The following is a 115,343-nucleotide window of genomic DNA, read 5'->3' on the forward strand; positions in this document are numbered from 1 at the left end:
GGCGGGCCTCACGGCCTGGACGGCGCTCTTTGAACACGGCAAGCTCCAGCCCGGCCAGCGCGTGCTCATTCAGGGCGCTTCGGGCGGGGTAGGCAGTTTCGCGGTGCAGTTTGCCAAGGCGAAAGGGGCCTATGTGATTGGCAGCGCTTCGGCCGGCAACCTAGAGTACCTCAAGCAGCTAGGGGCCGATGAAGTAGTCGATTACCGTAGTCAGCAGCTAACGGACGTGGTGCACGACGTGGATGTGGTCATAGAAGCCTCGCCCCTGCGCGACAATGCGGAGCGCCTAAAAGCGGTGGCCGTGCTGAAGAATGGCGGCATCTTCGTAAGCGTCAACCTAGATTATCCGTTTAGCGAGGAAATGCTGGCTGCCCTAGCCCAAAAGCACGCCACCGGCGCGCTTTCGGCCAACCAACCCCGGCAGGACTGGCTAACCGAAATGGCTGAATTGATTGATGCAGGCAAGGTAAAAGTGTTTATTAGCAACGTGTTTCCGTTGGAGCAAGTGGCCGAAGCCCACCGCGAAAGCGCCACCTGGCACGTGCGGGGTAAGCTGATATTGGAAGTAAAAAAAGACAGCGAGCCGGTATGAGGCATTTCAAGACGATAAGCGAATTTCATGAGTTTCGGAAGTTGCCCAAACCGCATCATCCGCTTATCAGCGTCGTCGATGTTAGCACCGTTCCGCACCTAGATGACGAGGAGCCGAGCAAGTTGCTGTTCGATTTTTATGCTATTTCTGTCAAAAGGATGAGCAACGTCCACATCAGCTACGGGCAGCAGCCGTTCGACTTCAATGAAGGTATCTTGTCTTTTATGGAGCCCAATCAAGTGTTCGGGATGGCGGTTGCGAACAAAGACGAAATAGTAGAAAAATCAGGATGGGTGATTTACATCCATCCTGATTTCATCTGGAACACGCCGCTTGCCAAGACGATAAAGCAATACGATTTTTGGGATTATTCGCTACACGAAGCCTTGTTTCTTTCGGCCAAAGAAGAAGCGACTATCACGAATATCATCCTGGCCATTCAGCAGGAATATATTGCTAACCTCGACCGGTTTAGCAAGCAAATCATCATCTCGCACGTGGAGAGTTTGCTGAACTACGCGGATCGATTTTATCATCGCCAGTTCATTACCCGAGAGAAAGCCAACCACCAGATATTGGAGCGGGTGGAAACTCTGTTGCAGGAATACTTCAATAGCAATGATTTAGCGGAGAGAGGCTTACCCACCGTCCGCTACGTGGCCGATGCCCTCAATCTTTCGCCGAAGTACTTAAGCAACCTACTGCGCGTGGTAACCGGGCAAAATACCCAGCAGCATATTCATGCGAAGCTCATAGCCAAGGCCAAGGAAAAACTGTCGACCACGAACCTGACCGTCAGCGAAATTGCGTACGAGCTAGGTTTTGAACATTTGCAATCCTTCAGCAAGCTGTTCAAGACCAAAACGAACTTATCGCCCTTGGAATTTAGGACTTCTTTCAACTGAACTATCGGTTAAAGCTCCGCTTAAGCTAGCTCTAGAACAGCTTATTTGAACAGCAAGCGCCGAAAAGCAGGCGGCTAGCTATTTTTGCAGAATGAATCCGCCACTATTTCACATCGGGCAGCAGGTAATCTGCACCAACGATGACTTTACCCTTCTGCTCGTCCAGAACCCCAATATTCAAACGCCGAAGCGCGGCCCCATCTACACGGTACGCGGCATCTACGACACGCACCGCGGCTACGGCATCACGCTGGCCGAAATCGATAACTCGCACGTGGCACCGGGCTTCCCCGAAGCCAACTTCCACGAATCCCGCTTTGCCCCCTTACCCCCACTGGAGGAAATAGAGCTGGAGTTAGCTGAGGTAATGGAGACCAGCGTACCGGCGTAGCATTGTCATTCCGAACGCAGTGAGGAATCTGGGTCAAGGCTGATTGATAATCGGCACAGTTTAGTGTTAGAGGCTAGCTCCCCTCCTTTTTTAAGGAGGGGTTAGGGGTGGTTCCAATCGTTGAACGACAAGCTATGTTTAACATTCTAATGCTAGCTAACCACCCCTAGCCCCTCCTTAAAAAAGGAGGGGAACTAGCCTTTAGCTTTAATCGGCAACCTGAGGTACAAAGCCCGCACTGGGTGCCTGGCCGGAACAACCGGGTTAGGCTGTCTGTTTACCAGGCTTAGTACCATTGGATTGTACGTTATGCCTAAAAATCTCACTGAGCTGCCCATCTCCGTTCTGGATCTGGCAGCCATTCGCAGCGGCTATACGGCCGCCGATACATTTCACAACAGCCTAGACCTAGCACAGCACGCCGAGCGCTGGGGCTACACACGCTACTGGCTGGCCGAACACCACAACATGGCCAGCATTGCCAGCTCGGCCACCTCGGTGCTGATCGGCCACATTGCGGGCGGCACTTCCACGATTCGTGTGGGCTCGGGGGGCGTGATGCTGCCCAACCACGCGCCGCTGGTAATAGCCGAGCAGTTCGGCACCCTAGCTACGCTCTATCCTGGCCGTATCGACCTAGGTTTGGGCCGCGCGCCCGGCACCGACCAGCTCACCGCCCACGCCCTACGGCGCGACTTGCGCGGATCGGTTGACGACTTCCCCCAGAACGTGCAGGAGCTGCTCCAGTACCTGTCAGCCGAGAATAGCACGAATCGGGTGCGGGCCATTCCGGGCGAGGGCCTCGACATCCCGGTGTGGCTGCTGGGTTCTAGCACTTATAGCGCTCAACTGGCTGGCTACCTAGGTTTGCCTTTTGCCTTTGCTAGCCACTTTGCACCTACCCACCTACAGGCTGCCCTGAACCTGTACCGCGAAAATTTCCGGCCTTCCCAGTACCTATCTGCGCCGTACGCTGCCGCCTGCGTCAACGTCATTGCAGCCGACACCGACGCGGAAGCCGACCGCTTGGCTACCTCATTTTATCAATTGGCCCTCGGCATCATTCGGGGTACCAGCAAGCCCATGCAGCCGCCCATCGACAGCATGCGCGGGGTGTGGAGCGACATGGAGCAGGCCGCCGTTGGGCAGATGATGGCCTACGCCTTTATTGGTGGGCCTGCCCGCGTGCAGCAGCAGGTTCAAAAGTTTGTGGATGACACTCAAGTCGATGAGCTACTAGCCGTGTCGCACATCTACGACCACGCTGCTCGGCTCCGCTCGTACGAGCTGCTGGCTAGCCTCGGCAAGCCTACCGCTAGCCTACCCGCTTCCGATTACGCCGCTGAGCTGCGGTAAGCGCACTAAGCTAGGTTCCGATCAACAACGCCCCGGCGCCCCAACGAACGATGTTCGTGGGATGCGCCGGGGCGTTGTTGGTTACGGGGTAGCGTTCTGTTTAAGCACCTCACCCAGCGACAACAATACGTGGCCGGCTCCTTGCTATTAAGTTTGCTACTTCGTTCCTAGCTTTCTATCCGATGCTCTCCGACCAGCTTCTTGCCGACTTACAAGCACGCGGCCTGCTGCCGCCTGCTCAAGCCGCCTCCATCGGCGACTACGAGCGCACGCGCCTCTTCTCACTACACTACGAGTTGCGGACGCTGCTGTACCTAGGTATAGTGCTGCTGAGTGGTGGCTTAGGTGTATTGCTCTACCAGCACCTCGACGATATTAGCCACAGCGTTATCGTGGCTGGCATCAGCCTGCTCATGACGGCTTGTTTCGTGTATGCGGCGCGGCAGCGGGTACCCTTTACCTGGGGGCAGCCCCCGCCCGCTGGCCTACTCCCCGATTACGCGCTGTTGCTGGGCTGCCTGCTTTTCCTGACCTTGGAAGGTTACCTCCAGGCGCAGTACCAGTTCTTTGGCACTCGCTACGGCTTGGCGCTGGCGTTGCCCGCCGTGCTGTTCTTCGGGCTAGCCTACCGCTTCGATCACCGGGGCGTGCTATCGATGGCCATCACGGCGCTGGCTTCGTGGATGGGTGTGGCGGTGGCACCCGTAGCAGCTATCACCCAGAACTACACCGCCGACCCGCACCTTACCGGGGTAGCCGTAGAGCTAGGCTTGCTGCTGGTGGCGGCCGGCATCTGGTCCGATTTTCAGAATTGGAAGCGGCACTTTGCGTTTACGTACTTATCGCTGGGCAGCAACCTGGCGCTCATTGCTTCTTTGGCGGCGCTGTTTTCCTATTCTAGTGCGCCAGCCTGGCTTCCGCATCCGGTAGCCGTCGTTCTTATTCTGGTGCTGAGCGCCTTCTTGGTTTGGTATGCTCGTCGCACGCAGTCTTACGTGTTTCTGCTGCTAGGTGTGCTGTATGGTTATGTGGTAGTCACCTATCTATTTTTCATCCTGGTTGACTTGAGCTCTGGTGGTCTGGCTTTTCTGCTAACAGCTTATTTCCCATTAACAGCTATTGGCCTCATCTACTTGATTATCAATAGCAAAAAAATCATACATCCTTTATGATCGGCAAAGCTTATAATCCGGCCTGGCCGTTTGCCCAGGCTGTGCGCGTCGCTGCCAATCGCTGGAACAAGCTAGGTCTGCTAACAGCAGCGCAACACGATGCTATCGAAGCCGCGTACCCGCTCGACTACTACCGCCCGCATTTTTTCCTGCGCATACTCCTCTTTATTTTTACCCTTATCGGCGGCTCGATGGCGGGGACTTTTTTCGTGCTTTTGTTACTTCCTGGCTCAACAAAGCACGAAGAAACCATCATCCCCATCATCATGCTTATGGGTGCTGCAGGATGCTTCTTCGCGCTGGAAAGCAGTATTAAAAGCTCCCGGCTATACCACTCTGGGCCAGATAATGCCCTGTTATATATGGGCCTAAGTTCGCTAACGGGGCTACTAGGCTACTCAGTAGACAGCCTTTTGCCGAGTATTTTCCACTACGGTTTTTCCCTGACGAATCCGTTTTTATCCCTGCTCCTACTGCCGATGCTAGCGGTGCTACTAGTCGCCACTATCCGCTACGCTGACCGGGTCGTGGCTACAGTGGCGTACTTCGTGTATCTACTGCTGATTGCCAATATTCTGCTGCAATTCAGCCTCGGGCGGTTGGTGCTGCCGTTTGCCGTGATGCTGGCGTCGGCAGTGGCGTATGGCCTCTTGCGCAAGCTAGCGCGTCGCCCCGATTACCTGTACTACAAGCAGTGTTTCAACTGTCTCAAAGCCCTCACTCTCATTACCTTCTACCTAGGTGGCAACTATCTTGTAGTGCGTGAAGGCAATGCGGAGCTGGCTCACCTATTCGTCTCTCCACAGATTCCTTTCGCGCCACTGTTTTACGCTTTCACGGCTGTTATTCCGCTAGCCTATATCGTGATAGGCTTGCGTCGCCCCAACCGGATTTGGCTCTGGGTTGGGCTGCTTGCCGTTGGTTTTTCCTTCTACACGTTGCGCTTCTACCGGTCGTTGCTGCCACCCGAGGTAGCAGCTACCCTAGCCGGTACGGCGCTAGTAGTGCTAGCGGGGTTCGCTATCCGCTATTTACGCACCCCACGCCACGGCCTCACCGCCGCTTCCGACGAAGAAACCCCGCCCTTGCTGAACCTGGAAGCATTGATTGTTGCCCAAACGGCTTCCGTGACGGCTCCACCTGCTCCAGGCTTCCAATTTGGAGGCGGCACCTCTGGCGGTGGTGGCGCCACCGGCAATTTCTAAGAACGGACAGCCGCTGAAATACTAGCCCACTACTTAGCCCTCCAGAACAGCTGTTTTGGAGGGCTATATTTTTTCAGCGGTCGTCTGTGCGCGCTCGGCGTGAGCAACTAGCAGTAATACAATTAACCTATCATACCTATTTTTCGACTACCTGCTCTAAATCACCCGATTATGTGATTGCGAGGTGCTAGAGCTACATGCTACTTTTGTGTCGTAGCTCAGCCCATAAGCTCGTTCGCCTAAGGACTTAGCCTACCTGCCCAACGTTATGCAGCGGGCAGACTACTGCTCTTGTTCCTGTTCCTACCTGCTATGAAAAACTTCAACTACAGAGCATTACACATTCAGCTACCGCATAGCCCTTGCCTAGATGGAGCACCTAGGTCTAGCTAGGTGCTGACGCCATTTGCTCAACGCGGCTAGTCTGATGATTGCCCTTTACTGCTTTTCCCGGCCCTAGCATCAGCCTTCTGGCTAACTAGCCTGCCCGCCTCTTCCTTCTGAACCTTGCTTCTCAGAGTCGTTTTCAAACGACTCCTGGCTCTCCTTTATCCACGCTTTTTTCCTATTTCTTTCCAGTGAAACCTTCTTTACGCCCCAGGCAACTAGTGGCTGTCGTGGCTGCTGTGTGCACACTCGGCGCTGCGCAAGCGCAAACCCCAACCAGGTCGTTCAAACCGGCCAAGCGCGACGCGGCGCCGGTAGAGCGCCCCCGCGCACAAGTCGTGATTGACGGAAGCGCAGCGGCGGCGCGCGCACCGCAGACCACCCCCAGCACCTCGCACCTCCAGACCCTGGTTCGCCCAGTAGCCACCGGCAACACGCTGCGTATTGTGCAGGCCACTCGCGCCCAAGATTCGGGCCTGCCGGTGATGCTGAAAGCAAGCTTCAAAGCCAATAACCGCGCGGCGAAGCCAATGACACCCGAAGCTGCCAGTTTCGCTTTCTTGCAGGAACTACGCACGGAGCTAGGGGTAGAGCAACCCGCGCAGGAGTTTCGGGTGGTAGACGCTACGCGCGACAACCTAGGTCAGACCCACGTACGCCTAAACCAAACCTGGAAAGGCCTGCCTGTGTACGGCTCCGAAATCGTGGTACACCTCGACGCGCAAGGGCAACCTAGCTTGCTCAGCGGCCGCTATTTCCGTTCGCCCGGCCAGCTCACCAACGTAACGCCAGCGCTGCCCGCTGCCACTGCTGCCACCCAAGCCGAAACCCAGCTGCGCACCAAAACCAAGGTGCAGACGCTTTCGGACGACGCCAAGCGCCTGCTGCACTACGCGGGACCTAGCTCGGAGCTGGTGATTTTCCACGCTACCCCGGGTAGTGCGCCGGTGCTGGCTTGGCACATCACTACGCGGCCCTCGTTGGTGCAGCGCTGGGAATCGTTTGTGGATGCGCGCACCGGCGCCGTGCTACAGCAATATGAGTCGTCGTGCACAGCCGACGGGCCTCGCACGGCTACGGGCGTTGACCTCAATGGCAAAACACAAAGCCTGCGCACCTACGAGTACAGCAGCAAATTTTACATGCTGGATGGCTCGCAGTCGATGTTCAACCTAGGTCAGTCGAAGCTCCCTGACGAGCCGGTGGGCGGCCTGCTCACCATCGACGCCAACAATACCTACGGCGAAAAAGCCGTCATTACCCACGTAAACAGTGCTAATAACACCTGGACGGCTGGTCAGAAATCGGCTATTTCGGCGCACTACAACGCGGGTATTGCTTACAACTATTACCGCAACACCCACAACCGCAATTCGCTCGATGGCCTAGGCGGCACCATGATTTCGATGGTGCGCGTGGCCGACGACGATGGCACCGGCCTCGACAATGCCTATTGGAACGGACGCTTTATTTCCTACGGCGAAGGCAACGTAGGCTTCTCGCCCCTGGCTGGTGGCCTCGATGTGGCCGGCCACGAAATGACCCACGGTGTAGTAGAAAAAACCGCTAACCTAGAATACAAAGGCCAAAGTGGCGCCCTGAACGAGAGCTTCGCTGACGTGTTTGGCGTGCTGATGGACCGCGACGACTGGACCATTGGCGAAGACGTAGTGAAACGCAGCACCTTCCCAAGCGGCTCGCTTCGCAACTTATCCGACCCGCACAACGGCGGTGCCAGTCTCAACGACCGGGGCTTTCAGCCGCGCACCATGAGCGAGCTGTACACCGGCTCGCAGGACAACGGCGGCGTGCACGTCAACAGCGGCATTCCGAACTGGGCGTTTTACAAGTTTGCCACCGCCATCGGTAAGGAGCATGCCGAGCAAGTATGGTACCGCACCCTGACCACCTACCTCACGCGTTCCTCGCAATTTCTGGACTTGCGCCTAGGCGTCATTCAGGCGGCCACCGACCTCTACGGGGCCAGCTCCAATGAAGTAAATGCCGCCCGCGCTGCCTTCGATGCGGTTGGTATTCTGAACGGTACTTCGCAACCGACACCCGGCCACAACCTGCCCATTAACCCTGGCCAGGATTACATCCTCTCCTACGACACCGACGCCAGCACCCAGGGTACGTGGTTCATCTCCAATACAGAAGCCTCCAATTTTGGCCGTCTCTCCAACACGGAAGCTATTTCAAAACCGAGCATCACCGACCAAGGCAACGCCGCTGTGTTCGTCGATGCCACCCACCGCATTCGGGCGCTTCAGCTCAGTAGCTCACCCATTGAGTCGATCGTGCAGAACCAGCCCATCTGGAGCAACGCCGTGATTTCGAAAGATGGTTCGAAGCTAGCTGCCGTGACGATGGCTAAGGACACGTCGATCTACGTCTTCAATCTGAAAACCAACCAGATTGCGCGCTACAAGCTGTACTTGCCAACCACAGCCGGCGGCCGCGCCACGGGCGTGATGTATGCCGACGCACTGGAATGGGACTACTCGGGCGAATACCTGATCTACGACTCCTTCAACGCCATCCGCAACGCGCAGGGCACCGCGCTCAGCTACTGGGACATCGGTTTCCTGCGGGTGTGGAACAACGCTCAAAACACCTGGGGCGACGGCCGCATCGAGAAGTTGGTGCAGAACCTACCCGATGGCATCAGCATCGGCAACCCCGTGCTAGCCAAGAACTCCCGTAACATCATGGCCTTCGATCTGCTCGATGACAATGGCGGTGACTACCCCTTCTACGTGATGGCTGCCAACTTAGAAACCAACGACATCAAACCCATTTTTGAGGAAAGTCAAGTAGCCGGCACACCGTCGTTCAGCAAAAACGACGACAAAATGCTCTTCACTGCCCTCAACATGGATGGCGACACGGTAGTGGCCGTAACAAGCCTGCAAACCAGCAAGATCGAGCCCGCCGGTAACCCCTCCGTACTTATTAAAGATGCAAAATGGGGCGTATGGTTTACCCAAGGGCAGCGCGTGCTGGCTACCGCACCCAAGACGCTGGAGCTCGCCGGTTTCGCCGCTTACCCCAACCCGACCCGCAACGAGCTGCACCTCGAAGCCGACCTAGCAGCCGAAGCCACTCTCTACGACCTTATGGGCCGCCCCGTGCGCACCGGATTGAAGATCACGCCCGGTCAGCGCAGTACTATTGATATCAGCAACCTAGCTTCGGGCACGTATTTGCTACGTGCCACTAACGGCCAACGCACCGCCACCCGCCAGATTATCAAGGAATAGGGCGCGCAACCTAGGTACCTCATGACACCCCGGATCGGCACTGGCTGGTTCGGGGTGGTTTGTTTGTACTATCTAGCTTTTGCTTGCATGTTTTACTTTTCCAAACCCTCCAATGGGTCACGTTGAAATGCTGCTTGAATAGCGGCTAACACAAAGTCAAGCTGTTCAAAAATCAGCTTATTTTCAAAACGTACTATGCGAATATGGAGACTCTGCAAATACAAAGTACGCTCAAAGTCGTGGGCCTCACCAGAGGTCGTGTAATGCCCTTGCCCGTCTAATTCAATAGCTAATCGTTCACTGGGGCAATAGAAATCCAACACGTACTTCCCTACGCTATGTTGGCGTCGAAACTTGCGGCCAGCCAGTTGGCCTCTTTGTAAAGCCCTCCATAAAGTAGCTTCAGCTGGAGTAAGACTATTTCGTAGCGCTTGGCGCGTGCTTTTTAAACCACCCTGATTGTGGTAAATATTATCCATAGAATAGAAGTTAAAATATCAGGCACCCAGAGCAAAGACTAGGCTAGCTCCCCTCCTTTTTTAAGGAGGGGTAGGGGGTGGTTAGCTAGAAAATTAGACCTAACCTGTCGTTCAACGAGAAGGACCACCCCCTACCCCCTCCTTAAAAAAGGAGGGGAGCTAGCCTAGTCTTTGCTTCTAGCACCTAGGTAACCAGCGACCAACTGCTCAGCAGGAGACTACAGGAGGCAACAACCCTCGTCTTGCTGCTACCTTCCGCTACAATACTTCCTTCTTTTCACCTTCGTGTACGGGCCCCATTTTGCAGATCGTTGCAAGCACGGTGCCTAGCTCTTTCCCCTCCCATGCAAAAGCCTTCTTTCCAGCGTCGTCTTGGATCTGCCCTTCCTGTGGTGAAGTTGCTTGTACTGTTCGGGTTGCTGGCCGCTTTTCAGAAGCCAAAGCGCCCTACCCTTTACCTCATCGGCGACTCGACGGTGCGCAACACCAACGCGCCGCAAATGGGATGGGGCAGCAAACTAGCTAGCTTCTTCGATACCACGCGGTTGGCTGTCGTCAACCGGGCCATGGCTGGGCGGAGCACCCGCACCTTCATTTCGGAGAAGCGCTGGACGAAGGTTGATTCCGTGCTCAAGCCCGGCGACTTCGTAATCATGCAATTTGGCCATAACGAAGGCAGCGCGCCAGATACCACGAAAGCTGGCCGGCGCGGCGTGCTCAAGGGCACCGGCGAGGAAACCAAGCAGCTCACCTGGCCCGACGGCCACCAGGAAACGGTGCACACCTACGGCTACTACCTGCGCAAGTTTGTGCGCGAAACCAAGGCCAAAGGAGCCACGCCCATTATTGCGTCCATGATTCCGCGCAATGAGTGGAAGGACGGTAAGGTGCAGCGCGCCAATAACGACTACGGCAAATGGGCCGCAGAAGTAGCCCAGCAGGAAGGCGTCGCCTTTATCGACCTCAATGGTATCACGGCCGATAAGTACGATAAGCTAGGTCCGGACGAGGTCAAGAAGTTCTTCCCCGGCGACCACACCCACACCAACGAAGCTGGTGCCCAAGTCAATGCCGCATCGGTAGTGGATGGCATTAAAGCCAATAAGAAGATTGCGCTCAACAAATACTTAGCGAAACGCTAGCCCTTTTCAGTTACCAGTTACCACCAAATTGAGTCACTGCTTTTGCTGATCCATATGCCCGAAAAATCCACCTTACCCCTATCGTCTTACGAACAGCTAGCCGGCACGACGCCACGCATGAGCACCACGACCAAACTAGTTGGGCTGCTTGGCACTATCGCGAGCATGTTGCTGCTCACGTTGCTGATCTGCTCTTTTACTCTCCCCAAAGCCTCTCCCAAACCTACCCTTTACCTTATCGGCGACTCGACGGTGAAGAATGGCAAAGGCAAGGGCGATGGCGGCCTGTGGGGCTGGGGCAACTACATTGGCGCCTACTTCGATACGACCCGCATTCACGTGGAGAATGACGCCCTCGGCGGCACCAGCAGCCGCACTTTTCAAACCCAAGGCCATTGGGAGAAAGTGTTGACCAAGATCAAACCTGGCGACTTCGTGATCATGCAGTTTGGCCACAACGACAATGGCCCCCTAGCCGATACGGCGCGGGCGCGTGGCACCATTAAAGGTGTAGGGGAGGAAAGCCAAGAAGTGTACAACCCCATCACCAAAAAGCAGGAAGTGGTGCACTCCTACGGTTGGTACATGCGCAAATTCATCAGCGAGGCTAAGGGCAAAGGGGCTACCACGGTGGTTTGCTCGCCCATTCCGCGCAACGGCTGGACAGCTGGCAAGGTGAACCGCGCCAGCACCGACTATGGCCAGTGGGCCGGCGAAGCGGCCAAGCAAGGCGGCGCTTTCTTCGTCGACCTCAACAAAATCATTGCCGACAAGTACGATCAAGAAGGCGAAGAGAAAGTGAAAGCCACCTACTTCAACACCACCGACCACACCCACACCATCGAAGCCGGTGCTAAGATGAACGCCACTGCCGTGGTGGAAGGCTTGCGCGAGCTCAAGAAGTGCCCGCTCACCAAGTACTTAGCGAAGAAATAGCCGCTACCTAGCTTACCGACCGCTGCTGCGGTTAGATAACATAGAAAACGAAAGAAGCCACCTAGCTAGGTGGCTTCTTTCGTTTTAGACTTGGTAAGGGCTAGGGTCGGCCGCCTGGTCGACCGCCCGGCCGGGCGCCGCCTTGTGGTGCGGCAGGCGCTGGCGTGGCTTGCTGGCCACCGCCTTCATTGCCGCCACTGTCACCGTCGCCCTTCACGTCGTCGTTCTCGATGGAGCGGCGGCGGCGGCGGGGTTGCTGCTGATCCACACCGATCTTACCGATGCGGTAGCTGAAGTTGATGCGCACGCCCGCATTGTAGAAGCTGGTCTTGGTCTTCTGGCTCAGGATGGGCGACGTGAGCTCAGAGTTCACCACGAAGGGGAAGTTGGCGAAGTTCTCACCCGAGAGGCCAATGCTGCCGCGCTTCTCGTTGAACTGCTTCCGGATACCTAGGTTGTAGAATGCAAACGTACCTTGGTAGCCTTGCAGCTGCACTTGGCGGCCACGGGCCCCACCAAACGCCTGAATAGTCCAGTCGTTCGGGAGCGTCAGGCTGCTGTTCAAGCGGCCCGAAATTACCCAGCCCGAGTTGGAAGCCCGGTAGATGGAGTTGGCCACGTTGTTGGTCAGATCAGCGTAGTACAGGTCGATGCCGCCCCCAATCTGCCATTTCGAGAAGAAGGTCGCGTTGGTGAACAGGTTAATACCGTAGTTGTCCTCGCGGCCGATGTTCTGGTAGCTCGTCCGGATGCCTTGCTGCAATACGGGGTTCACGGGGTCGTTCGAGCGGACGCTGAACGTGTCGCGCACGCTGGTGATGGAGTTGTTGGTGCGCCGTCCAAACACCGAAGCATTAATGTAGAACGCCTTCAGCTGGGTGCTGAACCCTATCTCCACGTTGTCGGTGAGTTCGGGGGCTAGGTACGGGTTACCGGTGGTAATGTTGGTAGGGTTGGCGAAGTTGGTGTTAGGGTTGAGGAACTGAATGCCCGGCCGCTGCAAACGGCGGTTGTAGCCGATTTTGATGGTCTGGCCCTTCTCGAAGCTCTTCGACAAGTTCACGCTCGGGATTAGCTTGCCGTAGTTCGGAATGGTGCCGAGCGCGCCCTCTGAGTTGTTGCTGAAGCGCGCGTCGATAAACGTGTATTCGTAGCGAGCACCAGCTTTCAGCGTGTACTTGGTCTTTGTGGTGTAGGTGTAAGTCAGGTAACCAGCCGTGATGTTTTGGTCGTAGTTCAGGGAGTTGCTGAGGCGGCTAGCATCTGTTTGCTCCACACCCGTAGCCCGCTGGGTCTGATAGTAGTTGTAGTCGCTATTCACCTGCCGGAAAATGCCCTTGCCACCGAATTCCAGCAACTGATTTTTCTGCAACGGCGTCGAATAGTCGACCTGAATCGTGGATTCCTGGTTGTAGCTCTCGTTGTTGTTGCGCTGCCCGCTCAGGATGTCGTTGGTCAGCAGGTCGGCCACGAAGTTGTTCGTACGGTTGTTGCGGCTGTACAAACCGAGGATGCTGAGCTCTTTCTGCGGCGCGTAGGTGTAGGTATAGGTCAGGTTAGCATCGACGGTGCCCGACAAGTCCTTCGTTTGCACGTCGCGGATGTTCCCGCTCTGGTACGTGTTCGAAGGCAGCAGGAACGTTTTGGTAATCAGGTTATCCTGGTTCGTGGTGTTGTTACGCACCCCGTAGCGGATGTTGGCCGTCAACGACGACTTCTCCGTGATATCGTAATCCCAACCCAGCTGGTAGTTGCCAAACAGGCCCCGGTTGCGTGTGTCCGCCGTCTGAATCGTGTTCAGGCTGTTGGTGGTGCCTACCGTGGTTTGGTTGTTATTAAACGAGCCGCGCACATTGTACTGACTCCGGCCGAAGCCCCCTAGGTTGAAGCCCATCTTGCCCTTGCGGTAGTTACCGTTCAGGTTTAGGCTAGCACCCCGGTTGCCGGCGCCCACGTCTACGTTCAGGGTTTTGCCGGCCAGGGTGTTCTTCTTGGTCACGATGTTGATGATACCCGCGGAGCCTTCGGCGTCGTACTTGGCCGAGGGCGAGGTAATCACCTCCACCGTCTGGATCAGATCGGCCGGAATCTGCTTCAGGGCGTCGGCCACCGAGCTAGCCACGATGGTACTGGGCTTGTTGTTGATGAGCACCGTCACGTTGGAGGAGCCGCGCAGCGTCACGTTGCCGTCGAGGTCCACCGCCAGTAGCGGCACTTTCCGCATGATATCGGTGGCGTCGCCGCCCTTAGCCGTCACGTCTTGGTCGGCGTTATAGATCAAGCGGTCTACCTTTTCCTCGATCAACTGCTTCTGGCCCTGCACCACTACTTCGCCAAGCTGCTGCGTAGTGGCACCTAGCTCAATGGTACCTTGGTTGAGCGTGCCACCCCGTTCCGTCACGACCACCGAGCCGCGCTCTACGGTTTTGTAGCCCAAGAAGCTAACCTGAAGCTGATAGGTGCCGGCCGCTACCTTGCTGATATTGAACTTGCCATTGTCGTCGCAAGAAGCGCCGTCGATGGGTTTGCCCGTGGCCGTATTGATTAGAGCTACGGTGGCAAACGGCACGGGTTTCTTGGTCGCAGCGTCCACCACGGTACCCGTGATTCTGCCGCTGCCGGCCGCCGCCGATGCACCCGACAGTACCGCTTGCGTGGGCTGCGGCGGCGTGCCAGTGGGCGCGCCCGCCGGCCCTTGTGCCAAGGCAGAGTAGCTAGCTAATGTTAAAACAGATAAAATCTTTTTCATGGGTTGCTTAACCAGCCACAAAGGTGGGCTTAACGTGAAGGGGAAGGGTGAATAAGTGCTGGAAGTGGCGAGCCATACGACGGAATAGGGCAGGTAACCGTTGCAGCCGAGCAGCTCGTGGAATCGTATTTATTTCTTGCGCTGCGTACGACAAAACAACAGGGCGGGTGCAGGCCGTGAAGTCGAAGTAGACCGCGCGGTCGGGAATGCCGATGGAAGGCGCTTTTCCACCGTTGTAGCTACTGTCGATTCGGGCGGGTGGGAGCCCCCAGCCAAGTCTTACCGTTTTGCTTACGTAGTCTGCTGATTTTGTGACGTTCTTGCTCTTCGTCTGCCCGCAAAAAAGTACCGCCGGTCGGTAGATTCGGGCTCGTGGCCGGTCGGCGTGAAGCTTCTGAAAAGCTCACCGTAAGTTTGTCTACTGGTTCTCCGTGCTGTATCCCTTTCCTTCCCCAAAATGGCTTCTTCGTCGTTGCGACGCTATGTATCGCCCTTAACTCATGCACTGGTCTGGAGTGTATTTGGCTTAGCGCTCGTCCTGTTCCAGCCACGCTGGCACCCCCTACCGATACAATTCTGGATTAAGCAGGCGAGCTTATTTTTTATCTGGATTGGCTTGTTTTACCTGAACTCGCTGGTGTGGGTACCTAGGCTGTTGTTTCGCGAGCGTACCCTGTGGTTTATTCTGGTGGGGTTGTCCTTTACCGTGGCCATCTGCTTTTTCAGCTACCAGCTTGAACACTTGCTGCACTTGCCGGAGCTCTTTCAGAAGCTGATGCGCCCGAACGGCCCACCGCGCCCGCCGCGCTTTGTCGACCTAGGTACGCTGCTAATCACGCTGCTGGTACTCGGCATCAGCACCAGCACCACGGTGGTGCAGAAGTGGCAGCACGATGCCCAGCTGCGGCAGGAGCTGGAGCAGCAACGCACCAAAACCGAGCTGTCGTTTTTGAAGGCCCAGATCAACCCGCACTTCTTCTTCAACACGCTTAATAACATCTATGCTCTCACGGCCATCAACGTAGAGCTAGCCCGTCAGGCCTTACATACGCTTTCCCGCATGATGCGCTACGTGCTCTACGAAACGCAGGCTAGCACAACGCTGCTCAGCCAAGAAATTGCTTTTTTACAGGATTACATGGCCCTGATGCAATTGCGCCTGACGGATAAAGTAACCGTCACGTTCAGCAAACCCGAGCCACTGCACGATGTGCCCGTGGCGCCTATGCTCCTGCTTCCATTCGTGGAAAACGCTTTTAAGCATGGCGTAAGCGCCACGCAGCCTAGCCAGATTCACGTGAGCGTGCAGCAGTGTGGCACCGAACTAGCGTTGGAAGTGCGCAACACGCTTTTCCCCAAAAAAGCGCTCAGTCTCGACACTGGCAGTGGCATCGGACTGACGAACACCCGCCGCCGCCTCGACCTGCTCTACCCCGAACGCTACCACCTGACCACCACCGAAGCCACCAGCGACAACGAGTTTCAGGTGATGTTGACCTTGCAGGTACCGTAGAAAGCTAAAGCTAGAAGCTCCCCTCCTTTTTTAAGGAGGGGTTAGGGGGTGGTTAGCTAGAGCGAGAAAACTAGAATTAGCTTACCGTTCAACGACAAGGAACCACCCCCGACCCCTCCTTAAGAAAGGAGGGGAGCTTCTAACCCTAACTATCCTCTGGCTGCTCTTGCTTTGCTGACAGCTCTATTTTAATGAGAGCATTACGTAGCTACTCAATTACTCTGTTACTCTTTCTATGACGTTGAATTGTATTGCCGTCGACGACGAGCCGTTAGCCCTCGGGATGGTTTGCGCTTTTATTGAGCAAACGCCTTTTCTGAATCTGGTAGGCCGCTACAGCAGCGCCGTAGAGGCCCTGCGTGGGCTACAGGAACAAGCCGTTGACTTGATTTTTCTGGATATTCAAATGCCTGACCTTACGGGTATTGAGTTGGCGCGAGTGCTCGACAAGGGCAAGCCGGGCCTAGGTCCGCGCATTATCTTCACCACCGCCTTCCACCAGTTTGCTCTCGATGGCTACAAGGTCGACGCGCTCGATTATCTGGTCAAACCCTTCAACTATGAGGAGTTTTTGCGCGCCGCTACTAAGGCCCAATCGTATGCCGAGGTGCTGCACTTACCTAGCTCCGCTCCTACCCTGCCCCCGCCCGCCGCGCCAGAACCCGAAGAAGAGTTTCTGTTTCTGAAAGTGGAGTACCAGCTGGTGCGCGTTGCTTTTCGCGAAATCCTGTACATCGAAGGGCTGAAGGATTACGTGAAGGTGCACCTCGCCGACGGCTCGAAGCCGCTGCTTTCGCTCACGAGCCTAAAAGCGTTGGAAGACAAGCTACCCGCCCGCTACTTCATGCGTATTCACCGGTCTTTTATCGTGGCTTTGGATAAGATTCGGGCGGTAACGCGCAACACCGTACAGATCGGCTCCGCTACTATCTCCGTCGGCGACCAGTACAAGGAAACGTTCAACCAGTTCCTCAGCCGCTGGACGTAAAGCGAGCCTGCACCTCAGTCCGACCTATTAGGAATTGGACCAGTATCATTGCACGACTCGCACCTACCGGTCCGACGCCCTAGGCGTCGGACCGGTAAGTGCGAGAACGAGTTGTTAGAACGACAATCGCCCGCCTAGCTTTTGCAGCCGAATTCAGCCGACAACCGGTCGGACGCTTAGGGCGTCGGACCGGCAGGTGCGAGTCGTGCAGCGACAAACGAGTTGTGGCGAGCTCCTACAGTTCTATCCGAAACTGCGTGCGGCCGTTCGGCTTCGTTTCCAGGCTAAAGTGGAAGCCGTGCTGCAGGAGAATATCCCGAATCAGCGTGAGGCCAATGCCTTGGCCGTCGCGCTTGGTGCTGAAGAAGGGCGTGAACAGGCGCGGGGCCACTTCGGCCGGAATGCCAGGTCCGTCGTTTTCAATGCTGATGCTTAGGGGTTGCGCTGTGGTGCTCACCCACAGGTTACCGTCTTGGCCAATGGCTTCCAGGGCGTTCTTACCGATGTTAAGCAGAGCTTGCTCCAGCTGCTGCGCGTCGAGGTTAGCGAACAGCGGGCCGGAAGCTAGGTTCCAGTGCCACTTGATGTTGCGCTTTTCACTCTGCACCTGCAACAGCCGACACGTCGACTTCAGCAGCTCGTGCACATCAGTGGGTCGCGGCGTGGGCGCAGGCAGGCGCACGAGGTTGGCGAAGCCCGCAATAAAGTTGGCGAGGTGCGTATTCCGGTTGATAGAAACGTCCAAGGCCTCGGTGAAGTCCGGCTGGTCGTCGGCACTGAGCTGCGGGGCGTAGTAGTGGAAGGATTGCAGAATCGAGTTGACGGCGCCGATAGAGTTGTTTATCTCGTGCGACATCATCCGAATCAGCTTCTCGTACGCCTGCTTTTCCTGCCGGATTAGCTCCTGGGTCAGCTCTTCAAGCAAGATGAAATAGCGCGTAAAACCCCGATCCAGGAAGTGCGAGGTGCTGGCCCGGTAGGTTTGCAGCCCCGAGAGCTGCACTAGCTGCGGCTGTCCCGGCTGCAACACCCCGAGCTGCCGGCCCCACTCGCCCGGCAGCTCAGCGGGCTTCTTGCCAACCAGTTCGGCGGAGCCTAGGTGCAGGCACTGCTCAGCAGCAGGATTCAACCCCTCAATCTTGCCGTCGAAATTCAGCAGCAGAATACCGGCGGGCGAGGCGGCAATCAGGCGCTCAAGCAAAAAGCTTTTCTCCTGCTGGGTTACGCGCTCCTGCCGCAGCTCGTCAATCATTGTGTTGTAGGTGTCAATGAGTTGATCCATCTCGGTCTGACCAACCGGGAGGAACTTCATAGTAAAATCCCGGTCACGGATGGCTTCGGTACCGGCGGCAATTAGGTTCAGAGGGCGCACAAAGCCGCGGTACAGCTGCACGCTGATATACGCCGTGCCCAGCAGCAGCACCTCCGTGGCAATGAACAGCCACATGTTGGACTCCCGAAATTGAAAAGCTAGCCCCGCAATAGCGACGTGGATGAGTACGACGAACAGAATGTACTTGGCGCGGAGGGTCATGCCTGCAAGAACGGTGTTGAGACACATACTTGTGTCTCCTCGTTGCTGATGTTGTTTAGCTAGGTAAGTGGCTCCGGTCGTTCAACGACGAGACACAAGTAGGTGTCGCTACTGCGCGGCATCGTACGGAATGTTAAACTTCTCTAAGCGTCGGTACAAGGCCCCGCGGCTCAACCCTAGCGCTTTGGCCACGCGCGAGAGGTTGCCGGAATAAAAATCCACCGTTTTGCGGATCATTTGGGCTTCCATCTCGTCGAGCGTCATCAAGCCTACGGCGGGCAACTCGCCCGGTTCGGGGGCTTTTGCGGTGCTGCGCTGAGCTTGGGCCTGAAAGTCCTCGGGGCCTAGCTCGTCTTTGCCGCTCACCAACACGGCCCGCTCCACTAAGTTCTTCAGTTCCCGAATATTGCCGGGCAAGGCTTGCTCGCGCAGCCAGTGCAAGGCACGGGTATTTACCTTGAGCGCCGGCCGGTTGTAGGTGGTGCGCAGATTATTGACGAAGTGCTGAGCCAGCAGCGGCACATCGTCGGGCCGCTCGCGCAAGCCGGGCAGGCGCACCGTGATGAGGTTGATGCGGTAGAAGAGGTCTTCACGGAAGCGGCCTTCGCGCACTTCCTGGGCTAGGTCGCGGTTGGTGGCACAAATCACCCGGATATCGAGGGAGCGGCTGCGCGAGTCGCCGAGCACTTCGTAGGTGCGGTCTTGGAGCACGCGCAGCAGCTTCACTTGGCTACCTAGGTCGAGCTCGCCTATTTCATCGAGGAAAATGGTGCCGCCATTGGCCATTTCAAAGCGGCCCTGGCGATCGGCCTTGGCATCGGTGAAGGCCCCGCGCCGGTGGCCAAACATTTCACTTTCAAACAGCGACGCCGAAATACCACCTAGGTTCACCTTCACAAAGGGCTTATTGCGCCGGTGTGAGTTCTGGTGAATAGCTTCCGCAATCAGCTCCTTGCCTGTGCCCGACTCTCCTTCGATCAGCACCGAGGCATCAGTGGCGGCCACTTGCCCTACGTTGCGCAACACGTGCAGCAGTTGCGCATCCTGCCCCACGATGTTCTTGAAATTGAATTGCTTATCCAGTTGGCGCCGACCTAGGCTCACTTCATCGGCTGGGGGCGCTTGAGAGCTAGCTTCGGCCAAGCTGAGGCTAGTGCGGATGGTTTGCAGCAGCGCCTCGTTGTTCCAGGGCTTGGTCACGAACTCGGCGGCGCCGGCTTTCATGCCTTCCACTGCCAAGCTAATCGAGCCCCAACCGGTGATGAGGATAACTGGCACCTTGGGAGCTAGCTCCTTTACCTGCCCAAGCAGCCGCAAGCCATCTTGGCCGGAGGTGTCGAGCGAGTAGTTCATATCCATGAGCACGAGCTGCGGGGCGGCTTCGCGCACAAAGCGCAACGCTTCTTCAGGGGAGGCTACCGCTTTGGCTGCATAGCCAGCCTGTTTGAGGAGCAGCCCTAACGAGGTGCGCACGGCAATATCGTCGTCGACAATGAGGATCATGGTGGAAAGGAAGGTAGGCGAAGGACGGAATTTGTCGCGGCAAAGAGAAGCGCGGCGGGGCGGAGTTTTATGCAGCCGGCACCTAGGTTGCCTAGGGGCTGCCAAAAGCGTACTACTCCTCGCGTAGCGACACGGCAGGCTGGATACCGGCCGCAATTCGGCTGGGCTGGAAGGCGCACACGGCCGTTAGGGTGTAAATCAGGATGGCAGCTAGGGCAATAGACATCACATACACCGGCGTCTCGACGCCGAATACTCCCAGCAGCGGAAATTGTACCGCCAGCAGCATCCCTCCCATCACCCCTAGAGTCGTCACGACCAGCATCTCGCCCAAAAATTGCGTACTGATACCTGCTCCAGTAGCGCCCATGGCCCGACGCAGGCCGATTTCGGCTTTGCGCTGGTTGATGTTGTACCACAACACGCCGAACAAACCAAGCGCCACGTTGATGATCAGGAACAGCGCCACCACCCCGAGGGCCACCAGTGGCGTCAGCATGATTTTGAGCTTGTCGTGGCGGTTTTCTTCCAGGGTGTTCACCTTGGCTATCCAACCCTTCGAAATGTCTTTGATGTCTTTTACTACTTGCTGCTCCAGCACGGCGCCGCTGCCCGGCTGCACCCGCACCAGCAGCGTGGGCATCTCATAAGCGCCCAGCACAGCCGAATCTTGCAGAATGCGGCGGTCGAAGACGGCTGGATCGTTGCCAGCGAAGTCGCTGCCCGAGCGGTAGGCTTCTATCACGCCAATCACCTGCCATTCCCGTTTGCCGTCGCTCGTGACGAGCACCTTGCCCACCGGCGACTCCTCGCCGAAAAGCTTTTTGGCAAATTTCTGGTTCACGACGACGGGCGGGCGGGTGGCTGCGGCGTCGCGGCGGTCGAACCAGCGGCCGGCTACTAGCTTAGGGCGCAACACTTTCACCAGCTCGTCGTCGGCGTCGTAGCGCTCGGTCAGCGGCCCCTCTTTCCCTTTGTAGGTGTACTGGTTGGTGTTCATCGTGCTGAACGAAAAGGGCGTGTTGGAGCTGGCACTCGTGACGGCCACTACGCCGGGCGTGTTCTGCAAGCGGCGCATTATCTGGCTCACCTTCTCAGTGCGATTGAGCGTGTCTTGACCGGGGTTCACGACCAGCTCCCACACGTTGTTGTACTCAAAACCGAGGGGCTGCCGGTAGTTATAGTAGTTGCTCACCAGCAACACACTCACGGCGAAGAGCACGAAAAACGACAGCAGAATCTCGCTCATCAGCAAGAAGTTGGACCGCTTACGATTCCAGATCAAAATAAAAAGATGGCGTATCATGGGAGTGACTGAGTAGCTGAGTGACTGAGTGACTGAGATACTAGGCTAGCTGATTGGTTGAGTGTTGTCATCTTAACAGTCACTCAGCCACTCAGTGCGTAGCCACTCAGTCACTCTATATTATTTGTCGCTGCCTTTTAGGGCTTGCACGGGCTGGAGGCGCGACATTTTGAAGGCGGGGTACACGCCGGATACCACGCCGAAAATTAGCGTGACGAGTAAGGCCCAACCGAAAATGCGCCAGTTCAACTCGAAGTGAGCGTAGGCCAATAGGTCGGAGCCGCCGATAAGCTGTAGCGCCACATAGGCGAGCCCCAGGCCGGCTATCCCCCCAAGGGTCGTGAGGAAGATGTTCTCGACCAAGAATTGCCCCACCAACGTGCCGCCAGTAGCGCCGAAGGCTTTGCGCACCCCAATTTCGGAGGAGCGCTCCATGATGCGGCTCACGTTGATATTCACTAAGTTCAGGGCCGGCAACAGCATGAACAACAGCGCTATGCCCCCCACGATAGAGTAGAAAATAGCAAGCCCATCATTTTCAGGGTCGTTAGTGAACTGCCGAAACGCCTGCCGCGTGAAGATGGCGGCTAGCAAGGGGTCGGCAAAGAAGTTCAAGCGCTTCATGTTCTTGGGATCGGGCAATGGGATATTGCGCACAACCCGCTGAAATTCAGCCTGCACATTAGGCAAGTCAGCCACGCTTTTGGCCGTGATGATGGCAAGGTAGTCGCCGCTGAGGCCTACGCGTTGTAGGTCGTCGGGCCCCGTTGTGACGGGCACCCACACGTCGGCGTAGGAAATGAAGCGCATGGCGGGCACATCTTCTACCACGCCCTGCACCCGATAGCCAATCTGATTTATCTCGATGGTGCGTCCTATGACGCCCTGGTCCGTGCCGAAGTATTGCCGAGCGGTACTCTGGTTAATCACTGCCACCCGAGCGGCGCCTTTCACTTCAGTATCACCGAAGGCCTTACCCTGTAAGAACTTAAAATCTAGCACCTTCCAAAACGCAGCATCGGTGTAGCGTAGGTCGAGGTCGAGTTTGCGGTTGCCGACGTAGCTAGGGGTAGCGTGGAAGTTGGAGGCAATGGCCACGCTCTCCGGCGTGCGCAGGGTGCGCACATATTTGTTCAGCACGTAGTAGCTCGGCGGGGTATTCATGTTGCCCTCGTCCTTGAACTTAACGTGCACAAACTGCGCGAACAGCATACGGTCGAGATTCGTTTCGGGGGCGTGGGCGCCGAACGTATGGTCGAACATGGCCACCACAATCAGCAGCACCATCAGCGTGAAGCTGATACCGAATAAGCTAATAAAGGTGAAAAACTTGCGTCGCAAGAGCACCTTCCAGGCGAGTTTCAAGTAGCTGAGAAGCATACGGTGAAATAGTAAAATAGTGAGTTGGTGAGTTCAGGAGGCGGCGGAATGGTGTTGTTGAATAGTTAACCCTCTATTTCACCACCTCACCATTTCACCATTTAGCTGACCTGGCTGCCGTCGAAGAAGCGGATAAGGCGCTCGGTTTTGTGAGCCATGTTTTCGTCGTGCGTCACCATCACGATGGTAGTACCCTCGTGGCGGTTCAGACCTAGCAACAGGTCCATGATTTCGTCGCCCATCACTGAGTCGAGGTTACCGGTGGGTTCGTCGGCCAAGATGATTTCGGGGGCGCCAGCTAAGGCACGGGCAATGGCTACTCGCTGGCGCTGACCGCCAGAAAGCTGGCTGGGGAAGTGCCGGGTGCGGGCGCTCAGACCCACTTTGTCGAGAGAGGCGTGGGCGCGCTGCCGCCGTTCCTTGCCGCTCAGGCCCGCCCGATAAAGCAAGGGCAGCTCCACGTTGTCGAGCACCGAGAGGTCGTTGATGAGGTGGAAGCTCTGGAAGATAAAGCCGATTTTGTGGTTGCGCAGGCGGGCTAGCTCTTTGTCCGAGTAGCTGGTCACGGGCCGGCTGTCGATTTCGATGGTGCCGCCGGTGGGCTCGTCGAGCAGCCCCATCAAACTCAGCAGCGTCGATTTGCCGCACCCCGAAGGTCCCATCACCGACACAAACTCGCCCTTATTGATGGTCAGGTTCACACGGTTCAGCGCCACTGTCTCAATGGTATCGGTCTGGTATACTTTCTCAATGTCGACGAGCTTGATCATAGGAGTGTTCTTTAGCGAGACAGGATTGGCAGCGTTCGTCAGCAGGGCATTCTTGGTCAGGGTTGGTTCCATGGGATAGCACAGTTTGTTTTCGAGGCTTAGAATTTAGAGGAAGTAGGTTGCAGGCAGCACGGGTGAAAGCTGGGTTAGCTCATTGTCCGCTTTTATGCTGCATTGAAGCACTTGCCCATAAGAATAGCCAAGCAGCGTACCAAAATGGTAAGTAATTGAAAATCAATAAGTCACAAGTAATTAATCAGATATACTCCCTAAAAATATTGTCCGTAAATGGACAAGGTGTTCATTCTTGAAGACCGCTGTGTTCCGTTTTCGGGCGGCACTGGCAGAAAGCCAAAAAGCTAGCTTCTGCCCTCGGGGGAGGGCGGAAGCTAGCTTTCCGTTGTGAAATCCAAACAATAAAAAAACCAGCTGCCCGGTCCCGAGCAGCTGGTTTTGGCAGTCCTGCCTTTTAGCAGAACGAGTAATTCTGTTTACTAGCGAGTAGTACCGCCAGTGGTCGTACCGGTGGTAGTAGTGCCAGCGGTTGTACCCGTAGTGGTGCTACCTGCGGTCGTGCCGGTCGTCGTTGAGCCAGCAGTCGTACCCGTGGTCGTCGTACCGGCAGTGGTGCCAGCCGTCGTGCCCGTAGTGGTAGTTCCGTCTGTTGTGCCAGTGGTGGTAGTACCAGTAGTGGTAGTGCCAGCCGTAGTACCCGTAGTCGAAGCATCTGTAGTGCTACCGCTCGAAGTGGTACCGGTTGCATCCGACGTAGTCGAGCCGCTGGTTGTGCTGTCAGTTGGCGTCTCGGTGCTTGTGGTCGTGCAAGAAGTGAGAGCCGTGCCAGCGCTAAGGGCAAGTGCCATGGTCCAAACTGTCCAGGATGCAGCTTTTGTACGTTTCATAAGGTTTTGGTGTAAGTGGTGAAAGAACAAGGAGTCAGGTATTCGCACTAGTGAGGCTCTAGTACGCCAAACGTAATGAATTAGTTCTAATACTACGCTATATAGCTCTTTAGTTACTAACGTTTTACACTTTTTCCCTCTACTTTATCAAGCACACCTACTAGGGACAAGAGCGCTATTTTGGGCTTGAAATTCGACAACAAAGCTCCTCCATAATGCCTTTGCCAAAGTGTAGTGAGAACACCTGACAAGGCAGCCGAACTGCCTGAATGCCAACAAAACACCCTATTTCTGGCGGCCTTGGATTGTTTGCGCGCCTAGCCTCATCGCTAGCTTTTCCCACTTAATTTATATTCACAATGGGAAGCATCTAATTTGGCACCAAACTGCACAGAAAAATTTTCTGTCACGGTATGCTACTTTCATCTGCCTTGCACGGGCCCTTTTGCATAGTATTTCGACTATACAACACCTCGTGCCGCGACCTAGGCGCTAGGCCACTGGCCCTGCCAAAACGTGCGGTCCGGGAGCCTTGATAGCGACTAGCAATAGGATTAAGCTCGCCTACTTTACTGGAATGGGTGCTTTCTGAACGTCACTTTGCTCATCACGTCTTTCTCGTAAGAAGCCAAGCAGTGGCCGTTGAAGGTTGAGGCAAAGTGCGGCGGCGTGGCCTGCAACGTAGTAGGAGCCGGCTGGGCTTTGGCGAAGAAGTAAACTTTGGTGGTGCCGTATTTGGTGTACGGCATCAGGTTGCCGTACTGCTCCATTTCCTGCCAGCGCGTGGTGTCGCCCACCGTCACGCTGTAGATGCGCACGATGGGGCCCGTGTTGTTCTCGTTGCGAAACATGCCTACTTCTTGAAAATCGCCGGGCAGGTCTTGCGGGCTAGGTTGCGACACGGCATCCACGATAAACCAAACGAGCAAGGTGGCCAGCGCCAACCCAAGGAGGTACTTCTTATTCATAATAGGGCAAATACGGCAACGAATACTATAACAAGGAAGGAGAGAACAGTTCTTTTGCCGAAGCAGATTGATGGTTCCGCGGACGAAGTATTCTAAGAGCAGCGCGAGCTACATAGAATAGAAAGCACCTAGCTTTTTACGAAACCGGAATCCTAAACTGACGCCTTACCCTACTTGCCAAATGAGCTTTTGCTCTCTACGCACAGGCTCGCCCAAGTGTAGTGTTCGGCAAGATTAGGAAAGCGCACTTGGCGCAGCCGGAATTATTCGCTAGACGCTGTAACGTATCGGCCTGGCGCCCGGTACTCCTGCCACTTCACACTGCCACTCGGCTTGTAGGCTTTTCCCTCCTCACTCCTATCTATTCTATGCGCTACTTTGTTGCTCGGCTAGCTCTCGTCGTTCTGCTGCTGCTCTCCTTTCTACCATCTCCGGCCCAAAGCTCGTCAGCTATAAGCCAGGCGGTAGACGCCTTTGTTGCTGATAAGCTAAAGACGCTTGGTATTCCCGGCCTAGCGGTAGCCGTTGTTCAGAAAGGTGAAATACGTAAAGTTGCCACCTACGGCCTCGCCAATGTGGAATGGAAAGCGCCCGTCACGGACCATACCAACTTCCAGATTGCCTCGTGCACCAAGCTGCTCACCTCGACGCTGGTGTTGAAGACAGTCTACGCGGGTAAGCTGCGCCTCAACGATCCAATCAGCAACTACCTAGACTCGATTCCGCCCCAGTGGCAACCCATCCGAGTAAAGCATCTGCTGACGCACGCTAGCGGAATACGCGACTTCCACGGCAACCTGTACCTCTCCACGGCGGCTGTGGTGCGAGCCCTGCGCGACTCCACTCTCGCTTACCCGCCCGGCAGCAAGCAGCAATACGCCCAGGCTGATTTTATGCTGCTCGGCTACATCCTGGAAAAGATCTACGGCAAGCCTTTCCCGGAATTGCTGCAAGAGGAAGTGACACGCCCTTTGCAAATGCTAGATGGCGCCTTCGACATGGAACAACGGGTTGGCCCCTTCCTCCGCACCAACTTGGTTTCGCAAAAAGCCACTACCTACTACGATTGGCAAGGACAGCTACGCGCTTATAAGTACCTCTACCCTGCTTATACATACACCGCGGGCGGCTACTTTGCCTCCTTGCACGATATGGTGCAGTGGGCCATTGGCCTCGACAAGGAAGTGTTGTTCCCGGAAGCTTTTGCGGCGCCGCTGTTGTACGGCTGCGATAGTCTGCCCCAAGGCCACGCTGAATTCACCAGAGCCGGTTGGGCCTTGGGTACAGAAAAGGACATCGTCAGCGCCGGGCATAGCGGCGGCCCAGGCCTAGGCGACGTGTGGCGCTTTCCGCAGGAAGGCTATACCGTGATTGTGCTCTCGAATGACGGCGAGCTGCTACCAGGCTTGGCCCGTGCTATTGCGGCGTTCTACATAAAAGGGTTGAGCCCCGGCGCGCCAATCAAGAAGTATGAACGCTAGATGCTTGTCAGCTGTAACTAGCTTATCATAAGCGACTCTTTTGCAAGTACCTAGCCAGGGCGCCGTTCTTACTGGCTCGCTGCCGCACCATGTGCCTTGACCCGATAGTAGTCCCTTACGCTACATCGCAGCAATGCTTGAACGACGACACAACCACTGCGCAGCAGCCTGTTGAAGCTCCTGATTAGTGGAATCGTGGTCCGAAGCCCAGGCGACAATCCCGTCCGGACGGACTAGCACGGCGCGTAAACCCACTTGTTCTTTCGCTCGGCCCGCAACGTACTTGAGTTGGCTCCCGAACTCACTCGCTAGTATTTCGAGGGAAGCATCCCTGTCAAAATCGAGCAGAATGGCGCGGCCATCGTGCATGAGTTTGCCCAGCATTGTTCCGTCCTCAAACTCAAAGTTGGGCACGCTACGGCCAACCAGCGGGTGCTCGCTACCTAGGTTGTAGCGCGTAGTAATGCCCAACACCCGCCCGGCAAAGTAAGTGGCTCCATCGCGCGTACTCATCAGGTCGCGCACAATGGCATGCAGTGCACGCGCAGCTGGATCTGGTCTCATGATAGCTACCTGCGCGCGGGACCAATCCAGAACCTGCGCCCCAATCGGGTAGCGTTCAGCATAGTAGCTGTCCAACAAGCCGTCGGGTGCTTGCTCCTGGATGGTGGCAGCGAGTTTCCAGCCTAGGTTCAGGGCATCACCTAGGCCTAGGTTAAGCCCTTGGCCTCCCAGCGGCGAATGAATATGCGCGGCATCGCCGGCTAACAGCACGCGGCCGTTGCGGTAAGTGGTGGCTTGCTGGGCCCGGTCCGTCCACGTAGTGACGATATGTAGGGCGCTGATGGTAACATCGGTATTCGAAATACGGCGTAGCAGCTCCTGCACGTGCTCACGCGTGATGGGCTTTCCAGCCTTGTGAAATGCCCCGCCATCGAAATCCTGCAGAATTAGGTAGCCCGGCTGCGATTGCATGTACATACCCGTGGAGGTCACGTTGCGGCCTGGCCGGAGCTTTTCCGGATCCACAATGTCAACCTGGGTCGAGTAGCCGGTAAACTCGGGCTCCGTGCCAGCGAATTCAAACCCACCCATCTTGCGCACTACACTCCGGCTGCCGTCGCACCCCACCAACCATTTTCCTTGGAACAAGTGTTCACCTGCCTGCACCGTCACCCCGTCCGCGGTTTGCTGGAAGCTGGTGATGGCAAAGCCGCGCTTGATTGCCACTCCCAAGGCTTCGGCACGGCGAGCTAGCACTATTTCCAGCTCTCCTAGCTCAGAAAACAGTTGAGCATCTGTCGAACTGGACAAACGATACGTCCACTGAGATGAGTCGATAGAGCCACTGTTGAACTGAATGCCCGCGAAGTGCCCACCTACCTGGGGCTTTGAGCCTTGTCCGACCGGTGAGGTGAAATGCGAGGCTTTTAAGCGTTTGGGGGCCTCTAACTCTTGCAGAAGCCCCCGGCGGTCAAGTGCTTCAACCGACAAGGCATTAAGCCCCCGTAACCCAAATGGAAACTGCTTTAACGGCGAGTGCAACTGCTCTGCCTTTTCTAGGAGCAAAACGGAGCAATGAGCCAATGCTAGCTCGCAGGCGAGAAATAGCCCTACCGGCCCTGCACCAGAAATAATAACATCGTAAATAGGTTGATTTTGTGCGGATTCCATCGTTTTGAAGTGTTGCTTTTCTTAAAGACTGATTGCAACACAAAATTCTGGAAGGCGCCGGCGTTAGGATTGTACAAACGCGACAAAATCGTGGCTTGCCGTCTGTTGTCGGTGCTTGGCAGTGCGGGCGAAGGCGGCGGGCGTTGTACCGCTGTAGCGCTTAAACTCCCGGCTGAGGTGGGCTTGGTCGGTGTAGCCTAGCTCCAGCGCCAAGCCAGCTAGGTTAGCCGTTGGCTCCAGCCATAAGTGGTTGCGAGCCTGCTCGAAGCGCATCAGCCCCGACACGTCTTTCACGGTGTGACCGGCCGCTTGCTTAAATTTTCGCTCCAAAGTCCGAACCGTGGCATGCGCCGCCGCTGCTACTTGGCTTACGGGCAGGGTGCCGTTGGCTTCGCTCATCGCCACGCCGGCCTTGGCCAGCAACTGATCAGCGGCGACGCCCATTGGTGCGCTCAAAAAGTACTGTTGTACCTGCGCCAGCGCTTCCGCTACCTTCCCCGCCCGAATCAATTCGGCCAACGGAGCTTGCAACTGAGCAATAGGATGCTCAAAGACGCGTACGCCATCTTTCCCGGCGGGTAAGCCGAGCAACTCGAACACGGTCCAGGGAAAACACTTGACACCAATAACTTCCAACCGATTTTGGGCATGTAGCAACACTGGCTGACCTAGCAACCCCATCAGAAATGGCGAGGGCAAGGGCTGCAAGCCATCAGGGGTGGAAATACTACAGGGGCTGCCGAAATGAAAGACAATTTCCGCGAAGCCATCCGGGATTACTTCAAAACCCGCTGGTAGCTCGCTGAAGTCTATGCTGGTGTACCAGAAGCCCTTAACGGTATCTTGTATCGCTTCCGCTGAGCCTACTTTGAGGTGCTGCATACGGAAAGATAACAGTATTTTGAGTGTACTGGGTACTCGTGTGAAGGCCTAAGCTAGCAGCCTAGCTAGGATACTATTCTTCTCGGTGTGCAGCAAGACCATCAGCCGCTTGTACTCAATTGTAATACTTGATCTTATAGTAGCTTCACTACGGATTAGCTAAGCTTTAATGACTTGTTAGTCTGTTACCTATATCCTGAACTTAGCTCTGCTCCTAGGCGGCGTATGCCTTGGCATGCCTGTGAACTATGCAGTGAAGCAAGCGCATACTTATTTAGAGACAAACTATAACTATTCCGCACATCCAAGCTAGGCTATACAGCAATCTTCCTTGTAGAAATAGTACAACTTATTAACCTCCGTTTTGCCCCTAGCTAGGCGTTGTATGAAGTTGCTAAATCCTCTCTCACTCACGGAGTGTTCATTGCGCCCGGCTTATTTAGCAAAGCTCAACTGCTCAGATAGCTTGCCAAGGCCTATTTGAGGGGTTAACGTCAGTAGCACACACCGCAAAAAAGGTATCGCACTTTGGCTCTATTGTCCGGCTTTTTAGGTGCATTTAGCTTGTTCCTTCATATCGTCTTCATGTCGATGTAAGTGTTTTGTACTACTAAGCACACCAGACAAGCCATGCAGCATCTGCATTTTTCCTTGATTTCGCCTCCACAGCAATGGATTTCTACCAACAAGTTTACCTGTGCCCAACAGTTTACCACGGCATGAGCAAACCTGGCAGTAGAGCCTGTACGGCCACAAAATAGCCCCTGCTACCCAGTTGATGAGTTACGGCAGTGTAATAACAACAGCAGTTCGCTCATCAATAGGCTAATCATCAGAAGGCTAGTTGAAACGGCCTAGGCCACCGTCCCTGCGCTAGACACCACTTTTTGCAAGCTTCTCCCAATAACGTCCCCGAGAATATCAATCACCGGTTTATGGTACTTAAGGTTTTTATGAAAAGAACGCTCATGCTCATGGGCTTGTGCAGCATGGTTTGTTTTACAAGCTGCACAGAAAAGACAGAAGCAAAGGAAGAAAAAGTAAAGTTTCTGGTTACGAGCCCTTTGCAGAAGGACACGACGCTGACCAAAGAGTACGTGGCCCAAATCCATTCCATCCAGCACATCGAGTTGCGGGCGCTGGAGAAAGGCTATCTGCAAAAGATCTTCGTCGATGAAGGGCAGACTGTCAAGAAAGGACAGCTCATGTTTCAGATCATGCCGATGATTTACCAGGCAGAGCTGAAGAAGTCTCAGGCTGAAGCCAATTACGTGAACCTGGAATACCAGAACACGAAGCGACTAGCCGACAACAACGTTGTGTCGAAGAACGAGCTAGCCTTGGCCGAGGCCAAATACGACAAGGCCAAAGCGGAAGTATCCTTGGCTCAAACGCATTTGCAATTCACGACCATCAAAGCTCCTTTTGATGGCATCATGGACCACTTCCAGGGCCGGCTAGGTAGCTTGGTCGACGAGGGTGACTTGCTGACCACGTTGTCGGACAACAGCAAAATGTGGGTGTACTTCAACGTGCCTGAGGCGGAGTACCTAGCTTATAAGCAGCACAGCAAAGACGGTGATGATGCCATGAAGGTCAACCTGATGATGGCCAACAACGAGGTTTTTCAACATCCTGGCGTGGTACAAACCATTGAGGCTGACTTCAATAATGAAACCGGCAACATTGCCTTTCGGGCTACTTTCCCCAACCCCAAAGGCCTGTTGCGCAACGGCGAAACGGGCAGCGTGCTGATGACCGTGCCGATGAAAAACGCCCTGATCGTGCCGCAGAAAGCCACCTTCGAGGTGCTGGAGAAGAAGTTTGTGTACGTGGTCGACAAGAACAACGTGGTGCACCAGCGCGAAGTGGCCGTCTCGGCCGAGATGCCAGACTTATACATCGTCAAAGGCCTAGGTGCCGGCGATAAAATTATGCTAGAAGGGATTCGGAAAGTGAAAGATGGAGATAAGATCGAATTCGCTTACCAAGATCCGAAGACGGTAATCTCCCACTTGAAAGTGTACTCCGAGTAGAGCTCGGTACGCCAAAACAGAGCAGATATGTTTAGTAGATTCCTTCGTCGGCCAGTGTTTGCCATCGTTATATCGGTGGTAATCATGTTCCTGGGTATCCTGGCCATCAATACCCTGCCCAACTCCCAGTTCCCGGAGATTTCGCCGCCCATGGTTATGGTGAGCACGGCGTATCCAGGCGCCAGCGCCAAGGTGCTGACCGAATCTGTGCTCATCCCGCTAGAGCAGGCCATCAACGGTGTGCCCGGCATGAAGTACATGACCTCCGACGCGGTGTCGGCCGGTGAGGCCAACATTCAGATCGTGTTCAACCTAGGCACGAACCCGGAACAGGCGGTGGTAAACGTCAACACACGTATCGCCCAGATCCTGAACCGCTTGCCGGTGCTAGTACAGCGCGAGGGCGTGGTGGTAAACCGCGTGGTGCCGAACATGCTGATGTATGTGAACCTTTATAGTAAGGACAAGAATACCGACATGCGGTACTTGTTCAACTACGCCGGGGTAAACATGCTGCCCGAAATCCAGCGTATCGACGGTATTGGCCGCGCTAGCATCCTAGGTAGCCGCCAGTACGCCATGCGTGTGTGGCTGAAGCCTGACCGCATGCGTGCTTACAACCTGTCGGTAGATGATGTGATGGAAGCCCTGAACGACCAGAGCGTTATCGGCTCGCCGGGCCGTATTGGTCGTTCCGATGGTAAAGAGGCTTCGGCGCTCGAATACGTACTGACCTACCAAGGTCGCTTCAGCGATGTGGAGCAGTACAAAAACGTGATTATCAAGGCTAACGCTAACGGCGAAACACTGCGCCTCAAGGACGTAGCCAACGTGGAGCTAGGTTCGGAGTTCTACGACATCTACTCCAACCTCGATGGCTACCCTTCGGCGGCTATCATGCTGAAGCAAACCTACGGCTCAAACGCTAGTGATGTAATCAAGAGCGTGAAAGCCAAGCTAGACGAGTTGAAGAAGACCATGCCCCCTGGCATGGACTACAAGATCAGCTACGACGTATCGAGCTTCCTCGACGCCTCCACGGAGAACGTAATTCACACCCTGCGCGACGCCTTCATCCTGGTAGCCATTGTGGTGTTCCTGTTCCTCGGCGACTGGCGCTCGACGCTCATTCCGATCATCGCCGTACCAGTGTCGCTGGTGGGTGCCTTCATTGCCATGCAGGCCTTCGGGATGACCATTAACATGATTACGCTGTTCGCCCTGGTACTCGCCATCGGTATTGTGGTCGACGATGCCATTGTAGTGGTGGAAGCGGTGCACGCCAAGATGGAAGAAAAACACCTGTCGCCGTACGGCGCAGTGCGCGAGGTAGTAGGCGAAATCAGCGGCGCCATCATCGCCATCACCATCCTGATGACGGCCGTATTCGTACCGGTAGCCTTCATGAGCGGTCCGGTGGGTATCTTCTACCGCCAGTTCTCGATTACGATGGCCTCGTCGATCGTTATTTCGGGTATCGTGGCCTTGACGTTGACGCCGGTGCTGTGCGCCATGATTCTGAAGAATACGCACGGCCAGCCTCGGAAGAAGACCCCTATCAACCGCTTCATCGATTGGTTCAACCGCGGCTTCGAGCGCCTAACGGGTCGCTACACCAACTTCCTGGAGAAAGTAGTTGACCGTCGCATCCTGACCTTCGCTATTCTGGTAGCCTTCGGCCTAGGTATCTTCGGTATTTCCTCGACGCTGCCTTCCGGCTTCATCCCTGCCGAAGACCAGGGCATGCTCTACGCCATCATCCAGACGCCTCCTGGTTCGACGCTGGAACGCACCAATGCTCTTTCGCAACAGCTTTCTAAGCTATCAGAGAAAGTACCCGGTATCGAAAGCATTTCGTCGCTGGCAGGTTATGAGGTACTTACGGAAGGTCGCGGCTCCAACGCCGGTACCCTGCTGATCAGCCTCAAGCCGTGGTCGGAGCGGAAAGAGTCCGTGCACGATATCATCATGAGCCTGGAAGAAAAGGCCAAGGAAATTCCCGGCGCGACCATCGAATTCTTTGAGCCACCAGCAGTACCGGGCTATGGCGCCGCAGGTGGTTTCCAGCTGCAATTGCTTGACAAAACCGCTACCGGCGACTACAAAGCGCTGGAAAAAGTGAACGAGGACTTTATGGCGGAACTGAAGAAGCGCAAAGAACTAGCGGGTCTGTTCACCTTCTTCTCGGCTAACTATCCGCAATATGAGCTGCAGATTGACAACCAGCTAGCCATGCAGAAAGGTGTGAGCATCGGCAACGCCATGAACACGCTGAGCATCATGATCGGCTCAACCTACGAGCTAGGTTTCATCAAGTTCCAGCGCTTCTTCAAGGTGTTCGTGCAGGCTTCGCCGGAGTACCGCCGCTTGCCCAAGGACGTGCTCGACATGTGGGTGAAGAACGACAAAGGCGAAATGGTGCCGTTCTCGGCCTTCATGAAGATTGTGAAGAGCCAGGGCGCCAACGAAATCAACCGCTACAACATGTACCCCACGGCCTCTATCCGCGGCGACGCGGCCCAGGGCTTCAGCTCGGGTGAGGCCATCAAGGCAGTACAAGAAGTTGCGGCCAAGACCCTGCCCCGCGGCTACGACATCGACTGGGGTGGCTTGTCGAAAGACGAAGTGGGTCGCGGCAACGAAGCCGTGTACATCTTCCTCGTGGTGCTAGCCTTCGTGTACTTAGTGCTAGCAGCTCAGTACGAAAGCTTCCTGCTGCCACTGGCCGTTATCTTCTCGCTGCCAGCGGGTGTGTTTGGCTCATTCTTGCTCATCAAAACGATGGGCCTAGCCAACAACATCTACGCCCAGGTCGGCTTGGTGATGCTGGTGGGTCTGTTGGGTAAGAACGCGGTACTGATCGTGGAATTCGCGGTGCAGAAGCACGAAGAAGGCATGACCATCCGCGAGGCAGCTATCGAAGGTGCTAAGGTGCGTTTCCGCCCGATCTTGATGACGTCGTTCGCCTTTATCGCCGGCCTGATTCCGCTGGTAATTGCCCACGGCGCCGGCGCTATCGGTAACCGCACCATCGGTACGTCGGCCCTCGGCGGCATGTTGTTCGGTACTGTTTTCGGAGTAATCATCGTGCCGGGTCTGTACTACATCTTTGGTACCCTGGCCTCGGGCCGCAAGTTGATCGGGGACGAAAACGTACATCCCTTGTCCGAGTTTGAGCCCCATGTTTTAGTTGAAGAAGTTGAGACGCATGCTTAAGAGACGCATTTATCAATACCTAGGCGCAGCCTGCCTGTCGCTATCCGTTGGGGCTTGTAAAATGCCGGAGCTGGTCGTAAAAAACGAGAACCGGACTGTTCCGGCCAGCTACAACAACGCACCCGCTCAAGATACAGCTAGCACGGGACGGGTTCAGTGGAAGCAGTTCTTCACTGACCCGAACCTAGCCGCTCTGATCGATACCGCCCTACGTAACAACCAGGAGCTAAACATTGCGCAGCAAGAAATCCAGATTGCGCGCAATGAGGTGCAGATCCGCAAGGGCGAGTACCTGCCCTTCGTGGGCCTAGGTGCCAAGGCCGATGCCGCTCGCCCAGGGCGGTACACGCTCCAGGGCGCGACGGAAGAGGAAATCAACATCAAGCCCGAGCACCGCAACCCGGAGCCGCTCCAGAACTACCAGATTGGTGCTTTTGCCAGCTGGGAAGTAGACATCTGGCACAAGCTGCGCAACGCTCGCAAGTCAGCTGCCCTGCGCTACCTAGCTACAGTCGAAGGCCGAAACTTCACGGTAACGAACCTGATTGCCGAGATTGCCAACTCGTACTACGAACTCCTGGCGCTTGATAACCAATTGGCTATTGTTCGGCAGAACATCGAGATTCAAAGCAATGCGCTGCAACTAGTGCGGCTCCAGAAGGAGTCGGCCCGGGTGACGGAGCTGGCGGTTCAACGCTTTGAAGCGCAGGTTCACAACACGCGTAGCCTGCAGTACAATATTCAGCAGCGCATCACCGAAACCGAGAACCGCATCAACTTTTTGACGGGTCGGTATCCGCGGCCAATCGTCCGGAACGATGCGTCCTTCAACGACCTGGTGCCCAGCACCATCCAATCGGGTGTTCCCTCGCAGCTGATGCTCAACCGGCCAGATATTCGGCAGGCGGAGCAGAACCTAGCAGCGGCGAAGCTGGATGTGCAGATTGCACGCGCTAACTTCTACCCAGCGTTGCGCATTACTGGTTCGGCAGGCTTTGAGGCATTCAAACCCGGCTTGTTGTTCACGACGCCCGAATCTATGCTGTACTCGTTGGCTGGTGATTTAGTAGCTCCGTTGGTCAACCGGAACGGGATAAAAGCAGTGTATGGCAACGCCAACGCCCTGCAAACCCAAGCGGCTTACAACTACGAACGAACCGTGTTGAACGCGTATGTAGAGGTATCCAACCAGGTAGCCAACATCAACAACTTAGCAAATAGCTATAACGAAAAGGCCCAGGAAGTGCAGAACCTAAACCAGTCTGTCGCCATTTCCAACAACCTTTTCCGCTCAGCCCGGGCCGACTACACGGAAGTGCTGTTTACCCAGCGCGACGCCTTGGAATCGAAGTTTGACTTGATCGAAACCAAGATGCAGCAGCTGAACGCCATGGTCAATGTATACCGCGCCCTCGGTGGCGGCTGGCAGTAAAGTAGAGGCCAAACGCTAGGCAAATAGCTAGCTCAGGCACAAGAGAATAGGTCGACTCCTTCAGCATACTCGCGCAGGCGAGTGGCAACCAAAAGCAGCAAGCAGCTGCCGGAAGCCGCTGAGTGAGTTGACCTATTCTTTTTGTGCCTGGGCTAATTCGTTGTTAGAAAAGCTAGGACAGGCTCCTTACTGCGCCGCTGCTAGCAATGGCTGTTGGCGCTCAAAGTCGTACAGCGTGAGCGTGCGGAGCTGGTAGTACGCCACCCAGCAGGCACGCAAGGCAGCAATGTAAGCGCGCTTGGCGCGGTCCTTCTCGCTCTGAGCAATATTGAGGTCGGTGAGGGAAATGCGGCCCACTTGGTAGGTAGCGCGGGCAATATCGTAGCGGCGCTGCGACAGCGAGTCGGCGCGGGCGGTGAGGGCTAGCTGCTGATCCAAGGGGCCTAGCTGGGCGGCCTGGTTCAGCACCGTTTGCTCAAAGGTCACCTGCTCCTGCTCCACATTGCGCTGCACCTGCTGCCGGCTGATTTCGGCAGTTTTCACCACGGCGCGGGTCTTGCCCCAGTCCACGATGGGCATGGCGAAACCTAGGCGGAGCTGCTGCTGGTCGTTGGGGTTGATGTAGCTGGTGCGAAACTGGTTGCCGCTGCTGGTTAGGCCGAAGGAGGCGGTGAGGCTAGCCTGGAAGCCACTCGTGCCTTTGGCCTGCGCCACGTTGCGGTCTGCTTCAAGCAGGCGACGCTGGTACATGAGCGCTTCGCGGCGGTATTGCCTCGCCTGCGCCAGCGCCGTTTCGGGCACAACGGCTAGCTTCGGGGTGGCGTCGGGCACGTCCAGCGCCGTGCTTGGCTCGATGGTTAGGCCAGTGTAGCCTTTGAAATCGACGGCCGCGTTTTGGGCGTCGATGTTGGCCTGCACTTCGGCTTGCTGGGCGTTGAGCTGGTTTAACTCCAAGAGTAGCAAATCATTCTCCGACAAGCGGCCCAGGCGGTGCCGCTCCCGACCCATGCGCAGCATTTCCTCGCTGGCGTGCAGGTTTTGGCGAGCCACCGCCGCATTTACCTGTTGCAGCAGCACGTCGAAGTAATACTCCGTCACACGGCGCGCAATGGTTTCGCGCTCCTCTAAGTACTGGCGCTGCGACTCCTGGTAGCGGAGCGGCTCGATACGTTTGTTCCAGCTCAGCGAGTTGAAGCCGGCAATGGGCTGAGAGATGCCAATGGCGACAGGATTGCTGTTGTAAAGGCGCTGATTACCCTCAAAATTGTCGAAGCGCTGCAAGTTGGAGCCAATGAAGACTTTGCCACCAGTCAGCCCAATACCCTGCGTGACGGTAGACGACAGGTAGGAGTTATTGATGCGGATATAGCGAAAGTCGGTCGTACCATCGGGCTGGGTGACGGGCGTAATGGTGCGACTGTAGTTGGGAAGGGTGCCTTCTAGCGCTAGTTGGGGCTTGTAATCAGCCCGGAAGGAGCGGTACTGCCAGTAGCTGGTCTCGCGGTTGGTCACGGCCTGCTTCGCCACCGATGATTGCATGAGCGCGAGTTCAATCACCTGCGGCAACGTCATGGTGCTAGGTTGCAGCGGCGCGGCTGGCTGCGCAACCGCTACGGACGCCACCAGCAGTACCAGGAGTCCCACACCGAGCAACATCATCAGCCACAGGCCTAGCACATCCAGCACAAAGGACGAACGCTTGATCATAGCGAAGGGTACGTGTACAGATTTCATAGCTTGGTAAAGGCAGGTTAGGAAAGGGATTGTCATTTCGACCAGCGGGAGAAATCCCGCGAGCTAATGTTGCGCTGCTAGTTCTTGACGATTGTGCGTTACCATTGCACGCGAGATTCCTCGCTGGGCTCGGAATGACGTTCTAGTTGCTTGGCGCTCTACTTGATAATCAGTTCGGAAGCTTGCTCGTAGTTCTTCGTGTCGCTGATCAGCAGCTGGTCGCCAGCCTGCAAGCCACTGACCACCTGCACGTAGTCGAAGTTAGAGTCGCCGAAGCGTGCAGTACGGCGCGTAGCTAGGCCGTCGCGCACTACGAATACCGTTTGCTCGTGGCCACCTTGGTAGAAGGGTCCGTTTTTCACCCGCAGCGTGTTGCGGTGGGCGCGCGTCACTACGTACACATCGGCCCGCAGATTAGCCCGCAGCGCTGGGTGGTTGTTCTGCTCCAGTTGGGCGTAGAAGGTCATCACGCCCTTATCGGCGGCGGGGCTGATGGAACTGATGGAGCCGCGTAAGTCGCTGCCGTTGAGGCGCACCAGCACGGCGTCGCCCACGTGTAGTGAGTCGGCGTATGTGTCAGCAATGGTGCCGCGCACCCGAAAGGAGCTGAGGTCGGCAATGCGCGCTACCACTTGGCCCTGGTTCACGGTGGAGCCAATATCCTCGTTCACCCACGTAAGCACCCCGGCCTGGCCCGCGCTGATGTTGGCGTCGCGCAGCTTTTGAGCTAGCTCCGCAATGTTGCGGTCCTGAATCTGGCGGGTGTACACTAGGCCTAGCTCGTCAGCCTGGTTGGAGCGGCGCTGGTTCTGAATCTGCCGGCGCACGCGCTGTAGCTCTAAGTCGGCAATCTTGAGGTTCAGCTCAGCTTGGCGCACGTCCTCGGGCGTACCCGACCCGATGCTGAGCAGGTTTTGCTCGTCGCGCAACGTGGATTGCAGGCTGCGTACTTTCTCCTGCTGTACCTTTTCCTGCGACTGTAAGTCGTTGAGGCTGCGCTCTAAGGACAACGCTAGCACGTTGCTCTTGTTGCGGTTTTGCAGTTGCTCGTCTTGCAGCTTGGCTAGCTCGCTGCTGGTCAGATCCTTGTCGAGCGCCAGAATAGCTTGCCCCGGCTTCACCTTCGCCCCAGCCGTGAGTAGTACTTGGCGAATGGTCGACTGAATAGGGCTGGTCACGACGGCTTCGTGGGCCGGAATGATAAGTCCGCTCGCAGTGAGCGACGCCTCTACGTCGCCGTTCTCAACGGCAGCTACCAAGATGTCGGTCTGCTTGACGCTCGGCTTCATGACGCCGCGAAACGCCCACAACCCAACAGCTACCACAACAAGCGTTGCTAGGGCAAGCAGCCAGCGCCGCTGCCGGCGCTTAGCTTGAATGAGGGGGGAGATGGCTCTGTCCATTTCTAAGCAGTAGGAAGGTGATTTCCTCTCTACTTAGCCAAGGCAGGTGCCACTTTTACAAATTACTAAATATCAATAGCTTATATCCAAATACCTGCTCTATTAGCTTGCAAATACTGTCCACTTCTGGACAAGGTGTACGGAAATGTTGGTAGGGTTTGGCTCATAATGCAACGCTCCTGTTTCGCACGTAGCTGAACGATAAGCTAGGCTACACAGTACAAACGAGAGTTGTTCAACGCTACGCGGAGCCAAGAGCGTCGCACGATGGGCAACCACATCTATCTGAGGCTTTCCTTCCTCGCTATGCACCTTCGATCTTCCTGCTTCTTCTTGCTGCTTCCCTTTTTCAACCTAGCCCCTGCGCCCAATCCGCTCATCGCGCCCGGCCGCAGCATTGGCAACATCACGCTAGGTGCCAGCCCCGAAACCCTGACGCAGCTTGGCCCCGCCGCCACCAGCGACGCTGCCATGCAAAAAGCCTGGGCCACCTGGTACGGCAAGTCGGCTTCCCCTGGCTCCCCTCCCACCCAACTCGACGTGTACACCGCTGCCACCGGCTCCGACATGCGCAAGACGATCCAAATGGTCCGGGCTACTTCGCCGTGGTTTCACACGGCAGGCGGCCTGCACACAGGCTCCACACTAGCTAGCCTCCGTCAAGCGTGCGGTCCTTTCAAGCTGGTCACCTCCTACGCTCCCACTCCCAAAGCTAGCCTGCACTACATCTACGACAACGCCAAAACCGGCATTGCCTTCGAGCTAGACGGCCAAACCAGCAATAGTCACTGCACGGCCATTATCGTGCACTTGCCGGGTAAGAGTGAGCCGAGTACGTATTTGGCAATGACGCAGTACCTAAAGCTTGTCAAGCAGCGAGCTTCTAAATAACTCCAGACCTGGCCAGATACTAAAGCAAGAAGCTAGTTCCCCTCCTTTTTTAAGGAGGGGCTAGGGGTGGTCTGGCTAGGTCTAGAAAGCTGGCATCTACTCATCGTTCAACGATTAGAACCACCCCTAGCCCCTCCTTAAAAAAGGAGGGGAACTAGCTTCTAGTTGTAGCTCTAATCTGTACTACAACGATGCGGCAGCAATCTTTCAACGGCTAGACACCAGCTATTACGCCTCTACTTGCGGCGGAGCGTAGGAGCGTTGCGCCAGGCGGCTAGCTCGGAGGCGTAGATTTCGGCTTTGTCTGCGTCCTTGCCGATGCCGATGAGCACGGCAAAATTCTGCTGGCGCGAGGTCGTCGGCAAAAACTCGTAGGCTCCGTAGGCAGTTTGGCTTTGGGTGTCTACGGGCACTTCGGCGGCGGTATAGAAGCTAGGGTTCAAGTCGGCCGTGCCGGTCGTGCGGGCCAGCGACTTGCCGGCTTGTTTTACCTCGGCGGTGTAGCGAATGGTGGAGTAGTTCTGGCGGATCACCGTCAGCTGATACGCGCGCCCTTGTGCGGTGCCGGTGTAAGTTACGGGTTGTTGCTCGGGCAAATCGGCCGGGAAGGCAATAGAATCCGTCTCACTTAGAATCAACCACTTACCCCGCACGGCATACGATTCGCGCTGGATGCTTTCTTTCAGGCCACGAATAAAACTTGGCGAGAAATGGGCGGTGTCGAGGGCCGCCAATCGGTAGGCCGGCTTCCGCGCCGCGGGTGCGACGACTGGCGCGGCCGCATCCTGATTAATCTTCTCGGCGCTCGGTTGCGCTTTCTCCTGTTCGAGGCTTTTGTTGCTGGTACAGGAGGTAGCTAGCAGGCTAAGGATCAAGCCAACTGACAGAATGCGTTGAAAAGACATGGGATAAGGACTAGTATGAGACGCACAAAGAAAGACAGATAATCTTGGTTGCACACTCACAACACATAGTAGTCGCTCCAAATGCTAATTTCAGACGCAGCTCTTGCGAAAATGTATAGGAAGTAGAGCAACCTAGCTATGCTATACTAACAGCTAGATTATAATAAATTAGTAAAGCATCTTCCTAGATTATGCAAAGCGTCTCTCGCCCTCAGTTAATCCAAACAACAAACCGAATAGCCTTATACTGATAGCATTTACAAATATTGGTCTACTGTCAACTATTCCACTGCGTTTAATTAGAACAAGAATAAGCAAACAACATTTTTAACAACATCTACTTGTTAAGTTTATTAACCACATAACTACTGAATTTTATATCGCTCGTGATTTAATACTATATAAACAGGTAGTTTACTCCGTTTAACCGTACAATTACTACACATCCTATATTATTTCTGCTACGCTTACTGCACTTAGTTTTCTTTTAAGCATGTAACTTATGACCAAATACTTGTCATCAGCAGGCATTGTATCTCACGGATGAAGCTAACCTTTATCTTGCAGCTTAATATTTCTAACACATTCAAGTTAACCGACATGCTAAAGACCTATTTCATCATTGTTCTTTCAACCGCTTCTTTCTTTTGCAAAGGACAAAGTAATCCCAATACGGAATTTACTATAAGGAATTTAGAACAGTTAGCAGTCAAAGGTATTCTAGAGGCCGACACTAATATTCTCAAACAAGTATGGGCGCCGGAGTTTATGGTAACCACGCCCCGAAATACTATTGCAGAAAACAGAGAAGCTGTTTTCAAGAATCAGAAAGCAGGGTTGATTGATTACAGCTCTTTTGAAAGAATAATTGAAAAAATACAGATCAACGAAAACGTGGCTATAACTATGGGCTATGAAACCTTTGTTGCCAAACACGATATTCCCGAAGCCAAAGCCGGGGAGCGTGTCAAAAGAAGGTTTACGAATGTGTGGATGAATAAAAATGGCCAATGGCTGCAAATAGCTAGGCAGGCGTCTCTTATCTGCTTGTGACTCCACGAGGCGATAGAACAACTGCTTGTCGTGCACCTCAGTCGCCAGCAGCTTTTCCATAAAATGGAACAGTTAACTAAATCATATTCGTAGCAGGCACGAGTATGACCTAGCCTCAGAAAGCGCCAATGAAAGCCGCTATAACTACAGTTACAGCGGCTCTTTTAATAGGCACCTTATTCAACTTCACGTTGTGTGCTCGCCGAAAACTCAACCGTACAAGAACCATCACCCGTATACCAACCATAAAATCAGGTATCTACTTCTAGCCACACCATTGTGGGCTAGCTTCTCCGCCGAACAACTACCGTTCTGAGTAGTTACCTCACTGCTACTCCCTGGCTGCTCCCTACCCACAATCACTCCCTTACTGTTCCTCGCCATGACCGACTATTTCCCACCTAATCAGCAAGGTCCTGCCCCCGACGATGGCTCCCGACGCAGCTTCATGAAGCAAGCCGGCGGCATTCTGGGCCTGGCGTTGGCGCCGCCTTTCGTCAGCAAAGCCGAGCGCCTCACGGCCCTTTCCCGCAAAGTGGAAGGCATGTCGGAAATGCGGCTGAAGGTCAACGGCACGGTACGCACCATCCGCGCGGAGCCCCGCGTAACCTTGCTCGACGCCTTGCGCGAACAACTCGACCTAACCGGCACCAAGAAAGGCTGCGACCTAGGTCAGTGCGGCGCCTGCACGGTGCTAATCGATGGTCGTCGGGTCAACTCCTGCCTAACCCTGGCCGTGATGAGCCAAGGCAAGGAAATCACGACCATCGAAGGCTTGGCGAAAGGCGACGAGCTGCACCCGCTGCAAGCTGCCTTCATCAAACACGACGGCTTCCAGTGCGGCTACTGCACCTCCGGCCAGATTCTGTCGGGCGTGGCTTGCATCAACGAAGGTCACGCCAGCTCCGACGATCAGTGCCGGGAATGGATGAGCGGTAACCTGTGCCGCTGTGGCGCCTACCCCAACATTGTAGCCGCTGTACGCGAAGTGGCCAGTAATAAGGGCTGAGAACCAGGAACGAAGAGCTTAACGTGCTTTTTTCAATAGCGCGCTAAGCCTTTGCTTCTACGGTCTGAGTTCTCACTTCTAAGCTCTCCTCAAAATGAACAACTTCGCCTACCAACAGGTCGATAAGTCCAAGGACGCCACGGCCATCCTGCGCGACGACAAGCAAGCGGCTTTCATTGCCGGCGGCACCACGCTGCTGGATCTGATGAAGTCCAACATCGAGCAGCACTCCCAGCTCGTGGATATTAACATGCTGCCCTTCAAAGGCATCGAGCAGACCGCTGATGGCCTACGCATCGGCGCCCTAGAGCGCATGAGCGACGTGGGCGAACACCGCCTAGTTTTGGAACAATACCCGGCTATTTCGGAGTCGCTGCTGTTGGCAGCCTCGCCGCAGCTGCGCAACATGGCCAGCATCGGCGGCAACTTGTTGCAGCGCACTCGCTGTGGCTACTTCCGCGACCCGGCGTTTCCGTGTAATAAGCGCGTGCCCGGTTCCGGCTGCCCCGCCCAAACGGGCGACAACCACAACCTAGCTATTATGGGCGTAAGCGACAGCTGCATTGCTAATAGCAACCCCGGCGACCTAGCCGTGGCACTGGTGGCGTTGGATGCAGTCCTGACTTTGGAGAACACCAAGGGCAAACAGCGCCGCCTGCCACTCACCAGCTTTTACCTATTGCCCGGCAAAACGCCGCACAAAGAAAACGTGCTGGAACCCGGCGAACTGATTGTGGCCGTGACCATTCCTGCTGCCGCGCACGCCCGCCGCTCGACTTACCTAAAAGTGCGTGAGCGCACCAGCTATGCCTATGCCCTCGCTTCGGCGGCCGTCGGATTGGACGTACAGGGCGGCCAAATCCGCTCGGCGCGTGTGGCCCTAGGAAGCGTAGGCGCCCAACCTTGGCGCTCACCCGAAGCCGAAAAAGTACTGACCGGCGCGCCAGCCACGGAAGCAACCTTCCGGGCCGCCGCCGCCGCTGCCTTGCGGAGCGCGCAGCCGCGCGAGCACAATCGCTACAAAGTGGAGCTAGCCCAGAACACCTTGGTACGGGCCCTGCAGAACGTAGCAACCAAAGCATAAGTCGGAAGCGACTCTCCTACCGAAACAACCTTCATGGATATCGAACCTACTTTCTTTGAGTCGCCGGGCGCCGGTGGCAGCGTTGGCCAGCCCCTCGACCGGGTGGATGGACGCGACAAGGTAACCGGCAAAGCGCGCTACGCGGCCGAGTTTCCATTAGCCGGCTTAGTGTACGGCGTGCTGCGCGCCAGCGAAATTGCCAAGGGTAAAATCACGCGCATCGACACCGCAGCCGCGGCCAAGGAACCCGGCGTCATTGCTATTTTCACCCACGAAAACCTGCCCAAGCTCGTCAAAACGCCAAATACGCCGGAAGGCAAGAAGGCTATCGGCGCGCCCATGGGCTTTATGCCACTGACGGGCAATGAGATTCACTACGCCAACCAGCCGGTGGCCGTGGTGCTGGCCGATACGTTTGAGCGCGCCACGCACGCGGCGTCGTTGGTGAAAGTGAGCTACGAGCAAGCTCAACCCATTGCTTCCTTCCTCGACCCCAAGGCCGAAATCTTTGACCCGCAAAAGGTGCAGGACGGCAAAACCGACGGTCACACCCGGCGCGGCACGCCGAAGGAAGCCCTAGCTTCGTCGCCCATTCAGCTGAAGGCGACCTACACGCACGCCATCAATAATCACAACCCCATGGAGCCGGGCTCGACAACGGCCCACTGGGAAGCCGCTGACCGCCTGACGGTGTACGAATCGACACAAGGCGTGACGCGCACCCAGCAAGCGCTGTCGGAGATGCTCGGGATGCCCCGCGACCAGGTGCGCGTGATTACTAAGTACATCGGCGGCGGTTTCGGCTGCAAAGGCTCGTGCTGGCCGCATACGCCGCTTACGGTGTTGGCTGCCAAAGCTATTGGTCGGCCGGTGAAGCTGGTGCTTACGCGTCCGCAGATGTTTACGAGCATGGGCCACCGCGAAGATCAGACCCAAACGCTGACCCTAGGTGCCACGCGCGACGGAAAGCTCACGGCCCTCATTCACGAGAAGACCTCGACTACGTCGCCCTGGGATAACTACGCCGAGCCCAATAGCCGCATCATCGACTTGATGTATGAGTGCCCCAACTTCGAAGCGACCTACCAGCTCGCTCGGGCTAACGTAATGACTTCCACGTTTATGCGGGCGCCAGGCGAGGCACCGGGCTCCTTCGCTATTGAGTGCTCCATGGACGACCTGGCTGCCCAGCTCGGCATGGACCCAATTCAGCTGCGGCTGCTCAACTACGCCGAGAAAGACCCGAGCACGGGTAAGCCGTGGTCGAGTAAGAGCCTGAAGCAGTGCTACACGCGCGGCGCTGAGCTGTTTGGCTGGAACAAGCGCAATCCGAAGAACGGGGCTACCCGCGACGGCAAATATCTGATTGGTATGGGCATGGCTTCCGCTAGCTACCCCGTGCACAACTCGCAAGGCACTGCCCGCGTGCGCCTCTATGCCGACGGCCACGCCGTAGTACAGAGCGGCGCCACCGACCTAGGTACCGGCACCTACACCGTGATGACGCAAGTAGCTGCCGATTCGCTGGGCCTAACCGTCGATAAGGTACGCTTCGAGCTCGGTGATACGCGGTTGCCCACGGCGCCCAACTCGGGCGGCTCGGTGGCGGCGGGCACGGTATCGTCGTCCATCTACATGGCCGCGCAGGACGTGTGGCAGAAGCTCACCAAACTCGCGGTGCAGGACAAACGCTCGCCTCTCTACCGTGCGAAACCCGAAGAAGTGACCAACGAAAAAGGTCGTTTGGTGCTTAAGAAAGACAAGAGCAAGGGTGAAGACTTTGCTGCGCTCATGAAGCGCTTAGAACTCACCGATATCGAAGGCAGCGGCAACGGCAAGTATGGCGCTGGCTACGAATCGGGCATGGCTGCTAGCGCCGCCGACTCCGGCCACAAGGATGACGCCGGCCAGCACTCGATGCACTCGTTTGGTGCCCACTTCTGTGAGGTGCGCGTCGATCTGGAGCTAGGTACCGTGCGGGTGTCGCGCTGGGTGAGCGTGCACGCGGCCGGCCGTATTCTGAACGCCAAAACGGCCCGGAGCCAGATCATCGGCGGCAGCATCTTCGGCATCGGCTCGGCGCTGATGGAGCAAACCGTCCGCGACGACCACTTCGCCCGCTACACCAACGCTACCCTCGCCGATTACCACATCCCCGTCAATGCCGACATCCCGGAAATGACGGTGGAGTTCATCGAAGAGCACGACCCCTACATCAACGCCATGGGCGTGAAAGGTATCGGCGAAATTTCGATGGTTGGCGTAGCAGCGGCTGTGGCCAATGCGGTGTTTCACGCCACCGGCAAACGCATCCGCAGCCTACCTATCACGCCTGATAAGGTACTGAGCGCAGGCGTAGCCTCATAACGTAGCGCGGACTACAAAGTCCGCGCTACTTCCGAACCTCCCAACCTAGCTTCTGGTTTTCCGGTAAAAGCTAGGCATCTACAGTACAAACCAAATGACAGAACTTCAGCACCTGCTTGCGGCTTATGATGCGCACCGCGCAGCTGGCCGCGCTTGCGCGCTGGCCACGGTGGTGCACGTTGAGGGCTCGGCCTACCGCAGTCCGGGCGCCCGCATGCTCGTCACCGAAGACGGTCAGCTCACGGGCGCCATCAGCGGTGGCTGTCTGGAAGGCGATGCCCGCCGCCGGGCGTACCAGGCCATCCAGCGTCGCCGCCCTACCGTGGTTATTTACGATACCACCGACGAAGACGATTTGCGCCACGGCATGGGCCAGGGCTGCCAGGGTATCATTCATATTTTGCTCGAACCGCTGGACTTCGCTGATGCTGCCAACCCGCTGGAGCTGCTGCGCACCTGTGCCGACCAACACCAGCCTAGCGTGCTGGCTACCGTCTTCAGCCTACCCACCACCGACCAGGCCAAGCTAGGTGCCCGCCTGCTCTTCACCGCCCAAGGTGACGCGCCAGGGGCGTTGCCCGTAGCGCCGGAGCTAGCGGCTGCCATCCAAGCCGATGCGCAAGAAGCGTTGCGCACGGGAGAGAGCAAGACGTTAGATTACCAGGATAACCTAGGTTCTATTCGGGTGTTTTTGGAAGTCTTGAAGCCAGCGCTACGCCTGACCATTTATGGCGCCGGCAACGACGTGCAACCGCTTGTGCGCTTGGGAGCTAGCCTAGGTTGGCGAGTGCGAGTGGTAGATGGCCGCCCGGCCCAAGCTGCTGCCGCCCGCTTTCCCGAAGCGGAGCAAGTGCAGGTCGTACCATTGGCTGAAGTAGCCAACGAGCCCACCCCTCCCGACTACGTGCTGCTCATGACCCACAACTACTTCTATGACCTAGCGGCGTTGCGGCGCTTGCTTCCGGCTGCTACTTCCTACATCGGCTTGCTTGGCCCCCGTAAGAAGGCCGACAAGCTGCTGGAAGAGCTACGCGCTGAAGGCTTTATGTTTGACGACACGCTGAGCGGACGTTTGTATAGCCCAGTAGGACTGAACCTAGGGGCTGAAACCGCAGAGGAAATAGCGCTGTCGATTGTGGCTGAAATTCAGGCGGTGCAGGCAAAGCGCCCCGCTGGGTTCCTGCGCGACACGTCGGGTTCCATTCACAATCGGCCGGCGCTGGGTGCCTCCACTCCTACTTTTGGTACCATCGTCGGTGATGCCGCTTGCGCTATCAGCAATGGCTGAGCCCGCGCAATCTATTGGCCTGATCTTGCTGGCCGCGGGCTCTTCCTCGCGGCTAGGCCAACCTAAGCAGCTCCTACCCTACCTAGGCCAGACACTGCTACGCCATGCTGCCGAAACGGCGGTTGCGGCTGGCTGTCACCCGATTGTTGTGGTAACGGGCGCTCTGCATGAGGAGCTAGCAGCTGAAGTTGCTAGCCTACCCGTGGAGGTTGTGCGCAATACCGCGTGGGCAACCGGCATGGGTTCCTCCATTCAAATAGGACTTACGTTTTTGGAGAACCTAGGCCAGCCGTTGCAAGCCATCCTCGTGACGCTCAGTGACCAGCCGCTCGTAACACCTGAGTTGTTAACTGAGCTAATTAGTCGCTACCAAGCCACGCAAGCGCCCATCGTCGCGACGGAGTACAGCGGGACGCAGGGTGTGCCGGCGCTGTTTTCTTCGGCTATGTTTCCCGCTTTGCGCGAGTTGACCGGTGCTACTGGTGCTCGCCAGCTTATTGCCGCGCAAGGCACAGCTGTAGAAATCGTTAGCTTCCCCGATGGGGCTGTCGACGTGGATACGCGCGAGCAGTACGAAGCGCTATTGCGCCGCGGCGGGGATGAGGACGGGTTTTAGCCACGGAAGTTTTAGTTGGCAGCAGGGGTAATGTTGGGCTAATCTTGCGTGGGTAAAAACTCGCTATCTTGCCTAGCCTCACTGCTGACTTTCCGGCCCTATGACCAACCCCTCTGCCGCAGCGCCAGCTGTGGCTTCCGCCCCCAAAAACGACAAGCGCATCACGAATGGCTGGGCCATGTACGACTGGGCCAACTCGGTGTACCCGCTCGTCATTACCAGCTCTATTTTCCCGATTTACTGGAGCAGCGTCGTCAAGCAAGCCACCGGCACCGACAGCGGCAAGAGCCCTGTCGACTTCCTGGGTTTTCAGGTGCCGGGCTCGTCGCTGCTGACCTATGCCATATCGGCGGCCTTCCTCATCATTGCCATCATCAGCCCGTTTCTCACGTCGCTGGCTGACTTCTCGGGGCGCAAGAAGGCTTTTCTGCAGTTCTTCTGCTACCTAGGTGCGGCGAGTTGCGCAGGCTTGTACTTCTTTGACGCTAACACGTTTACGGCTTCCACGTTCGTTTTCATCGCCGCCACCGTGGGGTTCTCGGGCTCTATTGTGTTCTACAATTCCTATCTGCCCGACATTTCCACCGAGGACCAATATGACCGACTCTCGGCCCGCGGCTTCTCGATGGGCTACGTGGGCTCCGTTATCTTGCTGGTTATCTGCCTTGTCATCAACCAGTTTCACGAGCAAGTTGGTATTTCAGGTACGAAAGCGGCGCAACTTTCTTTCTTACTCACGGGCGTGTGGTGGGCTGGCTTTGCTCAAATCCCTTTCACCCGCCTACCCAAAGACCCCGGCCGCGCCGCTACAGCCAGCACCGACAACAGCGGCTGGCTGCTCAATGGCTTCCGCGAGCTAGGTAAGGTGTGGCGCGAGCTGGACTACCAACCCAACCTGAAGAAGTTTCTGCTCGCCTACTTCACCTACAACATGGGCGTGCAAACGGTGATGTACGTGGCCACGATCTTCGGCACCGACGAGCTACACCTGGAAGATTCGGCGCTCATTATCACCATTTTGCTGCTGCAAATTGTCGCCATCCTAGGTGCTTACCTGTTCGCCCGGCTGTCAGAATCCATCGGCAACACGCGTGCGTTGAGTTGGTCAGTGGTTATTTGGGCGATGATCTGTATTGCTGGTTATTATGTGCAGGCAGGCTGGTCGTTCTACGCTTTGGCCTCCGTTATCGGCCTCACGATGGGCGGCATCCAGAGCCTTTCGCGCAGTACTTACTCCAAAATCATTCCCGAAAATACCCCTAATACCGCCGCTTACTTCAGCTTCTTCGACGTGACTGAGAAGCTCAGCATCGTGATTGGTACTGCTACGTGGGGCATTATCAGTCAGCAGTTTGGCTCGATGCGCTACAGTATTCTGGCGCTCATTGTGTTCTTCATCCTAGGGCTGCTTTTCCTTCTGATGCTACGCGGCAAGAAGCTGCGCGCTGACTCTCCAGATGACACATTCTTGCCGCCGCCACCCGCTTCTGCGCCTGCAGAGCTAGGTCGGCCACAGCTCCGCTAGTAACAGTTTAGTCTAACGGATCTGCTTTGCGCGTTTTCAACCCACCTCCCCTCTTTCTTCTATGTACACTTCCTCGCTCCAACAAAACTTTCTGGCGGAACTCCACCAAGAGCTAGCTAGCACCCGCAAGGTGCTCGAACGGGTACCTTTCGAGCAAGCCGACTATAAGCCACATCCTAAAAGCATGACGCTGTGGCAATTGGCCACGCACGTCGTAAACCTATTAGCTTTCAAAACGCTCTTCTTGCAGGCCGACGGGCGCGACTTCCTCGACCCCAATGCGCCCAAGCCCGGCCCTAGCCCGACGAGTAAGGAAGAGCTGCTCACCCGCTTCGACGAGTACAGCACCACTTTGCGGCAGGCGTTAGAAGATACGGACGACGAAAAGCTGACGCACAACTTTAAGCTCCACCGAGGCGAGCAAGTTATTTTTGATCGGCCCAAGGGTACGGCTATCCGCATCATGGGCCTCAACCACAGCATCCACCACCGCGGCCAGCTAACCGTCTACCTACGCCTGCTCGACATTCCCGTTCCTGGCCTGTACGGCCCCAGCGCCGACGAGAAGTAATCCTCTACGATAAACAATCGCCTGTCATCCTGAGCTAGCGAAGGATCTTACCACCGCAGAACAAGACGTTGTTACGTCAGCTGTTCACGCGTGATACGGTCCTTCGCAAGCTCAGGATGACAGGCGATTTTATGGACAGACGTTACTCTACTGTTACTCTACTTCTTAGAGTACACCTTTTCACCCGCAATCCAAGTTTGCAGCACCTTCGTGCCGCGCAATTCGGGTGCGGGTGCTTTTAGTAGGTCTTTGTCGAGCACCACGAAATCGGCCGCCATACCGGGCTGAATGCGGCCTTTTTGCTTTTCCTCAAAGGCCGCGTGGGCAGCCCACGTCGTCATGCCACGTAGCGCATCGGGGCGCGAAAGAGCGTTTTCGGGCTGGAAGCCGCCGGCTGGGTAGTTCTTGGCATCTTGGCGCGCAACGGCACTATGGAAGCCATAAAGCGGGTTGATATCTTCGACCGGAAAGTCGCTACCTAGGGCCACTTGCCCGTACTGTTTGCGTAGCTCCTCGTAGGCGTAGGCCGTCTTTAGCCGCTTCGAACCTAGCCGCTCGCCGGCCCAATACATATCGGAGGTGGCGTGTGTGGGCTGCACCGATGGCACTATTCCAAACCGGCCAAACTTCGGCATGTCGGCGGGCGTGATTACCTGCGCGTGCTCGATGCGCCAACGACGATCCTGCTGCCCTTGCAGCGCCTCTCCGTAGATATCAAGGATGATCCGGTTGGCCGAGTCGCCAATGGCGTGCGTGTTCATTTGAAACTTGCTGGCCGCTAGCTCCTTCGCTAGGGCGCGGTATTCCTTCTCAGTGGAAAGCAGAAAACCCGTTTCCTTGGGCCGGTCGGCGTAGGGCTCTACCAGGCAGGCCCCGCGCGAACCTAAGGCGCCGTCGGCGTATACTTTAAAGGAGGCAATGGTGAGTCGGTCGCCGAAGCTAGGTCCTTTCGGTAAGTAGTAGGCGCGGTTTTCCTTGGTTGGGTTGAGCATGGTATAAAGGCGCAGCTTCAGCTTGCCTTGCTTCTGTAAGCTTTCCATTCGCTCCACATCGGCCCGGTTGAGTCCGGCATCGGCGAGGCTGGTGAGGCCTACGGCTACGCAGTTTTGTTGCCCTTGCAGCAGAGCAGCATCAGCTTCGGCGGGCGTGGGCTCCGGGATTTTATTCGAAACCAACCTCACCGCATTATCAACCAACAGTCCTGTAAGCTTACCCCGTGCGTCGCGCGTGATGGTACCGCCGCTGATAGGCGTTGTGGCCGTGACGCCAGCTAGGTCCAGCGCTTTTTGGTTGACCAAGGCCGCGTGTCCGTCTACCCGCGTGAGGAAAACTGGCACATCCGGGAAGAGCTTATCGAGCGTGTCTTTCGTGGGAAACTGCTTGGTTGGCCAGTCGTTCTGGTCCCATCCCCGCCCCGTCAGCCACGCCGCCTGCGGGTACTGCTGACGCTGGGCCGTAAGTTTGGCGACTACCTCGGGCCACGAGTTGGTACTCACCAAGTTAGCATCGCGCAAGCCTAGGGCATAGCGATAAAAGTGGCAGTGTGCATCGTAGAAGCCGGGGTAGATAAACTTACCCTGCGCATCTACCTCTTCCTTCGCTTTGTAGCGCCGGCGAATGTCGTCAGTACTGCCTACCGCCACAAACTTGCCATCCTGCACGGCGAAGGCTTGCGCCTGCGAAAACGCCGAATCGACGGGATAGACGGTGGCGTTGAACACCACTAGGTCGACGGGGGTAGTGGGAGTCGTTTGGCAACCTAGCAAGCTGGCCAGCGAAAGCGGAATCAAATAGCGGACGAGATAATTCATGATGGCAAGATAAAGGCTCATGCGGGAATCCTGCTAGCTGAAGCACAAGCTCAACCGTCGTAATACAACGAAAATCAACTAGCTTTGTCCACTATGCAGACCGCCGGGGTTCGGCTGCGTCTGCGGAAGTAGGTTATCTTTTTTCCATACATGTCATCCCGCACCTATTCTCTCATGGGTCTCTGGCCCGTTATTAACCGGTGGAAAAATTTAGTGCTTGCGGCGGTTGGGCTAGCTTTTCTGTTGAGTTTATTGGTAGCCTTTTTCCTTCCTAATATCTATCGATCTACAGCCGTATTCTATCCTACCAATCCTGAGACAACTGACCCTGACCGCATTGTCACTGAAGGTGGGAAGCTCCAGCTAGGCGGTCGGGCCGAAGACCTCGACCGCATTATCACCATCGGTGAGTCGCAACCCGTAGCGGAGCTGATGATTCGGCGCTTCGGTCTGTACAATCATTACAAGGTAGGGTCGCCGGGCGACGAGAAGGCAGAGCAAGATGCCCTCGACACGTTTGACAAGAACCTGAATATCGTTCACAATGACCGTGATGCTATTGAGCTCACCATTGAGGATGAAGACAAGCAGTTGGCCGCACGCATGGCTAACACCCTCGTTAGCGTCATTGACTCTATCAACCAGCAGCTTACCTACGAAAACCGGCGCAGCATCATCGAACTGTACAGAGACCGGTCGGCCTTCTTGGAGAAAGAGTTTGTGCAGGCACACGATAGTTTGCTGGCAGCTCGGCGGCGGTACGGCGTATACGGCATGGACCGTGAATCGCGCTACATAGCCAAGGAAATCATTGAGATGGAAGCAGAACTGCGGCGGGCCGAAGGCGAAGGCAACAGCGGCAAAGCAGCCGGTTTGCGCCGGGCACTAAAAGGCCTTACGCAAGCTGACGGTGGCAACGTTTATAACCTAGAAAGCTATACCAAAGGGCTGGACCTCATCACTGGCTTGTATAGCCGTTTCAACGACGTACAGACTCGCTTGCAAGTAGCACGTGGTGCCTACGAAACGGCACGCTTAGCCATCAGCAGCCGTATTTCATCTATCTACATTGTTCAGAAAGCTTTCCCAGCGACCAAAAAGGCCAAGCCCGTTCGTTCCCTAATCGTGGTATCGTCGGTACTGATTACGCTGGTATTGTCCATCATCTTCATCACCTTACTCGAGCTATACCGCGGCAACCTAGGTCTGAGCCGTCTGCGCAAGGTGTAATGTTTTCCGTTGGTAGTTAGGCGGGCAGTGCGTGTGCACCAACCCGCCTGCGTGATTGGCAGCTAAATTCTATGGAAGTATCTCCCAACCGAGCCGCGGCATTTTTAGCGAGTCTGCACCCGCGTAATAACGCGCAGCGCCTGTTTGCGGTATTTATCGGGGTGTTGATGGTAAGTGGCGCTGGCCTTATTCTTACCGGCTCGCTCGCCTGGCTGGGGATACCGGCTGCCTTGCTCGGCTTTATCGTGCTGCTGGCCGATTGGCGGTGGGTGTATTACATGCTGCTGCTCACGCTCGCTTTTTCCCGCGAGATTTCGCTGCCAGGAGGTTTGAGCATGGATGTACCCTCCGAGCCGCTCATGCTGCTGCTGCTGGGCTGCTTCGGCGTGAATCTCCTGCTAGGCCGCAGTGGCGTTACGGCACGCTATTGGGCGCATCCATTAGTTATCATCTTGGGGCTGATGCTGCTGTGGGCAAGTGTCTCCGCCTTTTCCTCGGTCGATTCTACGAAATCCATCAAGTACCTGCTTGCCAAGACGTGGTACATTGGTCCGTTCGTGTTTGTGACACTAAACATCGTGCAGCGGCCCGCTGATTTGTGGCGCTTGGTGGCGTTCTACGTAGTAGGGGCCTCTGTTACGGTCGTGTATACTGCCATCCGGCATGCGGGGCACGGTTTCGCCTTCGATGCCATCAACCCTTCTATTCAGCCGTTTTACCTCAACCACGTTATTTATGCGGCAGTGCTTGCGCTGCTGCTCCCTTACACGTTCTATGCCGCACGCTCCACGCCGCCCGGCCTGAAACGTACTGCTTGGAAAGCGGCCCAGTGGCTATTGTTGTTTGGTGTTCTTCTCTCGTACACGCGTGCCTCTATCCTAGCTTTGCCACTGGCGGGCTTTTTCTACCTAGCTATTCGGTGGCGGCTAACGGCTCTCGTGCTGATTGGAGCAGCAATAGCAGCGCTGAGCGGCGCTCTGTACTTTGTTCACCAGAACAACTACATGCTGTACGCGCCAGATTACGAGAAAACAATCTTCTACGGCAAGGACTTCGAGAAGCACCTAGAGGCTACGTACAAACTGGAAGACCTCTCCGGTATGGAGCGCCTCTACCGTTGGGTAGCCGCTGCGCGCATGATCAGTGAGAAGCCCATTACGGGTAGCGGGCCGGCTACTTTTTACCCTGAGTACAAGCGCTATACCGTTAAGAGCTTCCGTACCTACGTTAGCGACAACCCGGAACACTCGACTACGCACAACTACTTTTTGCTTCAGCTAGCCGAGCAAGGCCTTCCGGGTTTCCTGCTTTTTGCCACCCTGATGAGTACCGCGCTGCTGATGGTGCAGCGCCTCTATCACCACAGCCACTCGCTCGAAAACCGGCGCGTGGTGCTGGCCGCCGGACTGTCTTTGTTTATCATCATCTTCCACCTGCTGCTAAACGAGGTCATTGAAGTTGATAAAATCGGCTCGTTCTTCTTTATCGGCCTAGCCGTTTTGATGCGCGCTGAGGAGTGGATCGAAAAAGAGCAGTTGAGTGCTTAGAAGGTATTCGCACTAGCTCTAGAACGCTGTAGAGACGCATACTTGCGTCTCGTCGTTGAACAAAATCGTTGTTGCGGCGCGGACGATAGACGCAAGTATGCGCCTCTACAGCGCTCAAGCACGTAAAAAGCTTACTTAAATCGGCAGCTCAGGATTGTAATATCGTCGGAGAAACTGGCGCCTTTAGTGTTGAAATCTTTGATTTCCTTGAGCAATTCGCGGTGTAGGGTTGGCAACGGCAAGTAGTTATTTTTCCGTAAGAAAGCGAGCACGCCCTCCTCCCCAAACTCTCCTTCAGCTTCGTCAAATACCTCCGTCAGCCCGTCGGTGTACGTGAGCAGCAAGGAACGCAACGGCACTTGCACCCGGTGGGTGTGCAGGAATGGTAGCTCCTCGAAAATACCAAGCATGGTTGTCCCCTCTGAAAGCAGCTGATGATCATCCGTGTCGGAGAGCAGAATGGCGGAGTTGTGGCCGGCGTTTACGTACTCTAGCTCCCGAGTGGCACGGTTGTAAATCCCGAAAAAGGCCGTAATGAACTTCTCCGAGACGGCGTTGCGGTAAATCAGGTTGTTCAGCTCGCTCACTACGGTACCTAGCTCGGCCTGCTGCCGCAACAAGGTGCGCAGCCCAGCCTGGAAGTTCGACATCAGCAAGGATGCTGGCACGCCCTTACCCGATACATCAGCGACGCAGAACAGAAACCGTTGTGTATCAATAGGAACCACATCGTAGTAGTCGCCACCAATGGCAGTGTGCGGCACGTAGCTAGCATGTACGGCTACATGCTTGTCGTTGGGCAAACTGCGGGGGAAGAGCATGGTCTGCACTTCCTGCGCAATCTCAATCTCCTTGCGAATGGCGGCGGCTTCTACGCGCTGCCGAGCCAAGCGGCGGTTCTCAATGGCCCCAATCAGGATATTGCTAAGCGTTTCCAGGAACTTGGTTGCTTCCTCATTCACGTAGTCTTCGTGCACATTGCCGATAAGCACATAGGCCATCACTTCGCCGTTGTTGACCACTGGAATTACCATCTCTAGCTTCTCCCATTCCTGGCTCAGCCGCAAGCTAGCTATCTGGCACGGACTCCCGGTACAGCTCTGCTGCACCACATCCGGCAGCGGAATTCGCCGGAAGTCTGGCAGCCCAGCGCCAAACGAAACTACACAAAGCCAGTCGTTTTCCTCTTTCACATACAGAACCAACCGACGAATATTGAGCTGACCTAGCAGCGTAAACTGAAAGATCTTATACAAAGCATCTTCAGTCGGATCGTGGTTGATGGCCTGGGTGATTTCCAGCAAAGCGCTCAACTCTCGCTCCTTTAGAAACAGCCTCTTTTCAGGTGACACAGCGCGTGGGGTAGACATAGGGAAATGACCGTAGCGTTAAGGGGTAGCTAGCTCACACGGAGAATAACCGGCGTCCAATAACTAACTTTTTAAACGATAAAGAACAAAGGGGGGCTTAACGATGACTACCGGCATACGGTAGTTTCCGGACAACGTAGCTCCTGCGTATACGTGGACAACTTCGTTTTAGTCCTTTATCAGCGTTTTGGGGTCGTAGGCGTCGCGTAAGCCATTGCCAAGCAGGTTGAAACTTAGCACCAGCAAGCTGATAGCTAGCCCTGGCAGTAGCGTGAGCCACAAGCCAGCTTCCGTCCCAAGCAGTTGAAAGCCTTCGTTAACCATAAGTCCCCAAGAGGGCGCTGGTGGTTGCACACCTAGCCCTAGGAAACTTAAACCAGCTTCCAACAAGATGGCCGCCGCGAAGTTGCTCGTTGCAATTACGATGAGCGGGCCCGTCATGTTGGGTAATAGATGCCGCACGATAAGCCGCGTTTGCGACAAACCGAGCACTCGCCCGGCCTCGACGAAGGTAGTAGTGCGCAAGCTCAGCATCTGCCCGCGCACCACGCGCGCCACATCAACCCACATCGTAAGGCCCACGGCCACAAAGGACGTCCAAACGCCTTTGCTATCCAGAGCCAGGGAAATGGCAATGACGAGCATGATGCCTGGAATGCTCCACACCACCGTCATCACGCCGAGCAGTAAGCTATCCACCCAGCCGCCTACGTAGCCCGCCAAGGCCCCAACAGCCATGCCGAGCGCCAAAGAAATCAGCACCGCAACCAGACCGATACCAAGCGAAATTCGGGTACCTAGCAGCAAGCGGCTCAGCTCATCGCGCCCGGCTTTGTCGGTGCCGAGCCAGTAGGAGCGCTTCACAATGCGTTCTTCCGCAATGATGCGTTGCAGCGCCGCCCTAGGTCCGGTCTGACCGGCTAGCTGCGACAATGCATAATGGCGGGACTGATCGGCTAAGGCGCTATGATTGCGATAGGGCGTTACCTCCACCGAGTCGCCGCGGAATTGGTAGCTGCTGATCGGCAGTTCCTGGAAGCGTGGCTCACGACCTCCCCACCAGATAGTGAAAGGATTATCAGCGGCGGCCGAACGCGTTGATTCAGCCAGTGGTAGCCGCAAGATGGTAGCCGTAAAGCCGGGCGCTTCCTTCTGCAGCTGCACAATGCCGTTGTTCGCCTCCGGTGAGTTGTCGGGCAGAATCCAGTAGCCGGCCAGCGCGACCAGCGTGCACAGCACAATAAACGCCAGCCCAGCCATGGCCGGCCGGTTTTGCAGTAGCCGCTGCCGTACGTAGTAGCTTGGTGGCCGCGCCGGCGGTAGCACCGAAGTGGGCACAGACACGGGAGCAGGAACAACGGTGCTCATGGCTAGCGGGTATTGTGCTCCAGCAACCCAGCTTTAGACGCCAAAAAGTAGCAGTCGCGGACGATAGCGCCGAAGGAGGTCGACTCGTACGCTTGTTCGGTATCCGGATCAGGGTAGAAACACTTCACATAGCCTTGCTCCAGCAACTCGCGCAAGTGCTGCTCCAGTACGGCTGGAGCGAGCTTGGTACGCTGGGCTAGGTCGCGAAAGGCAGTAACGAAATACAGCTCGTCAAGAATGTCAAATTCGGGGTCGGTCACGGTAGAAGGTAGTCGGCGGTAGGTAAGCAAAGGTAGGACGGTGCGTCGGAATTGCGAACCGCCCAACAGCAAGTGCAGGCTAATTGGCTATTACGCCCGCAGTTGCAAAGGAAGATGTCTTCCCACTTTCTACCTCCAAGTACTTCACAATGTTTTTGACCTCCGCGTCGGAAAGCTGAAAGCTAGGCATCTGCTGCTTCTGGTATTGGTTGAACAGCTTCACGGCGTATTCGTCGCCGGAGGCCACAACTTTACTGGAGTTCTTCACCCACGGAAGAAGCCAAGAAAGGGGCCGACGCTTGGTGATGTCTTTCAAAGCGGGCCCTACGACCACATCATTTACCGCATGGCACTGCGCGCAGTTGTTTTTAAATAAAGCATCACCGGCCGTTACCACAGCTAGGTCTTCACTCGACAATGTATCCGAAACCGCATGCTCTTGTAGTGCGACCGAGGCGTTTGTCATGGCCATCGTATCGAGCACTACTGCCTCGCTAAACGGTGTTTCTTGTGTATCGAGCAGCCCCGCCCCTGCAAACACTACCACCCCAACCAAACAAACCAATAGTGCAATCAAGAAGGAGAACATTCCGAGGGCAAACTTTGACATGATCGTGGGGTTTTAAGGTGAATGAGGAACACCAGAAAAGTACCAGCGGCACGGCAGAAGCTCAACTAATTTGCCTTATTTATTTTATTACTTTCCTCTTATACCCTCCCTTTTTAATCCTAATCTATCAGGTACATAGTAGCCCTACTAGCTATTTTGCTACCGAGAAGAAGTCGAAATCAGCGTAGCCTTTGCTTTTTAGAACACTGGGGCTAAGGCAGAATAACCCAACTTTGGCGCCGATCCAAGTTCCTTTTTCTACCGGATAGCGCCCACCAATTTCTTGGTAGGAATTTCCATCGAGGCTGTAGGAATAAGCGCAAGTTGCATCCGCATTGACCCGCACCCGAAACCAAACGGTCTCGGTGCTTACCTCGATGCTGGCTAGCTCTCGTGGTAACAGGTATTTTCTATCTTGCCTTTTGCCTTCGTACACCACAATGCGGCTACCTATCGCTTTCTGTTCGAGGCAAATGCTAGTATAGTAGTTACCCATAACGGCTAGCCCTGCGCGCTCACCAGCTTTTTCGGATTTGAAAGTCAGCTTGGTGGTAGCCTCAAAAGCAGGTGCCGTAAATTTCTGGAGCAGCAGATTGCCGGCGTAAAACAAACTCCCATTATCGGTAGGCATAGCAGCAGCGTGGAGGCGCACCGTTCCGGCTTTTGGGTTGAGAGTATACCACTGCTTCTGCGGGGCGGCATGCCATTGCCATTGCAAACCTAGGTTAGGCTGCGAAAAATCATCGGAGGTCTGTGGTCCTCCGGCGGGGTAGCTTTTGCCAACATTCGGCTTGCGGTAAGTTAGTACCGGTTCGCCCGTGCCGTCGCCGTCCTCGTCTTGCCCGGTAACCGGCCAACCGTGCTGCCACGCCACTGGCTGCAGGTGAACAATACGGCCGTACGCGTCTTTGTCCTGAAAGTGAATAAACCACCACTCTCCGGTTTGGGTGCTCACAAAGCCGCCTTGGTGCGGGCCGTTGACGTTTGTTTTGCCCTGCTGAAGCACAATCTTGTCTTCGTAGGGGCCGTAAATGTTTTTGGAGCGAAACACCGATTGCCATCCGGTGCCTACTCCCCCAGCCGGCGCGGCAAAGTAGTAGTAGCCGTCGCGCTTTTCCATGAACTTAAACCCCTCTAGCACAGGCTGCTTTTTATCATCCTGGTAGATTACTTTTCCGTCATCGAGCAGCTTTTTTCCGTCGGCTGACATTTTGTGCAAAATAGCGGGCCCGGCCCCCACGCGGCCGTGGAGCAAGTAAGCTTGCCCATCGTCATCCCAGAAAGGGCAAGGATCTTCCCAGTTGCCTACATTTTGCACCAACTCCAGCTTCCACGGGCGCACCGGATTAGTAGTTGAAGCCATAAAGAGGCCTTCTTCGGGCGTGCAGAAGTACACGTAGTACTTGCCGTTGTGGTACCGAATAGAAGGCGCCCACGAACCTTGGCCATGCTGTGGCTTCTGGTAGCGCTGGAAGGGCAAAGCCGTATAAACGTAGTTGATAATCTGCCAGCTTACTAAATCCTTGGAATGCAAGACCGGTACTCCGGGCTGACAGGTAAAGCTGGAAGCGACCATGTAGTAATCGTCTCCTACTCTGATGACATCGGGGTCAGAGTAATCAGCATAAATGATCGGGTTTTTATAGGTACCATCCCCGTTATCAGGTTGCCAAACTTGCGCACGGACCAGCGTAGAAACCAAACTGAATAGCAGGCAAACAAAGACCTTACTCATGCGGCATAGCAGATAAACCCAAATGCAAGGATAGTAGCTTGCCGCGGTAAGTTATGACTATCCGGCACTATCGCCGAAATCGTGGGGCGCAGCTTATTAAATGCCAAAACCTAGGTGTATCAGCAGGCAGCATAGTACCTACTTCTTACCTGTTTACCTTGATTTCGCGGTCTTTCCATGTGTACCCTCCACGCAGCCCTAGCAGTCCCGCGGCCAAGGCGTAGGGCGCATAAGCTAGCTGCAACACGGGCAGCCACAGCAGCCAGCGTCGTCGCCGGAAGAAAGTTAGTACTGGTGTCAGAAACCACACATCAGCCCCTAGCTTCAACGTCCAGGCGGCCAGCACGAGCGGCCAGTGGCTAGGAAAAAAGAACATTCCGATCAAGCCCATTAGCAAGGCCATGTTGGCCAGCAGCACCAGCACGGCCAAGTAGCGCGGCGCGGTTTGCTCGTAATGGCGCCACTTGCTGGCCCAGCGCACCCGCTGCATAAGCAAGGCGCGCAACGTGGGTTGCGCCCCCGTCCGCACAATAGCATCCGCCGCTTTCAGGAAATAGACGCCTCCCGGATAAGCCTTGTAGAGCTTGTGCAGCAGGAACTCATCGTCGCCGCTGGGCACGTGGGCGTTGCCAGCGAAGCCTTGCACGGCGTAGAATGCTGATCGGCGGTAACTAAGGTTGGCGCCGTTGCACATCGTTGGCTGCCCTAAGGCAATGCTGGCGGCCCCTACCCCAACCAATGCCGCCAGTTCTACGCCTTGCAACTCAGCTAAGATGCCTTCTCCTGTCAGCAGCACGGGCCCGCTCACAAACTGGGCGTTCGGCTTGGCGGCTACCGCAGCGTGCGCAGCTAGCCACCCCGGCTCTACCCGGCAATCGGCGTCGGTAAACACCACCCAAGGGGCTCCAGCGGCGGCTATGGCCGCTTGCACGGCCGCTTTTTTACCGGTTGGCTGCTGTGGTAACTCGGCAAGCCGGAGCAGCCGGAGCGTGAAAAAGCTAGCCTGCATAGCTTTTTGCACAACCGAGGCAGTGTCATCAGTCGAGTGGTCATCAGCGATGATAACTTCCACGTTGCCGCCTTCGTCAAGATAGGTTTGCTGACCTAGGTCGGCGAGCAAGTGAGGCAAATTCGCGGCCTCGTTGCGGGCCGCAATGATTACGGTAAGAGCAGGAGCGTCGGCAGACCGTGGCGCTGGAGCTAGGTTCGGCGACAACAGCGGGAGCTGCCGCCAGGCTCGTCGGAAGCGCATCATGCGAAGCGCATACAGCGCCGCCGGACCTAGCACTCCTACGGTGAATACTACTGCTGCTGCACTCATGATACCACGAGTGGCTTTGCAGCCTTTTTCTTGCGAAACACTTTTAAGCGCAACACAAATAGTAACCCGGCGGCGCTCGGCAAGGCAATGTTAAGCACCCACAAGCTTAGACTAGCACTCAGCACGGGCAGCGCCGACTGTCCAAGCAGTCCAAATAAGTGCGTAGCCGACAGTTCCCGCACGCCTACATCAGCCAGTGCATTGAGGGAGGGCACCAAAGATTTCAGCAAGAACGTGCCCGCAATAGCCGCTGCTCCCGGTCCGAAGGGAGCTTGCGCGCCATAAGCCAGCAGCAATAACCCAAATTGTCCGCAAAACACGGCATAACGCAAGGCCGATAGAGCTAGCACCGCATGCAGCGCCTGCGCCGAGTACGTTGGCATCACGGCTAGGTAAGGCCGAAAACGGCGCAAGGGCCGAACCAGCGTCAGCACGGCCAGCAGCAATTGGCTGCGGTAGAGCGGCAACAGCACGGCCGCATTCAGCGCCACCGCCGCTACTACCAGCCCCAGCTCCGACGCCGGGTAGCCGCGCAGGTAAAACGTGAGCAGAAAATACAGCAAGCCCAAAGAGCCCGCCACTACCGTGACGACTAGTTGGCAGTAGCGTCCCAGAAAAACGGCCCCTAGCGCATCTAATCGGCGGCTTTTCAGCTCGATGATGCGCCCGGCATAGTCCCCCACGCGGTTAGGCGTCACGAAACCTAGGGTCAGCCCAACGAGTACGGCCCGGAAGCTGCGCCGAAACGAAACCGGCTCTAGGTGCCGAGCCAAGCGCCACCATTTCCACGCCTCCAAGCCCCAGTTGACGGGCACCAGCGCTAGCGCCAACAGGACGGGGCCGCGGCCTGCCCCACGAAGCGCTGACGCGAGCAGCGCCCGCCAGGCGGCAGCCGTATCGGGGGCGGCAAACACCGAGTGGTAGAGCAACCCAAGCGTAAGCACCGTCACGAGCAGCTTGCCCGCCACCACAAGCAGCCGCCGGCGCGAGGTCAGTTCCAAGTTTCGTGTGTAGATTTGTAGTAAATGGCTGTGTATCCCACCTCTTCGCTTGACCTTCCGAAACTCATTATGGGTGTCGACCCCGGCACTCAGGTGATGGGCTACGCTATTATCGAAGTCACCGGCTCAAAGGTAGAAGTGTTGCGCTACGATGTCATCAATATGAAGTCGTTGGGCACAAATCACGCCGTAAAGCTAAAGAAGATCTTCGACCGGATGATCGAGCTGATTGAGGAGTTCTTGCCCGATGAGCTAGCCATCGAAGCGCCTTTCTATGGCACCAACGTGCAAAGCATGCTTAAGCTAGGTCGAGCGCAGGGCGTGGCTATTGCGGCTTGCTTGTCGCGGCAGATACCGTATGTGGAGTACGCGCCCACCAAAGTTAAGCAGTCAGTAACGGGGTCAGGAGCGGCCAGCAAAGAGCAAGTTGCGCACATGCTGCGCCAAACGCTGAAACTCCCTCCTATCGAAGACGCGCCGAAGTTTCTGGATGCTACCGATGCGCTAGCCGTGGCCATGTGCCACCATTACCAAAAGGGCAACAACCTAAAAGCGGGTGGCAAAAGCTGGGGTAAATTCCTGGCCGACAACCCGGACCGGATGGTTGGCGGCACAACCACGAAAAAGCCAACGAAGGCTAAGTAAGACGCAAGCAGGCCGCAAGGTCAGCAGTAATTTACTACGACCCATAAAAAGTACAACTTTGGTCAAACAATTGCCTAGCTCATGTTTTGATCAATTTTTGCCCAGCTTTTTATGCAACGCCAATTAGTCCGTTCTACTTCCCTCAAAGCTGTTGGCTACGATACAGCCGCTCAAATACTAGAAATAGAGTACCGAAACCGCCGGCTTGTGCGCTACACTGGTGTGAGCGAGGAGGTGTACCATGCCTTGCTAGCGCTACCGGGCAAGGCGCTCTTCGTGGAGCAAGTGCTGGAAAAAAACAACTACGCACGTGAGCAAGTCCGGTAGCAGAACGGTGACGGACGCCTAGCTCGGTACGTTTAAAGAACAAGAAATATTCGCTGACCAGCATGCAACTTTCCTGCTACCAGTAGGCTCTGGAATAAAGACTTGCCTCTCGCTTCGCGAATGGTAAGCTCCCTGCATCCACTTTATGCTAGCTGTTGTATGAAAAGAGTTATTACGTATCTATTTGGCTGGGCCTTGTGCTTGAGCCTGGCGGCCTGTGCCGAGTCGGAAAAATCTGACCCTATTCCTAGCCCTCCCTTTGTTCAGAGTTCTTTCTACGGCGAGTACAGCTACTGCCCGCTGCTGGTGTCGCGCACGACGCTCGAGCAATCGGTGGCAGCGCTGCCTGCCCGCGCCATGCACAACACAGGCAAGATCTACCTGCTAGGTAAGTACCTGTTTATCAATGAGCGTTACGAAGGTATTCACCTCATTGACAACCAAGACCCGAAGAACCCGAAGCCCATCGGCTTTCTACGCGTGCCGGGCAACGTTGATATGGCCGTGAAGGGCAACTTGCTCTACGTCGACAACGGTCCGGATCTGGTTACCATCGACATCAGCAACCCACAGGCCGTCCAAGTAGTTAGCCGCGTGCGCGACGCCTTCCGGGAGTTGCCCATGCCCACCGATTACAGCCTCAATCTAGCTTGCGCAGAGTACAACCGGCCAACAAATACCATCGTCGTGGGCTGGCAAAAAATTAAGAATACCTCCCCGGCACCGACTTCTGGCCCTATCTGGATGTTCGATTCCCGGAATATATTTACCTTAAGCTCAACTGCTGGCGCAGCTTACAACTCGGCGCCCAACGCGACGGGCAAAGCTGGTTCGCTCGCCAGGTTTGCCGTACTTGGGCAAACGCTCTACACCGTTGACAATAACAGCCTGCGTTTGTTTGATCTGACGAACCCTGCTAATCCAACGCCGGGAACGAAAGTACCTTTGTCGTTTGGCGTTGAAACGATCTATCCCAAAGACCATTACCTGTTCCTGGGTAGCCAGCGCGGCATGTACATTTTTGACGTAGCCACGCCTCAGGCACCTAAGCAGCTTTCTTATATCCAGCACTTTATGAGCTGCGACCCAGTCGTAGTCGACGGCAATTTCGCATACGTCACGCTGCGCAGCGGCCGGGCTTGTGGTGGGGCTGCCATCAATGAGCTGCAGGTAATTGACATCACAAACCTGAGCAAGCCGCAAATCGCCCGTACCTACCCCATGACTGGCCCCCAAGGCCTAGGAGTCGATAACAACCTGCTGTTTGTGTGCGACGCTGATGGACTGAAGGTGTTCGATACTAGCAAGGCGCCCGTGCTTACCCAAAAGCAGCAGTTCTCGGTTAAGGTGGTGGATGTGATTCCTGATCAGGGCATCTTGATGGCTATCGGCGCCGATGGCCTTTACCAATACAGCTACACCGGCACCGAACTTCAGAAGCTGAGCAAGCTCTCTATCGCAGCCGACTAATGATTAGCAGCCAACTACAGGTCGCGGCACGTCGGGGTGCACGGCTGTTGCCCGTGTTGCTGAGCGCAAGCTTGCTGGCAAAAAGCCAAACCTTAGCTCCCAGCAATTCGCTCATTGTCAAAGTAGTACCTCAGCACTTAGTGATGAGCGGCTACTGGGTAGAAGTGGAGCAGCAGCGCCAACAACACCCGCGACAAAGCTTCACCCTCACTCCCCAACTTTACCTAGGTACCCTCGGGCACCCCAATGGGCCTAGGTCCTACCCCTACGTTTACTGGCCTCAGGTAGACGTACCGCGGGAAAACGAAAGAGTACGTGGGTTCGGGCTGCAGGGCCAGCATCGTTTCTACCTGAAGGACTCCCAAAGAGCGCCGTACCCCACGGGTTTCTATGTGAGCTACGGACCTCACCTCCAGATCTTCCAAATCGTTTACGACAAGCGGCAGTGGCAGGAAGTACAGAAATCCGGCCTCACGTACTACGAATTTGGCCTGAAGCAGCACACCGCTACCATCAACCGCTATGGTGCCAGCGTGCAGGTGGGCTACCAGGCGCCCTTGTTGCCGGGGCGCGTCTCCTTGGATTTGTACGCCGGCGTGGGACTGCGACAGAGCAGCAGCACCAGCGCTAGCGCGGAAAGCCGGTACCGCTCTGGCCGCTCCGACTACGCACACCGGGGCTGGTATTTTCCGGGCGGGGTGAAAGTCGGCGTCGCCCTACACTGATTCTTGCTATGTAGCACAAAAAAGCTAGCCTCTTCTGCGGGAGAGGCTAGCTTTTTTGTCGACTAATGATTCAACTCAATTTCCCCCTTCAGGTACGTCACGGCGTGGCCACTGATGAGCACTCGGTCGCCGCGAAGCTCGCACCATAGGTCACCGCCCCGGGGCGAAACCTGGCGGGCGTACAATTCCGTTTTGCCGAGTCGCTCGGCCCAGTAAGGAATGAGCGTAGTATGCGCAGAACCCGTTACGGGGTCCTCGGGCACACCCACGCGCGGACCGAAAAAGCGCGACACAAAGTCGACGCCGTTGCTGCCGGGCGCCGTCACAATCACGGCCCGGTATTCTACCTTCGCCAGGTGCAGCTGGTTGGGCTGAATGGCGCGCACTTCCTCTTCAGTGTTAAAAACCGCCACCAAATCGGGGCCGGCCAGAATGGCCACCGGCGTGGCACCTAGGCCATCGAGCAAACCTTCAGGGTGCTCCACGAGCGGCTTAGGTGGCCGGCTTGGGAAGTCCAATGTTAACCGGCCATTGGCTTGTCGCACGCGCAAGGGGCCGCTTTTCGAGTGAAATACGATTTCTTCTCCTTTGAAATTGAGGTGCCGCAGCAGCACATGCGCCGAGGCCAGTGTGGCGTGGCCACACAGCTCAACTTCAACGGCGGGCGTAAACCATCGCAAGTCGTACTCATTTCCGCCGCGCGGTACGAAGAAGGCCGTTTCAGCCAGGTTGTTTTCGGCGGCAATGGCCTGCATCATGTCGGCTGGTAGCCACTCGGTGAGGGGGCACACGGCCGCCGGATTGCCAGCAAAAACCTGGTCAGTAAAGGCATCTACCTGATAAAGTGGGAGAAGCATAAGTTAGGCTAAATAGAATGAAAAACGTGGTGGGTACAACGTCAGGGTACGAAAACAAAGTCCACGGGAGCACCGGTCGCACGGACGGCTCGAAAGTACGGACGGCGTCACAAAGGCATTCTGCTTATATTCGTTGCGAAGCGAAATAATTATTTGCGGCCCGGCGCAACCCCTCCCAGCTTAGCTTGGTCATGGGTGCGGAAGGCTTTTGCTCCTAACCTCAACTTCCGCCGCTTCCGTTGCCTGATGCCGCCAGCACTCGACGCTATTCTGGAAGGTTGCCGACGGGGTGAGCCGGCGGCCCAACGCGCCCTCTACGACGCGCTGGCTTACCGGCTCATGGGGGTGTGTCTGCGCTATTGCCCCTCGCGGGCCGAGGCGGAAGATGCGTTGCAAAATACTTTCGTGAAGCTTTTTACCCACCTCGACCAATACCGGGGGCAGGGCCCCTTTGAGGCCTGGGCCCGGCGCGTCGCCGTTAATACCGCCCTGACTATCTACCATCAATCCCGGCAGCGTGGCCTGCAAGTAGAGTGCGAAGAAGCCCTGGAAGTACCCGATACGGAGGGCTCGTCCCTGGATCAGCTGGCCGCTGAAGACGTGTTGCGTCTTCTACACTCCTTACCCCTCGGCTACCGCACCGTGCTCAACCTCTACGCCATTGAAGGCTACACCCACGCTGAAATTGGAGAGCTCCTCGGTATATCAGAGGGCACTTCCAAATCGCAGCTTTCGCGGGCCCGACGGTTGCTGGAAGAACGACTCTTGGCTAATGACAAGTTTGAACTGAAATGATAGACCCTAACTCCGACGAACTCTACGAAGAGCTGCGGCGCAAGCTGGCCGACTACGGCAGCCAGCCCTCGGAAGAGGTGTGGGCTACCATTCGGCAACGGGTGCCCGCCAATCCCGCTCCTGCTCTGCGAGCGCAGCGCCGTACCCGGCGTAGAACACTGATAGCCAGTTTGCTTTTCTTACTCATCAGTGGTGTATTAGTAGCGCGCTACTATCAGATCAGGTGGTTCACCCAGGACTCAGCCCCTACCTCGCAAGGCTCATCGGCAACGATTACGCGCGTACCCAAAGCGCCGCGCTCATCGACTGTACTGCCGAGCCATGTGCCCACAGCCGCCGCTACGCCTTCCGCAGATCTGGCGGTCATATCGGGCGAGACCACAGCTAGGACAACACAAGCTGAAGCTAGCTCGTCGGCGCCCCATAACGGTTCACAACCCCGTTTTGAACAGCAAACGGTTCCTTCAAGTAATCAAGACCTAGTTGCTGTACAAAAGCAGAAAACGGCGCGGGCACTCCGATCAGCTACGCGAAGTGGTGCATTGGCAACATTCAAATCCGGCCAGGCAGCTGCTAATAATCCTGCGAAGCCAATAAGCTCTCCGGGCCTAGCCTTACAGCAGCATACCACGTTGATCGATGCTAGTCAGACGCCATCGACTACCGCATCGGACGAACCTATTCAGGCAGCTTCAGCAGCCCTTACGCGTGCAGCACCAATAGGAAATACGACAACGATTGCTCCGAAGCTAGATTTGGCGCTGCTTCAGACACTGGCGGTGCCTTTGGCCTTACCGGCAATGCCCGCACCTCTCGTGACGGCGGTACCACTCCCTACTCCTACACCACCCCCGCCGAGTAGCATGAAGCCCCGCTTAGCCGTGCAGCTACTAGCCGGCCCCGCGCTATCGTACCGCTACCTAGGCCGGCCGGGCACTGATTCGCTCACCAGCGCCGTCGAGAAATTGGAGCGACCTGCTGAAAGCTATTCGGCGGAGCTAGGTTTAACGTATGCTCTTACGCCGCGTTTGACGGTACTTACGGGCCTAGGTTACACCGAGTACGCCACCCGCCTCGACCTCACTGTGAAGCAGCCCGTGGTGGTGTATGCTAGCTTTCAACGCCCTGTACTTCAGTACGCCAACGGTAATTTCAATACCTTGTACGTTCCTGATTCAGTTGCCAGCGGCGACACCGAAGCCGAACAGCGCGTGCGTCACCGCGACGTTTATCGCTTTGTATCGGTGCCGCTACAGGTGCAGTATGAGCTGGGCACCGCTGGGCGCTTCGGCTACGGCCTGATGCTTGGGGCTTCGGCCAACCTGTACATGGGTGGAAGCACCACGCAAGCAGGTGGCTGCGGTTGCGAACAAGACAAGTGGCAGTCTGGCAACAGTCCTTTCCGCTTGGCCAGCCTAGGCCTTATGGCGGGCACCAGCATCCGCTACCACTTGGCTGAGCGCTGGAACCTGCATTTACAACCGACCTTTAATTACCTCCTAACCCCACTTGCTCAAGATCAAACTCGTTCGGCTCGCCACTTGCTTTCGGCAGGTATGCGCACCGGTGTGTCGTTTGATCTGCGGTAAGCTCCCACCCTATTCGTCTTGCCTTTTTCTACTCTCATGAAGCAGTACGTACGTTGGCGCTCATTCGTGGCAGCCGCCATGCTGCTCACCGCTTGCAAGAAAGATTCTGACCTGTTAGTCGTGGGCTCGCGACTTACGGAGCAGAATACCTTGGGTACGTTTGTAGCGGTGCACGGGGTGCCGAAGCAGCTCTTCACCCTCACGGCAGCTTCCGATAGTTTTCAGTTTAAAACGGTACAAGGCAACCGGCTTACGTTCCCCGCCAATGCGTTTCTGCTGCCCAGCGGTATGCGCCCCAACACGACTCCCATAAGCGTCGAGTTTCGGGAAATCACCAGCAAGTCGGATATGGTGCTTAGCGCTATGCCCACCACGGCGGGTGAGCAACTGCTGGAGTCGGCGGGGCAATTTTACTTAAAAGCCAAACAGGGCACCACAGTTCTCCACCTAGCTCCGGCGACACATTTGCGGCTATCTTTTCAGAATACGCGGCTTTCCAGCGGCACTTCTAACCTACAGCTGTTCTACGGCACCACGATTAAGACGCTCTTTAACTGGCTGCCCCAATCCAATACGGATATCGTTTCGGGGGTAAGCCAAGATAGCGTGCCCGGTCAGCCGCGTGCCTACCGCATCCGGCTCAACAATGATAGCCTAGGCTGGGTCAACTGTGGCCGCATCATTACGCGCACTCCCCAAACCACCGTGAGCATATCGGTAGCGGGCGAAAACGTACAAGGCACCAACACCATGGTGTTTCTGGTTTTCAAAGCCCTGAACTCCGTGGTGCGCGCTTATCCGCAGACCGACAATATGTTTGCAGCGCCCAATATCCCGCAAGGTTTGCAAGCCACGGTAGTCGTATTGCGCAACGTGAATGACACGTATTACCTAGGTCAGCAAACCGCTCAGGTTGGCGCCAACCACGTGTTTAGCCCGAGCATGTCCTCCGTGAGCGAGGCCGCGGCCGTAGCGGCTATTCAGGCACTTTAACGCAAAAAGCCGCTCTGTCAAAGCGGCTTTTTGCGTTAAGATAAAACCTAGGTCCAGTACTGAATGGGAGCGTTCGGAAAGCGCCGCTGCCATTCTTCGTAGAAGAACTGCTTCATGGAGCGCATGTCTTCGGGCTGGTACACGAACTTGGTGCCCCCGAACTTATTACGCTTCACGGCGCGCTTAGCTTCATCGAAGTCGAGGCTGGTGTTAGGATACCATTCCATCAGCACGTCCTTGGAGCCCGGCGTAAAACGGTGCGTAATGAACTCCACCGTCAGATCACACGGAAAATCCATCACCTCGGCAATGCGGTCAAGCAAAGCTAGGTAGTGCTCCCGCCAGTTCGGGATCTGCATAATGGGCGCCAGGATAATGCCAACGGGGTACCCGCCCCCGCCCAACTCACGCGGCAATGCTAGCTTACGAAGGGCTTGCAAACGCGCTTCTACCGAAGCTGTACCGCCTTCCATACGCCGGGCAATCTGCTCCGCGTTCAAGCTGAGTCGTGCGCGAGTGCGGCCGTTGTGCGGTAGGTCGAGCAGCGAATCCACCTGGTTGTACTTGCTCACAAAGCGCAGTTGCGCGCCTTCGCGAGTACCATAGTAACGAATGCACTCTTCCAAGCTGCCCGTCAGGTGCTCAATGCCGAGTACGTCGGTGTAGCAGCTCACTTCGAAGCTCGTGACGCGGCCTGGCTGCTCATACTGAGCAGTATTGCGCAGTAGCTCAGGCAAGTTGGCGTAGGCTCGCACTACGGGCGGACCCTGCAAGCTACCCGCTAGGTAGCAGTACTGGCAGTGCGCAGGGCAGCCCTCGGCTAGGTTCATCTGCCAGTCGGCGGAAGGTGGCGTGGGCTGCAGGCGGAAGTTGCTCGGTGGCGCTTTCACCAAGGCAAGGGTGTTCTTGGCGTTACGGTAGGTCTCGCGCTCGTCGGCGCCGCGCAAACCTGTGATGCGGTTGCTCTTGAGCACCTCCACCGGCAAGCCTTGGGCCGTAATCCGCTCGTACATCTGCTGGCCAAATTCCTCGGTCAACGCATCGGGCGTAAACAGCACGCGCTTGGGCAGCCACATCCGTGCGGAATGCGTCAGGGGCTGCGGTGCTGGGGCTACGGCCGGGCTAGGAGTAAGAACGGGCAACTCTTCAAAAAGGGAAGTCTGGAGCATCTGGAGGCGTTTTTCAGCTGTGTATAGGTAACACATCAAGCGCCTGAATAGGTCCTTTTTGCACGGGTTTGACCGGATTTTATGCTATTTATTCCTCCTCATTATCAAGCGCTTAAAACTAACTTTATCAGACCCTCTACGTGGTAGACTGTTCTTTCTTCCCGGAAACTACGATAGCGCCAAAGTCGATAGCAGCCTTTTTGTCGGGGTATAGTTGATCAATCAAGGCAAATACTTCCTCCCGTATTTTTTCTTTCACGGCATCATCGGCGTTACTCATAGCAGCTACTACTGGCGCGGCTACCTCCGTCATCAAGCTCCAGTACATGTCGTTGCTACCGCAGTTCATCTTGCCGGTAACTTCTTTTTCAGCAACAGCCTGCACGCCGGCTTGCTTAAACAAATCAGCTAGTAAACCAGGACTCCCACACCGAAACATCCCCGGCGCGCCAGGCGGTGGAGTGGGTACTGCTAGGTTCTTGTTGATAGCGCTCATGATAGTCGTAACCCACGGATTTTTGTCGGGGCTAGCCCACACGGCGGTGGCAATGCGGCCGCCCGGCTTGAGCACGCGCACCATTTCCTTGGCTGCCATCAGCATATCAGGAAAAAACATGAACCCAAACCGGCAGCTCACTGCGTCAAAGGTTTCATCGTCAAACGGCAGCTCACACACGTCGCATACTGCTGTTTCGTAGTTGCTTACCCCAGCGGCAATGGCTTTGTCGCGAGCCACGTCGAGCATACTTTCAGCTAGGTCTGTGATGATTACTTTGCCGTTCTTGACGATGGTAGCGATAGTTAACCCCGGCTCGCCGGTGCCGGCCGCTACGTCTAGCACAATGTCGGTGTCTTTAAGCTGCAAAGCACCGATCATTTCCTCACCTACCGGCCGCATCCAGTTCGTAGTGAAGTTGTCCCACTTCCGCCAACCTGCCGAAAACTTATTCCAAGTTGTCTTTTGCTGCTCCCGAATTTGCGTGAGTTGTGCTTCCATAAACGTAGATAGGTTTGGTACACTGAATTAGATCGGCACAAAAAGGAATGCCCACATGCCTTTCAGCTCAAAGCTTCTCAGCCTGCCTGAGTGCCGTCTCAACGCGGAAGGGCTTGTGGGTAGGCGTATCGCTCCTTAATAGAACCTAGTTTAAGCAATTAGAAGCCCATTTCAAACATTCAAATACCTTATAAACAGCAATTTATGTGTTATTCAATTTGTTCTATTCGTTAAGAAAGTCTGAAAACAGCTGCCTACATGTGACCAAATGATGTCTTCACTTAGTGGCTGTAGGCACGCATGAAAACCCGAAATATCAACGCACGTAGAGGCTCGCTGAAAGATTTTAGGTCCCGCATAGTGTCCTACAGATGGGCTGTGCCGTAAACCGATTATCAACCAATTGCCATATTTTGGCGACCAATAGTCTCGCTAGGACCTAGGTTCGTCTTAATTCTACTCTTGCTTTCATGAAAGCCCTTTTACTCATCGACGTTCAGAACGACTTTGTACCCGGCGGCGCCTTAGCCGTGCCCGAAGGAGACCAGATTATTCCCCTTCTTAATCAACTGCAACCTAGCTTCGACCTCGTGGTAGCCACCCAAGACTGGCACCCGCAGGCGCACAAGAGCTTTGCTTCCAACCACGAAGGTCAGCAGGTGTTTAATAAAATAGAGTTGCACGGCTTGGAGCAAGTGCTGTGGCCCGACCACTGCGTGCAAGGCACCCCAGGCGCCGAGCTACACAAAGACCTAGATACCAGCCGCGTCGAAGCCATTTTTCGCAAAGGCACCAACCCCGAGATTGATAGCTACAGCGGCTTTTATGACAATGGCCATCAGAAATCCACCGGCCTCGTGGACTACCTGCGCGGCAAAGGTGTAACGCAAGTTTATGTGGCGGGCCTCGCCGGCGACTACTGCGTGTATTTCTCCGCCAAAGACGCTGTGCAAGAAGGCTTCGAGACGTTCCTGATTGAGGATGCCAGTCGCCCAATTTCACCGGAAGGCTTTCAGCAAGCTAAAGAAGACCTGCAACATCTGGGCGGCCACGTGGTGCAAAGCAGTTCTCTCCTTAGCACCTAGCTTTTTCCTTGCCCTGCCCTTTTATGCTTGACCCAAACGTTCCGCTGATTCTTACCCTAGCTCTCGATGAGCAGGCTACAGCCTTCTTCAACGACTTGCGCCGGCAGCATTTTCCTGCCAACCGCAACTACCTAGATGCGCACCTCACGCTGTTTCATCACTTGCCCGGTGCTCACCTCGACGAGCTCACGCGGCAACTTACGGAGCGTAGTCGCGTACAGCCTGCCTTGCAACTGCACGTAGCCGGCGTGCAGTTTCTGGGACAAGGCGTGGCCTACTCGGTGCAAAGCGCCGAACTAGAAGCATTGCACCGGGAGCTACAAGCGCTGTGGCTCCCCCACCTCACGCCTCAGGACCAGCAGCGCCGTCGACCGCACGTGACGGTGCAGAACAAAGTAAAACCGGAAGTTGCCCGGACGCTGCACCAACAGCTCAGCGCTGCATTCGAGCCCTTTGAGGCCGTGGGCACTGGCCTACAGCTCTGGGCATACCGCGGCGGCCCCTGGGAATGGCTCCGCACCTTTGCGTTTGCCGACCCCGACGAACCTACTCGCTAATCAGACCTAGGCTAGCGTTAGCGCCTACCTTCATAAGCTAGGTCCGAGTGGGTTTTCTACACACCAAGCTTACCGTTTGCTTATGCTTCCTGACCTTTTAGACTTACCCGTGCCACTTGAGCAAGCGCTTTATGTGACGGGCACCCTCGCTAGCGGCGTGCTCGGCGGCTTGATTATCAAGTGGATCGTGTTTGCAAGTCTGCGCGCCTACAACCGGCACACCGATGCGCCCTTGGCCACCCACTCGCTTGCCCGACACCTCAGTCGCCCGAGTGCTTTCTTCCTGCCAGTGCTGGTGGTGTCCTTCGTGCTGCCGCTGGTTCCGCTGGAGCCGAAGCCCTTTGAAGTGTTGCGCCGTTTCGTGGAAACGACTCTTATTGCCACGTTTGCCTGGGTGCTAATCAGTGCCATCGACGTGGTAGAAGACCTCGTACGGCAGCATTACCAAGTACAGGAAGGCAACAACCTGCGGGTACGGAAGCTGTTCACGCAGTTGCAGTTCGTTAAGAAGCTAGCCGTTACGCTGGTTATCATTCTGGCCGTCGGGCTCATTCTGATGAGTTTTGCTACGGTGCGCCGCATTGGTACGGGCCTGCTGACGTCGGCGGGTATTGCCAGCGTAATCATCGGTTTTGCGGCCCAACGCTCATTAAGCAACCTGCTTGCAGGCTTTCAGATTGCCTTCACCCAACCCATCCGTTTGGATGATGTGCTGGTAGTGGAAGGAGAATGGGGCCGGGTGGAGGAAATCACGCTGACCTACGTGGTAGTGCGCATCTGGGACGAACGTCGCTTGGTTCTGCCGCTCAACTACTTCATTGAGAAGCCCTTCCAGAACTGGACCCGCACCACATCGCAGCTACTCGGTACAGTATTTTTGTACACTGATTACACGCTGCCGGTGGAAGAGGTACGGGCCGAGCTTAAGCGCCTTGTGGAGCAAGAACCGCTGTGGGACCGGCGCGTGTGCGTGCTGCAAGTCACCGACTCGAAGGAGCGTACTATGGAACTGCGGGCGCTCGTGAGTGCTTCCGATTCCAGCCGCACCTTTGATTTACGCTGCATTGTGCGCGAAAAATTGGTAGCCTTCATTCAGCGGCACTATCCCGAGAGCTTACCCAAGACCCGCTCTGTAGTAGAAGCTTCCGACCAGCCCTTCACGCTCGCCAACGTCGCCTCGGCCGAGGGCTAGGCAAAGTCAACCTAGGTACGCACTTTTGCTTCTTGGTCGGCCACAAACTGCTGGAGCAATGACTGCAGCTCCCCCGACGCGTTGTGGGCCCGCGGCAGCAGAAAATTGCGTTTTGTAGGGTCGACGTAGCCCGCGATGTACACAAACTCGGATACGTTGACTGGCACAAACCCCATACTCCAGTCCGGAAACACGCGGCGCTCTACCGGTTGGTCGACCAGCGTAGCAACGGCCGTGTGCCGAGGATCGTGCCGGATCTTTTCGTACAACTCCCGTACGGCTTCTTCTTGCCCTTCCAGCACTTGCAAGATCATTCCTTCACTGTAAAGCAAAATACCGGTCACCCGCAAGTCGTGGTTAGTCGCGCGTGCTTTCAGCAAAATGCTTTTCAGCTGTTCATCGCTCATAGCACTCGTTGCCAAGCTTGTATACAGAATCTGATGTACCGTCATGTTGGAATAAGAAGCGGGCAAAAGAAGGGCTAGCTGCAACGCACGCAGAACAAACCGCTATACTAATGACTGTACCCAAAACAGAGGAGTTTGGTTTTTCTCAGGCAAAGAATCTTTAGGCGAAAGAGCAACAAGGCAGATTTTTTTACCGGTTGTATGAGCCATGCGCAGCAGAAGTGCGTAAAACCGAGATAAATCATAACACAACCGCCTGATAATTAGCAATCACGCAACAAAGCTTGCTTTCCGATAGGCTCACATTGAAGAATGCAGTGTAGTTTGGCAGGTTGAAAGGCCGCGTGCTAGCTTCCGGTGCCCGCTCCCGCCCAAGGGATTGAGCCCGGAATTTGCGTGCGTCTTTTCCGAACAAGATTTCCTCTTTTGCTGTTCAACGTACTTATTTGAGTCATATTAAAGCGCATGAGCACCAGCGATAATTCTTTCATTTCACGTCCCGATGTAGTTCTGATTGGGGCGGGTATCATGAGTGCTACTTTGGGCGTCATGCTCAAGGAGCTACAACCCGAACTCACCATTGCCGTGTTTGAGCGGCTCGACGTAGCCGCTGCCGAAAGCTCCGACGCGTGGAACAACGCCGGCACCGGGCACTCGGCTTTCTGCGAGTTGAACTATACCCCAGAAAAGGCGGATGGTTCCATCGACATCTCGAAAGCCATCAGCATTGCCGAATCCTTTGAAGTATCGAAGCAATTCTGGTCGTACTTGGTCCAGAAGATTGACTTCAAAACACCGCAGAATTTCATCAACAGCATCCCGCACATGAGCTTCGTGTGGGGCGATGCCAATGTGGAATACCTGCGCAAGCGCCGAGAAGCCTTGGTTAAGTCGCCCTTGTTCAAGGGCATGGAATACAGTGAAAACCACCAGCAGCTACAGCAGTGGATGCCGCTGGTGATGGAAGGCCGCAACCCCTCGGAAAGCGTAGCCGCTACGCGCATGGAAATCGGCACCGACGTAAACTTCGGCGCCCTCACCCGCGGCCTTTTCAATATGCTGAAAGAGCAGCCCGGCGTGAGCTTCCACTTCAACCACGAGGTAACGAAGCTGCGCCGCGACCCCGACGGCAGCTGGTACGTGAAAGCCAAAGACCTAGGTAGCGGCGAAAAAACCCGCGTGCACAGCAAGTTCGTATTTATCGGGGCCGGTGGCGGCTCGCTGCCCCTGCTCATCAAGTCGGATATTCCGGAGGGCAAAGGCTTTGGTGGCTTCCCCGTGAGCGGGCAGTGGCTGAAGTGCACCAACCCCGACGTTATCGAGCGTCACCAGGCTAAAGTATATGGCAAAGCGAGCGTAGGCTCACCACCCATGTCGGTACCGCACTTGGATACGCGCATGATCAATGGCAAGCGTGAGCTGCTGTTTGGTCCTTACGCGGGCTTTAGCACCAAATTCCTGAAGCAAGGTTCATTCCTGGACTTACCTTCTTCTATCAAGACGGGTAACTTGCGGCCGATGCTGATTGCGGGCATCAAGAACATTCCGCTGACGCGCTACCTCATCAACCAGGTGCGTCAGTCCCCCGCCGACCGCTTGGCCGCCCTGCGTGAGTACATGCCGAACGCCAACGGCAAAGACTGGGAGTTGGAAGTAGCTGGCCAACGCGTGCAGGTAATCAAAAAAGACCCCGTGCAAGGTGGTGTACTGGAATTCGGTACTGAAGTGGTAAGTGCTTCTGACGGTTCTATTGCTGCTTTGCTAGGAGCGTCGCCGGGTGCTTCCACGGCCGTAAGCATTATGGTTAGTCTGATCCAGCGCTGCTTTAAAGACCAAGCTTCTTCACCGCAATGGCAGGCCAAGTTCAAGCAGATGATTCCATCCTTCGGGCAAAAGCTGAACGACAACCCGCAACTGTGCGAGCAGATTCGCAATAACACCAGCGAGGTGCTAGGTCTCAACGTGAACGAGCCAGCGTAATACGACTTTTATTTCCACAAAGAGAACGGCCCCGAAAACAATGTTTTCGGGGCCGTTCTCTTTAACAAAGCTTGTTGCACCAAAGCTAGACGGCAAATGAGCCTTTATAGGCAACACGCATCAGGCGTTGGAAAGGACCGGGCGTGTCGATGGCACAGGCAGACGAAGGCGAACGTAAGCGCCGGATTGCGGCGAAGAACCTAGGTCCAACGTGCCGCCCAGCAGCGCCACCCGGTCGCGGATGCTGCGTAGCCCCAGGCCAGGACTGGTAGCCGCCGAAATAAAGCCGGGGCCATCATCCTCGACGCGCAGCATCACGAAACCAGGTACAGTTTCCAGCTCCAGGCTGGCTTCGGTGGCTCCGTGCGCGTGCTTCACTACATTTTGCATAAGCTCCTGCGCTATTCGGTAGAGGGCTAGCTGCAACGAAGGAGTCATAGCATCTAGGTCTACTTCCAGCTGCACCGAGCACCGAAAGCGAAGCCGGGGAGTGCGCAATTGGTGGCAGATGTCTTGCAACGCCGCGACTAAGCCAAACTCTTCCAGCACCATGGGCACCAGTTCGTGGGAGAGGGCGCGAGTCTGCTGGATAGCTTCCGCCAACAAGCCGTCAGCCTCGTGGCGGGCCGCTACCAGGCTGGTCCCGCGCAGCACGGGGGCGTGCAGCTGATCTAGGCGCAGCTTGGTGGCGTACAGCAGCTGGCCTATTCCATTGTGCAAGGACTCAGCGATGCGCTTGCGCTCGGCTTCTTGGGCTTGCTGCACAGCTTCGAATAAGGCTTGCTGTTGCTGCAAGCGCAGACGCAGGTTGTCGGCTTGCAGGCGCTGCACCTCGCTCAAGTCTAGGTCGACACCTAAGAGGCGCTGGGGCTGGTTTTGGGAATCGTAAAGCACCACAGCTCGGACGCGGATCGTCTTTACTTGCTCGCCTATGTGCAGGCGGAGGGTTTTCTCAAAGCTCCGCGGCTCCTGGGTCACGTACCGCACCAGCCGCTCAGCAACAGGACGGTCTTCAGCCGCAGCGTAATCGAGGTACAAGGAAGGGCGGACCGGACTGCCCACGGGCAAGTCGAAGAGGCGGTACATGCCCTCCGACCACCGAAACGCGCCCGTGGCCAATTCGTACTCCCAACTACCTAGGCGAGCAATGATTTCAGCTTGCTGCAACAGCATGAATTGCTGGTCCCGCTCGGCTTCAACCTGCTTGCGCTCCGTGATGTCGAGGGTCGTGACCACCAAGCCATCGCCGAGCTTGACGTACATGGAGCAAAACCAGTGCTCCATTCCCTCATAGGGGTAGAAATACTCCGTTTGCTGCGACTTGCCCGTCTCTACGACCCTCACCATCTGTTCGTACAGACCGCTGGGCACAATGCCGGGAAACGCTTCGGTGTAGCGCATACCGACCAAGTTGTGATGGTCGGTTTCCTCCTCCAGTTTGCGATTCACCGACAAGAAAACAAAGTCCTCAATGTTGCCCGCGGCATCGCGCACGGCATGCACCACCGACATGCCGATGAGGCTGGTATCATAAACGGATTGAAGCAAGTCGCGGCTTTGCTGCAAGGATTCGGTACGCCGGGCGACCTTGCGCTCCAGCGAGGTCGCCAATTCCTGCAGCTGCTGCTCCGTGTGTTTGCGCTCGGTGATGTCGAGCATTACCCCGCTTATGCGTAGGGGCTGCCCATCAGGCGTGGTGTCAGTAACTTGGCCGTAGCCGCTCATCCAGCGCACCTCGCCCTGAGGCGTAATGATCCGAAACTCGGCCCGAAATACCTGCTGCTCGTCCTTGGCTGCTTGCAACTTCTGCATCACAATGGGCCGGTCATCGGCGTGCAAGTGCTGCTCCAAGTAGCTGTATTTCATAGGCCGTAGAACTGGATCTAAGCCCATCAGAACGAAGTGGCGCTCGTTCCAATGTACTTCATCGGTAGCTAGGTCCCAGTCCCAAGCACCTAGCTCAGCCGCTTCGAGGGCAATGCGCAGCCGCTTTTCTGATTGCCGCAACGCATCTTCGGCTTGTTTGCGGTCCGTAATATCATAAGAGATAACAAGCACAGCCGGAATCTCACCGCTGGCGTCCGGTAGGGGCATGCCCCGTGACACAAACGTGCGGCCGTACGCCCCGTGCTCATGGACAAAGGGTTGGCCGGCCAGTGCCTGCTGATAAAACGGTAGGTAATCAGCTACTTTCTCAGGCGGCAGCACTTCGGCAAGGGTACGGCCCACATAATTATCGGGCGTAATTCCTAACTGATGCAACGATTCGCCAGCAGCCAGCTGATAGCGGAAGTCGCGCCCGACGATAAAAGCGGCCCCACCGGGCAAGTTGTCGATTAGGGTGCGCAGGCGGGCTTCACTCGCGCGCAGGGCGGCCTCCGCACGAGCGCGCTCAACGGCTGCCCAGGTACGCTCGGCAGTTTCTTCGACCATGGCAATTTCACCAGCGTTCCACCGGCGCGGCTGGCCATGGTGCACGCCGAAAGCGGCAACCCACTGCCCTGCTTTGACGAGCGAAAAGATAATAGCCGCGCTTATGTTCACGGCCACGAGGGCCGCCTGCGTCTCTTCACCCAGTGTCTCGTCTGCGAGCAGATCTTCAATAACGACCGTTTGGCCGGTGCGCAACCGCCTACTAACCTCGCCGAACTCCCTAATAGCTAGGTGCCCCTGTAGCTGGGGATAGGAACCGTGCGCGTAGCTGCTGGCAATCGTATACGTTTCGTCGTTTGGATTCACCTCCGCGTATAGCGCTCGGTCGGCCTGTAGCTGTTCGCCCAACATGCGAGCCGCCGCTTCCTGAATGGCTACTGGGTCTTGCAACGGCCGTAGCGCATCGTTGAGGCGGAGCAGATACGCTTGGTATTGCTCCTGCTGCTTGCGCGCGGTGATGTTATCGAAGACCACGGCTATCTGGCGGCTGCTCGCTTCGCCTACCCGCGAGGCGTACAAGGTGTACCATGACCGGTTGAGGGAATCGATCTGCACTTCGAAACGGGCGGGCTCGCCCGTCTGTGCCACGTGCTCATACTGTGCGACGAGAGCGGGCCCCATATCGGGCAGCACTTCCAACAGCGTCTTGCCGACAATATCCGTCAGGCCGGTCTGCTGCTCTAGCACCCTATTGGCTTCCAGAAAGCGGCCATCCACGGCCTTACCCGCCCCGTCGAATAGCAAATCAATCAGGATAAATCCTTCATCGATGGAGTTAAACAGGGTGCGATACGCATCGGTGGCCCGCTGCGCTAGCTCGTCTTTGAGCTGCAAGGTCTCTGCTTCGGCCTGTACACGGTCGGTCACGTCTTGGACCAAGCCGAGTAGCTTAATGGGCGTGCCGCTCGGGTCGCAGACGACGTTGCCGTGCGCCTCCACGATCCGCATCTGGCCGTCGGCCCGAAAAATCCGGCGCTGGTAGTAATAGGGGTTCCGGGTACGGACGGCCTCGGCGAGCACCTGACTCACCACAGCCGCGTCATCGGGATGAGAGCGGGAATTAATGAGGTCGAGCGTAGGCTCGAATGCTTGGGGCGCTTCGCCAAATAAGCGAAATAGTCCGTCTGAGAAATGCAGACGCGTAGAAGCTAGCTCGGCCTCGTAGTGTCCTGTATGGGCTATCTCTTCAATGGAGGCAATCAGCTGCTGGGTGCTGCGCTCAGCTTCGCGGTGATGCTGTGCCTCTGCCTGGGCTTGCCGCTGGGCGGTGATGTTGTCCCAGTACACCCACATGTAGCCGTCTGATGCTGGAGTTATGCGCATGGTAATCCATTGCGCAGTATGGGGCAGCCAGTAGTCGCCGCTGGTGCTAGGTTCACCTAGGGCCTGCAGCAACTCAGGGGGCAGCACGGCGGGCAATACCGCGGCAGGCCGGCGTTCAAGTACGGCCTCTTTCGGCACACCCCACAAGCTTTCAGCAGCCGGATTAAGCAAGGCAACAGTGCCGTCGGGGGCTAGCGCTACTACCCCGCCGGGCAAGGCTTGCAACAGGGAAGTATAGTCAGTAATGGCAAGAGGGAATACGGACATAAGCGAGACGCAGTGAAGCCGCGGGCTGGCTGGTCAAGGCACTGTCACGCGGATTGGTCAGCAGATTCCTAAAGCCATACGAGAGGTTACGGGCAGGGAAGATACTCAAATTTAGGCTGGGAAACAAAGCTGAACCACAGCGCTTTCTCCTGCTTACTTGCATTACACGGGCAGCTAAAACGCAGTATGAAGCAAGCATAGCTGTGACCGAAATCTGCCCTAACCCAGCTATCAGCTGATAGGTATTCGTTTAGTAGGAAGTAAAAAGGACTGGGCTGGGTAATTGCCTCTTAGCGAGCTCTCAGGAGTTGCCTATAGACCAGGAAACAAGTTGCAGCAGCTGCCACATCTAGAGTTCAAGAACATTCTAGGTGTTGCCAAAGACGCAACAGCAACTGATGGATCTTTCCGGGTCGATAAGGTACCCATTAGGATGCTAGGCCTACGCACGAGTTGGAGCAACGCTACTAACTACATTGTCTTGCTCAACCTACTCATCGAAGCCGGCTAGGTAGCCAGCGGCGTCCACATTACCACCAACGTGACAGAACAGGTGCAGGCGCGCAAGCACATAGCGGCCGAACGCATAGGGTAGCTGTTTCAGCTGTTCCAGCGCTTTCATACCCACGTGGAAGGCTCGGATGTCGGGCCATATTGGCAAGAAAATGGCGGCAAAACGGCCGCGGGCGGCTTGAAGTCAATCTCCAAGTAGACGTCGGCTCCACCTTTACCGTTTACTTCCCGCGCTAAACGCCGTATACTGACTTCTGCGTTTTCGCGGCTAGTTCTTCGATAGTTTTTATGATTCCTTTGTCGTGTGTAATGCTGGTGGATGATGATACAACCACCAACTACCTTAACCAACGGTTACTGGACCGGCTTGGCGTGGCCGAGCAGGTGCTCGTAGCCCAAGACGGTCAGCAGGCCTTAACGCTGATAACTCGCCATTGCCAGCCAAAAACGCCGGCGTGCCCGGCGCTCATTCTGCTGGACCTGAACATGCCGGGCATGAATGGCTTCGAGTTTTTGGCTGCTTACCAGCAATTAGCGGCCACTCAGCCAATGGAAAGTGTTATTGTGGTGCTTTCCTCATCCCTGTACCCACTAGATGTACAGCGGACCAAGGAGTTTGCAGTCAGTGGCTACCTGAGCAAGCCGCTCACAGCAGAAAAGGTGCAACAGATCTTACAGCAGCATTTTGCGCAGCAATAAACTGACTGTTGCCGGCGAAGCCGCGTCTCTAAGCTGGCAGAATTGGCAACTCAATACGAATCGTAGTACCTAGGCCTTCCTCGCTGGCGACGGTGATGCGGCCGTGGTGCAAGTGCACGAGCGTTTGAATAACGGACATTCCGAGCCCCGTGGTGTGCTCACCCCGCAGGCCGGGGCGGCGGGCCTTGGTGAACTTGTCGAACAGCACCGGTTGCAAGTGCGCCGGAATACCTAGGCCAGTATCGGTTACGGTTATCACTACTTGCCCGTCCTCCTGGGTCAGGCTCACCGCAATGTGGCCACCATCGGGCGTAAACTTGATGGCGTTGCTCAGCAGATTGTTCAACACCTGCTGAAACTTGTTGATGTCTACTTCAACGTACACTGGATGCTCGGGGGCATGGTACTCGAAGTGCAGATGCATGTGGGCCTCTGAGTGCTGGTATTCCGCTACCAGGGTACGCGCCCACACAACCATGTCGGTGCGCTTCAAGTTGAGTACCACGCTGGACGACTCCAGGAACTCGTTGTCCACAAAGTCCCGGATCAAGGTGACACTCTGCGTACAGGTGCGTTGCATCAGAGTCAACAGCTGCTGCGTGACGGAGCTCTGATCCGCTTGCACCTCGTCGGAGAGGAACTCGGTGAGCTGCTGTAGAAGCGCCAGCGGCGCCGCCAAATCATGCGCTAGAATCTCCAGCGTGGCATTCTTCTTCGCATTGAATTTCTCGGCGTTGATGCCGTTTTCTTTCACCTTGGTAATATCCTCCAGCCGGCCCGTCAGATAGGCCTGCCCATCCGAATCGCACACCTGACACGCAGACAAACACAGCCACTGCGTACCGCCGTTGGGTTGCATGACGCGCAGCTCTATGTTCTCCACCATTTCCTCCAGTTGGGCTTCCGCGAAGCGGTGGCGCAACAGCTGCCAGTCATCGGGGTGTAGGCGTTGTAGCCAGCGGGGCAGGTCCTCATTGACGTGCGCTATCGGGTCGCCCACCACCTGCTCGTAAGCCTCGCTCACGTACACGATTCGTTGGGTAGCCAACTGATATACGAACTGAACGGCTTGACTACGGGCAATAAAAGGACGGAGGAGGGCAAGGTAATCAGACATGGATAGATGTACTAAGCTCAACAATTTTCGTTGCCTATGACCTAGGTCGACAAGGCGGGCAGCTCTACGTGGAAGGTAGTGCCTTTTCCCTCGGCACTTTCCAGCCAAATACGGCCATCATGCAGCTCTACAATAGTTTTGATTAGCGACATGCCGAGCCCGTTGGTTTTCTCACCACGCAGCCCCACACGTCGCGCTCTGGTAAATTTATCGAATAGTACCGGCTGTAACTCCTGCGGAATCCCAATTCCTGTATCTGCTACCTGCAGGCACGCTCGGTCGCCGCGGCGCACGAGGCTCACCCTGATCTGCCCACCATCAGGCGTAAACTTGATAGCGTTGGAAATAAGGTTGTTAACAACCTGCTGAAACTTGTTCACGTCGTACTCTACATACACGGGATGAGCAGGTAGCTCATAAATAAAATTAAGGCGCGTACGATAACTGGAGCGCTTGTATTCTTCCAGCACGGCCGTCAGCAACTCAATCATATCGGCCCGCTCGCGCTTGAGCTCCACCAAGCTCGATTCAAAGAACTCGTTATCAACGAAGTCCCGGATCAAGTTTACACCCTCAGTGCAGGTCTGCTCAATCAAATTCAGCATTTCCTGCACGGCCGGGTTGCGGTCGGGCTGCGACTCGGTGGCCAGGTGATCGGTGAGTTGCTGAATAAGGACCAAGGGCGCGGCCAGATCGTGCGACATGATTTCGAGCGTAGCGTTCTTCTTCATGTTGAACTTCTGGGCGTTATGCACAGTCTCTTTCGCCCGGGTAATGTCCTGAATCTGTCCGCTCAAATAAGTCTTGCCCGCTTCGGCAGGCAGTCGGCAAGCCGTCAGGCAGAACCACTGCGTGCCGCCATTCTCCCGATCCACGCGCAGCTCCAGGTCGGGGACTACCTCTTCTTCGGGCGCCGCCGCTAGCCGCTCCCGCACGTAGGCCACATCATCGGGGTGCACGCGGGCCAGCCAGTTGGCCAAGTGGTCATTAACTTTATCAGCGGGACTGCCGAAAATACGCTCGTATGCTTCACTCACGTAGTGTACACGCGACGCTGCTAGGTCATAGATAAAGTGCACGCCCAAGCTATTCGCTATGAGCGGACGAAAAAAGGGCAAGTAATCGGGCATAAGCTGCGAAGATCAGCAGATAGGTACTGAACAGCGCCCTATTTGGTTGCTACCGCCTTTTCGCCCACGGCCGCCGAAGTGGTTTTTTAACCATCCTAGGTGCTGCTTCACAAATACCCTCGCCCTAGTTCTCGTTTAGCAGTTTCTTAAAAAATTCGGGCAGCTACTGACATAGGGTTGTCAGTATCAGAAGCCACTTTTGCAAAGTTGCGCACCGTCCTTGATAAATTCACCTACTCAGGACCAAGAGCCCCACAGTAGCCATTCCGCTACGTGATTAATGCTGCGCTTGGAGCTACGCTTCTTGGCTAGGTTAGCTAGGTCATTATCAATCCCTTTCCCGGAACACCCTACTACACGATCATGGCAGAAGAAGCACTAGAGATGTTTTGTCCCACCAGCCGCCAGCACTGGCGCACGTGGCTGCAAGAGCACCACCGCCAACAACAATCTGTGTGGCTGGTGTACCACAAGAAGAACTCCGCTACTCCTACCCTCACCTGGAGTGAAGCCGTAGACGAGGCTCTATGCTTCGGCTGGATTGATAGCCTAGCCAAGCCCATAGACAACGAGCGATACCGGCAGTTTTTCAGCCGAAGAAAACCCAAAAGCGGTTGGTCTAGAGTCAACAAGGAGAAAATCCAGCGGCTCATTGCTGAAGGGCAGATGACCCAAGCAGGCTTCGACAGCATTGAAACCGCCAAGCAGAACGGCGCCTGGACGCTCCTGGATGATGTAGAAGCTTTAATCATCCCGGAGGACCTGGAGCAGGAACTGCAAAAAAGGCCAGATGCCAGAAGCTATTTCTTGGCGTTGAGTAAGACCGACAAACGCAACATGTTGCAATGGCTTGTGCTCGCCAAGCGGCCCACAACCCGACAAAACCGAATTGCAGCAATCGTAGACCTAGCTGACAAACAGCTGAAACCAACCCTGTTTAGCGGGCCAAAGCGCCTCCAGCCGTAGATCCTTTTGCGGTACAAGAAGCCAGCTAGCTTTGATGGTATGGCGACTAGCCGCGCTGCACCGCCTCTCCCCTACTACTCACCGCAGAGCTCAGCGCCTGGGCAGGAACACCTCTGCCAGCATACAGCGGGCGCTGCCTCCGCCAATCGTTTCGATGGTCGGAATAGCCAGCGGCACCAGCTCACCATAGCCACCTAGGGTCTGCTTCTGCGCAGGGCTCAGCGCGTCGAAGGCTTGTTGGGAAAGCACGATCAGCTCGGTGGTAGCGGTGCGCATGGTAAGCATATTACCCGCAAAATGAGCGACTTGCGCCTGCGTAATGTCCACTATTTCGTGACCGGTATCGGTCAGAGAATCTACTACGGCGGCGCGCTCCTGCGGGTCGGTGATGCTGGCTAGGCACACGACCGCAACCCGTGCCCCAATGCACAGCATGACGTTGGTGTGGTAAATGGCGTGGCCTTGTTCGTCGTTTGCATGAAAAGCTACCGGACGGTACCCTAACGTGGCCGCTACTTCCGCAAAGAGGTCAGCGTCGGTGCGTGGCGAGAGGCAGGCATAAGCTATTCGGTGCACGTGGTCGAACAGAATGCTGCCCGTGCCTTCTAGAAACCTTCCCGCTTGCTCATGCAGCGACAAATCAACTACTTCCGTGATGACGAACTGCCGACCTAGCTCCTGAAGAATATCTGGCCGGCGCTCGGCCCGGCGATTCACGGCGCACATCGGGTAGAGCAGCACCCGGCCATCGGGGTGCAGCGTGAGCCAATTGTTTGGAAATACAGCGTCGGGTTTAGCAGGCGTGGGCGTGTCCTCAAATACCAGCACCTGCACACCCTTTGAGCGGAGTGTATCCACCGCCGCATCGAACTCAGCAAAGGCTTTTGTCTGGACCGCTTCGGGCGTTAGGTCGGCTAGGTTTTGCTGAAAGTAATTAGAGGCGGCCGTTTCGGCGTTGAAGGAAAAACGCACGGGTCGAACCAGGAAGACGGTAGAAGCAGATTGCATAGGAAAGTGTAAGCTAGGGAACAGCCGCTAGGATACAAAAGAAACGGCCTTCCCGCTTGCAGCGAGAAGGCCGAGTGTACTGTCCGTAGCGCAAAGCTCCGGCATTACGTTCTATGTTACGGGTTGATCGTCTCGATCGTGCCGTCGGCGTTGCGCTTCAGCTCCGTGACCTTGACGTTGCGCAGCCACGTTTTGTTGGAAAGCTGCGTGTCGTGGTAGAAGATGTACCACTTGCCGTTGAACTCGATGATAGAGTGGTGAGTAGTCCAGCCCTGCACCGGGTTCATTAGCACGCCTTTGTACGTAAACGGTCCTTCTGGCTTGTCGCCCACGGCGTACACCAACAAGTGCGTGTCGCCGGTGGAATACGTGAGGTAGTATTTGTTGTTGTACTTGTGCATCCAAACGCCCTCGAAGAAGCGCTTCTTGGTGTCGCCGGCTAGCAAGGGCTTGCCGTTCTCATCCAGGATCTTTACTTCCTGCACTGGGCCCTCGAACTTGCGCATATCCTTGCTCATGCGCGCAAAGCGCGGCCCAATAGCCACTTCGTTGGCCGGTTGGTTTGGAGCAATGGTAGAATCGTATTTTGCGGTGCGCCACCGCTGTAGCTGTCCACCCCAAATGCCGCCAAAGTACATGTAGGCGTTGCCATCGGTGTCGGCAAACACAGCCGGGTCGATGCTGTAGCTGCCCGGAATTGGCTGTGGATCAGCTTTGAACGGACCAGTAGGGCTTTTGCTGGTAGCTACCCCGATGCGGAAGATATCCTGCTTGTCTTTCACCGGGAAGTACAGGTAGTACGTGCCGTTCTTGAAGGCGGCATCCGGCGCCCACATCTGGCGCTTAGCCCACGGAACATCTTTCACGTCTAGCGCTACGCCATTATCAGTTACCTTCCCCTCGGGGCTATCCATCGAGAGGATGTGATAGTCGCGCATAGCGAAATGGTCGCCGTTGTCGTTTTCCGGCATCCCGGTTTCGATGTCATGCGACGGATAAATATAGATTTTACCGTTGAACACGTGCGCCGAAGGATCGGCGGTGTAGATGTCGCGCACGAGCGGCTCAGATAGAAACTTCTTACCCGTCGAGTCGCCGGGCTGCGCTGCTGTCTGCTGCGCCGCATCGGTGGTAGCAGCGGTTTCGGTTTTGGTGCTGTTGCTCTGGCAAGCGCTGGCCAGCGCGAGGGAAGCAAAAAGGGCGGGCGTTAAGAAAGTGCTCTTGCGGTGGGTACGCATTTTTAGTTTTAGTTGAGGTTTTAGCGGCCAAATACGGAAAAAACCTAGGTCTTAGTGCCGCTATTTACTGGCCTAGTTACCTAGCTTTTTAGGCTTTTTCAAACTTCTCAGTTTCTGAAAACACCGCAACCGATTGTGATAGCAAGGTTTATTGGAGCGCAGCAACCTACCTAGCTCGGCTTCTCTGCTTTGGGCTGCTCAACCTTATGCATTTGCGTGCGCGCAAACATAAGACAGCGAAATTCTTCGCTAGAGTTTGCAGATAAACGATAATTAATTCCAATATTACAGAAAGTACTACCTCCATGAGTTGTACTTTCAACAGTTGAACGCCTCTCTGACCAACACCTATTCCATGTGTATTCGCCGCTCTCAAGCCGGTTATGCTTTCTTGTGCCTGTTACTTTTCTCAAGCGCTGCCATCGATAGTAATGCGCAGCAGCCTTTATTCAATTTATTGAGCCCGAAAGAAACAGGAATCAGCTTTACAAATGAGGTCAGCGAAACCGAAGCACTTAATATATTATCGTACGAGTATTTTTATAATGGTGGCGGCGTAGCGGTTGGCGATATTAATAATGATGGGTTGTCGGATATCATGTTTACCGGTAACATGCGCCCCAACCGGCTGTATCTTAACCTAGGTAATTTCGAATTCAAGGATATTACCAACCAAGCCTCCCCCGCCCTCGAAGGCCGCAAAGACAGCTGGAAAACAGGCGTTACGATGGCCGATGTGAACGGCGACGGACTGCTCGATATTTACGTGTGCTACTCGGGCAAAAAGGCAGACGATGTTCGTCGTAATCAGCTGTTTATCAATCAAGGGAGCAACAAATTCAAGGAAGAAGCCAGCGCTTACGGACTCGACGACCTAGGGTATAGCACCCAAGCAGCCTTTTTCGACTATGACAATGACGGCGACCTGGACATGTTTCTGCTCAATCATAATATCAAGAAGATTGACAACATGGAATTTGCCCGCCACAAGGGCGAAGTAGATATATTGGCGGGTAATAAATTATTCAAAAACGACAGCGGTCATTTCACGGATATTTCCAAAACCGCCGGTATTGTACAAAGTCCGTTAACGTTCGGCCTAGGTATTGCCGTGGCGGATATAAATAAAGATGGGTGGGCTGATATTTATGTAACCAACGATTACAACGAGCCCGATTACCTTTATCTAAACAACCAAAACGGCACTTTCACCGATCACTCAAAGCAAATGCTGCGACATCATTCGCACTTTTCGATGGGCGTGGATATTGCCGATTTTAATAATGACGCGCAGCCCGACATTTTTACCTTAGATATGCTGCCGGCGGATAATCACCGTCAAAAATCCCTGCAATTGCAGGAAAACTACGAGACGTTTGGGCTCATGCTCAATCAGGATCTGTACCAGCAGTATATGCGCAATATGCTGCACCTGAATAATGGCGACGGCACCTTCAGTGAAATTGGGCAGCTGGCCGGTGTATCCAGCACCGATTGGAGCTGGTGCCCCCTGATTGCCGATTTCGACAACGACGGCTACAAGGATATCTACATCAGCAACGGCTACTTGCGCGACTACACCAACAAGGACTTTTTGCGCTATTGGGGCGACTATAAGATCAAGAAGGCCATGGCCCGCGAGCCATTTCAGCTGATGGATCTAGTAACGGCCATGCCGTCTACCTCGGTACCCGATTACATCTTCCGCAACGAGCACAACCTGACGTTCTCCAACAAACAGGTGGAATGGGGCCTGAACCAAACCAACATGTCCAACGGCGCTATTTACGCCGACCTAGACAATGACGGCGACTTGGACCTAGTCGTGAATACTATTAACCAACCTGCGGGCCTCTACCGCAACCGCAGCGTCGAAGATCATCATACCAACTACCTAGCTTTCAAGCTAAAAGGCACCGATAAGAACACCAACGCCGTGGGGGCTAAGGTGTACGTGTACACGCCCAGCAACGTGCAGTATCAGGAGCTGAACCCCAACCGGGGCTACCTCTCGTGCGTTTCGACCACCCTGAATTTTGGGCTAGGTAGCAATCAGCTGGTTGACTCAGTCCGCGTGATTTGGCCCAATCAAACGTCGCAGCTGCTGAAGGCGGTGAAGGCGAACCAACTGCTACAGCTCACCGGTAAGCCCAGCGACAAGTCGTATGCCCACAAAGCGCTAGCGCCGAAAACGGTATTTAAGCCCGCTGCGCCACTGTTTGATTTTAAGCCCGAAGAAGTTGCCCTGAACGACTTCAAGCGCCAGTTGCTCATGTTGTTCATGTACTCCAAAACCGCCCCGGTGATGGTGAAGGCCGACGTGAACAAGGATGGGCTGGACGACCTTTTTGTGAGCGGCGCGAAAGACGAGGTTGGCAAGCTCTACCTCCAGCAACCCGGGGCTAAGTTCACGGAGGCCGCTTTGAGCCGTGGCGTCAGTACGAGCCCCGGCACCGTTGCGGCTGCCACGTTCTTCGACGCCAACGGCGATGGCGCCCCCGATCTGTACCTAGCCAAAGGGGGCTACTCGCTGTACGAGGCCGGGAATGAAGAGCTTCAAGACGAGCTATACCTGAACGACGGGAAAGGGCACCTAACACTTTCCGCAACCGGTCTGCCGAAACTCAACGCCGGCAGCAAAAGCTGCGCACGGGCCGCTGATGCCGACGGCGACGGAGATATGGATCTGTTTGTGGGCGGCCGGGTCATCCCCGGCAAATACCCCATGGCGCCCCCTAGCTATCTGCTCGTCAATGATGGCAAAGGGCAATTCACCGCTGCGGACGTGCCCTTTGCCCAAACCGGCATGGTGACCGACGCCCAGTGGGTAGACTTGAACAAAGACGGCCGCAAAGACCTGGTACTGTGCGGAGAGATGATGCCGCTCACTGTTTGGATCAACACGCCGCAAGGCTTCCAGGATAAAACCGCTGCCTACTTTGCCACGCCCCAAAAAGGGTTCTGGTTTAGCCTGCACGTAGCTGACGTAAATGCCGATGGCCAGCCAGATATAGTGGCCGGCAACCTAGGGATGAACACCCAGATTCATGCGACGACCCAGGAGCCGGTGGAGCTGTACTACGCCGACTTCGATAACAACGGCTCCATTGATCCTTTCCTGAACTTCTACATGCAGGGCAAGAGCTACCCGTTTGTGAGCCGGGATGAGCTGAACGAAGTCATTTACCCGATGCGCCGCCGGTTTACTTCTTACAAAGCCTACGCCGACGCTGGCATGCATGAGATTTTTACTGCCGAAGAGCTAGGCAAGGCAAGCAAGCTGGAAGCTAACGAAACGCGTACCATGTTGTACCTCAACAACAAAGGCAGCTTCACGGCTACCGAGTTGCCAGCCGAAGCCCAGTTTTCGGTGGTCAGCCAGATTACCAGCGGCGACTACAACCGCGACGGGCACACCGACCTGCTCCTGCTCGGCAACCACGCCGACAACCGCCTGAAGCTAGGCAGCTTAGACGCTAACTACGGCTGCCTGCTGCAAGGCGACGGCAAAGGCCGCTTTAGCTACGTGAAGCAGCCAACGGCCGGCATCTGCGTGATGGGCGATGTGAAATCGGTGAGTGAAATCACGGTCAACAAGCAGCCTTATTTAGTGGTGGGAGTGAGTAATGGCCCTGTACAGTTTTATAAGAAGTAACGATGAGCCCCCGGATACGCTTACTTACCGTTCTCCTTTTTCTCCTTAGCTACAGCCGCTTACAAGCGCACGGCTCTCCCCTTGATGAGCAGCTTAACCCAGGCAAGGCGCTGGATGCCATCAACATGACGATGGTTCACGATGTGGTGAGTCCGCCGGTGGCGGGGCGCTACTATGCCTACAGCATGCTAGGGGCCTACAGCATTGTGGCAACCCACAACAAAAGCTTACCGTCTCCGCAAAGCTTCGTCAAAAGCTTCCCTCCTACGCTCCGACTCGACACCATCACGGCCAAGTACGACTACCGGATAGCCGCATACTACAGCATCCTGGAAACCGCCCGGCTGCTGCTGCCCTCCGGGGAAAACCTGGCCGAGGAGCAGGCTAGCTTTCTACAAACACTAGAGAAAAAAGGCGTTAAACCCAGTCTGCTGGCTCAGTCGGTGAAGGTGGGAAAGCTAGCTTCGGCAGCCGTTGTGGGCTTCTCCAAAACCGACAGCTATGGTCGGCTGAGTGCTCTGAAGCGCTATACGCCGCTCAAAGCGGAAGGCATGTGGTACCCGACGCCGCCGGCCTACATGGAAGCGGTGGAACCCAACTGGAAAACCATTCGCCCGATGATCATCGACTCGGCCAATGCATTTCGGCCGGCCCCGCTCACGCCCTTTAGCAAGGATACCACTTCGGCTTTTTACCAACAGGTGAAGGGTGTGTACGACATTTCGAAGCGGCTCACGGCCGATCAGTTGCAGATAGCTCAGTTCTGGGATTGTAACCCCTTCGCGGTCAACACGTCGGGCCACATGTCCATTGGGTTCAAAAAGATTAGCCCAGGCGGGCACTGGATGAACATTGCGGCGCTGGTTTCCAAGCAGGCAAAGCTAGGTTTTGACAAGACTGTTGCCGTACTGTGCGTGGAGGGCCTCACATTGATGGATGCGTTCATTAGCTGCTGGGAAATAAAATACGACACCAACCGCATCCGCCCTGAGACTTACATCAACCGGTACATGGATGTGAAATGGCAGCCGATCTTGCAAACGCCGCCCTTCCCCGAGTACACCAGCGGGCACGCCGTGATTTCCAACGCCTCGGCCGAGGTGCTCACCTACCTTTTGGGCGACAAGCTAGCGTACATCGACAATACCGAAATTCCCTTCGGTAGCGGCGAGCGGCCGTTCACTTCCTTCCGGCAGGCAGCGGCGGAAGCTTCCGTGTCACGCTTCTACGGCGGCATTCACTACATCGAAAGCATCGACAACGGCAACGCGCAAGGTAAAAAGATAGGCAGCTTCATCGTCGCAAAAATGCGGACGGCCGGCTTCAAGCCTTTCACTACGGCCGCTGCCGTAGGCTACAGCAAATAGCGTCTTCCTGTAAGCCATTATTTGTTCTTCTTTTGCCTGAAACGCCAACGCCTCCTGAGCTTCAGGAGGCGTTGGCGTTTCAGGCAGAAAGCTAGGTTATGCGTCTAGCACTTTGTTTCACTCTCTGATTGAATGTGCGCAAGAGACACCTAGGTATCTAATTGATTAAGAACAGAAAACGATTTTTTAAGCTCAACTGAATCAAGAAAATCAACGGCTCGACCACAGATTCAGGCGTCTGAGGGCCGTATAAGTGGCTGTAAGCTGCTAGTGTTCATGAATACCGATCAGTCACGGCCCACGTCTGGATTTACGCCGCCATCTGGCATGGCGCAGATTGTTGAGCGAAATATTCAGGCGCTCTTGAAGCGCCAGCAAACCGAGGAAAAGCAACGGACCTGGCAAAACAAGCTGGCCGATACCGTCACGTCCTTCACCGGCAGCATGAGCTTTGTGTTCATCCACTTGGCTTTGTTCGGCGTCTGGATTATCTGGAACCTAGGGTGGCTCGGTCTGAAGCCCTTCGACCCGTCGTTTGTGGTGCTGGCCATGTTCGCCTCCGTGGAAGCTATTTTCCTCTCCACCTTCGTACTGATTAGCCAGAATCGCATGGCCGAACTCGCAGATCAGCGGGCCAACCTAGACTTGCAGGTGAGCCTGCTGAGTGAGCACGAAATCACGCGCCTGATTACGCTAGTGACGAGAATTGCGCAGAAGATGGACATTCCGGAAGCGCAAGATCCGGAGCTTAACGAGCTAGCCGGCAATGTACTGCCCGAGAAGGTATTGGATTCCATACAAGCGAATGAGCAGCGCTTCGCTGACGATAATTCAGCCGCCGGAACAAACAAGTAACAACCAAGCGGCTACAAGTACGACAGCCACCAGTAGGTGTGCTGCTGCTTAAAATTGCGGTACCACCTGCATGGCCAGTATAAGGCTAGAATGAGCAGCGCCCATGCCACATAAGCGCGTAGCAGACTAGAATGATACTCTGCGGGCAAGTCTTTGGCCTGCGTAAAACTTAGGTCCACGGGTCGGCCAAAGGCGAGTGAGGTCCAGATGGCGGCGCCGATGCTATTAAGCAGTAGGTGCAGCAAGTAATAGAAGAACGGCACCTGCCCAAACGTGCGCAACCACTGACTTAGGCGGCTGGTGGCCGTTTCTACACTGCTGAGCAAGAGCAAGGCGACGCCGAGCGTCAGACATAGAAACAGTAGCGCCGGTGGGTACTTTGTGATGTTCACGAACGACAGCACCGTGTAGGTCAGTCCGCGCGGCTGCACAGCCCACGGCGTAGCGTTACCGTACACATTAATGCCCCGCAATACGACAAACAACACCAACAGCGCAATACCCGCTAAGCGTAAGCGCCGCTGCCGGTCCGGTAGCGGCAGTTGGAACCACGGCCCAATTAGGTAGCCAGCTAGCATCACCGCAAACCACGGCACCAGCGTGTAGGCATTTAACAACGGCGGCAAGCCTGGCAGCGGAATGAGCGATGGACTATTGTGCAGTAAGGCTAGTGCCGCATCGGCGGGGGTCTTAACCGCAATAGTGGGCAGCAGGTTATGGCCACCTATTACCACCACGGTTAGGGTCGTCAGCAGCCACCGCGGCAGCCAAATCAGACCCGCCAGCAGCACCATCGACCAGCCAATGGCCCATATAACTTGCAGCAGGACAAACTGGTAGTGATAGCTCCATTGCAGCAGCAAGTTGACTACCAGCACTTCCATCACCACCAGCCACAAGCCGCGGGTAATCAAAAAGCGGCTAACTGCCCCGCGGCTAGGTTGTTTGAGCGCGTAAAAGTACACGCTCGTACCCGACAAAAACACGAAAGTCGGGGCGCAAAAATGGGTAACCCAACGGGTTAAGAACAGCCCAACAGACGTTTGGCTGACGTCTTCGGGCTGGATCAGGGTCGGGTTCCAGAACTCCCGCACATGGTCCAAGGCCATCACCACCATCACCAGCCCGCGTACAATATCAATGGCTTGCACGCGCGGAAAAGCAGTGCGGCTAGCTCTGGTAGGCGGCGGCAGTGTCGTGGTTGGCTGCATGGGTAACTCCCGGTTTACGTTATCATTCTCAGCGAAGTGAGTACCTCGATCGGTGTCTGACAAGGTAGCAGATTTCATCAGAATAATTCCCTGGATTGAGCCCCGAAAGCAGCTAGCGTTTGCAGCCGACAGCCAGCGACAACGGCTTGCGCAGCTGAGCCTTAGAAGGCCTCGGGCAAAAGCGAGCTTATCGCGCTAAAAAGTTTGAAATGGCTTCGCCGATCTCCTGCTTTTGCGCCGCTGTAGCGCCGTCCCACACATCATTGTGAATGGTAGCGGGAAGCTTTACAATCTTGATTCCGAAGGCTTTCTGTTCAGCAGCGGTTGGCAGCACGCCTTCGTCAGCCACTTGGTCGCTGGAGCGGATGGACAGGATGCGTGGGTGGCGCGTGCGTGGCAACGGCATGCGGCGGTTATCGAGCGAAATAACCTTTTTAACCAACTGAGGGTGCTCGTGGGTAAACAGCATGGCCATGTCGCCACCGTTGGAATGGCCGACGAGCAGCAGGTGTTGCTCGTCTAGGCCTGGGTAGCGCTGCTGCAACTGCTGGCGTACAAACAGCATATTTTGCACGCCTCGCTCCCAATTGGGCCGACGTGTTTCGCGCAAATTACCGGTGTTAGCATTAGGTTCGTCGGTGGGCAGTTCGTGCTGAATACTCGCCACAAAGTACCCGTGCGCCACCAGTATTTGGGCAATGAACGAATAATCCGTGTTTTGACCGCCATAGCCATGGTTGAGCAAGGCTAGCTTGCGCTTCTTCTTCTTGCTTTTTGCCGCGCTTACGTTAGCAGCCGGAAAGTACAAAGTGACCGGCACGGTGCGCTCACGCGCCTCGTCGAACAGAGTCAACGAAACTGTTGGCGGAACGACTTGGGCATAGGTATTCATGGTCGGCCATGCCACAGGGTGCGGACCTAGCTTTGGTCTGCTGACGTACGTAGCCGTCAGCAGACCACACCAAAACGTAGCAGCTAGCTTCCAAGCAAGAGAATAGCTCATCCGCAGCAAGTTACGCTTGCACGCGACAAACGCTACTTACTTGGCTGCCGGAGTACCGGCTCGTGCTACCACCGCAAACAGCGGGTCGCTGCGGCGAGGCTTGGGGCTACGGTCGAGCAGTTCGAGGTCGTGCCAGTTGCCAGCGGCTTGCAGAAACTGCGCGACGAGTTGCAAGTGGCCGTGGTCGTCGAGGGCGTGCCAGGCGGCAATGGCTTTGGAAGGAAAGCAGCGATTGGAAAACGTAATGACCAACGGCGCCTCGGGCCGCAATACCCGACCTAGCTCGCGCAGCACTTCCACCGGCTGGGTCAGGTAGTCGATAGAGACGCAGATGGCGGCCCCGTCGAAGCTGCCTGCTTCGAACGGCAGTGTCGGCTGACGATTTAGATCCTGCACCACGTACTCATTCAAACGCGGATTAGCGCGCAATTCAGCCTCATTCATTCCTAGGCCAACGACTCGCTGGTACGCCACTTCGGCGGGCAGGTGGCTCACCCAACTGCTCATCAGATCCAGCAAAGTGCCGTTGGCCGGGAAGTACTCGCGGTAGAGCTGCGTGACGGCCGTAATGGCCCCTTCATCAATGTGCGTCACGAAACGCGGCACTTGGTAGAATTGGGCATCGGGCGACTCGTCTTGGCGGCGGAACAGGTTTTGGGGGAACGGCTGGTTGGCGTTGGAGTTCATCAGAAGAGGTTGGGGAAGAGTCGCAAACGGCGGGGCGCGCTTACGTTGATACGGCAGAACAACCTGCTTTGCTTCCAACAGGTTTGCCACGCTGGCCTAGCTTTTCATTTCAAGTAGGCGGTTGTCGGAATCAATCCAAGAACTGCGTACCAGTCAGCTCCTCGGTGCGCTGCCAGAGCGTACGGGCATTCTCCAACGTATTGAAGGAATGTTTGACGGCTTTCGGCTTCTGCTTCACGTAGTAGCCACCGCTGATTTGGGCCACGCTCGGGTCGGCCGCCAGGAAGATGGACGTGGCGGCTCCTTGCTCAGAGGAAATCATGAACGGTCGGCCGAGCCGCATGACAATACCTAGCCAGCTGTCACCATCGCCCGCAAAGCTAGAAGCTACTGCGCCGGGGTGCAGCGCGTTGGTCGTCACGTTCTGAATGCCGTGCGCGCGCATCCGGCGGGCTAGCTCCTGGGTAAACATGATGTTGTAGAGCTTGGTGTTGCTGTACATGTACATCTGGCTATAGCCCTGCTCCTGTTGCAAATTATTCAAGTCGGGGTTGGCAAGACGGTAGCCCGCCGACGATACATTGACGATACGCGCCGCCGGACTTTCCCGCAGCTTGTCGAATAACAGCGCGGTAAGCAGGAAAGGACCTAGGTAGTTGGTAGCCAGACCCGTTTCGTAGCCTTGTGGCGTGACTTTGCGCTCTTTACTTGGCAGCAAACCGGCATTGTTCACCAAGATATCGAGGCGTGAGTAGCGGTCGTTGAACTCGGCAGCGGCACGGCGTACTTGCTCTAAATCAGCTAGGTCAGCGAGCAGCACATCCACGCGGTCGTGCCCGGCGGCTTGCTGGATGGCCGCGCGCGTAGCTTCGGCTTTGGCCGCATTGCGAGCCAGCAGAACTACGTGGGCACCACGTTGGGCAAGGGTGCAGGCGGTTACTTCGCCAATGCCGGAGGTAGCGCCGGTGACGAGAACGATTTGATCTTGCAGGTCATTCATGGAAGCAGCATACGAAGGTGATGCCCTAGCTGACGCAGCAAACGCGCAAATACTTTAAAACGACTACTTGCTAGCAGCAAGCTAAGCTAGGTTTCCTGCTAGCCGAACGATCCGGCAGGCGCTACTACTTCCTGACGTACGAAGCCCGCATGACCTAGGCAACCTCCCCTGTTATGTCTAGCTCGCACACAGCCTTTATCCTTTGAAGAGCGAGGTTCGTATTGCGTAAGCTAGCAACGACCAACTGCCAGTAACTAGCAGCTCGTAGCCACTTATGCCCAAGGATATTCAACCGTACACCACCGAACCCCACTGGAAGCGCACGGCTTACAGCGTCATTTTTGAATCAGACACGCCGGCAGGACGGGCTTTTGATATCGCCTTGCTCGTGGCTATTGTGCTGAGCGTGTTGTCGGTGATGCTGGAAAGTGTGCGTTCTATCGATGCCCAATACGGCTACTACTTGCGTATCATAGAGTGGGGGTTTACAGGCCTGTTTGCCCTTGAATACATTGCCCGGCTAGTCGTGGTGCGCCGCCCGCTAACGTACGCTTTGAGTTTGCTGGGCATCATTGACTTCTTGGCCATTGTGCCAACGCTGGCCACGCTGGTGCTGGCGGGCAGCCGCTACTTGCTGGTTATTCGCACGCTGCGGCTACTACGGGTATTTCGCATCTTCAAGCTAGGACAGTTTGTGGGCGAAGGCGAGTTTATCGTGACAGCTCTCAAAGCGAGCCGCTTCAAGATTCTGGTATTTCTCACGGCGGTATTCACCCTCATTGTCGTGGTGGGCACGCTGATGTACGTGGTGGAGGGCGGTAAAAACGGCTTCACCAGCATTCCCAAAAGCGTCTATTGGGCCGTCGTCACCGTGACAACGGTAGGGTACGGCGACATTTCGCCAGTTACGGTGCTAGGGCAGGCGCTAGCCTCGGTGCTCATGATTATGGGCTACGCCATTATTGCGGTGCCCACCGGCATCGTATCGGCCCAAATGGCTACGCCACGCTCGCCGGCTGCCCCCGCGCCCCTCTACAAACAGGTCGTTTGCCACGTCTGCCAGGCCAGCGACCATCGCCCCGACGCGGAATATTGCTGGCGGTGCGGCGAGAAGATATAGGCTAAGTTTTCCCGCATCGCCTTGCTGCAATCTGCCCTTAAGGGCAGATTGCAGCAAGGCGAACAGGTCCGGTCACGAATTATTTTTTCAGTAACCAGTTGATTGCAGCACCTTGATTCTCTGGCAGTGGCACCTTATCGTTCTTGTTGGCTGTTGAAGCTATGGTAATGCTGCGTCCTGGAACCTCAATATAGAGGCGGTCACCTGTTTGATACACCTTCCTAAACTCCGCTAAATCTACTTCGGGGCTGTTGACTAGCATCGTCGGCAGCAACGGTCTCTTACTCCTCACTAACGTTAGCTCGGCGCCTGTGAACTGATAGGTCACATCCGACGCACAACCTGCTTTTTTGGCAAGTACTAGCGTGATGCTAGCTGGCAAGGCGCTGCCTGCTACATCCACTTCCTGGTTGTTTTCTAACGCTTTCAGAACGGGAACCGAGCAGTTGCTTTGAGCAAGAGCCCAACCGCTGGACAATGATAACGCGAGGACGAAAGACAGCTTTTTCATTGGATTAGGTGGGTATAAATGGAAGAATAAACTAGAACCAGCTAGGCCAACATACAGCAAAGCAGAGGCTTACACGTGTAGCAACCCTAGCTTATGCGCAACGCTGTTCTTTACTAGTTATTTTCCGTTCCTCGCCAAGCCCTCCCCTTTTTCCCGTAAGCTTTTTGTTTTACCCGTCAGCAGATGATGAACTGGCTAGGCTAGCTTCCGCACGACTTTCACTATCACAAACGCGCGCTTGTGAGGCACGCCGTTGTGGGGAGAAGCTATACCCTAGCTTCTTTCTTCCTCTTTTTACTGCGTTCTGGCTATTGCAAGGGCCAATTAACAACAACTGAATAGCTGAGCGTCTCCCCTCCTTCTTCTGGCTCTGCGTCGGCAGTGGCTTCTTCCGTGCTGCCTTCTACTTCAATAACTAGTTGATCACCGGGCTGATATACTTTTTTGAACTCGGTGAGGTCTACTTCTGGCTTATTGGTTTTGATTGCCGGCAACACGAGTGTTTTTTCGCGCACCAACGTCAGCTCCGCACTCTTAAACCGGTACGCAATCATAGACGCGCAACTCGTATCGCCTACTAGCACCAGGCTAAGCGACGAAACCAGTGGGCTATTCTTCATGTCTACTTCCTGCCCATTCTGATACACTTTCAGCTCATAGTCAGAGCACTTCGTTTGCGCAAAGGCCCAGTTGCCAGAAGCTAGCATTGCGAGAAGAACAATCAGCTTTTTCACAGACGGAAGTAGTATAAAAGGCAGAAGAAAGTAGACGAGAGCCGCAAGCCACAGAAGTTGCCAGAGCCGTCTGAAGAACCTAGCTTCATTTGCGGCACTAGTCAATCTGACTTGCTTCCCCGAAAGTAAATAGTTTTTCTTTACATATTGAAAATAATATCTGTCTACTTCACAGCTCCCCTTGGCTTAGCTGTTACTTCAACCCCTTCGCCACTTCCACTACTTCAAAGTCTGAGTTCGTCGCAAACAAGGACTTCAGAATTGGGATGTGGCCTTGCCCGAAAATGACCAAGATGGCTTTGTCGGTAGGCTTTACTTGGCGCAGAATATTAGCGTAGATGTGCAGGTTGGTGGAATACCAATCGGTGAGCAGATCAATGCCGGGGTACTCATTGCCCTCCCCAACGCGGGCTAGGTATCGGGTATAAAAGCCGGCATTGGTATCAAGCGCTTCAGGCGAGTTGACGTACGTGAGGAAGTCCTTGAGCGGCAGCTTCAGGATCTTTTCATTTGCCTCGGCCATGTAGCGCTTGGCGTACGCATCGAGGTTCGTGAGCAGCTCTTCCTGGTGGTGCTGCTTGGCAAATTCCATTGCCTTATCCGAATCGAAACGACCACGGTAGTTCACGGCCGTAAGGTGCGGCAGTTTGAGCTGGCGAGCCGTTTGAAAACCCAGCTGGTCAATCTCGTTGGACTCGAGCTTGTATCGTCCTTGCTGATACGCCTGAAAGGTACTATCCAGCTTATTTTGACGAAGCGAGGACCATTCAATGCAAATCTGCTCGGGGCGGAAGGCAACGAGTTTCGCCACCACAGCCTGCACTTGCGACTGACGCTGGGCCGAAGTCAGGTCTACCGCGGCGTTCTTGTACATATCCGTGGTGGAGGGCGTGAAGTGCATGGTACCTAGCAGCATAATCTTGGTGCGCGGCTTCGCAGCAGGCGTTTGCGCAGTGGCAGTTAGGGTTAGCAAGACCAGTAACCACGTCAGCAGGATAGGTTGAAAGTGTTTCATGGAGCAGGGAAAAGAGAAGTTGGAATAGCACGCTGGCAAGCAGGCCTAGGTAGCCAGTATCAGCACAATAGATTCTTGCAGCGGCTCTACAGTTGCCTGATCCTTACTACGCCCCCTCCTACTTTGCGACTATACCAGCAAAATACCCGTGGCTGCCCGGCTATTTTGCTAGGTAATTCGACCTCAGCAGCTAGGTTTTCGTATTGCCCTATCAACCTTCAACTCTCGCTGATCCTGTTATTTATGGAAAAAGTAGCCCATGGCGTCACTCAGCTGACCATTCAGCGCTTTGTCAACGTGTACTTTGTAGAGCCCGATACCGCTGGTAAATGGGTGCTCATCGATACGGGCCTGCCTGGCAGCGCCAAAACCATCATTGCCGCCGCCGACGAGCTGTTCTACCCCGGTAGCCACCCCGAAGCCATCCTGCTCACCCACGGCCATATGGACCACGCTGGCTCGGCGCAGGAGCTAGCCGAACACTGGAAAGTGCCCATCATTGTCCATCCCGCCGAACTTCCTTTCCTCACTGGCAAAGCCGTGTACCCACCCGCCGACCCCACGGTAGAGAATGGTGGTTCCCTCGCTTTCGTGAGCCGCTTCTTTCCACCCCAATCGTTCCAACTCACTGATTATGTGCAGACCCTGCCCGAAGATTCGGAGCCGCCCTTTATGCCGGGCTGGCAATGGCTGCACGTGCCGGGTCACGCGCCGGGCCAAGTAGCCTTCTTCCACCCCTCCGACAAAACCTTGCTCGGCGCCGATGCCTTCGCCACGGCCAACCATGAGTCGGTGCCCTCGCTGCTGCTACAAAAGCCGCAGATCAGCGTGGCCGGCTCCCCTTTCAACTACGATTGGGAGGCGGTGCACGCTTCGGTAGTGGAGCTAGCCAACCTAGAGCCGCAGGCCATTGGTTGCGGCCACGGCCCAGTCATCAAAGGGCCAGAAGCCGCTGCTGGCTTAACGGCCTTGGCTCGCAATTTCCCCACGCCCAAGCATGGCCGCTACGTATCGGAGCCGGCGCGCATCGATGCTGATGGCGTGCAGTACTTACCACCCGTCCCCCAGGACAAGCTGCCGCAGCAAGCCGCCATCGTGGGTGCGGCCACCGTGGCGCTGATCGTTACGGCCGCCGTGCTAATGAACAACAAGAAGAAAAGCGGCAGCAAACCCGCTTATACCAACGTCCAACACGGCTTCACACGCCTCACCCAAACGGGTCGCGAAGAGCGTGGCGTGAAAGAAATCGAATACGACGAAGAGTAGCGAATACCTGATTAGAGGAGTAACTGAGTAATGGTGTCCAACTACTTACTCAGTTACTCCTTTTTCTTTAGTCATCATCACCGCCTTGGCCTTTGCCCATTTCTGCGCTGATGAAGTAAGCACCGCGGCGCACCAGTTGCGTGGTATCAGCGATGGGCTCTAGGGGGGTGATGGCTATGTCGCCGTCGATGGTGGAACCGGTGCGCACTTTCACCCGGCGGAAAGTAGCGCGGCCATTGTCGGCTTGCTGCGTACGCGCGAAGGCGTAGCTGAACTCACCAGCTTGTACCAGCGCATCTTCGGGCAAGGTCCGCTGACGGGCACCAGCCGTCTGAATGCGGGCCGCCACAAACTGACCCGGCAGCAAATCAGAGCGTTCGGGCTCTAGGTGGGCATGCACGCGCACGGTGCGGGCCTCGTCGTCAAAGGCTTTCCCAACTAAAAACACGCGGGCTTTGAATTGCTCATCTGTGCCACGGTTTTGCACCGTGAATAAAATGGGCTGCCCCACGCCTACTTTGGCCACATCCTTCTCGAACACCTTCAGCTCTAGGTGCAAATCGTCGCGGTTTATGATTTCTACCAGCACGTCCTGCGGGTTCACGTACTGACCCGGATTGATATTAACGGCCTTCACCGTGCCGCTGATGGGCGTTGTGAGCGATACGCTGCTGGCAATGTACCCTGTGTTGAGCCGCTCCACCGACAGGCCTAGCAGGCGAACTTGGGCAGCCAATGAGCGTTCAGCGGCTTGTTCGCTAGCATAATCGGCGCGGGCTTGTTGAAGTTTGCGCTTCGCGCCTACATCTTCAGCATCAAGTACTTGCTGACGTTGTAGCTCTTCCTTTAGGAACTGAACCCGCGCCCGAGTCTGCAAGTACTCCTGCTGAAGCTTGAGGTAATCGGGGTGGCGCAGCACCGCTACGGTGGCACCCGCCTTGATGGGTTGGCCGGGCAATGTATTGACAACTTGCACGTAGCCGCCCATCATGGCACTGATGGAAACCCGGTTCTGAGGAGGCACTTCAATGGAGCCGTTGGCCTGCACTTCGGTGGTCATGTTTTGCCACTGAAAACCACCTACTTCAATGCCCGCGGCCCGCTGCTGAGCAGCTGAAAGCTGAATTTGATCAGGGTTGGTGGCCGGGGCTGCGGCGGGTGCTTTAGCAGCCTCAGGCTGCGCAGCTATGCTGTCGGGCGACGAGCAACTGGCTAGCCCCAGTGTCGCACCAAGCAGCACCGCAGCAGATAATTGACTGGATATAACGAACAAGTTCTTCATGAAAGCAATTGCTGTGCGCTAATGAGCAACAGACGACACTTAGCTCATTGACTATCGACACTTGCCAAAGTCTGCAAGCTGATTACCAAATCGTTGTACTGCCGCACCTGCCCTAGGTAGTTCTCCTGAATCTGCCAGGCCGGCTCGGTGTTCACCACATACTCTACGTACTCGATGTCGCCCGCGCGGTATGTTTTTTCGGCAGTATCCAAGATCAGACGGGCCTGTGGCAAGGCGCTTTGCTCGTAGTAGCGCAACGAGGCCTGTGCCCGCCGAAGCTGCTGGAGCAGAGCGCGTCGCTCGCTGGCAAGCTGGGTAGTGGCGTAGGTGAGTTGACCTTCAGCCACTTGCTGCCCGATGCGCGCCGATGATATGCGCGCCTTTTGCACCCCGCCAATCAGCGGCACGGCTAGCCCTAGTTGCGCGACTTGGTACCCATTCACCCGGTTGATACTCTGTACAAAGTAACCAGCGCGCAAATCCGGCAAACGCCGCAGCTGCTCCACGCGTAGCTGCTGCTGACTCACCGTAGCCTGCTGACGCAGCAGCCCCAGCGTGGGGTTGGTGTCAGGCGACAAGGCGGCGGTATCGGTGGGCGCGAGAGCAACGACCAACGCCGCGGCGGTATCTACGGCCACGGGCGCGCCGGTGCCGAGCAGCTGCCCTAGCTGCTGGCGCTGCACTCCTAGGTCGGAGATGAGCGTAAGCAAGCGGTTTTCCACTTCTTGCAGCCGAGCCTCTGCTGACACTTGCGCCAGCCGATTGGTTTCGCCCACTTGGTAACGGACGCGGGCCGCGCGGGCCGCACGACGGTACAAGCTGTCTTGGCGCCGCAGCAGCGCAACGCGGCGGTAACTTACCAGCACCTGGTAGTAGTTGCTCCGGATGGCTTGCGTCAGCTCGCGGCGCCGAATGCGGGCTTGCTGCTCGGCCGTGAGGGTTTGACCTTCTAGCAAGCGTCGTTGGGCGGCATATAGGGCAGGAAAGGCCGCTTGCTGAATAACGTTGAAGCTGCGGTCGTTCAGCGGCCCCGAGATTTGCCCATACTGAAAGTCGACCGTGGTGCGCGGCAGGTCGTTGCCGGAGCGAACGAGGGCACGCGCCTGCTCGGTCTGGAGGGCCGCCGTTTGCAACGACAGATTTTGCCCTAGCCCCGTTTGCAGCGCCTGCTGAAGCGATAAAGTGCCCGAAGAGGGTTGGCCGGCGGTGGAGGGCAACGTATTTTGTGCGTGCGCCGTTTGCAGCAAGCTACCTGCGGTGAGGAGCAAGGCAATCATGGTGAAGGCTGGCGCGGAGCTAGGGGCACCCGTTTCGGCCGCATCCTTATCCCGTTGGGTTTTACGGGCAGCATCCACAGGGTTCGGCTCGCCATCTTTGGTGAACAGCGTGTAGAGCACCGGCAGCACCAGCAACGTGAGCAGGGTAGCCGAAATCAACCCGCCAATAACCACTGTGGCGAGCGGCTTCTGCACCTCCGCTCCCGCCGACGTAGATAGCGCCATGGGCAGGAAGCCCAACGACGCCACCGATGCGGTAAGCAACACCGGCCGGAAGCGCTCGGCTGTGGCGCGTAGCACCCTGTCAGTCACTTTCTCTACGCCCTCCGCCGCTAGCTCATTTAAGCTAGCTACCAGCACAATACCATTCAGCACGGCCACCCCGAACAGGGCAATGAACCCCACGCCCGCCGAAATGCTAAAGGGCATACCACGCAACCACAGCCCCAAAATGCCACCGATGGTAGCTAGCGGAATACCCGTGAAAATCAGCAGCGCCTGCTTTGCCGACTGGAAGGACAGGTACAGCAAAAAGAAGATCAGCAGCAACGACACCGGCACCACGATAGCAAGGCGCGACTTGGCTTGCTGCAAGTTCTCGAAGGCACCGCCGTACTTAAGGGTGTAGCCCGTAGGCAGCTTCAGGCCAGCACCTAGCTTCTGCTGAATTTCTTCTACCAAGCTCTGCACGTCGCGGTTACGCACGTTCACCCCAATATTAATCCGCCGCCGGGCATCATCGCGGGACACTTGCACAGGGGCGTTGCGATAATCCACGGCGGCTACTTCTTCAAGGGGCACTTTCTGCCCGTTGGGCGCGTCCACGTACAAGTCGCGCAGGTCCGTGAGGCTGCTGCGGTGGGCGGAATCGAGGCGCATCACGAGGTCGTAGCGTCGCTCGCCTTCGTACACATCGCCGGCCACATCGCCGGCGAAAGAGGCGCGCACCAGCGTGTTCAAGTCGGCCACGTTCAGGCCATATTGGGCTAGCTTCTGCCGGTTGTAGGTCACGCGCATCTGCGGCAGCGAGGCAATCTGCTCCACCTTCAGGTCGCCCACGCCAGCCAAAGGCCGGATGAGGGCAGCAGCTTGATTGGCTTTTGCAAACAGTACCTCTAGGTCGTCGCCGTAAATCTTAATAGAGATGTCCGACTTCACCCCCGAAATCAGCTCGTTGAAGCGCATCTGAATAGGCTGTTGGAACTCCATCGTCACGCCGGGCACGTTGGCGAGAGTCTGATCCATTTTGTTGGCTAGGTCCTCGCGCGAATTGGCACTGCTCCACTCGGCGTGGTCCTTCAGCACCACAATCTGGTCACTGTCTTCGAACGACATAGGGTCAGTGGGAATTTCCGACGTCCCGATCTTACCAACCACCTGTTGCACTTCCGGGAACTGCTTGAGCAAGATCTTCTGCACCTGCGTGGTAGTAGCAATGCTCTGGTCGAGTGAGCTGCCAGGCGGGAGGGTCACGTTCACGGCGAAGTCACCTTCGTCGAGCTGCGGGATGAACTCGCCTCCCATACCGGCAAACAGCAAACCACCTACTACCAGCAGCGCCACTGCCGTGCCCACTACCAGCCAACGCACCTTCAGGGCCCGCTGAATAAGGGGATTGTAGCCGCGGTGCAAAAACTTCATGATACGGTCGGCCAAAGTGCCTTCCTCCTCAATGTCTTTCCGCAGCCCCCAAGCCGTAACGGCCGGCACATAGGTGAGGCACAGCAACATGGCGCCAACAATGGCGAAGCTTACCGTCAGGGCCATGGGCCGGAACATCTTCCCTTCGATGCCTGTGAGGGCCAGAATAGGGAAATACACGATGAGGATGATGAGTTGCCCAAATAGCGCCGAGCGCATCAAGCGCGTCGCAGCGGTTTTGGTGATGTCGTCCATCGTTTCGTGCGCCGCTTGGCTCCGCGTGTGCACGAGATGGAAAATAGTGGCTTCTACGATGATAACCGCTCCATCCACGATCAGGCCGAAGTCGAGGGCTCCTAGGCTCATCAGGTTGGCCGATACGCCGAACAGGCGCATCATGCCGAGGGCAAACAGCATGCACAGCGGAATCATGGAGGCCACCACCAACCCCGCACGCCAGTTGCCGAGCAGCAGCAGCAACACCGCCATCACAATTACGCCGCCCTCCACCAAGTTGCGGCTTACCGTATGAATGGCTTTATCAATCAGCTTGGTACGATCCAGAAAAGGCGTGATGGTCAGACCAGCCGGCAGGGTTTTCTCAATCTCGGTCACCCGCTCCTTTACCCCTTTGATTGTCGCTTCGGAGCTAGCCCCTTTGAGCATGAGCACGATACCGCCTACGGTTTCGCCGCTGCCGTTGCGGGTCATGGCGCCGTAGCGCACGGCGTGCCCGTAGCGCACATCGGCCACATCGCGCACTAGCAGCGGGGCGTTTTGGCTAGCCTGCTTCACTACGATGGTACCAATATCAGCCAGCGACGTTACGCGTCCTTCCCCACGGATGAAGTAGGCATTGTGCCCGCGTTGCAGATAAGCGCCGCCCGTGTTGGCATTATTCTGCTGCACGGCAGCAAACAGCTCGGGCATAGTCACCCCAGCGGCCGCCAGTCGCTCGGGGTTAACGCTCACCTCGTACTGCCGCACGAAGCCGCCAAAGCTACTCACGTCGACGACGCCCGGCACGCCAGCCAGCGCCCGCTTCACGACCCAATCCTGCACGTCGCGCAGTTGGGCTAATGAGTACTTCTTCTCGTATCCTTTCTCGATGCTGATGCTGTACTGAAAGATTTCACCTAGCCCCGTCGTGATGGGAGCCATGCTCGGCACCCCTAGCTCAGGGCCGAGGCTAGCTTGCGCGGCGGTGAGTTTCTCCGCAACAAGCTGGCGCGTGCGGTACGTGTCAATATCATCCTGAAAGACAACCGTAACCACTGACAACCCAAAGCGCGAGATGGAGCGAATTTCCGTCACTCCTGGCACGGTGCGCAGCTGCAATTCCAGCGGAACGGTAATCAACTGTTCTACCTCCTGCGCCGCCAATGACGACGACTGGGTGATGACCTGCACCTGGTTGTTGGTGATGTCTGGAATGGCGTCCAGCGGCAGGTGCATGGCCGAATAACTGCCCCACACAACCAGCGCCATAACCAGTATGGCCACGAACAGCTTGTTGTGAATACTGGCCGCAATAATTCGTGAAAGCATAGCGAAAAGGAAAGCAAAAAAGCAGACTGCAATTCCCCCAGCGCATCCTATCTCTGCTGAAATTCAGCAAGATGCGCCTGGCAGATTGCAGAACAAGCCGGCAAGTTAGGCCGCGCAAGCTGCTGCTGCAATCGAATCGACTCGCTTTAAGCAAGACTTAAGATTGTGCCGACCTAGCTTCGCCAAACGGTCTGTAGCGCGAAGCTCCTGCTTCGCGCCTCGTTAAACGACTAGCATGCGTGTTGTTCGGTCGACTATCGTTTAACGACACGCGAAGCGGGAGCTTCGCATTACAATCGTGCAACGACACACCTAGGACTTCTTCTCCTCTTTTGGTTCGGGGCCACGGAAGGCGTCGCGCTGGTTCACCACGGGCAGCTTCACCGGCCGGCCTTCGCGCGCCGATTGGTAGATGGCTTCCATGATCCGCTGATCTTGCAGGCCTTCCTCGCCCGGCGTGTACGGGTCCTTATTTTCCAGAAGGCACTCCGAGAAGTGGTCCATCTCCGTAGCAAACTGGTTTTTTGACCCTAGGGTAATTTGCTCGGTGCGCTCGGTCGTGCCTTCAGCGCGGGAGGTTTTGAGCTGCTGACCTTGGTAGGCAAACGCTTGGTCGAGGTGAATCCAGCCGCGCTCGGCCATCACCCGGTAGAGGCGCGAGTCGTGGGCGTTGTAGTCGGTAGCACAGTTCACCACGATGCCCCCAGGAAAGCGCATCTGCCAGGAACACAGCTCCTCCACTTCCGAGAACAACGGGTTGCCGGGAGTACTATAAGTGTAAGCCGATACTTCGGTGGGCTCGGTGCCCAGCAGAAAGCGAGTAGTATTCAGGCAGTATAGGCCAATATCGGGCAGGGCGCCGCCGCCAGCCAGCGCCTTCTTGTGGCGCCAGTGCCGTGGGTTAGCCGAGCTTTGGGTGTTGAACGCCTCCATCAGCTTGGGCTTACCAAATTGGTTGGACTGCACCATCTTGCGCACCATGCGGTTGTAAGGCTCATACTGAATGCGGTAGGCAACCATGAGCTTGCGACCCGCTTTTTTGCAGGCATCAATCATGGCTTCGCACTCGGCTACTGAGTTTGCCATGGGCTTTTCGCACAGGATGTGCTTGCCTGCCTGCGCGCCCCGAATAGTATATTCGGCGTGCATGGAGTTGGGCAGCACAATGTAAATCACCTGCACCGCCGGGTTGTCCTTCAGCTTGTCGTAGTTCTCGTAGCTGTAGCAGCTTTCGGGCTTAATGCCGTACTGCCGCGCTACCTTCTGCATCTTCTCGGGCGAGCCGCTTACCAGCGCCACTGGCCTCGACTTCTTGCACTCACCGAAGGCTGGCAGCAGTTCTTCCAGCGTCAGGTGACCTAGGCCCACCAGCGCGTAGCCCACCCGCTCATCGGGTGGCAGCGGCGTGGGCGTGGGCGGCGACTGGCGGTCGGCGTCTGATTTCCAAGCTTCCAGCTCAATGGGCTGCTCAACCGCGCTAGGCACAGTGGCAGGCGGGGAAACGGGCGCCGAGGAGGGTACTTTTTGCCCGTCCGGCCCAGCGAAGGTGGTAGATTCACCCGCGCTGTTGTTGCTGCAAGAAGTTATAATTCCCCCCACCACTCCTGCGGCTAGCCCCCGGCCGGCATATTGAAGAAACGCTTTGCGCGATACTTCCGTGGAAGCCTGGGCCAGCAAACCCTGCATAGCACTTGTCAGTTGATTCATCGTGTAATCAGGAATAGAATGGATGAAAGCCAGGGCTAGCCGACGATGCCACGCGAGCCAGCCCTTAACGAAAAAGGCCCACCAGCGATGCAGGCGGGCCTTTCGAGGGGAGAGTAGGATCAATTTTACGCACGGGCTGTCCAGTTGGTTATCTGGTTGTTCCGTCATGGAGGGCTTTGCTTTCCGCGGCCGATTCTTCCGCTACTTCGCCAGCCTTGCCCTAGCTTCACGCGTCGTTTCCTAGGCTTCACCCGTTTACGCCTCAGAAAATCAGTTCATCAGTCCACCACTTCATGTCGAAAGAACGCATTGCAATTGACATGGACGAAGTCATTGCCGACGCCGTCCACCGCTTCACCGAATGGTACCACCGAGACTTTAACGTGCTGCTCACCCCCGAGCATCTGCACGGCAAACACCTGCTGCAAGCTGTAGCGCCTGAGAATCAGCAGCACTTGCGTAAGTACCTGCACACCGTGGGCTTCTTCCAGGATCTGCCCGTGATGCCTGACAGCCAGGACGTTCTGCGTCGCCTTGCCGAGCGCTATGAGCTGTTTATTGCCACGGCCGCCATGGGTTTCCCGCTCTCGTTCAGCGAGAAGTTTGATTGGCTTCGGCAGCACTTCGACTTCATCCCGACGAGTCACGTCGTATTCTGCGGCAACAAAACCATTATCAACGCCGACTACCTCATCGACGACAATGCTTACAACTTCAAAGATTTTCGGGGAGAAGGCATCTTGTTTACCTCTCACCACAACGTAAACGAGACACGCTACCGCCGCGTGAACAGCTGGCTTGAGGTGGCGGAGCTATTTGGGGTCTAACATTTCGCCCCTATTTACCGTCTTATCGTCGCCAGGTTCTATGTCTTGCTACTGCCTTTCTCTTTCGGAGCGTATTTGGAAAGCTAGCTTTTTAAGTACGCTTCTGTTTTTAAGCAAATCCCTTGTGGCCTAGCTATTTTCTTCCCCTCATTCCTCTCTAATGAAGCAAATTTTACGGCATTTAGCCGGAGGCAGCGTACTGATAGCGTTGCCTTTACTCGCTGCTGCGCAAAACCCAACCAACTCCCCTACCGCCCCTCCCCCCGATACGCAAGGCGCCCAAGCCACCCAAATTACGCCGCCCCGCGCCACCGCTGCACCGCTTAAGGATGGTAAGCTAGCCCTCAACGAAGACGCCAGCCACTACGTGAAGCTCACGCTGGCCAACCAGGTGTGGCTGCGCTACAATCAAAGTAACCCCGGCACGCAGGTAAACGGCTACGCCCGCAAGGAAACGTTCGACGTGGGCATTCGTCGCTTTCGGATTCAGTTCTACGGCCAGCTCACCGACCGCGTGTTTATCTACTCGCAAATCGGCATCAACAACTTCAGCTACTTATCGGACCGCAAAGCGGGGTTCTTCCTGCACGATGCGGTAGGTGAATATTCGATAGCAAAAAACTACCTATCGCTTGGCACCGGCCTAGGTGCTTGGAACGGGTTGTCGCGCGCTACTGCTTCGTCGGTGGGCTCTATCATGGGTATCGATCTGCCCCTAGTTGCCGAAACGACCAACGACGTAAACGACCAGTTTGGGCGCAAGCTGAGCTTGTATGCCAAGGGTAAGCTAGGTCGCCTAGACTACCGGGTAGCCTTGAGCAAGCCGCTTATCATTCCGCGGGGTACCGCTATTGCATCTTACGCCACGTTCTCCAGCAAGCCGCCCAAACCGCAGGTACAAGGGTATTTTCAGTGGCAGTTCAAAGATTTGGAGAGCAACCTCACGCCGTATAGTGCCGGTACGTACCTGGGTAAAAAGCGGGTATTCAACCTAGGCGCAGGCTTTATTGTGCAGCCCCAAGCCACTTGGACGCGCGACGCCGGCCAGCTCGACACGACCGGCCACGCCATGAAGCAGTTTGCCGTCGATGCCTTCTACGATGCGCCCGTAAGCGATGCTCCGGATGCCCCGAGCGTGAGCTTCTACGCCACCGCCATGCACCTCGACTACGGTCCTCGCTACCTGCGTTATACGGCTCCTATGAACCCCGCCAACGGCTTAGCGGCTAGCACTACCAACCAGATCTTGGGGGCAGGTGGTACTTATGGCAATGCGGTACCGCTCTACGGCACAGGCAACGTTCTGTACGCGCAGGCTGGCTACAAGCTAAAGGACAACTTATTGGGCACTACCACCTTGATGCCCTATGCTAGTTACCAATATGCTCACTACCAGCGGCTAGCCGACAACCTTCACTACTACGATGTAGGCGTCAACTGGCTGCTAGTGGGGCACACGTCGAAGTTCACTGTCAGCTACCAGAACCGCCCCGTTTACCTCACCCAAACCAACGGTGACAACCGCGTCAGCTCGCGCCGCAGCGCAGTGGTGATGCAATACCAGGTGTATTTCAACTAAGTCGAATTCCCAAACCAGTACACAGGAGGCGTGTAACGCGACTACAAAGTTTGCGCTACACGCCTTCTTGCTTTAGTCGCACAGCGTTGGCAAGTCGGGCTGGCGGGCGAAGGCAAACATGGTGGCAAGCTGGTCGGGCGTGATGCGGTCGAGCGACAGGGCTAGGTTTGGAATCTCGCTTTCGTGCACCCACCGAATGCCGCTCGTTTCGGAAGTGCTGGTTCGCAAGTCGCCGCCAGTGGCGCGGCACAGCACAAAACACTTGTAGATGTACCAGGGCTGCGGCGGGTGCGCGGCGTGCTTTTTCTTATCGAAGAGAGCAAGCAGGCGTACGGCTTCCGTTTGCAGCCCGGTTTCTTCTTCCGCTTCTTTCACTGCCGTTTCAAAGGGCGTGTAGCCCACATCGGCCCACCCGCCCGGGAGCGTCCACCGGTCACCATCAATTTTTTCCTGCACCATTAGAATTTCTTCGGTACCCCGAAACAGCACGGCACGCACGTCGACTTTCGGGGTTTGGTAGCCGGTTTCGCTGGCGAAAAGGTGCGCAATCTTCTCAACGGGCTCATCGGATAGCTTACTCAGGATTTCTACGCTGAGGTCGCGCAACTCCTGGTAGCGTTCCAGGTCGTAAACGTTTTGACCGTAAGTCAGGCCCGCTTGCGCTAGAGCTTGAACACGCTGCGCAATGGTGAGCCAATCAGTATTTTTCATGCGGGCAAGATAGGCTTTCGGGCATTTCCTGAAGCTAGCTCGCCAACCAAATTGCGCCCCGCCTGGCTTTCTACTAACTTGCAATTCCTTTTGGCGCCACCCACTCATCTGCGCCGAAGCCCAAAACCAAGCACAAAGCACCACTAAAATGGGAAGAGCATTTGAATTCCGCAAAGGCCGCAAAATGAAGCGCTGGGACCGGATGTCGAAGGATTTCACACGGATCGGCCGGGAAATCGTAATGGCCGTGAAAGAGTCGGGTCCTAACCCGGATACTAACTCCCGCCTACGCACCGCCATCCAGAACGCCAAGGGTGTGAACATGCCCAAGGACCGCGTCGACGCTGCCATCAAGCGCGCCAGTAGCCGCGAAGAAAAAGACTATCAAGAAGTTGTGTACGAAGGTTATGCCCCCCACGGCGTAGCCATCGTGATTGAAACAGCCACCGATAACCCCGTGCGGACGGTGGCCAACGTACGCATGTACTTCAACCGCGGCAACGGCGCCCTCGGCACGGCTGGCTCCTCCGACTACACTTTCACCCGCAAAGGCGTGTTCAAGCTAGCCGCCGAAGGCCTCGACGTGGATGAACTGGAGCTAGAACTCATCGACGCCGGTGCCGACGACGTGTACACCGACCAGGAAGAGGACGAGCAAGGCAACGTGAAAGACTTCATTGTGGTGGAAACGGCCTTCACCGACTTCGGTCAGATGCAGAAAGCCCTGGAAGAGAAGCACCTCAACGTTGTCAGCGCCCAACTCCAGCGCATCCCCAACACGCGCGTTAGCCTCAACGATGAGGAAGCCGAAGAGGTCCTAAACCTCATCGAGAAATTTGAAGAGGATGACGACGTGCAGGCTGTGTATCACACGCTAGGCTAGGTCAGCACTGTCATTCCGAGTGCAGCGAGGAATCTGGATTGACTTCTTGCTTAGCTAGCTTCGGAAAGTAAAAACGGCACGGGCCGCTCCGATCGGGGCGGCCCGTTGCGTTCTGCACCTTCTAAAATAATGAAAAAGCTTAGACTGTTTGTATTAATAACTAGCGTGCTATGCTACTGCTTGTCGCTAACACAGGACGCTTTTTATATTGATAGAGTTGATCATAATGCATGGTCATCGGGACTTTGGCTGCTATTGGTAGGTTGGCTAGGTGCGCTAATGGGAGGTGGTGCAGCTCTGACTTGGCTTGCCAATCCAGCATTATTCTTTTCTTGGTTCTTGCTTTTTGGCGATGTAAAGTCAGCTGTGTTGGCTGGAGTTGCAGCCTCTATTATCGCTCTATCTTTTCTCCTATTTACTGAAGTTATTACCAGTGAAGCTCCTACTTATTCTAAAATAACTTTTTACGGACTAGGGTATTGGTTGTGGCTATCTAGTTGTCTCACAATAGCAATTGGAGCAACTGCACTGTATCGTTTACGTCACGAGTGAGCAGAAATTTGATCCGGACATATTAAATGCAAAGAAACTTAAGAGCATTGCATTAGCTCCTAAGCGCCTTCCGCAAAATGCGCCAAGAAGATGGCTAACTAACTTTTCCTAAAACGGTCGGATTGCGCGCGTTAAAGCTCACGAGAGTATGTTGCCATCAGAAACCTAAAAGCCTAGAGTAGCTTCACCTACATGCCCACCGAAAAAGAGAAAATGCTAGCCGGCGAGTTGTACCAAGCCAACGACCCCGAGCTAGTGGCCGAGCGCTTATGCGCCAAAACGCTGTGCCACCGTTACAATCAGCAACCCGTGGAGCTAGACAAGCGCGTGCTGAGCGAACTGCTCGGCTACGAAACCGACGCGCACATTGAAACCACGTTCCGCTGCGACTACGGCTACAACATCAAGCTAGGTCGAAATTTCTACGCCAACTACAACCTAGTAGTGTTAGACTGCGCGACGGTTATCATTGGCGATGATGTGTTTCTGGCGCCGAATGTGGTGATCAGCACGGCTGGCCACCCAGTAGAAGCAGGACCTAGGGTAGCAGGTTGGGAATTTGCCAAGCC

The 115,343-nt window shown here is 55.9% G+C and carries 92 protein-coding genes (2 of these 92 only partly in view); 49 read left to right on the plus strand and 43 right to left on the minus strand.

The annotated features are described in order from the left end of the window. From SD425_RS17635 to SD425_RS17665, 7 genes are all read left to right on the plus strand, one after another. Positions 1-592 carry the 3' portion of an NADP-dependent oxidoreductase gene (locus tag SD425_RS17635; protein ID WP_324671264.1) on the plus strand. Its footprint begins 383 nt before the window's first position, so 592 of the gene's 975 nt are visible here — the last part of the coding sequence; its start codon lies off the left edge, out of view; its stop codon occupies positions 590-592. Then, a complete protein-coding gene (locus SD425_RS17640) occupies positions 589-1,497 on the plus strand; it encodes a helix-turn-helix transcriptional regulator (RefSeq protein ID WP_324671266.1) in 909 nt (302 codons plus the stop codon). The genes SD425_RS17635 and SD425_RS17640 overlap by 4 nt, the downstream gene beginning before the upstream one ends. Positions 1,498-1,588: 91 nt before the next feature. Beyond that, complete coding sequence (locus SD425_RS17645; protein ID WP_086595800.1) at positions 1,589-1,888, plus strand: hypothetical protein; 300 nt, start codon at positions 1,589-1,591, stop codon at positions 1,886-1,888. A 309-nt stretch (positions 1,889-2,197) separates the two neighbouring features. Next, entirely contained in the window at positions 2,198-3,244 is a 1,047-nt protein-coding gene (locus SD425_RS17650; RefSeq protein WP_324671267.1) for an LLM class flavin-dependent oxidoreductase, read from the plus strand. 182 nt (positions 3,245-3,426) lie between these two features. Then, positions 3,427-4,416, plus strand: a complete 990-nt coding sequence (locus tag SD425_RS17655; RefSeq protein WP_324671268.1) for a DUF2157 domain-containing protein — start codon at positions 3,427-3,429, stop codon at positions 4,414-4,416. Then, on the plus strand, positions 4,413-5,621 hold the full coding sequence (locus SD425_RS17660; protein ID WP_324671269.1) for a hypothetical protein: 1,209 nt from the start codon (positions 4,413-4,415) through the stop codon (positions 5,619-5,621). Before SD425_RS17655 ends, SD425_RS17660 begins: the two co-directional genes overlap by 4 nt. Before the next feature lie 578 nt (positions 5,622-6,199). After that, complete coding sequence (locus tag SD425_RS17665; protein WP_324671270.1) at positions 6,200-9,271, plus strand: M4 family metallopeptidase; 3,072 nt, start codon at positions 6,200-6,202, stop codon at positions 9,269-9,271. 92 nt (positions 9,272-9,363) lie between these two features. On the opposite strand, the gene SD425_RS17670 is transcribed toward SD425_RS17665, so the two are convergent. Next, positions 9,364-9,750, minus strand: coding sequence for an endonuclease domain-containing protein (locus SD425_RS17670; RefSeq protein ID WP_324671271.1), 387 nt, complete (start codon positions 9,748-9,750; stop codon positions 9,364-9,366). A gap of 344 nt (positions 9,751-10,094) precedes the next feature. Here SD425_RS17670 and SD425_RS17675 point away from each other — a divergent pair, with 344 nt between their 5' ends. Then, entirely contained in the window at positions 10,095-10,892 is a 798-nt protein-coding gene (locus SD425_RS17675) for a rhamnogalacturonan acetylesterase (protein WP_324671272.1), read from the plus strand. 54 nt (positions 10,893-10,946) lie between these two features. Then, on the plus strand, positions 10,947-11,828 hold the full coding sequence (locus SD425_RS17680; RefSeq protein WP_324671273.1) for a rhamnogalacturonan acetylesterase: 882 nt from the start codon (positions 10,947-10,949) through the stop codon (positions 11,826-11,828). 100 nt (positions 11,829-11,928) lie between these two features. Here SD425_RS17680 and SD425_RS17685 read toward each other — a convergent pair whose 3' ends face one another. Beyond that, complete coding sequence (locus SD425_RS17685) at positions 11,929-14,577, minus strand: TonB-dependent receptor domain-containing protein (protein WP_324671274.1); 2,649 nt, start codon at positions 14,575-14,577, stop codon at positions 11,929-11,931. Between the two features lie 457 nt (positions 14,578-15,034). On the opposite strand from SD425_RS17685, the gene SD425_RS17690 reads away from it, so the two are divergent. Both SD425_RS17690 and SD425_RS17695 read left to right on the plus strand, forming a co-directional pair. After that, positions 15,035-16,090: a sensor histidine kinase gene (locus tag SD425_RS17690; RefSeq protein WP_324671275.1), complete on the plus strand. Its 1,056-nt coding sequence runs from the start codon at positions 15,035-15,037 to the stop codon at positions 16,088-16,090. A 235-nt stretch (positions 16,091-16,325) separates the two neighbouring features. Beyond that, positions 16,326-17,078 carry a LytTR family DNA-binding domain-containing protein gene (locus tag SD425_RS17695; RefSeq protein WP_324671276.1) on the plus strand — a complete coding sequence of 251 codons (753 nt, stop codon included), beginning with the start codon at positions 16,326-16,328 and terminating at the stop codon, positions 17,076-17,078. A gap of 235 nt (positions 17,079-17,313) precedes the next feature. Here SD425_RS17695 and SD425_RS17700 read toward each other — a convergent pair whose 3' ends face one another. From SD425_RS17700 to SD425_RS17730, 7 genes are all read right to left on the minus strand, one after another. After that, positions 17,314-18,639, minus strand: coding sequence for a sensor histidine kinase (locus tag SD425_RS17700; RefSeq protein ID WP_324671277.1), 1,326 nt, complete (start codon positions 18,637-18,639; stop codon positions 17,314-17,316). An 81-nt stretch (positions 18,640-18,720) separates the two neighbouring features. Continuing rightward, positions 18,721-20,115, minus strand: a complete 1,395-nt coding sequence (locus SD425_RS17705; protein ID WP_324671278.1) for a sigma-54 dependent transcriptional regulator — start codon at positions 20,113-20,115, stop codon at positions 18,721-18,723. Between the two features lie 112 nt (positions 20,116-20,227). Next, a complete protein-coding gene (locus SD425_RS17710) occupies positions 20,228-21,421 on the minus strand; it encodes an ABC transporter permease (protein ID WP_324671279.1) in 1,194 nt (397 codons plus the stop codon). Positions 21,422-21,541: 120 nt separating this feature from the next. Then, entirely contained in the window at positions 21,542-22,801 is a 1,260-nt protein-coding gene (locus SD425_RS17715; protein WP_324671280.1) for an ABC transporter permease, read from the minus strand. Between the two features lie 101 nt (positions 22,802-22,902). Beyond that, positions 22,903-23,571, minus strand: coding sequence for an ABC transporter ATP-binding protein (locus SD425_RS17720; RefSeq protein WP_324679562.1), 669 nt, complete (start codon positions 23,569-23,571; stop codon positions 22,903-22,905). 494 nt (positions 23,572-24,065) lie between these two features. Next, on the minus strand, positions 24,066-24,434 hold the full coding sequence (locus SD425_RS17725; RefSeq protein WP_324671281.1) for a hypothetical protein: 369 nt from the start codon (positions 24,432-24,434) through the stop codon (positions 24,066-24,068). Between the two features lie 608 nt (positions 24,435-25,042). Next, on the minus strand, positions 25,043-25,441 hold the full coding sequence (locus tag SD425_RS17730) for a hypothetical protein (protein ID WP_324671282.1): 399 nt from the start codon (positions 25,439-25,441) through the stop codon (positions 25,043-25,045). Positions 25,442-25,809: 368 nt separating this feature from the next. Here SD425_RS17730 and SD425_RS17735 point away from each other — a divergent pair, with 368 nt between their 5' ends. After that, entirely contained in the window at positions 25,810-26,922 is a 1,113-nt protein-coding gene (locus tag SD425_RS17735; protein WP_324671283.1) for a serine hydrolase domain-containing protein, read from the plus strand. A 120-nt stretch (positions 26,923-27,042) separates the two neighbouring features. Here SD425_RS17735 and SD425_RS17740 read toward each other — a convergent pair whose 3' ends face one another. Both SD425_RS17740 and SD425_RS17745 read right to left on the minus strand, forming a co-directional pair. Beyond that, entirely contained in the window at positions 27,043-28,596 is a 1,554-nt protein-coding gene (locus SD425_RS17740; protein WP_324671285.1) for an FAD-dependent monooxygenase, read from the minus strand. 63 nt (positions 28,597-28,659) lie between these two features. Next, positions 28,660-29,478 (minus strand): helix-turn-helix domain-containing protein, encoded by an 819-nt coding sequence (locus SD425_RS17745; RefSeq protein WP_324671287.1) that lies wholly within the window; start codon positions 29,476-29,478, stop codon positions 28,660-28,662. A 953-nt stretch (positions 29,479-30,431) separates the two neighbouring features. On the opposite strand from SD425_RS17745, the gene SD425_RS17750 reads away from it, so the two are divergent. The 3 genes from SD425_RS17750 to SD425_RS17760 are packed head-to-tail and all read left to right on the plus strand — an operon-like array spanning position 30,432 to position 36,162. Then, complete coding sequence (locus SD425_RS17750) at positions 30,432-31,514, plus strand: efflux RND transporter periplasmic adaptor subunit (protein WP_324671289.1); 1,083 nt, start codon at positions 30,432-30,434, stop codon at positions 31,512-31,514. Between the two features lie 27 nt (positions 31,515-31,541). Continuing rightward, positions 31,542-34,730, plus strand: coding sequence for an efflux RND transporter permease subunit (locus SD425_RS17755; RefSeq protein ID WP_324671291.1), 3,189 nt, complete (start codon positions 31,542-31,544; stop codon positions 34,728-34,730). Then, a complete protein-coding gene (locus SD425_RS17760) occupies positions 34,723-36,162 on the plus strand; it encodes a TolC family protein (protein WP_324671292.1) in 1,440 nt (479 codons plus the stop codon). The genes SD425_RS17755 and SD425_RS17760 overlap by 8 nt, the downstream gene beginning before the upstream one ends. A 186-nt stretch (positions 36,163-36,348) precedes the next feature. Here the strand turns inward: SD425_RS17760 and SD425_RS17765 are convergent, their stop codons facing one another. Both SD425_RS17765 and SD425_RS17770 read right to left on the minus strand, forming a co-directional pair. Next, on the minus strand, positions 36,349-37,896 hold the full coding sequence (locus SD425_RS17765) for a TolC family protein (RefSeq protein ID WP_324671293.1): 1,548 nt from the start codon (positions 37,894-37,896) through the stop codon (positions 36,349-36,351). Between the two features lie 158 nt (positions 37,897-38,054). Beyond that, the gene (locus SD425_RS17770) at positions 38,055-39,299 is read right to left on the minus strand and encodes an efflux RND transporter periplasmic adaptor subunit (protein WP_324671294.1); all 1,245 of its coding nucleotides are present in this window, start codon (positions 39,297-39,299) and stop codon (positions 38,055-38,057) included. A gap of 306 nt (positions 39,300-39,605) precedes the next feature. On the opposite strand from SD425_RS17770, the gene SD425_RS17775 reads away from it, so the two are divergent. Beyond that, positions 39,606-40,190 (plus strand): hypothetical protein, encoded by a 585-nt coding sequence (locus SD425_RS17775; RefSeq protein ID WP_324671295.1) that lies wholly within the window; start codon positions 39,606-39,608, stop codon positions 40,188-40,190. A 236-nt stretch (positions 40,191-40,426) separates the two neighbouring features. Here SD425_RS17775 and SD425_RS17780 read toward each other — a convergent pair whose 3' ends face one another. Beyond that, complete coding sequence (locus SD425_RS17780; protein WP_324671296.1) at positions 40,427-41,095, minus strand: hypothetical protein; 669 nt, start codon at positions 41,093-41,095, stop codon at positions 40,427-40,429. A 543-nt stretch (positions 41,096-41,638) separates the two neighbouring features. Here SD425_RS17780 and SD425_RS17785 point away from each other — a divergent pair. The 8 genes from SD425_RS17785 (at position 41,639) to SD425_RS17820 (ending at position 50,608) form a co-directional block, all read left to right on the plus strand. Then, positions 41,639-42,148, plus strand: coding sequence for a nuclear transport factor 2 family protein (locus tag SD425_RS17785; RefSeq protein WP_324671297.1), 510 nt, complete (start codon positions 41,639-41,641; stop codon positions 42,146-42,148). A gap of 382 nt (positions 42,149-42,530) precedes the next feature. Beyond that, entirely contained in the window at positions 42,531-43,157 is a 627-nt protein-coding gene (locus tag SD425_RS17790; protein WP_324671298.1) for a (2Fe-2S)-binding protein, read from the plus strand. 94 nt (positions 43,158-43,251) lie between these two features. Next, positions 43,252-44,241, plus strand: a complete 990-nt coding sequence (locus SD425_RS17795; protein WP_324671300.1) for a xanthine dehydrogenase family protein subunit M — start codon at positions 43,252-43,254, stop codon at positions 44,239-44,241. A 33-nt stretch (positions 44,242-44,274) separates the two neighbouring features. Beyond that, positions 44,275-46,608, plus strand: coding sequence for a xanthine dehydrogenase family protein molybdopterin-binding subunit (locus SD425_RS17800; RefSeq protein ID WP_324671301.1), 2,334 nt, complete (start codon positions 44,275-44,277; stop codon positions 46,606-46,608). Positions 46,609-46,702: 94 nt separating this feature from the next. Next, the gene (locus tag SD425_RS17805; RefSeq protein ID WP_324671302.1) at positions 46,703-47,896 is read left to right on the plus strand and encodes an XdhC/CoxI family protein; all 1,194 of its coding nucleotides are present in this window, start codon (positions 46,703-46,705) and stop codon (positions 47,894-47,896) included. Next, positions 47,889-48,512, plus strand: a complete 624-nt coding sequence (locus SD425_RS17810) for a nucleotidyltransferase family protein (protein ID WP_324671303.1) — start codon at positions 47,889-47,891, stop codon at positions 48,510-48,512. The genes SD425_RS17805 and SD425_RS17810 overlap by 8 nt, the downstream gene beginning before the upstream one ends. A gap of 100 nt (positions 48,513-48,612) precedes the next feature. Continuing rightward, positions 48,613-50,037, plus strand: coding sequence for an MFS transporter (locus SD425_RS17815; protein ID WP_324671304.1), 1,425 nt, complete (start codon positions 48,613-48,615; stop codon positions 50,035-50,037). A 61-nt stretch (positions 50,038-50,098) separates the two neighbouring features. Then, a complete protein-coding gene (locus SD425_RS17820) occupies positions 50,099-50,608 on the plus strand; it encodes a DinB family protein (protein ID WP_324671305.1) in 510 nt (169 codons plus the stop codon). Positions 50,609-50,766: 158 nt separating this feature from the next. Here the strand turns inward: SD425_RS17820 and SD425_RS17825 are convergent, their stop codons facing one another. Next, positions 50,767-52,440: an amidohydrolase gene (locus tag SD425_RS17825; protein WP_324671306.1), complete on the minus strand. Its 1,674-nt coding sequence runs from the start codon at positions 52,438-52,440 to the stop codon at positions 50,767-50,769. A 129-nt stretch (positions 52,441-52,569) separates the two neighbouring features. On the opposite strand from SD425_RS17825, the gene SD425_RS17830 reads away from it, so the two are divergent. Together SD425_RS17830 and SD425_RS17835 are read left to right on the plus strand one after the other, a co-directional pair. Beyond that, positions 52,570-53,649: a hypothetical protein gene (locus SD425_RS17830; RefSeq protein WP_324671307.1), complete on the plus strand. Its 1,080-nt coding sequence runs from the start codon at positions 52,570-52,572 to the stop codon at positions 53,647-53,649. Between the two features lie 71 nt (positions 53,650-53,720). Further along, complete coding sequence (locus SD425_RS17835) at positions 53,721-55,196, plus strand: O-antigen ligase family protein (protein ID WP_324671308.1); 1,476 nt, start codon at positions 53,721-53,723, stop codon at positions 55,194-55,196. A gap of 131 nt (positions 55,197-55,327) precedes the next feature. On the opposite strand, the gene SD425_RS17840 is transcribed toward SD425_RS17835, so the two are convergent. The 7 genes from SD425_RS17840 to SD425_RS17870 form a co-directional block, all read right to left on the minus strand. After that, positions 55,328-56,566 (minus strand): PP2C family protein-serine/threonine phosphatase, encoded by a 1,239-nt coding sequence (locus tag SD425_RS17840; protein ID WP_324671309.1) that lies wholly within the window; start codon positions 56,564-56,566, stop codon positions 55,328-55,330. A gap of 168 nt (positions 56,567-56,734) precedes the next feature. Further along, entirely contained in the window at positions 56,735-57,934 is a 1,200-nt protein-coding gene (locus SD425_RS17845; RefSeq protein ID WP_324671310.1) for an ABC transporter permease, read from the minus strand. Positions 57,935-57,936: 2 nt separating this feature from the next. Next, on the minus strand, positions 57,937-58,224 hold the full coding sequence (locus SD425_RS17850; protein WP_324671311.1) for a winged helix-turn-helix domain-containing protein: 288 nt from the start codon (positions 58,222-58,224) through the stop codon (positions 57,937-57,939). A gap of 49 nt (positions 58,225-58,273) precedes the next feature. Continuing rightward, positions 58,274-58,804, minus strand: coding sequence for a cytochrome c (locus tag SD425_RS17855; RefSeq protein WP_324671313.1), 531 nt, complete (start codon positions 58,802-58,804; stop codon positions 58,274-58,276). Positions 58,805-58,955: 151 nt separating this feature from the next. Beyond that, positions 58,956-60,539, minus strand: coding sequence for a glycoside hydrolase 43 family protein (locus SD425_RS17860; protein ID WP_324671314.1), 1,584 nt, complete (start codon positions 60,537-60,539; stop codon positions 58,956-58,958). A gap of 145 nt (positions 60,540-60,684) precedes the next feature. Beyond that, on the minus strand, positions 60,685-61,860 hold the full coding sequence (locus SD425_RS17865) for a glycosyltransferase (RefSeq protein ID WP_324671315.1): 1,176 nt from the start codon (positions 61,858-61,860) through the stop codon (positions 60,685-60,687). Beyond that, on the minus strand, positions 61,857-62,861 hold the full coding sequence (locus SD425_RS17870; RefSeq protein ID WP_324671316.1) for a lysylphosphatidylglycerol synthase domain-containing protein: 1,005 nt from the start codon (positions 62,859-62,861) through the stop codon (positions 61,857-61,859). Before SD425_RS17870 ends, SD425_RS17865 begins: the two co-directional genes overlap by 4 nt. Positions 62,862-62,885: 24 nt before the next feature. On the opposite strand from SD425_RS17870, the gene ruvC reads away from it, so the two are divergent. The 4 genes from ruvC to SD425_RS17890 all read left to right on the plus strand — a co-directional run bounded on the left by ruvC (position 62,886) and on the right by SD425_RS17890 (position 66,028). Next, on the plus strand, positions 62,886-63,506 hold the full coding sequence (ruvC, locus tag SD425_RS17875; protein WP_416381003.1) for a crossover junction endodeoxyribonuclease RuvC: 621 nt from the start codon (positions 62,886-62,888) through the stop codon (positions 63,504-63,506). Positions 63,507-63,617: 111 nt separating this feature from the next. Further along, positions 63,618-63,833 (plus strand): KTSC domain-containing protein, encoded by a 216-nt coding sequence (locus SD425_RS17880; protein WP_324671317.1) that lies wholly within the window; start codon positions 63,618-63,620, stop codon positions 63,831-63,833. A 159-nt stretch (positions 63,834-63,992) separates the two neighbouring features. Continuing rightward, positions 63,993-65,303 (plus strand): hypothetical protein, encoded by a 1,311-nt coding sequence (locus SD425_RS17885; RefSeq protein ID WP_324671319.1) that lies wholly within the window; start codon positions 63,993-63,995, stop codon positions 65,301-65,303. After that, entirely contained in the window at positions 65,303-66,028 is a 726-nt protein-coding gene (locus tag SD425_RS17890) for a hypothetical protein (RefSeq protein ID WP_324671320.1), read from the plus strand. The genes SD425_RS17885 and SD425_RS17890 overlap by 1 nt, the downstream gene beginning before the upstream one ends. A gap of 62 nt (positions 66,029-66,090) precedes the next feature. On the opposite strand, the gene SD425_RS17895 is transcribed toward SD425_RS17890, so the two are convergent. Then, complete coding sequence (locus SD425_RS17895; RefSeq protein WP_324671321.1) at positions 66,091-66,885, minus strand: PhzF family phenazine biosynthesis protein; 795 nt, start codon at positions 66,883-66,885, stop codon at positions 66,091-66,093. Positions 66,886-67,080: 195 nt separating this feature from the next. Here SD425_RS17895 and SD425_RS17900 point away from each other — a divergent pair, with 195 nt between their 5' ends. Genes SD425_RS17900 through SD425_RS17910 form a run of 3 tightly spaced genes read left to right on the plus strand, consistent with a single transcriptional unit; the run spans position 67,081 to position 70,262 of the window. Next, the gene (locus SD425_RS17900) at positions 67,081-67,680 is read left to right on the plus strand and encodes a sigma-70 family RNA polymerase sigma factor (protein WP_324671322.1); all 600 of its coding nucleotides are present in this window, start codon (positions 67,081-67,083) and stop codon (positions 67,678-67,680) included. Continuing rightward, a complete protein-coding gene (locus tag SD425_RS17905; protein ID WP_324671323.1) occupies positions 67,677-69,269 on the plus strand; it encodes a hypothetical protein in 1,593 nt (530 codons plus the stop codon). The genes SD425_RS17900 and SD425_RS17905 overlap by 4 nt, the downstream gene beginning before the upstream one ends. 18 nt (positions 69,270-69,287) lie before the next feature. Beyond that, positions 69,288-70,262: a hypothetical protein gene (locus SD425_RS17910; protein ID WP_324671324.1), complete on the plus strand. Its 975-nt coding sequence runs from the start codon at positions 69,288-69,290 to the stop codon at positions 70,260-70,262. Positions 70,263-70,309: 47 nt separating this feature from the next. On the opposite strand, the gene SD425_RS17915 is transcribed toward SD425_RS17910, so the two are convergent. Continuing rightward, positions 70,310-71,431, minus strand: coding sequence for a radical SAM protein (locus SD425_RS17915; protein ID WP_416381004.1), 1,122 nt, complete (start codon positions 71,429-71,431; stop codon positions 70,310-70,312). A 136-nt stretch (positions 71,432-71,567) separates the two neighbouring features. Next, positions 71,568-72,428, minus strand: coding sequence for a class I SAM-dependent methyltransferase (locus SD425_RS17920; protein WP_324671325.1), 861 nt, complete (start codon positions 72,426-72,428; stop codon positions 71,568-71,570). A gap of 470 nt (positions 72,429-72,898) precedes the next feature. On the opposite strand from SD425_RS17920, the gene pncA reads away from it, so the two are divergent. The 3 genes from pncA (at position 72,899) to SD425_RS17935 (ending at position 75,262) form a co-directional block, all read left to right on the plus strand. After that, positions 72,899-73,513 carry a bifunctional nicotinamidase/pyrazinamidase gene (pncA, locus tag SD425_RS17925; RefSeq protein ID WP_324671326.1) on the plus strand — a complete coding sequence of 205 codons (615 nt, stop codon included), beginning with the start codon at positions 72,899-72,901 and terminating at the stop codon, positions 73,511-73,513. Between the two features lie 23 nt (positions 73,514-73,536). Beyond that, positions 73,537-74,070, plus strand: coding sequence for a 2'-5' RNA ligase family protein (locus tag SD425_RS17930; RefSeq protein ID WP_324671327.1), 534 nt, complete (start codon positions 73,537-73,539; stop codon positions 74,068-74,070). Positions 74,071-74,152: 82 nt separating this feature from the next. Beyond that, positions 74,153-75,262 carry a mechanosensitive ion channel family protein gene (locus SD425_RS17935; protein WP_324671328.1) on the plus strand — a complete coding sequence of 370 codons (1,110 nt, stop codon included), beginning with the start codon at positions 74,153-74,155 and terminating at the stop codon, positions 75,260-75,262. An 11-nt stretch (positions 75,263-75,273) separates the two neighbouring features. On the opposite strand, the gene SD425_RS17940 is transcribed toward SD425_RS17935, so the two are convergent. Next, on the minus strand, positions 75,274-75,735 hold the full coding sequence (locus tag SD425_RS17940) for a BLUF domain-containing protein (RefSeq protein WP_324671329.1): 462 nt from the start codon (positions 75,733-75,735) through the stop codon (positions 75,274-75,276). 399 nt (positions 75,736-76,134) lie between these two features. Here SD425_RS17940 and SD425_RS17945 point away from each other — a divergent pair, with 399 nt between their 5' ends. Further along, positions 76,135-77,649, plus strand: a complete 1,515-nt coding sequence (locus SD425_RS17945) for a malate:quinone oxidoreductase (RefSeq protein WP_324671331.1) — start codon at positions 76,135-76,137, stop codon at positions 77,647-77,649. Between the two features lie 120 nt (positions 77,650-77,769). On the opposite strand, the gene SD425_RS17950 is transcribed toward SD425_RS17945, so the two are convergent. Together SD425_RS17950 and SD425_RS17955 are read right to left on the minus strand one after the other, a co-directional pair. After that, on the minus strand, positions 77,770-81,672 hold the full coding sequence (locus tag SD425_RS17950; protein WP_324671332.1) for a PAS domain-containing protein: 3,903 nt from the start codon (positions 81,670-81,672) through the stop codon (positions 77,770-77,772). Between the two features lie 490 nt (positions 81,673-82,162). Next, positions 82,163-82,294, minus strand: a complete 132-nt coding sequence (locus tag SD425_RS17955) for a hypothetical protein (RefSeq protein WP_324671333.1) — start codon at positions 82,292-82,294, stop codon at positions 82,163-82,165. Between the two features lie 179 nt (positions 82,295-82,473). Here SD425_RS17955 and SD425_RS17960 point away from each other — a divergent pair, with 179 nt between their 5' ends. Next, positions 82,474-82,884 (plus strand): response regulator, encoded by a 411-nt coding sequence (locus SD425_RS17960; RefSeq protein WP_324671334.1) that lies wholly within the window; start codon positions 82,474-82,476, stop codon positions 82,882-82,884. 28 nt (positions 82,885-82,912) lie between these two features. On the opposite strand, the gene SD425_RS17965 is transcribed toward SD425_RS17960, so the two are convergent. Both SD425_RS17965 and SD425_RS17970 read right to left on the minus strand, forming a co-directional pair. Next, the gene (locus SD425_RS17965; protein WP_324671335.1) at positions 82,913-84,001 is read right to left on the minus strand and encodes an ATP-binding protein; all 1,089 of its coding nucleotides are present in this window, start codon (positions 83,999-84,001) and stop codon (positions 82,913-82,915) included. Between the two features lie 41 nt (positions 84,002-84,042). Beyond that, a complete protein-coding gene (locus SD425_RS17970; protein WP_324671336.1) occupies positions 84,043-85,131 on the minus strand; it encodes a PAS domain-containing sensor histidine kinase in 1,089 nt (362 codons plus the stop codon). Between the two features lie 363 nt (positions 85,132-85,494). Here SD425_RS17970 and SD425_RS17975 point away from each other — a divergent pair, with 363 nt between their 5' ends. Next, on the plus strand, positions 85,495-86,097 hold the full coding sequence (locus SD425_RS17975; RefSeq protein ID WP_324671338.1) for a YdeI/OmpD-associated family protein: 603 nt from the start codon (positions 85,495-85,497) through the stop codon (positions 86,095-86,097). Positions 86,098-86,187: 90 nt separating this feature from the next. Here the strand turns inward: SD425_RS17975 and ctlX are convergent, their stop codons facing one another. Beyond that, the gene (gene ctlX, locus SD425_RS17980; RefSeq protein WP_324671340.1) at positions 86,188-87,105 is read right to left on the minus strand and encodes a citrulline utilization hydrolase CtlX; all 918 of its coding nucleotides are present in this window, start codon (positions 87,103-87,105) and stop codon (positions 86,188-86,190) included. Between the two features lie 116 nt (positions 87,106-87,221). Further along, the gene (locus tag SD425_RS17985; RefSeq protein WP_324671342.1) at positions 87,222-88,343 is read right to left on the minus strand and encodes a glycoside hydrolase family 43 protein; all 1,122 of its coding nucleotides are present in this window, start codon (positions 88,341-88,343) and stop codon (positions 87,222-87,224) included. Positions 88,344-88,698: 355 nt separating this feature from the next. On the opposite strand from SD425_RS17985, the gene SD425_RS17990 reads away from it, so the two are divergent. From SD425_RS17990 to SD425_RS18000, 3 genes are all read left to right on the plus strand, one after another. Then, complete coding sequence (locus SD425_RS17990; protein WP_416381005.1) at positions 88,699-91,998, plus strand: VCBS repeat-containing protein; 3,300 nt, start codon at positions 88,699-88,701, stop codon at positions 91,996-91,998. Between the two features lie 2 nt (positions 91,999-92,000). Continuing rightward, entirely contained in the window at positions 92,001-93,365 is a 1,365-nt protein-coding gene (locus SD425_RS17995; protein WP_324671345.1) for a vanadium-dependent haloperoxidase, read from the plus strand. Between the two features lie 276 nt (positions 93,366-93,641). Then, positions 93,642-94,220 carry a DUF1003 domain-containing protein gene (locus SD425_RS18000; protein ID WP_324671347.1) on the plus strand — a complete coding sequence of 193 codons (579 nt, stop codon included), beginning with the start codon at positions 93,642-93,644 and terminating at the stop codon, positions 94,218-94,220. An 11-nt stretch (positions 94,221-94,231) separates the two neighbouring features. Here the strand turns inward: SD425_RS18000 and SD425_RS18005 are convergent, their stop codons facing one another. The 4 genes from SD425_RS18005 to SD425_RS18020 all read right to left on the minus strand — a co-directional run bounded on the left by SD425_RS18005 (position 94,232) and on the right by SD425_RS18020 (position 98,121). Beyond that, complete coding sequence (locus SD425_RS18005) at positions 94,232-95,509, minus strand: DUF1624 domain-containing protein (protein WP_324671348.1); 1,278 nt, start codon at positions 95,507-95,509, stop codon at positions 94,232-94,234. A 109-nt stretch (positions 95,510-95,618) separates the two neighbouring features. Then, the gene (locus tag SD425_RS18010) at positions 95,619-96,434 is read right to left on the minus strand and encodes a serine aminopeptidase domain-containing protein (RefSeq protein WP_324671350.1); all 816 of its coding nucleotides are present in this window, start codon (positions 96,432-96,434) and stop codon (positions 95,619-95,621) included. 36 nt (positions 96,435-96,470) lie between these two features. Further along, positions 96,471-97,211: a class I SAM-dependent methyltransferase gene (locus tag SD425_RS18015; RefSeq protein WP_324671351.1), complete on the minus strand. Its 741-nt coding sequence runs from the start codon at positions 97,209-97,211 to the stop codon at positions 96,471-96,473. Positions 97,212-97,251: 40 nt separating this feature from the next. Then, complete coding sequence (locus tag SD425_RS18020) at positions 97,252-98,121, minus strand: SDR family oxidoreductase (protein ID WP_324671352.1); 870 nt, start codon at positions 98,119-98,121, stop codon at positions 97,252-97,254. Positions 98,122-98,395: 274 nt separating this feature from the next. On the opposite strand from SD425_RS18020, the gene SD425_RS18025 reads away from it, so the two are divergent. Then, complete coding sequence (locus tag SD425_RS18025) at positions 98,396-99,241, plus strand: ion transporter (protein ID WP_324671354.1); 846 nt, start codon at positions 98,396-98,398, stop codon at positions 99,239-99,241. Positions 99,242-99,320: 79 nt separating this feature from the next. Here SD425_RS18025 and SD425_RS18030 read toward each other — a convergent pair whose 3' ends face one another. The 3 genes from SD425_RS18030 to SD425_RS18040 form a co-directional block, all read right to left on the minus strand. After that, on the minus strand, positions 99,321-99,752 hold the full coding sequence (locus SD425_RS18030) for a hypothetical protein (RefSeq protein ID WP_324671356.1): 432 nt from the start codon (positions 99,750-99,752) through the stop codon (positions 99,321-99,323). Positions 99,753-100,060: 308 nt separating this feature from the next. Next, positions 100,061-100,486, minus strand: coding sequence for a hypothetical protein (locus SD425_RS18035; RefSeq protein WP_324671357.1), 426 nt, complete (start codon positions 100,484-100,486; stop codon positions 100,061-100,063). A 193-nt stretch (positions 100,487-100,679) separates the two neighbouring features. Further along, the gene (locus SD425_RS18040; protein WP_324671358.1) at positions 100,680-101,501 is read right to left on the minus strand and encodes a DUF5694 domain-containing protein; all 822 of its coding nucleotides are present in this window, start codon (positions 101,499-101,501) and stop codon (positions 100,680-100,682) included. A 243-nt stretch (positions 101,502-101,744) separates the two neighbouring features. Here SD425_RS18040 and SD425_RS18045 point away from each other — a divergent pair, with 243 nt between their 5' ends. Beyond that, complete coding sequence (locus SD425_RS18045) at positions 101,745-102,767, plus strand: MBL fold metallo-hydrolase (protein ID WP_324671359.1); 1,023 nt, start codon at positions 101,745-101,747, stop codon at positions 102,765-102,767. A 67-nt stretch (positions 102,768-102,834) separates the two neighbouring features. Here SD425_RS18045 and SD425_RS18050 read toward each other — a convergent pair whose 3' ends face one another. The 3 genes from SD425_RS18050 to SD425_RS18060 all read right to left on the minus strand — a co-directional run bounded on the left by SD425_RS18050 (position 102,835) and on the right by SD425_RS18060 (position 110,222). Then, positions 102,835-104,049 (minus strand): efflux RND transporter periplasmic adaptor subunit, encoded by a 1,215-nt coding sequence (locus tag SD425_RS18050; RefSeq protein ID WP_324671360.1) that lies wholly within the window; start codon positions 104,047-104,049, stop codon positions 102,835-102,837. A gap of 44 nt (positions 104,050-104,093) precedes the next feature. Next, positions 104,094-108,515: a CusA/CzcA family heavy metal efflux RND transporter gene (locus SD425_RS18055; protein WP_324671361.1), complete on the minus strand. Its 4,422-nt coding sequence runs from the start codon at positions 108,513-108,515 to the stop codon at positions 104,094-104,096. A 312-nt stretch (positions 108,516-108,827) separates the two neighbouring features. Next, on the minus strand, positions 108,828-110,222 hold the full coding sequence (locus SD425_RS18060; RefSeq protein WP_324679569.1) for a Gfo/Idh/MocA family oxidoreductase: 1,395 nt from the start codon (positions 110,220-110,222) through the stop codon (positions 108,828-108,830). A gap of 293 nt (positions 110,223-110,515) precedes the next feature. Here SD425_RS18060 and SD425_RS18065 point away from each other — a divergent pair, with 293 nt between their 5' ends. Further along, complete coding sequence (locus tag SD425_RS18065; RefSeq protein WP_324671362.1) at positions 110,516-111,049, plus strand: 5' nucleotidase, NT5C type; 534 nt, start codon at positions 110,516-110,518, stop codon at positions 111,047-111,049. A 160-nt stretch (positions 111,050-111,209) separates the two neighbouring features. Beyond that, a complete protein-coding gene (locus SD425_RS18070) occupies positions 111,210-112,628 on the plus strand; it encodes a hypothetical protein (protein WP_324671363.1) in 1,419 nt (472 codons plus the stop codon). A gap of 72 nt (positions 112,629-112,700) precedes the next feature. Here SD425_RS18070 and SD425_RS18075 read toward each other — a convergent pair whose 3' ends face one another. Continuing rightward, on the minus strand, positions 112,701-113,339 hold the full coding sequence (locus SD425_RS18075; protein ID WP_324671364.1) for an NUDIX hydrolase: 639 nt from the start codon (positions 113,337-113,339) through the stop codon (positions 112,701-112,703). 148 nt (positions 113,340-113,487) lie between these two features. Between SD425_RS18075 and SD425_RS18080 the strand changes: the two genes are divergently transcribed. The 3 genes from SD425_RS18080 to SD425_RS18090 all read left to right on the plus strand — a co-directional run. Further along, positions 113,488-114,222 carry a YebC/PmpR family DNA-binding transcriptional regulator gene (locus SD425_RS18080; RefSeq protein ID WP_324671365.1) on the plus strand — a complete coding sequence of 245 codons (735 nt, stop codon included), beginning with the start codon at positions 113,488-113,490 and terminating at the stop codon, positions 114,220-114,222. A gap of 129 nt (positions 114,223-114,351) precedes the next feature. Continuing rightward, the gene (locus tag SD425_RS18085) at positions 114,352-114,774 is read left to right on the plus strand and encodes a hypothetical protein (protein ID WP_324671366.1); all 423 of its coding nucleotides are present in this window, start codon (positions 114,352-114,354) and stop codon (positions 114,772-114,774) included. A 192-nt stretch (positions 114,775-114,966) separates the two neighbouring features. Beyond that, on the plus strand, positions 114,967-115,343 hold the 5' portion of the coding sequence (locus tag SD425_RS18090; RefSeq protein ID WP_324671368.1) for a sugar O-acetyltransferase. The gene runs 181 nt beyond the window's last position; the window shows 377 of its 558 coding nt (coding positions 1-377); the start codon lies at positions 114,967-114,969; its stop codon lies off the right edge, out of view.

Origin of the sequence: Hymenobacter sp. GOD-10R (assembly GCF_035609205.1) — a bacterium.
In the GTDB taxonomy this organism is placed as follows: domain Bacteria; phylum Bacteroidota; class Bacteroidia; order Cytophagales; family Hymenobacteraceae; genus Hymenobacter.

Excerpts from the sequence above, each read along its gene's own strand:
- SD425_RS17830 (WP_324671307.1), top strand. The coding sequence starts at position 52,570 with ATGTCATCCCGCACCTATTCTCTCATGGGTCTCTGGCCCGTTATTAAC.
- SD425_RS17655 (WP_324671268.1), top strand. The coding sequence starts at position 3,427 with ATGCTCTCCGACCAGCTTCTTGCCGACTTACAAGCACGCGGCCTGCTG.
- SD425_RS18020 (WP_324671352.1), bottom strand. The coding sequence starts at position 98,121 with ATGAATGACCTGCAAGATCAAATCGTTCTCGTCACCGGCGCTACCTCC.
- SD425_RS17965 (WP_324671335.1), bottom strand. The coding sequence starts at position 84,001 with ATGTCTGATTACCTTGCCCTCCTCCGTCCTTTTATTGCCCGTAGTCAA.
- SD425_RS17685 (WP_324671274.1), bottom strand. The coding sequence starts at position 14,577 with ATGAAAAAGATTTTATCTGTTTTAACATTAGCTAGCTACTCTGCCTTG.
- SD425_RS18005 (WP_324671348.1), bottom strand. The coding sequence starts at position 95,509 with ATGAAATCTGCTACCTTGTCAGACACCGATCGAGGTACTCACTTCGCT.
- SD425_RS18085 (WP_324671366.1), top strand. The coding sequence starts at position 114,352 with ATGAAAAAGCTTAGACTGTTTGTATTAATAACTAGCGTGCTATGCTAC.
- pncA (WP_324671326.1), top strand. The coding sequence starts at position 72,899 with ATGAAAGCCCTTTTACTCATCGACGTTCAGAACGACTTTGTACCCGGC.
- SD425_RS17670 (WP_324671271.1), bottom strand. The coding sequence starts at position 9,750 with ATGGATAATATTTACCACAATCAGGGTGGTTTAAAAAGCACGCGCCAA.
- SD425_RS17880 (WP_324671317.1), top strand. The coding sequence starts at position 63,618 with ATGCAACGCCAATTAGTCCGTTCTACTTCCCTCAAAGCTGTTGGCTAC.
- SD425_RS17890 (WP_324671320.1), top strand. The coding sequence starts at position 65,303 with ATGATTAGCAGCCAACTACAGGTCGCGGCACGTCGGGGTGCACGGCTG.
- SD425_RS17845 (WP_324671310.1), bottom strand. The coding sequence starts at position 57,934 with ATGAGCACCGTTGTTCCTGCTCCCGTGTCTGTGCCCACTTCGGTGCTA.
- SD425_RS17780 (WP_324671296.1), bottom strand. The coding sequence starts at position 41,095 with ATGTCTTTTCAACGCATTCTGTCAGTTGGCTTGATCCTTAGCCTGCTA.
- SD425_RS17975 (WP_324671338.1), top strand. The coding sequence starts at position 85,495 with ATGGCAGAAGAAGCACTAGAGATGTTTTGTCCCACCAGCCGCCAGCAC.
- SD425_RS17750 (WP_324671289.1), top strand. The coding sequence starts at position 30,432 with ATGAAAAGAACGCTCATGCTCATGGGCTTGTGCAGCATGGTTTGTTTT.
- SD425_RS17680 (WP_324671273.1), top strand. The coding sequence starts at position 10,947 with ATGCCCGAAAAATCCACCTTACCCCTATCGTCTTACGAACAGCTAGCC.
- SD425_RS17995 (WP_324671345.1), top strand. The coding sequence starts at position 92,001 with ATGAGCCCCCGGATACGCTTACTTACCGTTCTCCTTTTTCTCCTTAGC.
- SD425_RS17840 (WP_324671309.1), bottom strand. The coding sequence starts at position 56,566 with ATGTCTACCCCACGCGCTGTGTCACCTGAAAAGAGGCTGTTTCTAAAG.
- SD425_RS17790 (WP_324671298.1), top strand. The coding sequence starts at position 42,531 with ATGACCGACTATTTCCCACCTAATCAGCAAGGTCCTGCCCCCGACGAT.
- SD425_RS17895 (WP_324671321.1), bottom strand. The coding sequence starts at position 66,885 with ATGCTTCTCCCACTTTATCAGGTAGATGCCTTTACTGACCAGGTTTTT.
- SD425_RS17835 (WP_324671308.1), top strand. The coding sequence starts at position 53,721 with ATGGAAGTATCTCCCAACCGAGCCGCGGCATTTTTAGCGAGTCTGCAC.
- SD425_RS17640 (WP_324671266.1), top strand. The coding sequence starts at position 589 with ATGAGGCATTTCAAGACGATAAGCGAATTTCATGAGTTTCGGAAGTTG.
- SD425_RS17795 (WP_324671300.1), top strand. The coding sequence starts at position 43,252 with ATGAACAACTTCGCCTACCAACAGGTCGATAAGTCCAAGGACGCCACG.
- SD425_RS18040 (WP_324671358.1), bottom strand. The coding sequence starts at position 101,501 with ATGAAACACTTTCAACCTATCCTGCTGACGTGGTTACTGGTCTTGCTA.
- SD425_RS17720 (WP_324679562.1), bottom strand. The coding sequence starts at position 23,571 with ATGATCAAGCTCGTCGACATTGAGAAAGTATACCAGACCGATACCATT.
- SD425_RS17705 (WP_324671278.1), bottom strand. The coding sequence starts at position 20,115 with ATGATCCTCATTGTCGACGACGATATTGCCGTGCGCACCTCGTTAGGG.
- SD425_RS18070 (WP_324671363.1), top strand. The coding sequence starts at position 111,210 with ATGAAGCAAATTTTACGGCATTTAGCCGGAGGCAGCGTACTGATAGCG.
- SD425_RS17775 (WP_324671295.1), top strand. The coding sequence starts at position 39,606 with ATGCACCTTCGATCTTCCTGCTTCTTCTTGCTGCTTCCCTTTTTCAAC.
- SD425_RS18010 (WP_324671350.1), bottom strand. The coding sequence starts at position 96,434 with ATGAGCTATTCTCTTGCTTGGAAGCTAGCTGCTACGTTTTGGTGTGGT.
- SD425_RS17715 (WP_324671280.1), bottom strand. The coding sequence starts at position 22,801 with ATGCTTCTCAGCTACTTGAAACTCGCCTGGAAGGTGCTCTTGCGACGC.
- SD425_RS17730 (WP_324671282.1), bottom strand. The coding sequence starts at position 25,441 with ATGAATAAGAAGTACCTCCTTGGGTTGGCGCTGGCCACCTTGCTCGTT.
- SD425_RS17935 (WP_324671328.1), top strand. The coding sequence starts at position 74,153 with ATGCTTCCTGACCTTTTAGACTTACCCGTGCCACTTGAGCAAGCGCTT.
- SD425_RS17735 (WP_324671283.1), top strand. The coding sequence starts at position 25,810 with ATGCGCTACTTTGTTGCTCGGCTAGCTCTCGTCGTTCTGCTGCTGCTC.
- SD425_RS17960 (WP_324671334.1), top strand. The coding sequence starts at position 82,474 with ATGATTCCTTTGTCGTGTGTAATGCTGGTGGATGATGATACAACCACC.
- SD425_RS17700 (WP_324671277.1), bottom strand. The coding sequence starts at position 18,639 with ATGTGTCTCAACACCGTTCTTGCAGGCATGACCCTCCGCGCCAAGTAC.
- SD425_RS17765 (WP_324671293.1), bottom strand. The coding sequence starts at position 37,896 with ATGAAATCTGTACACGTACCCTTCGCTATGATCAAGCGTTCGTCCTTT.
- SD425_RS18030 (WP_324671356.1), bottom strand. The coding sequence starts at position 99,752 with ATGAAAAAGCTGTCTTTCGTCCTCGCGTTATCATTGTCCAGCGGTTGG.
- SD425_RS17815 (WP_324671304.1), top strand. The coding sequence starts at position 48,613 with ATGACCAACCCCTCTGCCGCAGCGCCAGCTGTGGCTTCCGCCCCCAAA.
- SD425_RS17860 (WP_324671314.1), bottom strand. The coding sequence starts at position 60,539 with ATGAGTAAGGTCTTTGTTTGCCTGCTATTCAGTTTGGTTTCTACGCTG.
- SD425_RS17950 (WP_324671332.1), bottom strand. The coding sequence starts at position 81,672 with ATGTCCGTATTCCCTCTTGCCATTACTGACTATACTTCCCTGTTGCAA.
- SD425_RS17725 (WP_324671281.1), bottom strand. The coding sequence starts at position 24,434 with ATGGCACTTGCCCTTAGCGCTGGCACGGCTCTCACTTCTTGCACGACC.
- SD425_RS18045 (WP_324671359.1), top strand. The coding sequence starts at position 101,745 with ATGGAAAAAGTAGCCCATGGCGTCACTCAGCTGACCATTCAGCGCTTT.
- SD425_RS17770 (WP_324671294.1), bottom strand. The coding sequence starts at position 39,299 with ATGGACAGAGCCATCTCCCCCCTCATTCAAGCTAAGCGCCGGCAGCGG.
- SD425_RS17825 (WP_324671306.1), bottom strand. The coding sequence starts at position 52,440 with ATGAGCCTTTATCTTGCCATCATGAATTATCTCGTCCGCTATTTGATT.
- SD425_RS17855 (WP_324671313.1), bottom strand. The coding sequence starts at position 58,804 with ATGTCAAAGTTTGCCCTCGGAATGTTCTCCTTCTTGATTGCACTATTG.
- SD425_RS17955 (WP_324671333.1), bottom strand. The coding sequence starts at position 82,294 with ATGAAAGCGCTGGAACAGCTGAAACAGCTACCCTATGCGTTCGGCCGC.
- SD425_RS18050 (WP_324671360.1), bottom strand. The coding sequence starts at position 104,049 with ATGAAGAACTTGTTCGTTATATCCAGTCAATTATCTGCTGCGGTGCTG.
- SD425_RS17755 (WP_324671291.1), top strand. The coding sequence starts at position 31,542 with ATGTTTAGTAGATTCCTTCGTCGGCCAGTGTTTGCCATCGTTATATCG.
- SD425_RS17820 (WP_324671305.1), top strand. The coding sequence starts at position 50,099 with ATGTACACTTCCTCGCTCCAACAAAACTTTCTGGCGGAACTCCACCAA.
- SD425_RS18025 (WP_324671354.1), top strand. The coding sequence starts at position 98,396 with ATGCCCAAGGATATTCAACCGTACACCACCGAACCCCACTGGAAGCGC.
- SD425_RS17710 (WP_324671279.1), bottom strand. The coding sequence starts at position 21,421 with ATGATACGCCATCTTTTTATTTTGATCTGGAATCGTAAGCGGTCCAAC.
- SD425_RS17915 (WP_416381004.1), bottom strand. The coding sequence starts at position 71,431 with ATGCTCCAGACTTCCCTTTTTGAAGAGTTGCCCGTTCTTACTCCTAGC.
- SD425_RS17785 (WP_324671297.1), top strand. The coding sequence starts at position 41,639 with ATGAAGCTAACCTTTATCTTGCAGCTTAATATTTCTAACACATTCAAG.
- SD425_RS17990 (WP_416381005.1), top strand. The coding sequence starts at position 88,699 with ATGTGTATTCGCCGCTCTCAAGCCGGTTATGCTTTCTTGTGCCTGTTA.
- SD425_RS17740 (WP_324671285.1), bottom strand. The coding sequence starts at position 28,596 with ATGGAATCCGCACAAAATCAACCTATTTACGATGTTATTATTTCTGGT.
- SD425_RS17660 (WP_324671269.1), top strand. The coding sequence starts at position 4,413 with ATGATCGGCAAAGCTTATAATCCGGCCTGGCCGTTTGCCCAGGCTGTG.
- ctlX (WP_324671340.1), bottom strand. The coding sequence starts at position 87,105 with ATGCAATCTGCTTCTACCGTCTTCCTGGTTCGACCCGTGCGTTTTTCC.
- SD425_RS17985 (WP_324671342.1), bottom strand. The coding sequence starts at position 88,343 with ATGCGTACCCACCGCAAGAGCACTTTCTTAACGCCCGCCCTTTTTGCT.
- SD425_RS17800 (WP_324671301.1), top strand. The coding sequence starts at position 44,275 with ATGGATATCGAACCTACTTTCTTTGAGTCGCCGGGCGCCGGTGGCAGC.
- SD425_RS17945 (WP_324671331.1), top strand. The coding sequence starts at position 76,135 with ATGAGCACCAGCGATAATTCTTTCATTTCACGTCCCGATGTAGTTCTG.
- SD425_RS17760 (WP_324671292.1), top strand. The coding sequence starts at position 34,723 with ATGCTTAAGAGACGCATTTATCAATACCTAGGCGCAGCCTGCCTGTCG.
- SD425_RS17970 (WP_324671336.1), bottom strand. The coding sequence starts at position 85,131 with ATGCCCGATTACTTGCCCTTTTTTCGTCCGCTCATAGCGAATAGCTTG.
- SD425_RS17930 (WP_324671327.1), top strand. The coding sequence starts at position 73,537 with ATGCTTGACCCAAACGTTCCGCTGATTCTTACCCTAGCTCTCGATGAG.
- SD425_RS17695 (WP_324671276.1), top strand. The coding sequence starts at position 16,326 with ATGACGTTGAATTGTATTGCCGTCGACGACGAGCCGTTAGCCCTCGGG.
- SD425_RS18065 (WP_324671362.1), top strand. The coding sequence starts at position 110,516 with ATGTCGAAAGAACGCATTGCAATTGACATGGACGAAGTCATTGCCGAC.
- SD425_RS17905 (WP_324671323.1), top strand. The coding sequence starts at position 67,677 with ATGATAGACCCTAACTCCGACGAACTCTACGAAGAGCTGCGGCGCAAG.
- SD425_RS17810 (WP_324671303.1), top strand. The coding sequence starts at position 47,889 with ATGGCTGAGCCCGCGCAATCTATTGGCCTGATCTTGCTGGCCGCGGGC.
- SD425_RS17645 (WP_086595800.1), top strand. The coding sequence starts at position 1,589 with ATGAATCCGCCACTATTTCACATCGGGCAGCAGGTAATCTGCACCAAC.
- SD425_RS17920 (WP_324671325.1), bottom strand. The coding sequence starts at position 72,428 with ATGGAAGCACAACTCACGCAAATTCGGGAGCAGCAAAAGACAACTTGG.
- SD425_RS17745 (WP_324671287.1), bottom strand. The coding sequence starts at position 29,478 with ATGCAGCACCTCAAAGTAGGCTCAGCGGAAGCGATACAAGATACCGTT.
- SD425_RS18080 (WP_324671365.1), top strand. The coding sequence starts at position 113,488 with ATGGGAAGAGCATTTGAATTCCGCAAAGGCCGCAAAATGAAGCGCTGG.
- ruvC (WP_416381003.1), top strand. The coding sequence starts at position 62,886 with ATGGCTGTGTATCCCACCTCTTCGCTTGACCTTCCGAAACTCATTATG.
- SD425_RS18055 (WP_324671361.1), bottom strand. The coding sequence starts at position 108,515 with ATGCTTTCACGAATTATTGCGGCCAGTATTCACAACAAGCTGTTCGTG.
- SD425_RS17690 (WP_324671275.1), top strand. The coding sequence starts at position 15,035 with ATGGCTTCTTCGTCGTTGCGACGCTATGTATCGCCCTTAACTCATGCA.
- SD425_RS17865 (WP_324671315.1), bottom strand. The coding sequence starts at position 61,860 with ATGAGTGCAGCAGCAGTAGTATTCACCGTAGGAGTGCTAGGTCCGGCG.
- SD425_RS18075 (WP_324671364.1), bottom strand. The coding sequence starts at position 113,339 with ATGAAAAATACTGATTGGCTCACCATTGCGCAGCGTGTTCAAGCTCTA.
- SD425_RS18000 (WP_324671347.1), top strand. The coding sequence starts at position 93,642 with ATGAATACCGATCAGTCACGGCCCACGTCTGGATTTACGCCGCCATCT.
- SD425_RS18060 (WP_324679569.1), bottom strand. The coding sequence starts at position 110,222 with ATGAATCAACTGACAAGTGCTATGCAGGGTTTGCTGGCCCAGGCTTCC.
- SD425_RS17885 (WP_324671319.1), top strand. The coding sequence starts at position 63,993 with ATGAAAAGAGTTATTACGTATCTATTTGGCTGGGCCTTGTGCTTGAGC.
- SD425_RS17650 (WP_324671267.1), top strand. The coding sequence starts at position 2,198 with ATGCCTAAAAATCTCACTGAGCTGCCCATCTCCGTTCTGGATCTGGCA.
- SD425_RS17675 (WP_324671272.1), top strand. The coding sequence starts at position 10,095 with ATGCAAAAGCCTTCTTTCCAGCGTCGTCTTGGATCTGCCCTTCCTGTG.
- SD425_RS17805 (WP_324671302.1), top strand. The coding sequence starts at position 46,703 with ATGACAGAACTTCAGCACCTGCTTGCGGCTTATGATGCGCACCGCGCA.